Annotated in this window: 102 protein-coding genes, 1 pseudogene and 1 riboswitch (1 of these 104 running past the window's edge); of the genes and pseudogenes, 43 read left to right on the forward strand and 60 right to left on the reverse strand. The window is 51.2% G+C overall.

All coding sequences use genetic code 11. From position 1 onward, the window contains the following. Positions 1 to 317: 317 nt before the first annotated feature. From OIN60_RS21285 to OIN60_RS21360, 16 genes are all read right to left on the reverse strand, one after another. On the reverse strand, positions 318 to 1,910 hold the full coding sequence (locus OIN60_RS21285; RefSeq protein WP_305756878.1) for an FAD-dependent oxidoreductase: 1,593 nt from the start codon (positions 1,908 to 1,910) through the stop codon (positions 318 to 320). A gap of 48 nt (positions 1,911 to 1,958) precedes the next feature. Continuing rightward, positions 1,959 to 2,876, reverse strand: coding sequence for an ROK family protein (locus tag OIN60_RS21290; protein ID WP_305756879.1), 918 nt, complete (start codon positions 2,874 to 2,876; stop codon positions 1,959 to 1,961). Positions 2,877 to 3,024: 148 nt separating this feature from the next. After that, positions 3,025 to 4,128 (reverse strand): IS200/IS605 family element RNA-guided endonuclease TnpB, encoded by a 1,104-nt coding sequence (gene tnpB, locus OIN60_RS21295; protein WP_305756880.1) that lies wholly within the window; start codon positions 4,126 to 4,128, stop codon positions 3,025 to 3,027. Positions 4,129 to 4,132: 4 nt separating this feature from the next. Then, complete coding sequence (gene tnpA, locus OIN60_RS21300) at positions 4,133 to 4,534, reverse strand: IS200/IS605 family transposase (protein WP_305756881.1); 402 nt, start codon at positions 4,532 to 4,534, stop codon at positions 4,133 to 4,135. 182 nt (positions 4,535 to 4,716) lie between these two features. Beyond that, the gene (locus tag OIN60_RS21305; protein ID WP_305756882.1) at positions 4,717 to 5,553 is read right to left on the reverse strand and encodes a MurR/RpiR family transcriptional regulator; all 837 of its coding nucleotides are present in this window, start codon (positions 5,551 to 5,553) and stop codon (positions 4,717 to 4,719) included. Next, positions 5,540 to 6,244 (reverse strand): N-acetylmannosamine-6-phosphate 2-epimerase, encoded by a 705-nt coding sequence (locus OIN60_RS21310; RefSeq protein ID WP_305756883.1) that lies wholly within the window; start codon positions 6,242 to 6,244, stop codon positions 5,540 to 5,542. Before OIN60_RS21310 ends, OIN60_RS21305 begins: the two co-directional genes overlap by 14 nt. Positions 6,245 to 6,293: 49 nt before the next feature. Then, positions 6,294 to 7,853 carry a DUF4127 family protein gene (locus tag OIN60_RS21315; RefSeq protein WP_305756884.1) on the reverse strand — a complete coding sequence of 520 codons (1,560 nt, stop codon included), beginning with the start codon at positions 7,851 to 7,853 and terminating at the stop codon, positions 6,294 to 6,296. Positions 7,854 to 7,898: 45 nt separating this feature from the next. Beyond that, positions 7,899 to 8,735, reverse strand: a complete 837-nt coding sequence (locus OIN60_RS21320) for a carbohydrate ABC transporter permease (protein WP_370872590.1) — start codon at positions 8,733 to 8,735, stop codon at positions 7,899 to 7,901. A gap of 56 nt (positions 8,736 to 8,791) precedes the next feature. Next, the gene (locus OIN60_RS21325) at positions 8,792 to 9,682 is read right to left on the reverse strand and encodes a carbohydrate ABC transporter permease (RefSeq protein WP_305756886.1); all 891 of its coding nucleotides are present in this window, start codon (positions 9,680 to 9,682) and stop codon (positions 8,792 to 8,794) included. A gap of 36 nt (positions 9,683 to 9,718) precedes the next feature. Continuing rightward, the gene (locus OIN60_RS21330) at positions 9,719 to 10,999 is read right to left on the reverse strand and encodes an ABC transporter substrate-binding protein (protein ID WP_305756887.1); all 1,281 of its coding nucleotides are present in this window, start codon (positions 10,997 to 10,999) and stop codon (positions 9,719 to 9,721) included. A gap of 342 nt (positions 11,000 to 11,341) precedes the next feature. Then, positions 11,342 to 11,905 carry a DUF420 domain-containing protein gene (locus OIN60_RS21335; RefSeq protein ID WP_305756888.1) on the reverse strand — a complete coding sequence of 188 codons (564 nt, stop codon included), beginning with the start codon at positions 11,903 to 11,905 and terminating at the stop codon, positions 11,342 to 11,344. Between the two features lie 118 nt (positions 11,906 to 12,023). After that, a complete protein-coding gene (locus OIN60_RS21340) occupies positions 12,024 to 12,827 on the reverse strand; it encodes an NAD-dependent epimerase/dehydratase family protein (RefSeq protein ID WP_305756889.1) in 804 nt (267 codons plus the stop codon). A 182-nt stretch (positions 12,828 to 13,009) separates the two neighbouring features. Next, complete coding sequence (locus OIN60_RS21345) at positions 13,010 to 13,741, reverse strand: amino acid ABC transporter ATP-binding protein (protein WP_305756890.1); 732 nt, start codon at positions 13,739 to 13,741, stop codon at positions 13,010 to 13,012. Position 13,742: 1 nt separating this feature from the next. Then, entirely contained in the window at positions 13,743 to 14,393 is a 651-nt protein-coding gene (locus tag OIN60_RS21350) for an amino acid ABC transporter permease (RefSeq protein ID WP_305756891.1), read from the reverse strand. Between the two features lie 146 nt (positions 14,394 to 14,539). Beyond that, complete coding sequence (locus OIN60_RS21355; protein ID WP_370872583.1) at positions 14,540 to 15,394, reverse strand: basic amino acid ABC transporter substrate-binding protein; 855 nt, start codon at positions 15,392 to 15,394, stop codon at positions 14,540 to 14,542. A 90-nt stretch (positions 15,395 to 15,484) separates the two neighbouring features. Next, the gene (locus OIN60_RS21360; RefSeq protein ID WP_305756893.1) at positions 15,485 to 19,063 is read right to left on the reverse strand and encodes a M14 family metallopeptidase; all 3,579 of its coding nucleotides are present in this window, start codon (positions 19,061 to 19,063) and stop codon (positions 15,485 to 15,487) included. Positions 19,064 to 19,339: 276 nt separating this feature from the next. Here OIN60_RS21360 and OIN60_RS21365 point away from each other — a divergent pair, with 276 nt between their 5' ends. The 3 genes from OIN60_RS21365 (at position 19,340) to OIN60_RS21375 (ending at position 21,657) form a co-directional block, all read left to right on the forward strand. Then, positions 19,340 to 20,293: an ATP-dependent DNA ligase gene (locus OIN60_RS21365; RefSeq protein ID WP_305756894.1), complete on the forward strand. Its 954-nt coding sequence runs from the start codon at positions 19,340 to 19,342 to the stop codon at positions 20,291 to 20,293. A 238-nt stretch (positions 20,294 to 20,531) separates the two neighbouring features. Next, positions 20,532 to 21,272, forward strand: a complete 741-nt coding sequence (locus OIN60_RS21370) for a hypothetical protein (protein WP_305756895.1) — start codon at positions 20,532 to 20,534, stop codon at positions 21,270 to 21,272. A gap of 253 nt (positions 21,273 to 21,525) precedes the next feature. Beyond that, entirely contained in the window at positions 21,526 to 21,657 is a 132-nt protein-coding gene (locus tag OIN60_RS21375) for a hypothetical protein (RefSeq protein WP_305756896.1), read from the forward strand. On the opposite strand, the gene OIN60_RS22715 is transcribed toward OIN60_RS21375, so the two are convergent. Then, positions 21,638 to 21,901: an NAD(P)H-binding protein gene (locus OIN60_RS22715; RefSeq protein WP_370872584.1), complete on the reverse strand. Its 264-nt coding sequence runs from the start codon at positions 21,899 to 21,901 to the stop codon at positions 21,638 to 21,640. The two genes, OIN60_RS21375 and OIN60_RS22715, sit on opposite strands and share 20 nt — an antisense overlap. 212 nt (positions 21,902 to 22,113) lie before the next feature. Beyond that, a complete protein-coding gene (locus OIN60_RS21380) occupies positions 22,114 to 23,046 on the reverse strand; it encodes a manganese-dependent inorganic pyrophosphatase (RefSeq protein ID WP_305756897.1) in 933 nt (310 codons plus the stop codon). 310 nt (positions 23,047 to 23,356) lie between these two features. Between OIN60_RS21380 and OIN60_RS21385 the strand changes: the two genes are divergently transcribed. Then, positions 23,357 to 27,661, forward strand: a complete 4,305-nt coding sequence (locus OIN60_RS21385; RefSeq protein WP_305756898.1) for a S8 family serine peptidase — start codon at positions 23,357 to 23,359, stop codon at positions 27,659 to 27,661. Between the two features lie 101 nt (positions 27,662 to 27,762). Here OIN60_RS21385 and OIN60_RS21390 read toward each other — a convergent pair whose 3' ends face one another. Beyond that, positions 27,763 to 29,274 (reverse strand): sensor histidine kinase, encoded by a 1,512-nt coding sequence (locus OIN60_RS21390; protein ID WP_305756899.1) that lies wholly within the window; start codon positions 29,272 to 29,274, stop codon positions 27,763 to 27,765. Beyond that, positions 29,271 to 29,957 (reverse strand): response regulator transcription factor, encoded by a 687-nt coding sequence (locus OIN60_RS21395; RefSeq protein WP_305756900.1) that lies wholly within the window; start codon positions 29,955 to 29,957, stop codon positions 29,271 to 29,273. The genes OIN60_RS21390 and OIN60_RS21395 overlap by 4 nt, the downstream gene beginning before the upstream one ends. A 370-nt stretch (positions 29,958 to 30,327) precedes the next feature. On the opposite strand from OIN60_RS21395, the gene OIN60_RS21400 reads away from it, so the two are divergent. Further along, positions 30,328 to 31,152 (forward strand): class I SAM-dependent methyltransferase, encoded by an 825-nt coding sequence (locus OIN60_RS21400; protein ID WP_305756901.1) that lies wholly within the window; start codon positions 30,328 to 30,330, stop codon positions 31,150 to 31,152. Between the two features lie 226 nt (positions 31,153 to 31,378). Here OIN60_RS21400 and OIN60_RS21405 read toward each other — a convergent pair whose 3' ends face one another. Together OIN60_RS21405 and arfA are read right to left on the reverse strand one after the other, a co-directional pair. Beyond that, on the reverse strand, positions 31,379 to 32,119 hold the full coding sequence (locus tag OIN60_RS21405; RefSeq protein ID WP_305756902.1) for a glycerophosphodiester phosphodiesterase: 741 nt from the start codon (positions 32,117 to 32,119) through the stop codon (positions 31,379 to 31,381). A 125-nt stretch (positions 32,120 to 32,244) separates the two neighbouring features. Beyond that, on the reverse strand, positions 32,245 to 33,762 hold the full coding sequence (gene arfA, locus OIN60_RS21410; protein WP_305756903.1) for an arabinosylfuranosidase ArfA: 1,518 nt from the start codon (positions 33,760 to 33,762) through the stop codon (positions 32,245 to 32,247). A gap of 329 nt (positions 33,763 to 34,091) precedes the next feature. Between arfA and OIN60_RS21415 the strand changes: the two genes are divergently transcribed. Then, positions 34,092 to 34,928 (forward strand): hypothetical protein, encoded by an 837-nt coding sequence (locus OIN60_RS21415; RefSeq protein WP_305756904.1) that lies wholly within the window; start codon positions 34,092 to 34,094, stop codon positions 34,926 to 34,928. Between the two features lie 90 nt (positions 34,929 to 35,018). Here OIN60_RS21415 and OIN60_RS21420 read toward each other — a convergent pair whose 3' ends face one another. The 5 genes from OIN60_RS21420 to OIN60_RS21440 all read right to left on the reverse strand — a co-directional run bounded on the left by OIN60_RS21420 (position 35,019) and on the right by OIN60_RS21440 (position 40,686). Beyond that, positions 35,019 to 35,234, reverse strand: coding sequence for a hypothetical protein (locus OIN60_RS21420; RefSeq protein ID WP_305756905.1), 216 nt, complete (start codon positions 35,232 to 35,234; stop codon positions 35,019 to 35,021). A gap of 1 nt (position 35,235) precedes the next feature. After that, entirely contained in the window at positions 35,236 to 36,663 is a 1,428-nt protein-coding gene (hydA, locus tag OIN60_RS21425) for a dihydropyrimidinase (RefSeq protein ID WP_305756906.1), read from the reverse strand. Between the two features lies 1 nt (position 36,664). Continuing rightward, complete coding sequence (gene preA, locus OIN60_RS21430) at positions 36,665 to 37,954, reverse strand: NAD-dependent dihydropyrimidine dehydrogenase subunit PreA (protein WP_305756907.1); 1,290 nt, start codon at positions 37,952 to 37,954, stop codon at positions 36,665 to 36,667. A gap of 82 nt (positions 37,955 to 38,036) precedes the next feature. Further along, positions 38,037 to 39,386, reverse strand: a complete 1,350-nt coding sequence (locus tag OIN60_RS21435) for an NAD(P)-dependent oxidoreductase (protein ID WP_305756908.1) — start codon at positions 39,384 to 39,386, stop codon at positions 38,037 to 38,039. A 4-nt stretch (positions 39,387 to 39,390) separates the two neighbouring features. Then, positions 39,391 to 40,686, reverse strand: coding sequence for a M20 family metallo-hydrolase (locus OIN60_RS21440; protein WP_305756909.1), 1,296 nt, complete (start codon positions 40,684 to 40,686; stop codon positions 39,391 to 39,393). Positions 40,687 to 40,989: 303 nt separating this feature from the next. Between OIN60_RS21440 and OIN60_RS21445 the strand changes: the two genes are divergently transcribed. Then, complete coding sequence (locus OIN60_RS21445; protein WP_305756910.1) at positions 40,990 to 42,735, forward strand: PucR family transcriptional regulator; 1,746 nt, start codon at positions 40,990 to 40,992, stop codon at positions 42,733 to 42,735. Positions 42,736 to 42,742: 7 nt separating this feature from the next. Here OIN60_RS21445 and OIN60_RS21450 read toward each other — a convergent pair whose 3' ends face one another. Genes OIN60_RS21450 through OIN60_RS21475 form a run of 6 tightly spaced genes read right to left on the reverse strand, consistent with a single transcriptional unit; the run spans position 42,743 to position 48,694 of the window. After that, entirely contained in the window at positions 42,743 to 44,131 is a 1,389-nt protein-coding gene (locus OIN60_RS21450) for an aspartate aminotransferase family protein (protein ID WP_305756911.1), read from the reverse strand. A gap of 15 nt (positions 44,132 to 44,146) precedes the next feature. Continuing rightward, positions 44,147 to 45,028 (reverse strand): nitrilase-related carbon-nitrogen hydrolase, encoded by an 882-nt coding sequence (locus OIN60_RS21455; protein ID WP_305756912.1) that lies wholly within the window; start codon positions 45,026 to 45,028, stop codon positions 44,147 to 44,149. Between the two features lie 31 nt (positions 45,029 to 45,059). Continuing rightward, positions 45,060 to 46,127: an ABC transporter substrate-binding protein gene (locus tag OIN60_RS21460; protein WP_305756913.1), complete on the reverse strand. Its 1,068-nt coding sequence runs from the start codon at positions 46,125 to 46,127 to the stop codon at positions 45,060 to 45,062. Between the two features lie 58 nt (positions 46,128 to 46,185). Next, a complete protein-coding gene (locus tag OIN60_RS21465) occupies positions 46,186 to 47,097 on the reverse strand; it encodes an ABC transporter permease (protein WP_305756914.1) in 912 nt (303 codons plus the stop codon). After that, on the reverse strand, positions 47,094 to 47,909 hold the full coding sequence (locus OIN60_RS21470; RefSeq protein WP_305756915.1) for an ABC transporter permease: 816 nt from the start codon (positions 47,907 to 47,909) through the stop codon (positions 47,094 to 47,096). The genes OIN60_RS21465 and OIN60_RS21470 overlap by 4 nt, the downstream gene beginning before the upstream one ends. Next, on the reverse strand, positions 47,906 to 48,694 hold the full coding sequence (locus OIN60_RS21475) for an ABC transporter ATP-binding protein (RefSeq protein ID WP_305756916.1): 789 nt from the start codon (positions 48,692 to 48,694) through the stop codon (positions 47,906 to 47,908). Before OIN60_RS21475 ends, OIN60_RS21470 begins: the two co-directional genes overlap by 4 nt. Positions 48,695 to 48,944: 250 nt before the next feature. Here OIN60_RS21475 and OIN60_RS21480 point away from each other — a divergent pair, with 250 nt between their 5' ends. The 3 genes from OIN60_RS21480 to OIN60_RS21490 all read left to right on the forward strand — a co-directional run bounded on the left by OIN60_RS21480 (position 48,945) and on the right by OIN60_RS21490 (position 50,635). Further along, a complete protein-coding gene (locus tag OIN60_RS21480; RefSeq protein ID WP_305756917.1) occupies positions 48,945 to 49,289 on the forward strand; it encodes a TM2 domain-containing protein in 345 nt (114 codons plus the stop codon). Next, positions 49,289 to 49,699, forward strand: coding sequence for a TM2 domain-containing protein (locus tag OIN60_RS21485; RefSeq protein WP_305756918.1), 411 nt, complete (start codon positions 49,289 to 49,291; stop codon positions 49,697 to 49,699). Before OIN60_RS21480 ends, OIN60_RS21485 begins: the two co-directional genes overlap by 1 nt. 117 nt (positions 49,700 to 49,816) lie before the next feature. Beyond that, positions 49,817 to 50,635, forward strand: a complete 819-nt coding sequence (locus OIN60_RS21490) for an alpha/beta fold hydrolase (protein ID WP_305756919.1) — start codon at positions 49,817 to 49,819, stop codon at positions 50,633 to 50,635. 65 nt (positions 50,636 to 50,700) lie between these two features. Here OIN60_RS21490 and OIN60_RS21495 read toward each other — a convergent pair whose 3' ends face one another. Together OIN60_RS21495 and OIN60_RS21500 are read right to left on the reverse strand one after the other, a co-directional pair. Beyond that, positions 50,701 to 50,916 (reverse strand): cold-shock protein, encoded by a 216-nt coding sequence (locus tag OIN60_RS21495; RefSeq protein WP_305756920.1) that lies wholly within the window; start codon positions 50,914 to 50,916, stop codon positions 50,701 to 50,703. A gap of 158 nt (positions 50,917 to 51,074) precedes the next feature. Next, positions 51,075 to 51,275, reverse strand: coding sequence for a cold-shock protein (locus tag OIN60_RS21500; RefSeq protein ID WP_017813974.1), 201 nt, complete (start codon positions 51,273 to 51,275; stop codon positions 51,075 to 51,077). Positions 51,276 to 51,649: 374 nt separating this feature from the next. Then, positions 51,650 to 51,753, forward strand: a riboswitch (TPP riboswitch). A gap of 105 nt (positions 51,754 to 51,858) precedes the next feature. Here OIN60_RS21500 and thiM point away from each other — a divergent pair. The 4 genes from thiM (at position 51,859) to OIN60_RS21520 (ending at position 54,842) form a co-directional block, all read left to right on the forward strand. Beyond that, complete coding sequence (gene thiM / locus OIN60_RS21505; protein WP_305756921.1) at positions 51,859 to 52,665, forward strand: hydroxyethylthiazole kinase; 807 nt, start codon at positions 51,859 to 51,861, stop codon at positions 52,663 to 52,665. Positions 52,666 to 52,670: 5 nt separating this feature from the next. Continuing rightward, positions 52,671 to 53,492 (forward strand): bifunctional hydroxymethylpyrimidine kinase/phosphomethylpyrimidine kinase, encoded by an 822-nt coding sequence (gene thiD / locus OIN60_RS21510; RefSeq protein WP_305756922.1) that lies wholly within the window; start codon positions 52,671 to 52,673, stop codon positions 53,490 to 53,492. Then, positions 53,489 to 54,160 carry a thiamine phosphate synthase gene (gene thiE / locus OIN60_RS21515; protein ID WP_305756923.1) on the forward strand — a complete coding sequence of 224 codons (672 nt, stop codon included), beginning with the start codon at positions 53,489 to 53,491 and terminating at the stop codon, positions 54,158 to 54,160. The genes thiD and thiE overlap by 4 nt, the downstream gene beginning before the upstream one ends. A gap of 295 nt (positions 54,161 to 54,455) precedes the next feature. Then, positions 54,456 to 54,842, forward strand: coding sequence for a hypothetical protein (locus OIN60_RS21520; protein ID WP_305756924.1), 387 nt, complete (start codon positions 54,456 to 54,458; stop codon positions 54,840 to 54,842). Positions 54,843 to 54,942: 100 nt separating this feature from the next. Here the strand turns inward: OIN60_RS21520 and pyk are convergent, their stop codons facing one another. Further along, entirely contained in the window at positions 54,943 to 56,358 is a 1,416-nt protein-coding gene (gene pyk, locus OIN60_RS21525) for a pyruvate kinase (protein WP_305756925.1), read from the reverse strand. A 107-nt stretch (positions 56,359 to 56,465) separates the two neighbouring features. On the opposite strand from pyk, the gene OIN60_RS21530 reads away from it, so the two are divergent. Next, complete coding sequence (locus OIN60_RS21530; RefSeq protein ID WP_305756926.1) at positions 56,466 to 57,248, forward strand: helix-turn-helix transcriptional regulator; 783 nt, start codon at positions 56,466 to 56,468, stop codon at positions 57,246 to 57,248. 353 nt (positions 57,249 to 57,601) lie between these two features. Here OIN60_RS21530 and OIN60_RS21535 read toward each other — a convergent pair whose 3' ends face one another. Continuing rightward, a complete protein-coding gene (locus tag OIN60_RS21535) occupies positions 57,602 to 58,330 on the reverse strand; it encodes an HIRAN domain-containing protein (RefSeq protein ID WP_305756927.1) in 729 nt (242 codons plus the stop codon). A gap of 319 nt (positions 58,331 to 58,649) precedes the next feature. Here OIN60_RS21535 and OIN60_RS21540 point away from each other — a divergent pair, with 319 nt between their 5' ends. Next, complete coding sequence (locus OIN60_RS21540; protein WP_305756928.1) at positions 58,650 to 59,441, forward strand: ParA family protein; 792 nt, start codon at positions 58,650 to 58,652, stop codon at positions 59,439 to 59,441. Continuing rightward, positions 59,413 to 59,805, forward strand: a complete 393-nt coding sequence (locus OIN60_RS21545) for a hypothetical protein (protein WP_305756929.1) — start codon at positions 59,413 to 59,415, stop codon at positions 59,803 to 59,805. The genes OIN60_RS21540 and OIN60_RS21545 overlap by 29 nt, the downstream gene beginning before the upstream one ends. A 99-nt stretch (positions 59,806 to 59,904) precedes the next feature. On the opposite strand, the gene OIN60_RS21550 is transcribed toward OIN60_RS21545, so the two are convergent. After that, positions 59,905 to 60,330 carry an SRPBCC family protein gene (locus OIN60_RS21550; RefSeq protein ID WP_305756930.1) on the reverse strand — a complete coding sequence of 142 codons (426 nt, stop codon included), beginning with the start codon at positions 60,328 to 60,330 and terminating at the stop codon, positions 59,905 to 59,907. Between the two features lie 258 nt (positions 60,331 to 60,588). Beyond that, the gene (locus OIN60_RS21555) at positions 60,589 to 61,872 is read right to left on the reverse strand and encodes a Gfo/Idh/MocA family oxidoreductase (RefSeq protein WP_305756931.1); all 1,284 of its coding nucleotides are present in this window, start codon (positions 61,870 to 61,872) and stop codon (positions 60,589 to 60,591) included. Between the two features lie 130 nt (positions 61,873 to 62,002). On the opposite strand from OIN60_RS21555, the gene OIN60_RS21560 reads away from it, so the two are divergent. Both OIN60_RS21560 and OIN60_RS21565 read left to right on the forward strand, forming a co-directional pair. Beyond that, complete coding sequence (locus OIN60_RS21560) at positions 62,003 to 62,851, forward strand: AraC family transcriptional regulator (RefSeq protein ID WP_305756932.1); 849 nt, start codon at positions 62,003 to 62,005, stop codon at positions 62,849 to 62,851. A gap of 59 nt (positions 62,852 to 62,910) precedes the next feature. After that, the gene (locus OIN60_RS21565; protein WP_305756933.1) at positions 62,911 to 63,159 is read left to right on the forward strand and encodes a hypothetical protein; all 249 of its coding nucleotides are present in this window, start codon (positions 62,911 to 62,913) and stop codon (positions 63,157 to 63,159) included. A gap of 74 nt (positions 63,160 to 63,233) precedes the next feature. Here OIN60_RS21565 and OIN60_RS21570 read toward each other — a convergent pair. Continuing rightward, positions 63,234 to 63,338 (reverse strand): annotated as a pseudogene (locus OIN60_RS21570) (carbohydrate ABC transporter permease); the annotation flags it as partial. 191 nt (positions 63,339 to 63,529) lie between these two features. On the opposite strand from OIN60_RS21570, the gene OIN60_RS21575 reads away from it, so the two are divergent. The 5 genes from OIN60_RS21575 (at position 63,530) to OIN60_RS21595 (ending at position 67,934) form a co-directional block, all read left to right on the forward strand. Further along, positions 63,530 to 64,078, forward strand: coding sequence for a GNAT family N-acetyltransferase (locus OIN60_RS21575; protein ID WP_305756935.1), 549 nt, complete (start codon positions 63,530 to 63,532; stop codon positions 64,076 to 64,078). A gap of 380 nt (positions 64,079 to 64,458) precedes the next feature. Next, positions 64,459 to 65,859 carry a helix-turn-helix domain-containing protein gene (locus OIN60_RS21580; protein ID WP_305756936.1) on the forward strand — a complete coding sequence of 467 codons (1,401 nt, stop codon included), beginning with the start codon at positions 64,459 to 64,461 and terminating at the stop codon, positions 65,857 to 65,859. A 144-nt stretch (positions 65,860 to 66,003) separates the two neighbouring features. Next, positions 66,004 to 66,132, forward strand: a complete 129-nt coding sequence (locus OIN60_RS21585; protein WP_305756937.1) for a hypothetical protein — start codon at positions 66,004 to 66,006, stop codon at positions 66,130 to 66,132. Positions 66,133 to 66,405: 273 nt separating this feature from the next. Beyond that, a complete protein-coding gene (locus tag OIN60_RS21590) occupies positions 66,406 to 66,687 on the forward strand; it encodes an ArsR/SmtB family transcription factor (RefSeq protein WP_370872585.1) in 282 nt (93 codons plus the stop codon). Between the two features lie 110 nt (positions 66,688 to 66,797). Next, positions 66,798 to 67,934 (forward strand): MFS transporter, encoded by a 1,137-nt coding sequence (locus OIN60_RS21595; protein WP_305757106.1) that lies wholly within the window; start codon positions 66,798 to 66,800, stop codon positions 67,932 to 67,934. Positions 67,935 to 68,124: 190 nt separating this feature from the next. On the opposite strand, the gene OIN60_RS21600 is transcribed toward OIN60_RS21595, so the two are convergent. The 3 genes from OIN60_RS21600 to OIN60_RS21610 all read right to left on the reverse strand — a co-directional run bounded on the left by OIN60_RS21600 (position 68,125) and on the right by OIN60_RS21610 (position 71,609). Then, positions 68,125 to 70,140: a rhamnogalacturonan lyase gene (locus tag OIN60_RS21600; protein ID WP_305756938.1), complete on the reverse strand. Its 2,016-nt coding sequence runs from the start codon at positions 70,138 to 70,140 to the stop codon at positions 68,125 to 68,127. Between the two features lie 99 nt (positions 70,141 to 70,239). Beyond that, positions 70,240 to 70,866 (reverse strand): DNA-3-methyladenine glycosylase I, encoded by a 627-nt coding sequence (locus tag OIN60_RS21605; RefSeq protein WP_305756939.1) that lies wholly within the window; start codon positions 70,864 to 70,866, stop codon positions 70,240 to 70,242. A gap of 152 nt (positions 70,867 to 71,018) precedes the next feature. Then, positions 71,019 to 71,609, reverse strand: coding sequence for a TetR/AcrR family transcriptional regulator (locus OIN60_RS21610; protein WP_305756940.1), 591 nt, complete (start codon positions 71,607 to 71,609; stop codon positions 71,019 to 71,021). Positions 71,610 to 71,757: 148 nt separating this feature from the next. Between OIN60_RS21610 and OIN60_RS21615 the strand changes: the two genes are divergently transcribed. Further along, the gene (locus OIN60_RS21615) at positions 71,758 to 72,432 is read left to right on the forward strand and encodes a response regulator transcription factor (protein WP_305756941.1); all 675 of its coding nucleotides are present in this window, start codon (positions 71,758 to 71,760) and stop codon (positions 72,430 to 72,432) included. Next, the gene (locus OIN60_RS21620) at positions 72,429 to 72,959 is read left to right on the forward strand and encodes a hypothetical protein (protein ID WP_305756942.1); all 531 of its coding nucleotides are present in this window, start codon (positions 72,429 to 72,431) and stop codon (positions 72,957 to 72,959) included. Before OIN60_RS21615 ends, OIN60_RS21620 begins: the two co-directional genes overlap by 4 nt. 77 nt (positions 72,960 to 73,036) lie before the next feature. Here the strand turns inward: OIN60_RS21620 and OIN60_RS21625 are convergent, their stop codons facing one another. Next, positions 73,037 to 74,152 (reverse strand): RNA-guided endonuclease InsQ/TnpB family protein, encoded by a 1,116-nt coding sequence (locus OIN60_RS21625; RefSeq protein WP_305756943.1) that lies wholly within the window; start codon positions 74,150 to 74,152, stop codon positions 73,037 to 73,039. Between the two features lie 165 nt (positions 74,153 to 74,317). Here OIN60_RS21625 and OIN60_RS21630 point away from each other — a divergent pair, with 165 nt between their 5' ends. The 5 genes from OIN60_RS21630 (at position 74,318) to OIN60_RS21650 (ending at position 79,096) form a co-directional block, all read left to right on the forward strand. Beyond that, positions 74,318 to 74,965 (forward strand): sensor histidine kinase, encoded by a 648-nt coding sequence (locus OIN60_RS21630; protein WP_305756944.1) that lies wholly within the window; start codon positions 74,318 to 74,320, stop codon positions 74,963 to 74,965. Positions 74,966 to 75,082: 117 nt separating this feature from the next. Then, positions 75,083 to 76,012, forward strand: a complete 930-nt coding sequence (locus OIN60_RS21635) for an ABC transporter ATP-binding protein (protein ID WP_305756945.1) — start codon at positions 75,083 to 75,085, stop codon at positions 76,010 to 76,012. Next, positions 76,009 to 76,725 carry an ABC transporter permease gene (locus OIN60_RS21640; RefSeq protein WP_305756946.1) on the forward strand — a complete coding sequence of 239 codons (717 nt, stop codon included), beginning with the start codon at positions 76,009 to 76,011 and terminating at the stop codon, positions 76,723 to 76,725. Before OIN60_RS21635 ends, OIN60_RS21640 begins: the two co-directional genes overlap by 4 nt. 493 nt (positions 76,726 to 77,218) lie before the next feature. After that, positions 77,219 to 77,677, forward strand: a complete 459-nt coding sequence (locus tag OIN60_RS21645) for a hypothetical protein (protein WP_305756947.1) — start codon at positions 77,219 to 77,221, stop codon at positions 77,675 to 77,677. A gap of 234 nt (positions 77,678 to 77,911) precedes the next feature. Then, positions 77,912 to 79,096, forward strand: coding sequence for an acyltransferase family protein (locus OIN60_RS21650; protein ID WP_305756948.1), 1,185 nt, complete (start codon positions 77,912 to 77,914; stop codon positions 79,094 to 79,096). Between the two features lie 54 nt (positions 79,097 to 79,150). Here OIN60_RS21650 and OIN60_RS21655 read toward each other — a convergent pair whose 3' ends face one another. From OIN60_RS21655 to dmpG, 10 genes are all read right to left on the reverse strand, one after another. Continuing rightward, complete coding sequence (locus OIN60_RS21655; protein ID WP_305756949.1) at positions 79,151 to 79,831, reverse strand: helix-turn-helix domain-containing protein; 681 nt, start codon at positions 79,829 to 79,831, stop codon at positions 79,151 to 79,153. A 382-nt stretch (positions 79,832 to 80,213) separates the two neighbouring features. Then, positions 80,214 to 83,267 carry a beta-galactosidase, LacZ type gene (gene lacZ, locus OIN60_RS21660; RefSeq protein ID WP_305757107.1) on the reverse strand — a complete coding sequence of 1,018 codons (3,054 nt, stop codon included), beginning with the start codon at positions 83,265 to 83,267 and terminating at the stop codon, positions 80,214 to 80,216. Between the two features lie 38 nt (positions 83,268 to 83,305). Then, on the reverse strand, positions 83,306 to 84,130 hold the full coding sequence (locus OIN60_RS21665; RefSeq protein WP_305756950.1) for a carbohydrate ABC transporter permease: 825 nt from the start codon (positions 84,128 to 84,130) through the stop codon (positions 83,306 to 83,308). Further along, positions 84,123 to 85,031: a carbohydrate ABC transporter permease gene (locus OIN60_RS21670; RefSeq protein WP_305756951.1), complete on the reverse strand. Its 909-nt coding sequence runs from the start codon at positions 85,029 to 85,031 to the stop codon at positions 84,123 to 84,125. The genes OIN60_RS21665 and OIN60_RS21670 overlap by 8 nt, the downstream gene beginning before the upstream one ends. 109 nt (positions 85,032 to 85,140) lie before the next feature. After that, the gene (locus OIN60_RS21675) at positions 85,141 to 86,430 is read right to left on the reverse strand and encodes an ABC transporter substrate-binding protein (RefSeq protein WP_305756952.1); all 1,290 of its coding nucleotides are present in this window, start codon (positions 86,428 to 86,430) and stop codon (positions 85,141 to 85,143) included. Between the two features lie 210 nt (positions 86,431 to 86,640). Beyond that, on the reverse strand, positions 86,641 to 88,434 hold the full coding sequence (locus tag OIN60_RS21680) for a cache domain-containing sensor histidine kinase (RefSeq protein WP_305756953.1): 1,794 nt from the start codon (positions 88,432 to 88,434) through the stop codon (positions 86,641 to 86,643). An 18-nt stretch (positions 88,435 to 88,452) separates the two neighbouring features. Then, on the reverse strand, positions 88,453 to 90,006 hold the full coding sequence (locus tag OIN60_RS21685; protein ID WP_305756954.1) for a response regulator transcription factor: 1,554 nt from the start codon (positions 90,004 to 90,006) through the stop codon (positions 88,453 to 88,455). 212 nt (positions 90,007 to 90,218) lie between these two features. Further along, the gene (locus OIN60_RS21690) at positions 90,219 to 91,241 is read right to left on the reverse strand and encodes a C40 family peptidase (protein WP_305756955.1); all 1,023 of its coding nucleotides are present in this window, start codon (positions 91,239 to 91,241) and stop codon (positions 90,219 to 90,221) included. 154 nt (positions 91,242 to 91,395) lie between these two features. Next, positions 91,396 to 92,061 carry a class I SAM-dependent methyltransferase gene (locus OIN60_RS21695; RefSeq protein WP_305756956.1) on the reverse strand — a complete coding sequence of 222 codons (666 nt, stop codon included), beginning with the start codon at positions 92,059 to 92,061 and terminating at the stop codon, positions 91,396 to 91,398. A gap of 151 nt (positions 92,062 to 92,212) precedes the next feature. After that, entirely contained in the window at positions 92,213 to 93,229 is a 1,017-nt protein-coding gene (gene dmpG / locus OIN60_RS21700) for a 4-hydroxy-2-oxovalerate aldolase (RefSeq protein ID WP_305756957.1), read from the reverse strand. A gap of 130 nt (positions 93,230 to 93,359) precedes the next feature. On the opposite strand from dmpG, the gene OIN60_RS21705 reads away from it, so the two are divergent. From OIN60_RS21705 to OIN60_RS21720, 4 genes are all read left to right on the forward strand, one after another. Further along, on the forward strand, positions 93,360 to 95,210 hold the full coding sequence (locus OIN60_RS21705; RefSeq protein WP_305756958.1) for a thiamine pyrophosphate-binding protein: 1,851 nt from the start codon (positions 93,360 to 93,362) through the stop codon (positions 95,208 to 95,210). 36 nt (positions 95,211 to 95,246) lie between these two features. Further along, positions 95,247 to 96,302, forward strand: coding sequence for an NAD-dependent epimerase/dehydratase family protein (locus tag OIN60_RS21710; RefSeq protein WP_305756959.1), 1,056 nt, complete (start codon positions 95,247 to 95,249; stop codon positions 96,300 to 96,302). Positions 96,303 to 96,318: 16 nt separating this feature from the next. After that, positions 96,319 to 97,236, forward strand: a complete 918-nt coding sequence (locus tag OIN60_RS21715) for an FkbM family methyltransferase (protein ID WP_305756960.1) — start codon at positions 96,319 to 96,321, stop codon at positions 97,234 to 97,236. 195 nt (positions 97,237 to 97,431) lie between these two features. Continuing rightward, complete coding sequence (locus tag OIN60_RS21720; protein WP_305756961.1) at positions 97,432 to 98,325, forward strand: acetaldehyde dehydrogenase (acetylating); 894 nt, start codon at positions 97,432 to 97,434, stop codon at positions 98,323 to 98,325. 87 nt (positions 98,326 to 98,412) lie between these two features. Here OIN60_RS21720 and OIN60_RS21725 read toward each other — a convergent pair whose 3' ends face one another. After that, positions 98,413 to 99,117: a YceI family protein gene (locus tag OIN60_RS21725; RefSeq protein WP_370872587.1), complete on the reverse strand. Its 705-nt coding sequence runs from the start codon at positions 99,115 to 99,117 to the stop codon at positions 98,413 to 98,415. A gap of 141 nt (positions 99,118 to 99,258) precedes the next feature. On the opposite strand from OIN60_RS21725, the gene OIN60_RS21730 reads away from it, so the two are divergent. The 3 genes from OIN60_RS21730 to OIN60_RS21740 all read left to right on the forward strand — a co-directional run bounded on the left by OIN60_RS21730 (position 99,259) and on the right by OIN60_RS21740 (position 102,004). Then, positions 99,259 to 99,942, forward strand: a complete 684-nt coding sequence (locus OIN60_RS21730; protein ID WP_305756963.1) for a response regulator transcription factor — start codon at positions 99,259 to 99,261, stop codon at positions 99,940 to 99,942. Beyond that, positions 99,927 to 101,339 carry a HAMP domain-containing sensor histidine kinase gene (locus OIN60_RS21735; RefSeq protein ID WP_305756964.1) on the forward strand — a complete coding sequence of 471 codons (1,413 nt, stop codon included), beginning with the start codon at positions 99,927 to 99,929 and terminating at the stop codon, positions 101,337 to 101,339. The genes OIN60_RS21730 and OIN60_RS21735 overlap by 16 nt, the downstream gene beginning before the upstream one ends. 134 nt (positions 101,340 to 101,473) lie before the next feature. Then, the gene (locus OIN60_RS21740) at positions 101,474 to 102,004 is read left to right on the forward strand and encodes a DinB family protein (RefSeq protein ID WP_305756965.1); all 531 of its coding nucleotides are present in this window, start codon (positions 101,474 to 101,476) and stop codon (positions 102,002 to 102,004) included. A gap of 289 nt (positions 102,005 to 102,293) precedes the next feature. On the opposite strand, the gene kimA is transcribed toward OIN60_RS21740, so the two are convergent. From kimA to OIN60_RS21760, 4 genes are all read right to left on the reverse strand, one after another. Beyond that, entirely contained in the window at positions 102,294 to 104,120 is a 1,827-nt protein-coding gene (kimA, locus tag OIN60_RS21745; RefSeq protein WP_305756966.1) for a potassium transporter KimA, read from the reverse strand. Between the two features lie 381 nt (positions 104,121 to 104,501). Next, a complete protein-coding gene (locus OIN60_RS21750; RefSeq protein WP_305756967.1) occupies positions 104,502 to 105,158 on the reverse strand; it encodes a class I SAM-dependent methyltransferase in 657 nt (218 codons plus the stop codon). A 256-nt stretch (positions 105,159 to 105,414) separates the two neighbouring features. Beyond that, positions 105,415 to 106,506 (reverse strand): bifunctional diaminohydroxyphosphoribosylaminopyrimidine deaminase/5-amino-6-(5-phosphoribosylamino)uracil reductase RibD, encoded by a 1,092-nt coding sequence (ribD, locus tag OIN60_RS21755; protein ID WP_305756968.1) that lies wholly within the window; start codon positions 106,504 to 106,506, stop codon positions 105,415 to 105,417. Continuing rightward, positions 106,493 to 107,266, reverse strand: coding sequence for a GTP cyclohydrolase II (locus OIN60_RS21760; RefSeq protein ID WP_305756969.1), 774 nt, complete (start codon positions 107,264 to 107,266; stop codon positions 106,493 to 106,495). Before OIN60_RS21760 ends, ribD begins: the two co-directional genes overlap by 14 nt. 314 nt (positions 107,267 to 107,580) lie before the next feature. Between OIN60_RS21760 and OIN60_RS21765 the strand changes: the two genes are divergently transcribed. From OIN60_RS21765 to OIN60_RS21775, 3 genes are all read left to right on the forward strand, one after another. Further along, a complete protein-coding gene (locus OIN60_RS21765; protein ID WP_305756970.1) occupies positions 107,581 to 107,916 on the forward strand; it encodes a winged helix-turn-helix transcriptional regulator in 336 nt (111 codons plus the stop codon). A gap of 347 nt (positions 107,917 to 108,263) precedes the next feature. Then, on the forward strand, positions 108,264 to 110,345 hold the full coding sequence (locus tag OIN60_RS21770; protein ID WP_305756971.1) for a methyltransferase domain-containing protein: 2,082 nt from the start codon (positions 108,264 to 108,266) through the stop codon (positions 110,343 to 110,345). After that, positions 110,342 to 111,097: a glycosyltransferase family protein gene (locus OIN60_RS21775; RefSeq protein ID WP_305756972.1), complete on the forward strand. Its 756-nt coding sequence runs from the start codon at positions 110,342 to 110,344 to the stop codon at positions 111,095 to 111,097. Before OIN60_RS21770 ends, OIN60_RS21775 begins: the two co-directional genes overlap by 4 nt. Before the next feature lie 148 nt (positions 111,098 to 111,245). On the opposite strand, the gene OIN60_RS21780 is transcribed toward OIN60_RS21775, so the two are convergent. Then, complete coding sequence (locus OIN60_RS21780) at positions 111,246 to 112,712, reverse strand: chitinase (RefSeq protein ID WP_305756973.1); 1,467 nt, start codon at positions 112,710 to 112,712, stop codon at positions 111,246 to 111,248. 364 nt (positions 112,713 to 113,076) lie between these two features. On the opposite strand from OIN60_RS21780, the gene OIN60_RS21785 reads away from it, so the two are divergent. Together OIN60_RS21785 and OIN60_RS21790 are read left to right on the forward strand one after the other, a co-directional pair. Continuing rightward, positions 113,077 to 114,729 (forward strand): SWIM zinc finger family protein, encoded by a 1,653-nt coding sequence (locus OIN60_RS21785; RefSeq protein ID WP_305756974.1) that lies wholly within the window; start codon positions 113,077 to 113,079, stop codon positions 114,727 to 114,729. Then, on the forward strand, positions 114,726 to 115,343 hold the 5' portion of the coding sequence (locus OIN60_RS21790; RefSeq protein WP_305756975.1) for a DEAD/DEAH box helicase. The gene runs 2,328 nt beyond the window's last position; the window shows 618 of its 2,946 coding nt (coding positions 1-618); the start codon lies at positions 114,726 to 114,728; its stop codon lies off the right edge, out of view. Before OIN60_RS21785 ends, OIN60_RS21790 begins: the two co-directional genes overlap by 4 nt.

The following is a 115,343-nucleotide window of genomic DNA, read 5'->3' on the forward strand; positions in this document are numbered from 1 at the left end:
ACGAGATAAAATATCTCAATGATCCGTTCCGGTTTTCATACTGTCATAGACATGTACCAAAAACCTTCACGGGGCGATTTCACTTCGTGAAATCTACTCACTCGTTGTTCAGTTTTCAAAGATCAAATTCTTCATTCTGTCGTTTTGTGACAGCTATAAGATCATATCATGTCGGCCAGTGAATTGCAAGAACTTTTTTTGATTTATTTCAAATCGTTTATTCTGCAACTTGTTACCGCCGGCCGCTGATTTAATGTCAGCCGTAATAATATATCATAATAAGTTTACCTTTTTCAAGCCCCTTTAAACAATTATTTTTATTTCAAAGTGTGAACATCAAGATTGTCAGGCCAGTGAAGCTCTACTCCGTGGTTTTGAAGTAACTCTTGATAACAATTCAGATGTTCCGCAGACTCTCTGATCTCATAAGGGCGCAGGTTGCTGCTTACAGCATATACAGCCAGCAGAGCTGCAGACTCGCCAATATTCCACTCCGTTGGATGAAGCCTGTAACAGCCGTTGGCGATTTGGGTCATGCCGATATTTTTGCAGGCAGGCAGCAGGTTTTTGATTCTGACCGGAATTAGGGAACCGAGCGGAATTTCATAAGGATAACTCGGGATATAGAAGGAGCGCTGTGACACAGTCGTCGGATGAAGATCCAAATGATAACTGCCCACTCCCACACTGTCCTTATATCTTTTAATGCCAGCAGGACCGCGCAGTTCCTTGCTTACATCATGTTCCGTGATAGTATACAGCGCTTTAATGCGACGCGACTCGCGGATGTATGGCATTTTGGCCAGACCATCCTTCGTACCAAGCGTTCCCCCGCAAAGCCCAATCCCAGGGTAGCCTTTTCCTCCGTCTATACGAGGGGCTTCTGTCTGAAGCCAATAAATCAGCGATAGTGTAAGGGAACGAGCAAAACGCAAATGTCTGCTTCTCTCCTCAGGTGATACTCCTATAATGGGACCGAGATAATAATCATTTTGCGGCCAGTTTAATAATGTGATCTCTCCCCCATACAACGATCTGCTGAACAGAGAAGTGTCTACAATTCTACGATAATCCCATAAGGACATAATGCCGAAATCATTCGGAAACATGGTGAATTCCTTCATTTGGGTCATATCATTCGCATCAGAAGCATACCAGCTCAATATAGGAAACCGTGAAAAGTCAGGTTTGTATTTTTGCCAGAAGAAATAGTCCTCCGGCCGGTCTATCACAAAATCTCCGCCTTCCACATACTGAACAGCTCCAACATAAGTAATGGACTGCATATCCAGTGGATCGGCTCTATCCAGCGCGTGAGGCTCTCCTGTAATTGTCCTTGACTCGGCTCCCATTCCAAATTCCGCTCCGGCCAACGGGAGAAGATCCCCGCAATCCGTAGCATCCAGGTAATAGGCCCCTTGTAGAAGAATGTCCTGACCATTCTGGTTGCGGACTATAACGGAAGTTATGATATCTTCACTGGTCTCGGCTTTATTTACCTTGGTGTGATAAAGAATCTCTAATCTCCCCGACTGGATATAGGGAAACAGCATGTCTTCAAGCACACGCAAGGCCACTTTCGGCTCATGGCACAGACGGCTGACCCAGCCGTTACCAGGATTGAGCATCGGATTTTGGCGTGCTTCTTCCGTCAAAGGATAATTGACACGGTAGTATTCACGGACACGGTTTCTAAACTCCCGATAAGACGCAGTGCATCCAAAGCTTTCGATCCACCGATGCTCATCCGGGGGAACCGCCTGGGATGTAAGCTGTCCGCCGATCCAGTCCGTTTCCTCCGTCATAACCACCTTCATACCCGCCCTGACTGCTGCCAGAGCGGCTGCGGTTCCGCCGAGACTACCTCCAATAATAATGAAATCCGCTCTATAGGACCGCTGCTGCTCCATGGGTCTTCCTCCGTTCCTTTTTAGCTGATGAACTGTTAAATGAATTAATTATTCAGTGTCTAAATCATGGTCTTCTTGATCAAACGCCAGTTTGGCAGCTCCTAAGAAGCCTGCTCTATTGCCCAAAGAGGCTTGTCGGACCTTCATCCCGGGTTCATAACCCTCAAGCTCCTCCTCAAGCCATTCCCACCATACAGCAGACGAATCCGCAATTCCTCCCCCAAGAATGACCGCATCCGGGTCAAGGGTACAGTAAATGTTAACGATTACAACAGCGAGGTCCTGCAAAAATGCTCTGACCTCCTTCAGCGCCAAGGCGTCTCCCAGATGGGCAGCCTCCAGCAAAACATGACTGGACGCATATCGTCCCCCAGCCACTGCAAGGGCGCGACGATTCAGGGCCGTCCCGGACACATACTGCTCGACACAGCCGCGTTTACCACAGTTGCAGGCCATGCCTCCCGGTACAAGAATGCTGTGTCCCCATTCCCCTCCGCTCCAGCGCTTCCCTCTGCATAGCTCCCCCTTATGGATATAAGCTCCACCCACACCTGTTCCAAGCGTCAGCAGCACCAGCTGTTCTTGAGGAGTTGCAGCACCAAGCCATGCCTCCCCCACCAGAGCCGCATTGGCATCGTTATCGGCGGCAGCCTTCAGCCCAAAACTATCCCAGGCCCACTCGAACAGGCGAACTCCCTGCCACCGAGGCAAATTATCCGTGGCATAAACCACCTCTCCCGTGTCCGCATTAACTCTGCCAGCCGATGCAATGCCCAGTGATCGCACCTCCGGCCAGGCATGCAGCAGCGGACGAATCCCTTCTTCGATGCAGAGCAACAATGCGTCCCGCCCCCGTGCAGCATTCGTCGCAACCGAGAATTCCTCATATACCGTTCCATCTCGGCCAATGACTGCTCCTTTTACCGATGTTCCTCCAATATCAATGCCGATCGCTTTGTCTGCCATGCTATCACTCCCATGCAGCTTATGGAATGCTTACGTTGAAACCTCTCATGGCTAAAGCCACGAGATTCCTGGGTAGTCCGTTCTACTGAACAGAATTAGCATATGATATGCCGTCAGGCTATCCCCGCAGTCCCTGCGGTTCCTACAACTATTCAGTCAGAAGTCTTTTGCCTTCGGCAAGGATGTTTTTGCTTGCATTGACGTCCCGGTCATGGTGGCTGTGGCATGCTGGACATTCCCACGCCCGAAGACGAAGGTCTTTGACTTCTTTATTTTGGTAGCCGCAACACGAACAGATTTGAGACGAGGCGAAGGTTTTACCTACAGCCACAAACCCGCGTCCGTACCATTTAGCCTTATATTCAAGCATCTTTCTAAATCGATGCCAGGATACTTCGCCAATAGCTTTAGCCAGTTTGTGATTCTTCATCAGATTAGATACCTGCAAATCTTCCACCGCAATCAGGTCGTGGTTTTTGACAATATGCGTTGAAATTTTTTGCAGGTAGTCCGTTCGGGCGTTGGCAATGCGTTCATGGATGCGGGCCACCTTCACCCGTTGTTTGTTCCAGTTGGAGGAACCTCCAACTCGTCTGGAAAGAATGCGTTGTTCCCGAATGAGCTTTTGCTCTATCTTCCGCAGAAATTTCGGATTCTCAAACACTTCACCGCTGGAGAGAACTGCGAAATCTTTAAGCCCCACGTCAATCCCGACTTCCCGGTTTGTTTTGCATAGGGGCTCTATATCGGTTTCCACTAACAGCGAAACAAAGTATTTGCCCGAAGGATTGCACCGGATCGTTGCATTTATGATGCGACCTTCCACTTCTCTGGACTTCGCAAATTTCATAAGCCCTAGTTTAGGAAGCTTCACTTTATTACCTACGATTGAAATATTACCGTTAGTATAGTTGGTTTGATACGACTGCACCGGATTCTTTTTGCTCTTAAATCTCGGTGCATCATTTTGTTTTCTAAAAAATTTCGCAAAGGAATCGGCCAGATGTTGCAAAGCATTTTGCAAAGAAAATTTATCCGGTTCTTTGAGCCATACGAGTTCTTGCTTCAATGTTGTTAATTTAGCAGAGCATTTGTTGTACGATAATCCTTTTCCTGTGCTGTGGTAGACTTCATTCCATAAGGCCAGAAAATGATTAAATACAAATCGGGAACAACCCAGCGTCTTGTTGATGAGAACGATCTGATCCTGGTTGGGGTAGATACGAAACCTATAGGCTTTATGGACAAGCATCGTCTCACTTCACCTTCTGATCTTGAATATACTTTCGGATTTGTTCTTCGGTATGCTCGCTGACGGTGGCTACAAAGTAAGAGGGGTTCCACAAGTGATCTCCTCCCAGCTTGTTTTTGAGCTGTGGAAAATCCTTAAACAGAAGCCTCGCAGAAATCCCTTTTAACACTTTGACCATGTTAGGTATGGAATGCTGTGGCGTGCATTCGAGCAGAACATGGATATGGTCTTGATCTGTCTCCATTTCAGAGAGGGTAAAGCTGTAATCGGACGCGACTTGCAGGAGAATTTCCTTGAGTCTAGCGTCCACTTCATCCGAGAGGACTTGGTGCCGATATTTCACACACCATACGATATGGTATTCGAGAGCGTAAACATAGCCTCTTCCACGCCTGATTTCCGTCATAGTTCATCACCAAAATCATTTTACCATACGTTATAGAAAAACACAGAAATAATATTGATGAAATGTAGGATATATTTAAATTAATGTACACCATATGTCGGTTCATTGGCATGTCAAGTGACATACCTGAACCGAAGTTTTCTTACTCATGACTAAAGTCGCGAGTTTGCGAAAACTCGGTATCAATAACTTCGTTCGATGACAGCGCGTGCGGTCTTCTCTTTCATGATTTTCGTTTTTTCAGCATGCTCCCGGGCCAGCCCCTCGCAAATCAGGTCGATAATAAAAAGCTGCGAAATTTTGGCTCCAAGTGATCCTCCCTCCAAAGGAGCTTCTTTCCCGGCGGTCAGCAGAACGATGTCGGCAATCGAGGTAATCGGGGATTTGGCATAATTCGTAATAGCAATCACCGTCGCTCCGTTGTGCTTGGCCTTATGAAGCATATCGTTCGTGTCCAGCGTGCTGCCTGACACACTGATGCCAAAGGCAACGTCGCCCTCGCCCATGGTGACCGCCATCATGGCTTGAACATGACTGTCAGCCACAGCCTCCGCCCGCCGTCCTATCCTCAAAAGACGGTTTTTGGCATCCAGCGCCGTAATACCTGAAGAACCAACGCCGAAAAATTGAATATAACGCGCCTGGTCCAGACACTCTACAGCCTTGGCCAATTGCTCGCGGTCAAGCAGACCGAGGCTTGAATTCAAAATGTTTACCATTGTGTGATATACGGATCGAGCCATATCCTCATCGCCGCCGGAATCCAAATCCCGTCCTTCATCCCGCCTGCGGTGTGTCTGGTCCTGGGCGAGCGCCAGCTTAAAATCCTGGTAGCCTTTAAAGCCGATTTTGCGGCAAAACCGCATCACCGTGGTTTCCCCAGTGCCCGCAAATTCTGCGAGCTCCGTAACTGACAGATAAATCAGATCATCCGGATGCTCGAGAACACGGGAAGCAACCTTTACTTCCGATTTTGTTAATGAAGGAAAATACGTATGAATTCTGTCATTCATGTCCATGATTCGAAATCACAGCCCTCCTTGCGGCCTCTGCAAAACGTTGTGTAATTAACTGGGGCCGTGTAATCGCCGATCCGACAACGACGGCATAAGCCCCTCTTCTAAAAGCCTCCTCAACCTGTGACGGCTCTTGAATTCGCCCTTCCGCTATAACGGGTACCTTTACATGCCCGACGATCTCCTGGATCAATTCGAGATGGGGCCCTTCCATTGCCGGTGAGTAAGACGTATACCCGGATAAAGTGGTGGAAATGCAATGCACACCAAGAGAGGCTGCATAACGCGCTTCTTCCAATGTCGAGATATCCGCCATACAGAGCAGGCTGCGGCTCTTTGCAAAACATATCAATTCCTCCAGACTGCCTCCCCCAGGGCGCGGCCGATGGGTCGCATCAATCGCGATCATATCCGCCCCCGCCTCCTCCAGTTCCTCCATCTCCCTTAGGGTAGGAGTTATATACACCTCGGAATCCTCATATTGCCGTTTGACGAGGCCAATCACCGGCAAGGCTACAGCCTTTTTGATGGCGCGGACATCAGCCGCCCCGTTAGCCCTGATCGCTACCGCTCCGCCTTCCTGGGCGGCAAGCGCCATTTTCGCCATCACCTCCGCGCCGTGAAGCGGCTCACCCGGAAGCGCCTGGCAGGATACGATCAGGCCGGCTTGTAACTTTTCTATAACAGGGGTCACTCGTTCACCCTCTTTCCTTTGTTTCAAGCTTCAAGTCTAAGGCAGGAATTTAAACCGTCTGCTCTGCGGCATGTTCTGCCAGGACAGGATGATAGCTGACCGTCAGTCCCACTTCAAAAGTGCGATTCCACGGCATGTAGCAATCCACAATTTCGACGCTGCCGCCCTCACCGTTGATCCGCTCCTGAAGTGCCTGATTCAACTTGGATCTGATCAAGGCCGCGGCTTGCCCCCGCTCCCCATCCAGCCAGAATTTACTCAGCCCCATCGAATCAACCACTCCATTGTTCATCTCTGTGCGAACGAGTGAGCAGTAACAGACATCCTCCGTATAACGCAGCGCCAGGAAGTTCAGATGCCCGGGAGTTTGCCCATAATGAAGAAACAGCATGGACTGTGCAATGACGGTACCCAGTGTATTGGAGCTCGTGTTCCAGCCGGCATAACCTGCCAGGGAGAACAGCATGTTCTTCTGGCGCAGCAATCTGATCAGCTTCAAATCTCCACCATTGGCGTACCCCACATCCGCTACAGCTACCGGCTTGCCCTCATTGAAAAGCATATATGCACCGAATTCCGCAAGCTCGGTAATATTTCTGTAAACATCGTATCCGGCCATAGACCGCCCCTGCACAACCGCCTCCGCCATGCTGTCCCCCGGCGCATTTATAAGCAGTACCATATCCGCCTCCGCGGCAGAGGGCACAAGCAGGCCACCCGCGGCCAGCACCTGATATTTCAAAGTCTCATAGAGATAACGATCCTCGTACAACGGGATCATAAAGGCCCCCTGCAGGGATGAAAGCCTTGGATACACGAGTGGTACCCGTCCGGTATCCGTATTAACCATTCTGGCAAACAACGTACAGCCTACCTCATCCGCACCGGGATACATGTACACGCTGAGCTCCAACTCCAGCTCGGAAATCCGCCACCTGACCACCTCCTGGTCTCTGGCGGTATATCCAAAAGGAGCGGAATCATCCTGCGGTATAATCAGAAAATCGATAATCCCCTCGGCTACAAGCTCCAGAGCCGCCTTGTTCATAGCTGCGTTGACCGCTCGCCGCCGCAAATAATCATCAAGCACCTCTGGCGGAAGGCGAAGTTCGATATCTTCAAGTTCCGCTAGCTCCTCCTCTGTTGCAAGCTGGAGATCCCTGCGGTGACTAATGAATCCTTTTCGAAAAATCTCCCGCCCCCAGTGTTCGTAATAATCCGGCTCTTCATCGGCCGATGAATACTGCGGACAGCGCATAATGAGCTGGAAGGCGTAAATCTTAAGGTCGGGATAATCAATCTTCAAATCGCGCAGCCTCATTAAACGTTCAAGCAGCAGCTCTTCGCTCATCCCGTGCAGCCGGGAGGGAACAATGCCTCCGTATAGAAGCGTATCAAGGGCTAGGACAGCTCCATGTGCGCCTGCGGCGGCCTGCTCCAGCCAGGCCCATAAGCGGTCGGGATCGCCCGGTGTTTTCTTGTGGCCCATTATATCCAGAGGCGGTCGCTCGGGCGTGTAATCCGTCCCCTTGGCCAACAGGTATGGAAATTCGTAATTACAAGGCCGCTCATCCAGCGGCATGAATAAAATTCGCTTCCCTTGCTCCATACTTAGTTCACCCGCCTCTCAGAGGTTATAGCACCATTGAAAGTGTCAGCCCTTAACGGCACCTGCCAAGCCCTCCATATAAAATTTTTGGGTAAACAGGAATACGAAAATAATCGGCAGCACTGAAATCATCGTACCCGCGGCAATCCAGCCGAAATTATATGCAAATTGTCCATTCAGATAGGTCAGGGCGGCAGCAAGCGGGTACAGCTCGGGATCATCCAAAATCACGATCGGCCAGATAAAGCTGTTCCAGTATCCCATCACCTCCAGTAGCGCAATGACGGCGATAGCCGGTTTGACAAGCGGCAGAATCAACTGCCACCAGATGCGAAATTCGGAGGCTCCATCCATTTTCCCGGAATCTCTGATATCCACAGGGATGTTCAGGAAGGTCTGCCGCATCAGGAAAATATTAAAGACAGACACGGCGGACGGGAGAACCACGCCCAAATAGGAATTGCCAAGATGAAGCGCCTGAATGGTCAGATAATGGACAATGATCGCCGTTGACGCCGGAATGATCATCGTCGCAATCAGCAGACCGAAAACAAGATTCCTGCCGCGGAAGCGGAATACCGCAAGCGGATAACCTGTCATGCAGGCCAAAATGATGTTCAAAACAACGCCGAGCACGGTAATGACGACCGTGTTGTAGACATAGTTCGGAAAATCCATAAATTTCCATACCTGTACGTAATTGCCGAAATCAATAAAGGTAGGCAGAATGGCGGGCGGGGTCGAAAAGACGTTGCGCCCCGGCATCAGCGATACACTCAGCAGCCATAAGAACGGTCCGGTCATGAACAAGGCAAGCAGGATAAGAAGGATATACATAAGTATCATGTAAAAGCTTTTACGCAGTGTTCGGCCCCTCTTCATCGCAGCCCCGGAATAAGACGACTCCTGTGTACGAAGCTTCGAATTTGTAGTATCCATCAGTAAGGATTGACACCACCTTTCCGGTTCAGCAGAAACACAAGGACACTCAGAGCCCCGAGAATGACACTGACGATCAGACCGAGCGCTGAGGCGTAGCCGAATTCGAACTGCTGCATTCCTTTTTGAAAAATATACAGGCTGGATGTTAACGTGGAGGTTCCGGGCCCTCCGTTGCCATTGGTCAGGATATACACCTCATCGAATACCCGTAGTGCAGCCATTAAAGAGATGAGCGTGCAGAACAGGATATACGGTCTGAGCAGCGGAATTGTGATCGTCCGGATCAGCCGGAAGCGCCCAGCCCCGTCAACCCTGGCCGCGTCATATAAATCAGCGGGAATGTTCTGCAAACCCGCCAGATAGAGCATCATATAGTAGCCGAGGCCTTTCCACATCGTGATGAACATCAGGACATACAGCGCAGTAGCACTATTGGACAACCAAAATACCTGCTTACTGATAATTCCGGCCTGAATCAGCACATAGTTAACGACCCCGTTATTGCCGAGCAGCCAGCTCCAGATCAGCGCTACCGCTACCATTGACGTTACGACAGGAATATAATAAGCCGTCCTGAATACCTTGATGCCAGGAATACGGCTGCTGTTCACCAGCACGGCCATCAGGATTGAGAATATTTGAATAAACGGAACGATCAGCACATACACCAGCGAATTCCATAACGAGATTAAGAAATTACGGTCTGCAAAAGCATGCCTGAAATTCTCCAGCCCGACATATTCCGTTCGCGAAATAACCGAATAGTTGGTCAGCGACAGCGGAATTCCATAGATGATCGGCCAAAATACAAACACAGCTAGAAGGAGCAGCCCCGGCGCCATGAACGCCCAGGCCGCAAAGGATTCGGTACGCAGCCATTTGTGCATGATGGTTCACCCCCTGCTTTGCGGTAGCTCATTGAATTACTGCTGCAGAATCCCGTTCACTTCCTGTTCGGCCGCATCCAGCGTCTGCTGTACATCCTGCCCGTTCAGCAAAATATTTTGCAATCCGCGCGCAATGGCCGAGTTGACATCCTTCGCATTGGGCACACCCACCATGTAATCCGTCGCTTTATCCAGGCTCTGCGCCGATACAACCTTCGCCTGGGCTTCAAGCGAATCATCCGTCGCGCTAAAGAACGGGTCCTGAGTGGAAGCCTTGGTCGACGGAAGCGTATTGGCTTCCTTGGAGAAGGCGGTCTGGTTCTCCGCATTGGTTACGAATGCCGCAAACTGTACAGCCTCTTCCGGATGCTCCGATTTTGACGGCACAACCAGATTCATCGAATTGGATAGCCGCAGATCGCCCTGCCCTGTCGGGAGCGGCACCGCAATGGTGTTTTTGTACACATCCGGAGCGGATGTTTTGATGAAATTGATGAACGTTGGCCCACCTAATTGAAACGCCGTCTGTTCACCGGAGTAATACTGAATTTGTTTGGTAAAATCAGCATCCTCCTTGAGGATCACTCCCTCATCCATAAGCTGCTTCATGTTATTGATCATGGCCACCGCTTCAGGTGTATTAAAGGCGGCTGCCGTTTTATCCTCTGTCAGAATCGGAATGCCCTCAATCGGGAATAGCTTGGATACAAGCTGCTGGGCGTAGCCGGCCTTGCCGGTTTTTTCTTTCACCTGACGTCCCCACTCCGCCAGTTCTTCGCGAGTGGTTGGAGGATTGGATGGGTCCAGCCCGGCTTCCTTGGCAAGCTTCGTATTGATAAACAACACCTCGGTTCCGGTATACCAAGGCAGGGCATACGCTTTGCCATCAATGACGGTTGAATTAAAAATGCCGTCAAAATAAGCGCCCTTCTGCTCATCGTTCAAATATTCGTTCATATCCACAACGGCTCCTTTGGAGCCCATTTGACTGGCAAATTCCGTATTGAGGTTAACGACATCAGGGCTGCTGCCGCTGGCAATGCTAGTCAAAAGCTTATCGGTTATAGCATCATAAGGATAGTCTTTCCATTCAATCCTGACATTCGGATGACTCGACTCATAATCAGCAATCAACGCGTTGAAGTAATCGTTAAAGGTCGGTTGCAGCGCAATCGTCCAGAGCTCCAGCGTAATTTCTTCATTCCCCGTTTCTTCGTTCGAACCGGACTGCCCTCCACCGCCGCAGCCGACAGCCATGATAGACAGCAGCAGAACACAGCAGAACGTCAGTAGAACACCTTTGCGTTTCTTTACCACAGCGTAGCCCCCTTCACCATGAGTTTTGGATTGCAAAAAACGAGATAGGTCATTAAATGGCTAAAAAACCTCTTATGCCCATATAATAACATCCTGTTCCAACGAAAAGAATAATTATTCCTAAAAAATAAATTTTAGAGGAATAATTTTTCTTTTATCAACAAAAAAAGTGCCCCTCTCCAGGAGCACTGACATGATAAATGATTTTGTGGCTTAAGTGTCCGGAATTGTTCTGGAGAAGCGGAGCGTTCGCCTTTGTCCCCGGATTTCTTCCACTTTCCAATTCAATCAGGAAATCCGGGGACAACAGCGATCGGAAGAACAATCCGGGTACGCCCAACCTTAATAATAAGGTGCCATAAAGAGATAAACCAGAACCCCGGTGAAGCTGACGTACAGCCAGATCGGCATGGTCCAGCGTGCGATTTTGCGGTGCTTCTCCACCTGCATAGTCCATCCCCAGACCACTGAGAACAGTGCAAGCGGCACGATGACGGCTGCCAGGAAGCTGTGCGTAATCAGGATGAAAAAGTAGATTGGACGTACGATCCCTTCTCCGCCAAACTTCGCGGTTTCCGGCGAAATGTAGTGAAAGGTCAGATAAGTAATCAGAAACAGCAAAGTGGAGGCAAACGCCGCCAAAACAAGCGCTTTATGCACTTTTACATTCTTTTTAATGATGGCAAACAAGGCTCCCAGCAGAAATATAAACGTAAAGCTGTTAAAAATAGCGTTCATTCTCGGCAGCAGGCTCAAATCAAAATGAACCTCCCCCTGATATCCGATCGGCGAAAAGAACAGCAGCAGAATAATAATATTCGCCACGATGGAAACCGTAACAATCAGCCCGGCAAAATTGCGGCGGGTGGTTGGAACATACTGCTCGTCCTTGGTCGCTTTGCTCATATTGGCTTTCTCCTTCGTCAATGATATTGGACAGATCATTCACTGCACCTGTTGTATAGATAATACAATTATATTGAACACACTGTTCTTCTGTGAAGTGACAACACCGTGAACAATTTCAGCCCGGTTCTGCTGGCTGGCGCTTGTTCAACGAGCTCCCGCCCTGATATTCGCTCTCGTCCTGCTTAAGCAGATGCTCGTTTGCCTCCGCCTCATGAAGCCATACTCCCCCATTATCTCGGGGGTCATAACCAATCAGAGGCTTCAAATATCCGATATCGTAGTAATTCCCCTCATTCGCTGATGTCCCGTATAAGGGCAGAAACTTCATATGATCATCCGCCTCGATACAGCACTCCACCAGCCGCACCAAATCACGACAGGAAATCCAAATACGTGCCGCCCTCTGAGAATGCGGGCGATTGTCGCCCGCGAAATTGCCAATTCGGACATTAAATGAGGATACTCCATATGTATCGGCATATAATCGTCCAAGCAGCTCAATGTAACACTTACTTAGCCCGTAAAAGCTGTCCGGCCGGTAAGGATCGGTGGGTTCAACCTTCTCATCCAGCTTGTAATAGCCTGTCGCATGGTTGGAGCTCGCGAACACAATTCGTCGCACCCCGTTCAGTCGGGCCGCTTCGTACAAGTGGTACGCCCCTGTTACATTAACAGGCAGCACTTTACCGAGAAAGTCCTCTTCGTCCTTCATCCAGGCGCAGTGTACAACGGTATCCACCCCGCGGGTCAGCTCCTTTAGCCGGGCTGCATCCGTTACATCCAGCATTGTGATGCCTCTCTCCGCATCCCCCCTCAGGTCTGCGGCAATAACGTCATAACGTCCATTTACCCTTAAGCCGTCAACGAGACAACCGCCGACTTTGCCGGCCGCTCCCGTGATCAGAACTTTTCGTCTCATACAGGCCCTTCCTCCTGCGCTCAAAATGAATATGTATAATAAATTATATAATCTTAGAAATAGTTTCCCCTTTTCTCCCCGCCTCGAAACGCGGGAAATGCCAAAAAGGCGCCTCCTGGGCGCCTGGCTTCATGCTTTGGCTGCATGATTGCTTTAAAGCTGCATCCTTATCGTTTCATTACTTAGAGAACCTTGGAGAGGAAGCTCTTCGTGCGTTCATGGGACGGCCGTTCGAACAACTGCTTCGGCACCCCTTCCTCTACTACAACTCCGCCCTCCATAAACAGTACTCTGTCGCCCACTTCACGCGCAAATCCCATTTCATGTGTGACGATGACCATCGTCATGCCCTCTGCAGCCAGCTCCTTCATGACCCCCAGCACTTCGCCTACCATCTCAGGGTCGAGTGCCGAAGTCGGCTCGTCAAACAGCATCACCTTCGGTTCCATAGCCAAAGCTCTGGCGATGGCCACACGCTGCGACTGACCGCCGGACAGGGAAGCTGGATAAGCATCCGCTTTCTCCGCAAGACCTACCTTGGCAAGCAGCTCCATTCCTTTCGCACGGGCCTTGTCCGGCGCCCAGCCGCGTACCCGGATCGGAGCGATCATAATGTTGTCGATGACCTTCATATGCGGGAACAGATTAAAGGATTGAAATACCATGCCCATTTCCGCACGGATTTCCGTGATTTTCGTACTTTTGTCCATCAGGGATTTCCCTTCAAACAGGATATCTCCCTTATTGGGCTCTTCCAGCAGGTTCAAACAGCGCAGAAAGGTCGACTTGCCGGAACCGGACGGGCCGATTACGACCACCACCTCGCTGCGGCTGATCTCTGTGCTGATATCCTTCAGAACAACATGAGCGCCGTAGGCTTTGCCCAAGCCCTTGACCTGGATGACCGGCTCCATCTTATTTCATTCTCCTTTCCCAATACTGCAACAGCTTGCTTAATGAATACGTCAAAATCAGATAGATCAACGAGGCCGTCAAATAAGGCTCCCATACCCGCAGGTACTGACCTCTCATGTTATTGCTGTAATACATCAATTCAGGAGCTGCGATATAAGCTACGAGAGATGAATCCTTAATAAGCACAATGAATTCATTGCCAAATGCCGGGATCATGCGCTTGATCGCCTGAGGAAGCACGATGTGCCTCATCGCCTGATGGCGGGTCATACCAAGCGATAATGCCGCTTCGGTCTGTCCTCTTTCGATCGACTGAATGCCTGCTCTGAAAATTTCCGCCGTATACGCCGCTGAGTTCAATGTAAGCGCCAGAATTGCGGCAATAATGGGATCAGTCCGGTCTATCAGGAGCGGAATTAACCCGAAGTGAACCATGAGAATCTGCACCAGCAGCGGGGTGCCTCGAAAAAAGTTGATATATCCCGCCGCCGGGAACCGAATCCAGGCATGCCTGGACATTCTGCCAAACCCGATTCCGAGCCCGAGGATCGCCCCCAGCAGGATCGAGGCCAGGGACACACCTATCGTTACCAGCGTCCCTTTCAACAGCAGGGGTAAGTAATACGCAATGATATCGAACCTGAAATCCATAATGGCCTTCCTTTCCCTTGTCCAAAAAAATGTCCAGCTTGTGTACCCGTCTTGATGTAAAGAAAGCATGCGACGGGTTCTCCATGCGCATGCTTTCTGTGCGGGAATCTCCCGCCATACGAAGACGGTTTAATTCATGAGCATTACTACTTCGCCATCTCAGCTTTCAGATTTGTAAGATCCGGTTCTTCACCAAACCATTTCTTGTAAATCTCTGCATAGGTTCCGTTGTCAACGACCGTTTGAATCGCAGGGTCAAGCTTCGCTTTAAGCTCGCTGTTTTTCGGATACACGATACCGTAGTATTCGGAATCAAAATTTTCGGAATCCGTTATACCTACCAGCTTGCTGTCCGGGTTGTTTTTGATATATTCACGGACAATAGCGATATCGGCAACCACGGCATCCACACCACCGTTAACCATTTCCTGCAGCGCCAGTGCATTGCTATCAAATTTCTTCAGGCTCGTGCTGTTCTGTCCCATGATTTCGGACATCAGAATATCAGCGGTTGTACCGTTCTGGACAGCTACTGTTTTGCCCTTCAGATCAAGCGCATTTTTGATGTCACTGCCTTCTTTCACCATAATCATGTTGGTGGATTCAAAATAAGGCAGAGAGAAGTCATAGGTTTCCTTACGCTCATCCGTAATGGATACCGAGGAAATACCAGCCTGGTATTCAGTTCCCTGCTTTACGCTCTCCAGCATGGTGTCCCAGCCGATATTGTTGACTTCATATTCGATTCCCGCTTCTTTCATCACAGCGTCAATAAAATCGACGTCAAAACCAGTCACCTTGTCCAAATCCATGAATTCCATAGGCGCGTAGGACGCGTCTGTTGCAAATTTCACTGGACCGCTTGCCGCAGGTGCTTCAGTTCCCCCGGATGCTTCCGGAGCAGGATCTTGAGCGGGCGGAGCCCCACAGCCTGCAAGCAGAACGATGATCAGCGTCAGCAATGCTGACAGATAGACCTTTTTCAATGTTATAACCCCCATTTTGTTTAACTTTAGATAATTGAAATTCTATCAAGAAGTTGGTTGAAGCTCAACAAATAATTTGGATATGTTATAAATCTTTACACAATATCATTCAACATCCAGCAAATTGGAGAGAATAACCGCCGCTTGAGCACGGTTAGCCACACCTTTAGGCACAAACGTTGTTTCCGTCATACCGCGGATGACTCCCTCCTGATAGAGCAACGCAACCGAGTCCATGGCATAGGAAGCGATTCTGCCGCGATCCGAGAATGAAGCCAGCGTTTCTTCTGCGTTATTCACCTGTTTATTCTTGACGGCTTTCAGCACATTCGCGCTCATGATTGCCATTTCCTCACGTGTGATTGGCCGGTTCGGCTCAAATTTGCCGCCGCCCACGCCTGACACAATGCCTGCATTCACGGCTGTGGACACATACTCAAAATACCAAGCGCTGCTATTCGTGTCACTGAAAGATACCGAAGTCCCTGTATTTTCCATCGGAAAAGCTCTGAGAAGCATCGTCAAGAACTCCGCACGAGTAACCTCCTTCAAAGGGGCAAAACGTCCCTCGCCGATGCCGTTAATGATGCCCATAGAGGCCAATCTACCGATCGCAGCATGCGCCCATATCCCAACTTCTTGAAGGTCCTTGAATTCAACAACAGGTAGGGCCGGTGTGTCTGTTACCGAATCCGATTCCGTTGTAGTTTCAGGTTCTGCCGGTCCCGCAGGCCCGGCAGGCTCAACGGGCGTGGTTGCTCCATCGCTGCCTGTTAAAGTTTTATCGTCATCATCGTCACGATCTGAACCGCCGGAGCTCGTTCCGCTGCTGATCGTTGTGACAGGAGCCTGTTCCATGACCGTTGTAAAGATGGCATTCGCCACAATACGGTATTGATTCTGCGGATGATCACGGTTAACCAGATCATTGGCGAACAGCACCACATTCGGGTTGGCTGTATCCTGATCCTGCTTAGTGGCGATGCCGAGCACTTGGCCTTGCGCTTTCTCATGTCCCGGCCACCAGCCTGCCAGGTAAAATCCGTTCTCGCCGCTAATCTGGGCAACAACATCCGCATTATCCGGCACGGAGGTAATCCACGACCCCGAGGCGGTGTAGAAATAATCCTCAAGCGGATATTCTGCAGTCACCGTATTATTTTGGTTCAAAATCGTTCTAAACAAGCCCTCATGAGAAGCAGCCGTATATCCGTAATCAAAGCCATTCAGTATATCGGCCTTCTTCATCTGACCAAGCGGACTATTGCCGAATCCAACAAACGGCCTGCCTGCTGCAACAAGCTTCGTATCTACGGCCCCGCCGTCGCTGACAATCACATCGCCCTGCACCTGATCCGTGACTAAGGAGAAGCCCATTTGATTCAGAGCAAAGGTATTCTCACCCGATCCAACCGCAGCCACCTTCGGTGAGATCAATGCTTTGACCTGAACGGAGCCGGAAAGCGGCACTGCACCAAGCAGGTAGGAGTTCCGAATGGCAGCAAACTCTCTTCCACCGATCAGGTAATCTCCCATCTCGTAGCCTTGACCGCTAGCTTGAATGAAATATACCGGCTTGCCTTGCTTCAGCAGCGTGTTCACGGCGTGAACCGCGTCATTATTGCTGTTTTTGACCACATAATAGCTTGCTCCCGCCTGTACACTTGTTACCGGTATCGTTTCCTGACCTACGGCTGTTGTTTTGCCGGCAAATGCACCGGCTTCCCTCACCGTGTAGCGGTCAAATCCGCGCATTTCGGGGAAATTCTGTACCACCTCAGCATACATTTCAGCAAAGTCGGATACGTCGGCACCTTTATAGAGCACCAGGTTTGCATAACCCCGCTTAGCCTGATGCATATCGACGACATAGGACCCTGCCGGATATATCACGTCGCCGACCGTTACCGGTGCAGTTGTTTTTGCGACGTTAACACCGTTCCGATTCAAGTAATTCACCATGCGGTACGTCTCAAGCGGATTTTTCTGCAGTTCGCGGTCTACCGGCAGAACATAATATTCAGGGAAAAAGCTGCTTTCCCCGTCCCGCGGACGACCGATTGGCTCATAATCGGCATTAACCAAATACGGGTCCACGGTGCGGGAGTCAATTCCTTCAATCCCGCGCTTGTAAATTTCCAGTTGGTTCAGGAACAGCTCATCCTTATTATTCATTACATAGTTTGTGGAGGCCAAGGCTGTATAATACAATGCATCGACGGATGCCTCGCTGATTTCAGGAATTTCAATCGTATGTCCGAGCGCCCCATGATGCATAGCGAATACCGCTGTATACGCCGGGGAAAAATCATCCCAGCCCGAGCTGTATCCATACGGCTCGTAATTCGGATTCTCCGCCGATTTGCGGGCTTCCTCATAAGGGATGTGGAACTGATCATACTTGGTATTTGCAATTCCCGCCCTGCCCATCTGCTCCGCCTGTTCCACCATATGGTCGATTAGCAGATCATACTCAGCGTTCGGATCATGCGGAGGTGTGCAGGGCTCGATCAGAAATTCTTTGACAAAGCCGTGCATATCGAGAAAGGACAACGGCGACCACTTGGCGATCTCGCTGGTCACAATTTGCGTTTCCGGTTGGGTCTGATAAGAGTTGTCCCGGTTCAAATCCAGTCCGTTGGCATTAGCCCGTGTGTTAGCCACCCTGCCGTCTGGGTTTTCCGTATAATTTAACAGGAAAATGACGTTATCCAGCGCTTCATCCACATTGACCGTAACCTGCTGTGGGTTTCCTTGATCATCCACCGTATCGTAAGTCACCTGCTCCTCCTGAGCCACGGTGCGGAAGAGCTTCACAATCGCGTCAATACCCGGCGCTTCATCAGGATGGATGTTGTTGATCCAGACCGGTACTTTGTAATCCTGCAGTTCACCGCTACGGATGCGGTTCTGCAGCTCCTCGGGATCATTCATCATGAGCGGCAACGTTTCGTTCAGATACTGGTCGACGGAGGCCTTGTCCTTGGCGACAATGGACATTTGGATATCCCGTCCCTGTACCGATTTGCCCAGTACCCGGTAATCAATATAACGGTCGGCGCGTGCGTCAGCCGTGATGGCATCAATCGCCGGTTTGATTTCCTCGAAGGTATGGAAGCTATCGTAGGGTACAATTTTGATGGCTCTGCGATACAGTTCACCTTTAGATCCGGCTGCAACGAGATCGACGGTCTGCATCATTTTCGGGTATTCTCGCCGCACGCTTCCGTTCAGATCCTCCACTCCGTAGAGGAGGTCGAAATTGATCATATATGTAAGTCCGGAGTCTGAGCCTACAGGTGCTGACGCATTGACAAAAGGGGCTCCACTGTATGTCCCTGCAGTCCCTTGTCTCCCTGCCTTCCACGATTTCCATTCGCTCAGCGGCTTACCTCCAAGCGTCCAGCTTACTTCAGCAGGCGAGACCGCCCCTGCCAATGTAATTTCCAGGCTGCGCCGTTCGGTCATCGGCACAAGGTATACATCTTGAGCAACCGCGGTTTGCTGCAGTTCATAGACGGACGAGGTTACAGAGCTTTGTCCCGCCCCATCCTGAAGTGTGCCCGCTGACTGGGATGGAACTGGTGTTTGGACCGCTGCCAAGGCGGGTACAACCCCACTACATAACAAACTGGCAGTTAGAATTGTGGAAGCCCACACTTTAGGTGACTTTACCGATACCATATCACTTTCCCCCCATTACGTGAATTGTTATGTACGAAAACTTCACACGATCCGCGTTTCTACGCTACTATACTAAAGAAATCTATTAAATACCAGTGGGTAATTAATATTTTCAATAGATTATGTATAGTTATGCACACAAAAGGTTCCTTGATTGGCAGGTTATATGACACAAATACTTTCGGCACCGGAATAAGGAATCGCCGGCGTATGCAAATTGGTAAAAAGTCACATCCTATACCATACTTTCTGATCCTAATCGTGAAGGAGACACTTATGGAACTGCAGCCGATTATTCCTTTTGAACCGGTCAAGACAGAGCAAATTCCTGTGGGCCCGGAATGGATTGCGCAAGTGAAATGGGACGGGATAAGAATGCTGGCCTACTGCAGCAATGAGCAGGTACGCCTGGTCAACCGGAGGCTGCACGACAGAACCCTGCAGTATCCAGAGCTGCTGCAGCCTTGGGTCTATTGCTCCGCCTCCTCCTTCATTCTGGATGGAGAGCTGGTTGCCTTTGATGGGGGAAAGCCTTCTTTTCACGAGATTATGAAAAGAGACAGCCTGCGCAGGCAGCAAGCTATCACGCAGGCCGTCAGCAGAGTTCCCGTCGTGTATATGGTGTTTGATGTGCTCCTGACCGATGACCGCTGGGTTACAGAGCTTCCCCTTTCGCAGCGCCAAGCCCTGCTGCAGGATATGATCAAGCCGGACCAGCAGCTCGTGCAGCCTGTACAGAGCTTTCCGGATGGAGACGCCCTGTTCAGAGCCGTATCGGAACAGCAGCTTGAAGGAGTCGTCCTGAAGCGGCTGGACGGAGCCTATCTCATCAACGGCAAAGATAAACGGTGGATGAAGCGGAAAATCAGCCGTGACCTGTACGCTGTAATCGGTGGGGTAACCTTCCGTGACAAGGTGGTAAACTCGCTGTTGCTGGGGCTGTATACTCCGAAAGGACAGCTCATGTATATCGGTCATGCCGGTACGGGCCAACTGACCATTCAGGACTGGAGCAGCCTGACCGAGAGGGTCAAGCCGCTGGCTCTAAGCACGATCCCTTTTAACGCCAAGCCTCCTTTGCTGAGGGAAACGATCTGGGTTAAGCCGCAGCTCGTCGTAAAAGTGGACTTCCTGGAATGGACGCCTGGCGGTACGATGCGCCATCCCAGCATTGAAAGCATCGTTGAGCATATGGCACCTGCAGAGTGCACGATTGAACAAATAAAATAAGCAGCTACCTGCATCCGTCAGAAATTCTGACTGCTTCTTCGTTGACAAATTTCCGGCTGTAGGTTAAGGTAAAAGCAAATTTTTTCTCAATGCTGTGCGGGTGAAGCACCCCGCAGGACAGGCCTTTGCGCCTTTCTTGCGGGGTGCTTTTTTTGCGTGTACCCGTCTAACAGCACAATTTAAGTAAAGGAGAGGAAGATAATTGGTAAACAGCGGGATGATAAGAGGCTGGAGCAGGATGCTGGTCCTGCTTCTGGTAGCAGCCTTATGGTGGGGGAGCATTCTCCCCGCCCAGGCGGATAGTTGGGAGGCTGCGCTTGACGGGATCGATGCCGTATATGATGACGTTACGGAGCTTGAGGCGCTGATCAAGCTAGAGAGTAAGCAGACCCAGACCCTGCGGCAGAAGAACAATGACAGCCTGCAAGCTCTTAATAAGGATATCCAAGCTATCGATGCGGCACTGATCGCCAGGCTTACAGGGGAGGTTAAACAAATAGAACAGAAGCATGCAGCCCTTCTGAGCCAATACTCATCCCTCTCCAAGCAGGCGGCGGCTGCCAGGAAGCAGAAGAACACCAAAGCCGCTGCCCTCCTGGATTTGAAGCGCAATAACCTTAAGCCTTCATACACCCAGGCTAAAGCAGAGATCAAGGCTAAGAAGGACGCGCTGACGGCTGCCAAGAAGCAGGCGACGACCAAGAAAAAAGCGGTCAAGGATGCGCTCCTCCCTGTTACCGCGTTGAAAAAGCAAATTACTGCCGAAAACAAAGTGATCGCTGACGCCCGAAAAAGCAAGACCGCTGCCAACAAGAAGTACCGAAGCGCCGTTAAAATAGGTGATGCGGTTACAGCTTTGACCCAAATGATGGTGGTGTATGATCAGTTAGCCCGCATTCATACCTCCCAGCAGAAAACGTATACCTGGGAGAAGAAGATCGCGGAGGGCCTTGCCGCCGCAGAGGCGAAGCTGCCATAGCCAGAAGATTGCGATTTCCGGTTGTTCCTTTTAAGTTGGGGGATGCACAAAGGCAGCGGAGAGGACGAAGCAATTCCGGAAAAGCGGAGCGGTCACCTTTTGCCCGAAGGGTCAACTGTGATTGGAGGAATGCTTCGTTCTCGGAGCGTCTCACCCACGCACGAAACACGAACAAAAAGAGTGCCCGGTCAAGAGCCTTTGGGGACACCCTCTTTGTCTATAATGATTGTAAATAACTCATGGAGGGGTTGGAATGTTTGTAACCATTACAGATTTCACCACCGGGTGGCTGGAGGAGAGCGCCAATACGGAACGAGTATTAGCCCATTTGACTGATGCTTCACTTGCGCATAGGCAGCAGCGGTCTAACGCCGACGGATGTTAGCTTTGACGGCGTCTCGGATCGGGGTGGACCCGGTATTGAGTTCGAGAATCTGCTGGCCGATGCGAGGTTCGTGAAGCAGCTCAGCGAGAGTTTCAGCGACATCGGCGCGAGCTATTTGACCGTGGAACTCGGCTGGCCCGAGTGAAACGGTGCCAGTTCCGATATCGTCGACAAGCAATGACGGACGAAGAATTAGCCAATCTAGATCGCTACGACTAAGCGCGATGTCTGCTTGCTTCTTCACAGCAAAGTAATACTCGACCTCGTCACCGAGGTTACGCTCCCGCCACGACTCTGGGAGTACCGAAGTAACGGTTTCTTTGTACGGTCAATATACCATGGACCAACTTCGCTTGCCACCCGACCTCTATAAAAACAAACGGACCGATAAGGATCACTCCCTCCCCGGTCCGTTTTTCGATTTTTCAACTTGCAAGGCTCGCCACTGACACCAGCTTACTGTGCGTTAAAAGTATCGGTCAGTACTGGCACGATCTGCGATTTGCGGGAAACAACGCCTTCAAGAACCGCTTTGTTACCGTCAAGCTTCACGTTGTAAGCTTGCTCGACAACCTGCGCCTGGCTGCCAAGGGCGATGCCCACAGAATTGCTGTTCACGATGTCCGTAACCACAAACAGGAACAGGTCCAGGCTTTTATCCGCAATCGTCTTGTTCAGAGCAGCCTCCAGGTCGGATTGGCGGGACAGCACATCGTTGACGTCAACCGCGTTAACTTGGGCAATCTCCACTTTACGGCCGTTCATATCGAATTCCTTCGCATCCAGGCTGATCAACTGCTCAATGGAATGCTTGCTCAGATCAGCGCCCGCTTTCAGCATGTCGAAGCCGTAGGCTTCCGCGTCCACTCCGGCAATCTCGGCCAGCTCACGCGCTGCGGCTACGTCCTGCTCCGTGCAGGTCGGGGATTTGAACAACAGAGAGTCCGAAATAATGGCGGACAGCATCAGGCCAGCGATGTCCTTAGGAACCGCAACACCATGTTCCTTATAAAGCTTGTTCAGGATGGTTGCTGTGCAGCCGACAGGCTCAGCGCGGAAATATAGCGGCTGGCTTGTCTCGAAATTCGCGATACGGTGGTGATCGATCACCTCGATGACACGGACTTTATCAATATCGTTGGCGCTTTGCTGGCGCTCGTTATGGTCGACCAAAATAACATCCTGCGCTTCCTCAGAAACGTTCTCCACCAGACGGGGAGCGCTTACTTTGAAGTAGTCCAGAGCATATTGCGTTTCCCCGTTCACTTCCCCCAGACGTACAGCCTCGACGTCGGCACCGAGCTGTGTCTTCAATGCGGCATAAGCGATTGCTGAAGTAATGGTGTCCGTGTCCGGATTTTTATGCCCGAAAATGAGTGTTTTTGCCATCCTAATCGACTCCTTATAAGAGAGTATATTTTAAAGTCAACAATTCCAATGCAGATTATATCATTAATGCTGACCGCTTCGCCATCCAGAAGGCGCATTTTCCCCAAAATATTTGTCTCTCCGGCCTATAAATCTAGTAAAAATGTATAGTAAACGCTCATTTGATATGGTAACATATGGCTCAAAACTATAAACTCATCCAGTCACCATGTTTAATTCCAATAGGAAGGAGGCGCAAAAAAACCGGCAGACGCTCCAACTCGATCTAGTTCAAAGCAATACATTTTGAATGAAAAGAGGGGAATCGTTGTTGACAAAGTATTCTTTCCTACGAAAATTACCATTTGCATCGCTCGCATTTATTCTTACTGCCGGACTATCTCTTCCATCCACCGGCCTGGCTGCCTCAGGCGACCCTTCACTGACCGGGCTTGAGCTCGATGCCCTGCGTTCCGAGCTACAGGCAGCCCCAGAACCGGCCTATATTTCACCAGAGCTCAACACCTCTTCTTCCAAGCAAATCAATGTTATCGTACAGCTTAGCAGCGACCCCGTTGCTGTAAAAAGATTCGCCGCACGGGGATTAGGAGCTTTCTCCGCTCGTTCTGCCGAATCCTCAATCACCAAGGAACAGACTTCATTCGTCGAACTCGCCAAACAGCAGGGCATTCCGCTGACCGTAAACTATAAGTATACTACAGTGCTTAATGGTATGGAGGTCACGCTGCCTGCCGATAAAATCCCTGCTCTGGCCAAGCTCCCCGGGGTGAAATCCGTTCATGAGAACAAAACGTATTTCTCCATCCCGGTTGAAGAGCCGCCAGCTCTCACAGCGGAAGAGGCTACGTATGATGTCCTCTTCGATGAAGCGCCGCTGAAGCAGATCGGTGTGCCTGATGCGTGGGCCCAGGGACTGACGGGCGAAGGTATCAAGGTCGGTGTCATTGATACCGGCATTGATTACAACCACCCGGATCTGAAGGATGCCTACAAAGGCGGCTACGACTCCTTCTATCAGGATAACGACCCGTATGAAGAACCGCCGCTCACGATGAGTGAAGACCCTTACGGCTCCGGCTTCTCGGGAACGTCGCACGGCACGCATGTAGCCGGTACGATCGCCGGACAGGCCAAAAATACCACGTCAGACATTGTGCAGAAGGGGATTGCCTACAACGTTGACTTGTACGCCTACAAAGTTCTCGGCCGCAATGGCTCCTCGGCCAGAGCCTCTGGTTCCTCAGCTCAGGTCATCGATGGAATCGAACGCTCCGTCAAGGACGGCATGGACGTGATCAACCTGTCCCTCGGGTCCGATCAGGAGAAGGACCCCAACTCGCCTGATTCCATCGCCATCAACAACGCGGTGCTATCCGGTGTGGTGGCCGTCATTGCAAACGGCAACGCAGCGGATGCTCAAAACGGCTCTTATTTCTATTCCATGGGATCTCCCGCCTCTTCTCAGCTTGGGATTTCCGTTGGGGCCGCAACGACGCCGGGTTATACCTTCACCGCGTCGGCATCCGTGACGGCGGATGCGTACAGCTCGGTTACCGATTCCACCTATCATGAATTCTATATGATGGGGTGGAGAACCAGTGACGAGGATTTTGCCAGCATTTTTGGAACCGGCCCGCATGATCTTGTCTATGTGGACTTGGGACAAATAGATGATTATGACGGCCTTGATGTGGAGGGCAAAGTCGTTCTTATCTCCCGCGGCAATCTGGCATTCGTAGACAAAGTGACCATCGCCAAGCAACATGGCGCAAAAGCCGCCATTATCTTCAACGGCAATACAAGCGGATCGAACCCCAATGAGGCCGACCTGTCCGAAAATGTCACGAATCGGAATGACTACACTAATGTAAGTCTCGGGGACAGCCTGGGCTTCATTCCGACGTTCGATATGGATGGCAGTGATGGCCGCGCATTGGCGCGCAGCATCCTTGCCAGTGGAGAGCAATTCGCATCCGTTTCTTTCAATGGCGAATATCCACGGTACGATGTCGCTGGAGACACCATCGCTTCGTTCAGCTCCCGTGGACCGAACAGCGACGAATTGCTCGGGATCAAGCCTGACGTAAGCGCACCAGGCGTTAACATCATGTCGAGTTATCCTGCCTGGAGCAAATATATTGGGGATGCTTCCTATGAGGAGGCCTATGAGCGCAGCAGCGGAACCAGTATGGCTTCACCGCACGTAGCTGGCTTGGCCGCTCTGCTCGTTCAGGAGCACCCGGATTGGACTCCGTTCGACGTGCGCGCAGCGCTGGCCAATACGTCCGATGCCCTGTATGACGAAAAAGGTACGCTTTATGACGTATACTCACAGGGGGCGGGTCGCGTCAACATCGCCAAGGCGATCCAAACGCCGGCCTTGCTGCAAACTGTTGAACAAGTTTCCATTCTAGATAAGGACCTGAACTACCAAAATGTAACCAACTACGGCTCTTCTGCAAGCTTCGGTGTAATGGCTGCCGGCAGTGCAGCCAAGCAAATTCAGCTCCAGCTCAAAAACGTGTCTTCGGGCAGCGTGGAGTACAAAGCTTCCGTAGTGATGCATCCTGATGTCACTTTGAATCCTTATGATAAAAATTCTGCGCCGACACCGGATGTGAACAACATCAAGGCCGAGCTGGCGGGTACCCATGGAGGCACAGTCTCGGCTGCGGCTGGCGGCACCCAGTCCTTTTCCCTGTCGGTACAGCCGACGGCAGGAGCCGCCGACGGTGTATATGAAGGCGAAATCATCCTGGAGAGCGCAGGTCTTCCGACGCTGCATCTCCCATTCTCCGTCCATGTTGGAGACGAGCAGCCGGCTACCGGCTTTGGCTTGCAGGAGATGACCCTGTCGAATACAATCATTACACCTAACGGGGACGGCAAGCAGGACGCCACCGACATTTCCTTCCGTCTGACCGCGGACAATACCGATTATATTGAGCTTCAGATCTACGGTGTAGATGATAAGCTGGTCGGTGTGGCAGATGCCATTTCCACCGATACCGGATTCCTTGAGCAAGGTGCATACCAGTTTAAAAATTTCAACGGCACCTATGTGGGACTCGATGTATACGGAAATCTGGAAACAGACGAGAGCGGGAATCTGGTGTACCGTCATCTGACCGATGGAACCTATAAAATAACGCTTCTTGCGCCTAAGCTGGACGAAAACGGAAACTACAAGTTCTATGACGGTGCGCTGGACGCTTACTACGCATCCAAAGCTCTCCGTGTCGATAACGTCCCGGCCACCCCCGGCAACGGCGGTGGCGGGGGCGGGGGAAGTGACGATGATGATGATGATGGCGGGTCGGGCGGTGGCGGCTCAGGTGGCGGTGGTTCCACAACACCAAGCCCAACACCGACACCAGGTCAGCCTGCTCCTGTGAGCGCTGGCAGCATCCAGGCTGTTGTACAGCAAGGGCAAACCACCCAGAGCGTAACAGCCTCCGCTATGGTGAGCGGCAATGCACAGGCATTGACCGTAACCGATGCGGATCTGCAAAAGGCCTTGGCCGCAGCCAGCCAGACACCGACAGCCATCGTCATCTCGGCGAACAATCAGGACACGGCTACAACCAAACTAACGCTTACTGCGGCACAGGTTGAAATTCTTTCAGGCGCTGCTGCGAACAGCAGCCTGATTTTGAACAGCAACGGTGCTTCACTGGCTCTTCCGTTGTCTGTATTAAGCTCCGTGAGTTCCGGTGCCAGCCTTGAACTGATCGTAAGCAGCGAAGCACAATCAGCGGCAGATTTCACGAAGGGTCTGGCCGGGGCTTCGGTCATCGGTACACCAACGGCTTTTGAAGTCAACGTCCTGGCCGGCGAGAGCAGCGAACCTATTGCCGTACCGGCTGAAGTCCGTATTCTCCGCGCCTTCACCGTACCGGGTGAGCTCGAGCCCAATACAGCCGGCGTATTGTATATCAACAACGGCAAAGTGCATCCTGCTCCCTCCGTCTTCAGCATCCAGCCGGACGGAACGGCAGTGGTGAAGGTAAGCCGTCCAGGCTTCTCAACCTATGCGGCGGTTTCCCGAGCATCGAATTTTAATGACATTTCTTCATCCTATGCTCAATCCGAAATCCAATCCCTAGCCAACAAACTGCTGGTCAATGGTACTTCGGATACTGCGTTCTCACCGAAAAAGAACGTAACCCGCGCCGAGTTCGCGGCCATGCTGACACGTGCGCTTGGACTGCAGCCGACATCCAGCACACCATTCTCTGACGTAAGCTCGAACAACTGGTATGCCAGTGATGTCGGGGCCGCTTACCAAGCCGGGTTAATTAACGGACGGACGAATGGCACGTTCGATCCGAGCGCCAACATCAGCCGTCAGGAAATGTCGGTCATGCTTGCGAAAGCCGTTGATTTGCTGAAAATTACTGCTGATGCTGAAGGTGCTGTGCGTACGCCTTACGCTGATGCTTCCTCAGTCGCCGGATACGCACAGAACAGCATTGAGAAAGTAACGGCGGCCGGGCTTATGAATGGTGAAGCATCAGGAGGCTCTTCCTTCTTCCGGCCGCAAGCACCAACCACACGTGAGGCAGCGGCTAAAGTGCTTTACCTTCTATTGAAGGAAGGCGAGCTTATCAATTAAGTAACCCTTTAACATCAAACAAATCAAAAGACCTCCAAGAGAATGTCCCCCCTATCGCATGATAGGAAGACAACCTTGGAGGTCTTTTTTTGCTATTTTGCCTAAAGCCTTGATGACTGTACGAGCAGGGGCAGCCGCATCCGGAAAACACTGCCTTGGCCCAGCTCGCTATCCGCCTCCAGCACACCGCCGTGCGCCTCGACAATAGATTGCGAGATGGCAAGACCGAGCCCGGTGCCGCCGGAGCTGCGCGTACGGGACGAGTCACCACGGAAGAATCTTTCGAAGATGCGCCCAAGCTGCTCCTCGCTCATCCCCGCTCCGTTATCACGCACGGATAGCTCTACTGTCCTGGGACCGGCTGCAAGCGTGACTGCAATAACTCCATGCTCGGGCTCCGTATGCTGTACCGCATTATGAAAAAGATTCAGAATAACCTGTTTAATGGCATCAGAGTCAGCCAGCACTTGAACGGCCCCCGTAAGATCAAAGGTCACCGCACGCGCCCCTGCAAGCATCAAGAGCTGGGGCTTCATAGAGAGCAGCAGGCGGTCGAGGGCTGTATCCTTCAGCTCCAACTTCGGCCTGCGGTCCAATTTGGCCAGGAGCAGCAGATCTTCCACCAGCTTGTTGATTCTTTTGGATTCCCCGTGCATGCTCTCCAGTGCAGCCTGAAGCTGGGCCGGGTTGGATGCAGCCCCCCGCAGCAGCACCTCCAGAAAGCCGTGAATCGACGTCAAAGGGGTACGCAATTCATGTGACGCATCAGCAATAAAACGTCTTATCTGCATCTGCGCCTCTCTTTCGGCAGCAAAAGCAGCTTCCAGACGGCCGAGCATCCCGTTGAAGGATACAGCCAGCCGATCGATTTCATACTGCCCCTGGTTGGCTTCGAAACGCTCGGTTAAATTTCCCGCATCGACTAGCTTCACCGCCTGCACCATCTGGGAGAGCGGAACCAGAGTACGGCGAAGCACAGGCAGCATCAGTGCAAGTCCACCGACCAAAGCCAATAAAGCCAATGAGATAAAAATCAGGAGCTGCCGCAGCAGCAGGTCACGCAGCGGTCCGATGCGATAACCCATCTGCACTAAATCACCGCTATTCCCTCTCGGCCTTCTGCTCTCCCGGACAATCACAAGCTGCTCATTCCCCTGAGTATCCTTTACAATCAGATAGTCCCCATTTCTGCGCGAGGAGCTTTTATTTTCGCGTGCTGCCTCATAAATGTCTGCCGACAACCGGGGAGATATAAGACCGTTTTCAGCAGACAGATCCGTAAAGGTTCCTTCCTCCCCGATCACCGCAACAGAGGTATCCGGCATAAACAGCAATCGCGGCCGTTCCTGCTGTGGAAACGGACCTCCTCCAGCCCCTGAAGCTCCCTCCGCGAACAGCGAGAATCTCCGGAATAATTCCATCGGCATCGTGCGGAGCTGCGCCTCCATCGTTTCCACACGGCTGCGGTAAAGGAAATCCTTCATCAATATATATTGAAGAAAGCCGATGAACACCAGCAGTACGGCTACGATAAGGATCGTTCTCGCCAGCAACTGTGAACGCAGCGAACGCAGCGCAAGGACATCCCGCCACCGCCTTTTTCTCCGTATCATGGCAAATCCATCCGATAGCCGACACCGCGCAGCGTCCTGATCAGCTTATGTTCTTTGTCCTGCAGCTTATCGCGCAGGGAGCGTACATAGACTTCCACAATATTGTCTTCACCGCCAAAATCATACCCCCACACCCGGTCCAAGATCCGGGCTTTGCTCAGGACCAAGCCGTGATTCAAAACCAGCAGCTTAAGCAGCTCATACTCGGTAGGAGACAGCTCCAGCACACGTTCCTCATGCTTAATTTCCCTGCGGCGATCATCGATGCGAAACGGTCCGTACGCCACCTCGCCCAGCAGATCGGGGAACTGATTACGCAGCCGCGCTTCAATCCTGGCCAGCAGCTCGTCAAAATTAAACGGCTTGACCAAATAATCGTCAGCACCCAGCTTAAGCCCTTTCACCCGGTCGTCGACCTCGTCCTTGGCGGTCAGCATGATCACGGCAATATTGTCTTCTGTTTCCTTCAGGCTGCTGCAGACATCAAACCCGTTCATCTCCGGCATCATCACATCCAATACGGCCACATGGGGCCTGAAATCTCTAGCCACCTCCAGCGCTTCATAGCCATTGGAAGCCTTCCTCACCTCAAACCCCTCATTCACGAGACCGAACTCCAAAAACTGCAAAATATGAGGTTCATCATCCACGATCAATATTTTAACGCCATTCAGCGTGCTCATCCTGTATTCATCCTTTCATGTCAGGCCCACAGCAAGTCAAGCAAATACAACATACCATCATTATGCTATTGTCACCTGAAATTTGGCTGAAAAATCCTTCTGCAATCACTTTCAGTGAACATTCAGCTTAGCTTCATAGCCGATTCAGGTAGCGCGGGCATGATGGAACATCCAAAAAAGCTAGCGAAATAAGTACGAGGAGTGATTGATGCATAGTGAATGTTCCAGGGCTATATGGTTCTGCCCGCAAACCGCATCACCTGCAAACAAAAAAATCATTTAAGCGAAGGTTTCACTCCTTTTCTTCCGGAATGTACCATAAAATGGACTATGAGCTGCTGCGAAAATCGCAAAAAAGGAGGCGTCGTTCATGAGTATCCCGGAAGGAAATTTGCTTAGCAATATCGAACGTTTTTCAGGATTTGCGGATGGCTATGACCGCAGTCGGCCGCAAGCGCCGTCTGTCGTACCGGAGCTGATCATCCGGTATTTAAGACGCAGGCCCGCTCTTGTGGCAGATGTGGGCTGCGGCACCGGATTGTCCACCCTGCTGTGGAGGAACTGCGCAGAGGAGGTCGTCGGCATTGAGCCGAATGCGGATATGCTCGCTGTCGCAAGAGAGAAGCTGGCCGATTCCAAGGACACGTATCAGATTTCGTTTGAGCACGGTTTTTCCAATGCACTGCCTTGTGCAGACGAATCCGTCGATGTCGTCACGTGCTCCCAATCCTTTCACTGGATGGAGCCTGCCAGCACATTAGAAGAAATCAGGCGTGTACTCGTACCGGGCGGTGTCTTTGCAGCCTATGACTGCGACTGGCCCCTCTCCTTAGAGTGGGAGGCGGAAGCGGCTTACAACCGAATTATAACCAAGGCCGAGGACATCGTTAAACGGCTTGCTCCCGAAGAGCAGCAGGCCCACAAGTGGGATAAAAATACTCACTTGGAGCGAATGACGGCAAGCGGCGTGTTCCGGTTCACGAAAGAAATCGTATTTCACCACTATGAGCCATGCGATGCGGACCGCTATGTACGACTTGCCCTTAGCCAGGGGGGAGTCCAGACCGTCTTCAAGCTTGGCTCTTCCGAGCTGGATGAGGACCTGGTGCGCTTCAGCGCGCTGGTCGGCAAAGCCTTCGCGGGCAAAACGCTTGACCTGATGTTCAGCTATCGAATGAGACTGGGCATCAAGTAGATAGGATCTATTGACCTGGGCTCGCCTTTGTGCGTTGTGAGACGCTCCGAGAACGAAGCATTCCTCCAATCGCTCTTGTCCCCAAATTTCTGATTATTTTCCTTAGCGGATGAAATTCGGGAACAAATGCGAGCGCTCCGCTTTTCCGGAATTGCTTCGTTCTCTCCGCTGCGTCGTGCATAGGCCTGCCTAAACAACGCAAAAAAATTTGATCCCACGGGCCGATTTAGAACACGCTGGCCGTAAGCAGCTCATGCAAGAGCTCAGGATAGTCTGTAATAATTCCGTTGACTCCAGCGGCAATCAGTGACTTCATTTCTTCCGCTTCATTGACCGTGAACGGGTTATACGCAACCCCCGCCTCCGCAGCAGCGGCAACCCATTCAGGGGTGACAGCCTCTTTGTACGGATGCAGGGCGGTCGCGCCGAACATACGCGCATATTCCCACGGCTGGTACAGACCTTCCACATACAGAACCCCCGTCTGAATCTCAGGAGCGATCCTTTTGCATTCCGCCAGCGAATAGTGATTGAAGCTCGAAATGAGGACCTGCTCCTCCAAACCGGCCTTTCTAACGGCAGCAATCACCTGTTCTTCCATGCCGGAATAGGGGAGGATGCTGTTCTTCAGCTCCAGATTCAGGATGATGTCCGTAGACGCCACCAGGTCCAGAAGCTCTTCCAGAAAAGGCAGCCTCTCCCCCTTAAACGCTTCATCAAACCATGAGCCCGCATCCAGTTCGCGGATTTCCTCTGCCGTAGCCTCCTCGACCAGCCGTTCATCTCCTGTAGTGCGCATCAGATATTCGTCATGGATGAGCACAAGCCGCCCGTCCCGTGTCCGCTGCACGTCGGTCTCAATCCCTGTCGCTCCCAGCTCCAGCGCGCGCCGGAATGCCGCCATCGTATTCTCTGGACTGGTGCCCGAAGCCCCACGATGAGCAAAATTGATCACTGTGTTGATCATTGCGATCCCTCCCTGATTTCTGCTGCCTGGAATCATTGTAGCTGATCTGTATTTGGAGGATGTTAAGCAGCTAAAAAAAGCCCGACCCGGATCATACCGGGTGCGGGCTCTGCTAAAAAATAAATTTACTGCGCTTTGCGCAGGCGGATCACATTCCAGGACGCCTTGCCAAGCTGGGCGGTTACGATACCACCGTCCAGCTTGGAGCTTCCTCCGCTGCGGGGTGCCACCTTTTCCTCCCCAGGTCCGTTGACCGCTTTGAGATCCTCATGCTCCATGACGATATGCTCCACAATCCGGTAACCCTCGAAGCTGCGCACATCACATGTCAGATCAAGCCCTTCGGACAGATGACGATTAACCGCGAAGATCGTTAGTGCCTCTCCTGCCTCATCATATACCACCGCACTGTCCAGATACGGAACATCCGTATAATCCTGGGCGTCGTATTTGGGGGAATCCACCACAGGCATCAAGGAAATGCCCCGTCCAAATTGAGAAGCATGCATATAAGGGTAGAAAATCGTCTGCTTCCAGGCGCGGCCATTATTCTCTGTCATGATCGGAGCGATTACGTTGACCAACTGCGCCAGGCAAGCCATTTTAACACGATCGACATGGCGGAGGAACGTAATCAGCATGCTGCCGACCAGCAGCGCATCCTCGAAATTATAAATATCCTCCAGCTGCGGAGGGGCAATACTCCACGGTTCAATCTTGGTGTCCGCCTCATTGGAGTGGTACCAGACGTTCCATTCGTCAAAGCTGAGCAGCATTTTTTTCTTGCTGCGCTTCTTCGCCTGGATGTAATCACATGTGGAAATGACCGTATGAATAAAATGATCCATATCCATCGAACGCGCGAGATAGTTGGCGGTATCATTGTCCCTGTTGCCGTAGTACTGGTGCAGAGATATATAATCGACCGCCTCATACGTATGATCAAGAGTCGTCGCTTCCCATTCGGGGAAGGTCGGCATGCCCGCGCTTGAGCTGCCGCAGGACACCAGTTCAATATCCGGGTCAATCCATCTCATCGCCTTGGCCGTTTCCAGCGCCAATCTTCCGTATTCCTCCGCCGTCTTGTGCCCGATCTGCCACGGTCCGTCCATCTCGTTGCCCAAGCACCATGTCTTGATCCGATGTGGCTGCTCTACCCCATGACTGCGGCGCAGGTCACTGTACCTGGAGCCTCCCGGATGATTGCAGTATTCCACCAGATTGCGGGCGGCGTCAATGCCGCGTGTGCCGAGGTTGACGGCCATCATGACCTCCGAGCCGACCTCTTGTGCCCATTGTATAAACTCATTCGTCCCCACTTCATTCGGCTCTACCGTTCTCCAGGCAAGCTCCAGCCGCTTGGGCCGGGATGCAACAGGACCGACACCATCCTCCCAATCATAGCCGGATACAAAGTTGCCGCCGGGATAACGGATAATCGGCACATTCAGTTGCCTGATCAGATCCTTCACATCACTCCGGAAACCGTTTTCATCAGCAGACGGATGTGAAAGCTCGTAAATGCCTCCATACACCGCGCGGCCTAGATGCTCAATAAAAGAACCGTAAATCCGTTGATCCACCTCAGCAATTCGGAACGATTTATCGACGATCATTCTGGCTTTCAGACCTGTTGTTGCCATGGATATCATCCTCTCTGGATATAAAATTCGGCAAGTTTGCAAACCTGTTATAGAAGCGGCGGTCAATACAGATAAAGCTGCAGCAATGAGAACCAGGATGACTGTATGTATCATGCGTAAGAAGAACAATGTTGCTGCCGGACTGCACTGTTTCGCGCACAACGAATATAGCATACGGCTGATCTATAATCAACAAAAATATTAATAGTTAATATTTTTATTATCATCATTCAGCAAACCTTCAGCCAGGTTTAAGACTGAACTCATTTTGGTGCTTTATGATTGGTCTTGTACCAAAAAAACGAGCTCAGAAAGGTGGAAACAACATCATGAAAAACGGTTTGAAAGCAAACAGCAAAAGTACTAAAAAAGCTATTCTGGCAGGCACCGTGGCGCTTGCTGTGGTAACAGGGGCCGGCATCTGGACTACCCAACCGGCACAAGCAGCGGATACAACGACGGCAGCTCAGGACAAGGCGGCTTACCAAGGTAACCTGGGTGGACACGGTCCAAGGGGAGGCTTCGGTTCAGGCGAGCTGCAAACCCAGCTTCAGAAATGGCTGTCCCTGGATGCGGAGGCTCTAAAGTCTGAACTGAAAGACAATACCCTTGCGGAAATTGCAAAGGAACAAGGTGTCTCCACTGAAACGCTGCAATCCAATCTGGAAGCATGGCTGGAGGATAACATGACAGCGCCCCGCCGGACCAAAGAGGATTCTGACGAGGACAGCACCGACGAAGAATCACAGGATGCCAAGACTCCTGACTTTGCCGACATGGCCGTCAAAATGCTGGAGAGCAAAGGCGGCTTCGGCATGGGTCAAGGCCGTGGCGGCATGATGGGCGGTGGTATGATGGGCGGCGGCATGTTCGGAGACAACAAGGAGCTGACCTCTCTGCTCAGCCTGACCGCAGACGAGCTGAAGGCGGCCATCAAGGAGGGCTCCTCTCTAGCTGACATCGCGGAAGAGCAGAATGTGGACGTAAATGAAGTCGTTGATCTGTTGGTATCCTCCATGACCGAGAAGCTGGGCACACAGCTTGAGGAAGGAAAGCTGACAGATGAGCAGTATGAGGAACGCAAGGCTGCTCTGGAAGACCGGGTTACCCAGATGGTGAATGGCGAGCACCCTGAGAAGCCTGCCAGAACAGAACAGTCGGAGTAACAACGGCTCTTTTCTCAACTCCCTCTTATCATAAGAAAAAGAAGCTGTTTCGCAAGCAGGAGCGGGCTGCGAACAGCTTCTTTCATATGTTTAGGGCCTTCGTTCCCTCAGGAGCAGAACCGTCAAATATTTGCGGGCATCCGCCGTCAACAGCCGCAGGCTGGCCTCTCCCTCTGGCAAACCGGGATGCACCAGGCGGACGTCCGCACCATCCAATCCCTCCTGCACAGAACGGATTTGGTAGCCTGATTCAACCAACCCATCCAGCTCCAGCTTCTCGGCTGCATACAGCTCATAAGCTGACATCTCACAGGACTCCTTCTTTGCTGACCACAGGCAGCGGCGGCTTCGCCAGCCCCCCAAACCGACTGCGCTTCAGATATTGACCTGATCCGGGCATCCCCACAAATTCCTTATTACGAATGACAAACTCTCCGCGCACTAGCACGGACACGGGCTCACCCGTGATTCTCATGCCTTCAAAGGCACTGTAGTCCACCTTCATATGATGTGTCTGTGACGAGATCACCCGTTCACCATAAGGGTCAAAAATAACGAGGTCGGCATCACTTCCCACAGCAATCGTGCCTTTGCGCGGGAATAGGCCGAAGAGTCTGGCGCTTGCCGTTGAGATCATATCCACAAATTGATTGAGGGTAATTCTCCCTTTACATACGCCTTCGGAATATAACAGGCTGAACCGGTCCTCAATCGTCGGGCCACCGTTCGGTATTTTGGAAAAATCCCCTCTCCCGAGCTCCTTCTGGCCAATGAAATCAAACGAGCATTGATCTGAGCCAATCGTCTGCAGACTACCGGAGGACAGAGCGTTCCACAGCACATCCTGGTTCCACGCTTCACGCAGCGGAGGAGACCATACATATTTCGCTCCTTCAAAGTCCGGCTTCTCCAAAGCCGTCTGGTCCAGCAGCAGATACTGCGGACAGGTTTCTCCGAACACCCGCAGCCCCTTTTTGCGCGCCTCCTGTATTTTCCCCACCGCCTCGGCACAGGTCACATGAACGACGTATAGCTGGGAATCGGCCAGCTCCGTCAGGTATGCCGCCCGCCCTGTAGCCTCCCCTTCCAGCTCCGGCGGGCGCGTGAGCGCATGGTGGATCGGGTCTGTACGACCGGCAGCGAGCGCCTCGCCGACGAGGACATCAATCACGTCACCGTTTTCCGCATGCACCATCACAAGCGCACCGTGCTCGCGTGCGGCGCACAGCGTTTGATATAATGTTCCGTCATCGGCCTGGAACGTATTTTTATAGGCCATGAACACTTTAAGTGAAGTAATGCCCTCTTCCTCCATGATCGACGGCAGCTCTGCCAGCACCTTGTCGTTCAGCTCGGAGACCATCAGATGAAAGCCGTAGTCGATAACCGCCTTGCCACGCGACTTCGCGTGCCAGGTTTGCACCGCTGCGGCAAGCGGCTGCTCCTTGTTCGTCAGGCAGAAATCGATGATCGTGGTGGTCCCGCCATACGCAGCCGCCATCGTTCCCGTTGCGAAATCATCCGCCGTGACCGTCCCGCCAAACGGCATATCCAGATGCGTATGAGGATCTATGCCTCCCGGAAAGACATAACAGCCCGCTGCATCAATCACTTCCGCCCCGGCTTCTTCCAAGCCTTTGCCGATACGGCTGATTTTTTCATGTTCAATGAGAATATCAGCCTCGTACGTATCCGCCGCCGTTACAATTGTCCCGTTTCGGATCAGCTTTTTCATCTCACAGCACCCCCGCTTCAGATGAGTTCGTATGCAATGCCCCCAGCAGCCGCTGGCGCTCATTCCAGGTCATCGGCTCAAGCCCGCTGCCCACTTCAATCATGTCGATGGCCCCCTCGGCCGGACAGACAATGGAGCAGAGATTGCAGCCGACACAGTCTTCTTCACGCACCTGGACATAGGATTGACCGAGGTCATCGGTCAGCAGATCGATGCACTGATGGGAGGTGTCCTCACAGGCAATATGGCATTTATTGCAGTGAATGCAGTGATCCTGGTTGATGCGGGCCGTCACCTGATAATTGAGATCCAGGTCCCCCCAATCGGAGTAGCGCGGAACAGACTTGCCCACCAGCTCCATCACTGATGTGATGCCTTTGTCGTCCAGATAGCGATTCAGCCCGTCGATCATCTCCTCCACGATCCGGAAGCCGTGATGCATCGCCGCCGTACACACCTGGACGCCGGTCGCGCCCATCAGCATAAATTCCACGGCATCCTGCCAGCTCGACACGCCGCCCATACCGGATATAGGCACCCCAATCTCCGCCTTGCGGGCGCATTCGGCCACCATATTCAGCGCAATCGGCTTTACCGCCGGGCCGCAGTACCCGCCATGGGCTCCTTTACCCCCGACATGGGGAATGGTGTTCCAGGTATGAATGTCCACGCCTGCCAGACTGTTGATGGTATTGATCATGCTGACCGCGTCGGCACCTCCCCGAACGGCATGCCGCGCCACGACCGTGATATCGGTAATGTTCGGTGTCAGCTTCACAATGACCGGGGTCTCCGCCACTTCCTTGACCCAGTAAGTCTGCACTTCCACCAGATCCGGCTGCTGCCCGGAAGCGGCACCCATGCCCCTTTCCGCCATGCCGTGCGGACATCCGAAATTCAGCTCCAGACCATCGACACCGACGGCCTCCACCCTTTTCACAATTTCATGCCACTTCTCACGCACCGGCTCCACCATCAGCGAGGCGACAAGCGCCCGGTCGGGAAACCGCTTCTTCGTCTCCGCAATCTCCTTCAGGTTGACCTCAAGCGGCCGGTCCGTAATTAGCTCGATATTGTTAAATCCAGCCACTCGCTGGCCGTTAAAATGAACAGCAGCGAACCGTGACGAGGTGTTGATAATCGGCTCCCCGAGTGTTTTCCAGACCGCGCCGCCCCATCCGGCCTCAAAGGCCCGCTGCACCTGATAGCCGGTATTGGTCGGCGGTGCCGAAGCCAGCCAGAACGGATTCGGGGCCTGAATGCCTGCAAGATTGATGCTTAAATCCGCCATGTGAAATCCCTCCTGGATAAGACATATTGAACGGCGTTGATCGCCGCTTTCGTCCTGATGGGCAATGAACATGTTATCGGAGTCAGGCAGGACGCACGGCTCCTGACTGCCCAGCCATTTCATTTATAATGGCATAGGCCGCCTGCTTCCCTTGCTCTGCCGCAGACACAACCATCGCTTCCCCCTGGCCTGCACCGAAAATAATATCCCCGGCGGCATAGACCTTGGGATTGGATGTGCGGCGCGTGACAGGATCAATCTCAACGACACCCCGTGCATGCTGAAGACCCAGCATATCGATCAAGCCCGTTCTCCGCTGCTGGCCAATGGCCGATATGACCACGTCCACCGCAATCCGATGCAGCGAATCCGCAACCGGAGCAGGCACAGGTCTACCGTCTTTTCCGCGCTCCCCGGTCAGCTCCATTCTGACGCACTCCAGCGAAGCAACCCTGCCCGCATCATCCCCGATAATCCGGGCAGGGGACGTCAGCCATTCAAATTCAACCCCCTCTTGCTTGGCGAACCGGTACTCAAAATTGTAAGCCGTCATTTCCTCCTTGGTTCGGCGGTACACGATTTTGACATTCCCGGCCCCCAGCCTCATCGCAGTGGTCGCCGCATCAATCGCTGTATTGCCAGCACCGATCACCGCCACCCGTTTGCCCGCAAAGCTACAAGGCGGCACTCCCTCCTTGGTGCTCTCCACCAGCTCTATGGCATCATACACACCCTCCAGTTGCTCGCCTTCCAGCCCAAGTGGCGGCACATAACCCATGCCGGCAGCCAGCACCACCGCATCATACTCCGCCAGCAGCCGGTCTGCGGCAATATCGCGCCCGACCTTGGTCCCGGTGCGGATATTCACGCCAAGCTCCTTCACCTGCTCGACCTCCCACAGCGATATCTGCTGCGGAAGCCGGAAGGATACGATGCCATAGGTGTTCAGTCCGCCCGCAAACGGCCGCTCCTCGTACACTGTAACTTCATATCCGCCCCGGGCCAGCTCCCTTGCCGCCGACAGCCCCGCCGGACCGCCGCCGATAACCGCCACCCGGATTCCAGTGGGAGCCCCCGGCTTAAACATCCGCCGCCCGTCTGCCATAGCCCAGTCTGTGGCGTAACGCTGAAGCAGGCCAATCGCGATCGGCTCCGACGTGGCGTTCAGCACACATGCTCCTTCGCACAGCTCTTCCGTTGGGCATACTCTTGCACAGCTCGCCCCGACGGGATTCGATTCCATAATGGTATGGGCCGCTCCAGCCAAATTGCCTGTTGCGATACGCTTGATAAAAGACGGAATGTTAATGCCCGTCGGGCAAGCCTGAATACAAGGAGCGTCATAGCAATATAAGCAGCGGTTGGACTCCTCCATTGCTCCTCTTGCGGTCAGTCCCGGCATTTCTGCAAAATTGCGGCTGAATGGATCCATGCGTTCACGCCTCCTTCAATGATGAGTGTGCTTCCATGCCCGGATGCTGCGAAGCAGCTCTGCCGCAGAGCACAAGCGCCGTCCTATACAGCAGCTCTGTCCCAGCGGCAATATCACCCGGACTGGAGTATTCCGCTGGATTGTGGCTGATGCCGTCCTTGCTGCGGACGAAAATCATACCGTAATCACAGTAGCGGGACATTTCCATCGCATCATGAAACGGCCCGCTCATCAGCTTGGGCGTATCCTTCAGCCCTATGCCGTCCGCCGCTTCGCTGATGACGTTCATGATCCGCTCCGCGCAGTAGCGGGGGTCGCTTACTGTATCTTCCCGAATTTCATAGGTGAGTCCGTTCTCCTCGGCCGCCTCGGCAATCAGCGCCCGCAGCTCGGCTTCCAGGCGGTCCCGCCGCTCCTTGTCAATATCCCGCAAATCCACGGTGAACTGAACCCACTCAGGAATGATGTTGCGCGAATCCGGAAATACCTGCAAGGAGCCGACAGTTCCAACCGTAGGCGCTCCCTCTTCCCGGGAAGCCAGCTCCTTCAGCCCCGTAATGACCCTGGCCGCCCCGACCAGCGCATCACAGCGCATCGACATGGGCACAGAGCCGGCATGCCCCGCGAATCCGCTCATCGTCACCGTCCACCAGATCGGACCCGAGATACCTGTGACGATACCTACCGGACGATCCATCGCCTCCAGCACTGGCCCCTGCTCAATGTGAAGCTCCAGATAGGCTCCGACAGCGCCGGGCTTGTATTCACTTTCCGCGAAGGCATCCGGGCTGCCCCCGAAGGCCAGAAGCGCCTCTCGGCGGGTTACACCATTCCGGTCCGTCCGTTCAAGCTCTCCTTCCTCCAACCTGCCGAGCATCCCCCGCACGCCGAACAGCCCTTTATTGAACCTGCACCCTTCTTCGTCGCAGAACGACACCACTTCCACAGGAACAGCCGGCACAAACCCGGTTTCCCGAAATCGCTGCACCGTTTCAATAGCGCCGATCACGCCGATAATGCCGTCAAACCTGCCGGCATAAGGCTGGGTATCAATATGCGAACCCAGCATGACAGCAGGGGCAAGCGGATCAGAGCCTTCCAGCCTGCCGATCAGGTTGCCGAAGGCATCGATCCGCGTTGTCAGCCCCGCTTCCTTCATCCAGCCCTCCACCACCAACACCGCCTCGCGGTCTTCCGGCGACAATGCGAGGCGGCATACCCCTGTCTCGCTGATTTTTCCGATCTGAGCCAAAGCATCGATGCGCTGCAGAATCCGTTCACTGCGGATAGTAATCTCCATGCTGTCCCTCCTGTTCTCAAGTTATGATAAATGACATGAATATAATCCGAATGATGACATAATTGTTTAACAGACAAGAAGTTCGGGCGTTATTTTCTAGCCAGCTCGCTTCTCCCGATACTCAATGAAATTTTTATTCCTATTATCAGTCAAATATACTAACATGATATAATCCAACTATAATACCGAAGCTGACCCTGCGCATTAGACAATCTGTAAAAAAACCTCTTATTTTTATTGCAAGATGAGTACGCGCTTGATCTGCAAGACCTGGTTAATGATACGGAAAGCGGGGTGCCGATCTTGGAACGGGGATATTTATGCACGGTTGAGGAAGCGATACAAAGGCCCATTTTCCGCGAGGCGCGCGTCGTCGCAGGCTTCGGCGGACTGGCAAGGCCGATCCGGTGGGTTCACATTTTGGAAACCTGTGATTTTGACACACTGATTCATGGCGGCGAAATGATTCTGACGACCGGGATGGGTATGCAGCAGGAAGGAAGCTCTCCCATCGCCTTTCTCGACAGTCTGATTCAGCGGCGTGCAGCCTGCCTCTGTATTGAGCTAGGCTCGCGGTTGGACTCCATTCCGGAGGACATGCAAGGGCATGCCGATCTGCACAACTTCCCCTTGATTGTATTTGCCAAGACCATCCGTTTTGTAGACATTACGCTGGATCTGCATTCCCTGCTCGTACATCTGCACCATAAGCAACTGCAGGAATCGGAGGTAATCTCCCGCGAATTTCAGCGGCTGACCCTGATGCCGCAAAGCACGCACAAAGTGCTGCAACTGCTGCATGAAAGCGTGGGCCGTCCCATTGTATACGCACCCGCCGAGGGCAGAGTGATCTGCTGCCCGCCCGTTGACCAAGCTCAGTTGCAGCAATGGATGGGCGTTATCCCTTCACAAGAGGAGCTCCATAACCCATCTGAGGATAGATCCGTCGAGACCGTATCCATCGTCCAGATTGCCCCGCCCTCGGTACAAAATCCGAGAGAGCTTACATGGGCCGCCGTCAAGCCCGTTGGGGCGTTGGGACAGGTGTGGGCTCACCTCGCCATCATTGGCGTGAATCAGCCGCTGCCGCACGAAACCAGGCTGCTGGATTCCGCCTCACTTGCCATCTCCCAGGAACTGCTCCGCTCCCGCACGATGGAGGAACGGACGCTGTTCGCCAGAAGCTCGTGGCTGGAAGATCTTCTGCAGGGCAATCCGCCGGATGAACGGCAGTTGAAGCGGCTGATCGGCCCGGAGTTCGAGATGCTCCATAGGCAGCCTTACCGGGTCTGCCTGCTTGAGCTGGATGACGAACCGCTCCCTAACAGCCCTTCCGGCACGCCTGAACTCCACCTGAACCGGGATTATGAAGCGGACGGACTTCACCTGTCCCTTGTCGTGCGTTCGGTCCTTGAACGAGTTCATTTCCATCCCGTGATCAGTATCAGCCACAGCAAGCTGGCCGTTCTTGTGTTTGACCTGCAGTCCCACAGCGCTCCATCCAAGGAAAGATTGGAGTTAGCGCTGCTCTCCCTGCAGAAGCAGCGGCCTGGCGAGCGGCTGAAGCCTCTGAGCCTGACCGCTGGGATCAGCCGCCCGCATGAACATCTGCAGGAAGCCCCCTCTGCCTGCCAGGAAGCCATGCAGGCTCTGACGCTGTATACGTGCTATCGCCAACCCGTTCTGTTCTACGAAGACCTCGGCGTTTTCCAGCTTCTCCTGAATCTGAATGACGGCACCACGCTGCAAACCTTTGTCCAAACCTATCTGGGGCCGATCATCAGCTATGACGAAGCCAAAGGCAGCGAATTGCTGCTCACACTGCGCGTCTATCTGGATCATGACGGCGCCAAGCAAATCGCTGCGCGCAAGCTGTTCATCGTGAGACAATCCCTATATTACCGTCTCGAAAAAATAACGGAGCTGCTCGGCAAGGATTTCATGCAGCCGGAGAACCGGATTTCCATCCAGGTGGCCCTCCGCGCCTATCAACTGCTCTATCCCGACAAGCCGCAAAACCCGCGAAGGCCCTCTTCCGCTCAGGGGTGAGTGCCGCTCAGCCGGTGTATTCCTGCATCACCTTCGTCAGTGTAGTGAGGATAAATTCAAGATCCTCGTCCGTCGAGGACAGCGGCGGCGCCAAGGTCAGCACATTATTGTACCCGGCAACCGTATCCCCGTTTTTCCCGATAATCAGGCCGGCTTTTTTGCAGCGACTAATCATTTCCGTCATCACGGCAAGCGGAGCCGGCTGCTTGCTTGCTTTATCCTCAACCAGCTCTATGCCCGCCATGAAGCCGAAGCCCCGGATATCACCGACGAGCGGATGCTCCGCCAGGCCGGCGAGTCCGGCCATCAGCCGCTCACCCAGCACCCGCGAACGCTCCACCAACTGCTCCTGCTCCATAATCTCCAGGTTGCGCAGGGCCAGTGCACAGGCGGCCGGATTGCCTCCGAAGGTGTTGACGTGGCGGAAATGCCCGTACAGATCCTCGTCCTTGAACGCGTCATAAATGTCCTTGCGGACCGCCGTGGCTGAGAGCGGAAGATAACCGCTCGTCAGTCCCTTGGCCATCGTGACCATATCCGGCTTAATGCCGAAATTTTGATGCCCGAACTTCCTGCCCGAGCGGCCAAAGCCGCAGATGACCTCATCGATGATAAGCAGAACACCGTGCCTGGTGCAGATGTCGCGGACCATTTCCACGTACACAGGCTCGGGCACGATAATGCCGCCGCCCGTAATGACCGGCTCCATGATGACAGCGGCCACCGTTTCCGCGCCTTCCCAGATGATCGTATCCTCAATAGCCTGCGCACACTGCTCATTAAACGCCGTCAGACTAAGCCCTGCCGGGCGGCGGTACCCGTCCGGCGGACGGACATGAAGAAAGCCGGACCCGAGCGGTTCATATTTATATTTGCGCTGCGCCTGACCTGTCGCCGAGAGCGCACCGAGCGAGCTGCCGTGATAACCCCGGTAACGCGAAATAAACTTGTAACGGTGGTGCTGGCCGATCTGCTGCTGGTATTGGCGGGATATTTTGAACGCCGCTTCATTGGCCTCGGAGCCGCTGTTGGAGAAGAAGATCACATACTCCCCTTCCAGCCATTCGTTCAGCTTCTCCGCAAGACGTATGGCCGGGAGATGGCTTTGGGTCAGTGGAAAATAAGACAGCTCCGCAAGCTGCTCATAAGCCGCCTGCGCCAGCTCCAAACGACCATAGCCCGCATTGACGCACCACATGCCGGACATGGCGTCCAAATACCGATTTCCTTCCATATCCGTCACCCAGGACCCAGAGCCCTTCACTCCAATCATCGGCTTATGGTTCTTGCTGTACGGCAAAATATTATGCCAGAGATAACGCCGGTCCTTCTCAACCGCCTGCTGCGCTTCATTCGCCTCGTTCGATTCATTCGATTCATTCGTGAGCTCTATCAACAGTGTTCTCCCCCTTCACAAGCTCGCCAGCTCCCCGTAGGTCTCAGGCCGGCGGTCACGGTAAAACTGCCAGCTCTCCCGCACCTCGCGGATCATTTTTTTATCCATTTCAGCGATCACAACCTCCGTCCGATCCCGGCTCCCGATCGCCACGAAATTGCCGCGCGGGTCCACCAGATAGGACTGGCCGTAAAATTCGCCCATATTCCACGGCGCCTCAAGCCCAACACGGTTGATCGCCGCCACATAATACCCGTTCGCCACCGCGTGCGCCGGCTGCTCCAGCTTCCACAGGTACTCCGACGTTCCTGCTACCGTTGCCGAGGGATTGAACACAATTTCAGCTCCATTCAGCCCGAGCATGCGCGCCCCCTCCGGAAAATGACGGTCGTAACAAATGTAGACGCCGAGCTTGGCGTAAGCCGTATCAAATACGGGGTATCCCATATTACCCGGCTTGAAGTAATACTTTTCCCAGAAGCCCGTACCGCCCTCGCCCGCCCCTACATGCGGGATATGATGCTTGCGGTATTTGCCGAGATACGAACCGTCTGCGTCAATGACGGCGGCCGTATTATAGTAGGTGGCGATCCCCTCCCGCTCATAGATCGGAAGCACAATCACCACTCCCAGCTCTGCTGCCAGCTCCCGGAACCGCATGACGGTCGGCCCGTCAGGGATCGGCTCTGCGGCGTCATACCATTTCAGGGTCTGCTCGGCACAGAAATAAGGCCCGTAAAAGATCTCCTGCAGGCAGACGATCTGCGCACCTCGCTGCTTCGCCTCCCGCACCAGCTCGACATGCCGCTCAACCGCCGCTTCCTTATGAGCCTCGACCGACTCATCCCCATGAAGGGGATGCTCGGCCTGAATCAGGCCGATGACCACTTTATCCATCCTTCTCCCTCCTCGCTACTAGACTAGCACTCTACTGCTTGGCGGCCATCTCCAGAATTTCCGTCGTATAGGCGTTCTTCAGGTCCGCCGGCTGTGTAATAACGCCAAACTGATGCGCAATATCCGCCGTCTGCTTGAACATATCCGCGTCAATTCGGCCGATGTCGGCCTTATCCATTCCTTCAGGCAAAATCAGCTTTGCCACTTCCTCCAGCATTTTGAGCTGGTGATCTCGTGATGTGCTGCCGTCCTCCGTCTGCTTCATCACCATATCCACCGCTTCCTCGGGGTTGTCGATAGCATACTGCCAGCCCTTCAGGGAAGCGCGGACGAACTTTGCAGCCGTCTCCTTGTTCGCCTCCAGCCAATCCCGGTTGGCGAACAGGTTATCCTCCAGCATCGCCACCCCTTCCTCATTCATATCGATCACATTCAGATCGGAAGCGGGGATCCCCTGCTCCAGCACAATCTGGTATTCGTTGTAGGTCATGGCCGAGGCGGCATCCATTTCCCCGGACAGCAGTTGATCCATAGTGAAGCCCTGCTTCGTAAACTCCAGATCTGTATTCGGGTCAAGACCATACTTATCGAACAAAGCCAGCACCTCAAATTCATTGCCTCCCATCCAGTTGCCGACCTTCTTGCCCTTCAAGGCGGCAGCCGTATCTATACCAGCCTCCTTCTTGGATACCAGCACCAGACCGCTCTTCTGGAACACCTGTGCGATTTCAACAAGGGGCAGCCCCTGCTCCTGGTGAGCCAACAGGCTGGCTACCCAGTCCACCCCGATCGTGGCGGCCCCGTTCGCCACCTGCTGCTCCGGCACGATGTCCGGCCCGCCGGGGATGATATCCACCGCCAGCCCTTCTTCTTCATAGAAACCCTGCTCCTGAGCCACAAAATAACCCGCAAACTGCGCCTGCGGCACCCATTTGAGCTGCAGCCGCACTTCCGCAACAGCCCCGCCGCCGTCCGTGCCTTCCGCCGCCCCTTCTTCCCCTGCGCTCTCTCCACTGCCGCAGCCTGCCAGAACCGATACAAGCAGCAGAACCATGGCCGCAGCCAGTGAACCGCGTGCGTATTTACGTTTGTTCTTCATCGGTTTCCCCCCTTTAAATAGCTCTCTATCCATGGAATACACAGCGGCATGCTTCACTTCAGCCGCGCTGCGACGGATGCCAGCGGATACATACCTTTTCCAGCCTGTCGGCCAGCAGGTAGAAGAGCATGCCCGCAGCAGCGGCAGCCACGATACAGGACCAGCCTAAGGGCATTTTCGCCACCTTAATTGAGTTGGAGAGCAGATACCCCAGGCCTTTGGACGAATAAAAGAATTCTCCGACAATCGCCCCGATCATGGCAGCCGTGGTGTTCACCTTGATGGCAGCGAAAACATAGGGTAAGCAGCTCTGCAGCCTCACGTACCGGAATACCGCCCATTTCCCGGCCGCATTGGCCTTCATGAGATCAAGCAGCAACGGATCTACCGCATTCATGCCTTTATGAGCATTCACGGCCATAGCCGCCATCGTGGTCACAGCAACGATGGCGATGCGCGAGCCAATCCCGTCGCCAAACCACAGATTCATCATCGGAGCCAAGGCTACAATCGGCACCGCATTCAGAGCGGCGGTAAGCAAAACGCCGCCGCCTCCCCATTTCGGCCAGACTGTCGCAACAAGCGCAATGATAAAACCCAGAGCCGAACCCGCCAGCATGCCGAGCAGAGCCTCTGCTAATGTATAGACGGTGTAATCGAGCAGCAGCGAGGCGTTCTCCCACACCGCTCCCAGGATGGCAGAGGGCAGCGGAAGCTGGTAGGTCCGCAATCGAAACAAGCTGTGCAATGCACCGGCCTGCCAGAGCCCAATCACCACGACTCCCGCCAGCAATGGTACAAGCGTTCTCAGGAGAGCTTCCAGCCGTTTCCGTGCCCCGGAGCCGGAAGCTTCCGTGCCGAAACGCCCACGCCCCGGTGAATCCATCTGATCCAAATTTGCGGATGCAGCCCTTTCAGCACCCGGACGAACGGCGATCAAGGAAGGCTCGGGCAGAGAGTTATTCTTCATTCCTTCTCACCTCCACGGCTGCGGAATTCCGGCTGCCACGGGGCCACTGCCCGTTCAATCAGACCAATCAGCAGATAGCTCATAATGCCGAGCAGGGCGCTGAAGATGACAGTGCACCAGAACATGTAGACATGGGAGGAGCCATAATACAGGTTACGCAGCATCAGGACGCCGATGCCATGCCGTGCCCCCATCAGCTCGACAAGAATAGCCCCGGTGACCGCGAGCGGTGCGGCAATCTTCAGTCCGCTGAACAGAGCAGGCAGCGAGGCCGGCAGACGAAGCCTCCAATATATCTGCCACGGCTTGGCGGCGCAGGATGCCATTAGCTCAAGCTGGGAGAGAGATACACTGCGCAGCCCGCGCAGCATATTGATGGCCACAGGGAAGAAGGTAATATATCCGGAGATCAGTACGCGGGCAATCTCTTCGTCGCGCACGATGCCGTATATAATGGGCGCAAGCCCCAGCACGGGGATCATTTGCGAAGCGACGGCATAGGGAAGAGCGGCGTATTCCATCCATCTGGACAGGCTCATCAGCAGCGCCAGCACAACCCCCGCAGCAGCGCCCAGCACGAAGCCCATTCCCGCGTTGACCCATGTTACGGCACCTTCCTGCAGCAATGTGCCGCGATAAGTTATAAATGTGGAAGCCAGCTCATGAAGATAAGGCAGCTTGGATTGAGCTAGCGGAACCTGGAGCAGATGAAGCAGCATCCACGACAGTGCTTCCCACAGCATGAGCAGGAGCAGCACCCACAGCAGCAGCGGCAGCATTTTCGAGCGTATCAGTACAGCCCTTCCCTTCATAGCGACTCTCCTCCTTCAAACTGCTCCCTGATATGGGTAATCAGCTCGAAAAAAGCGGGCTGACTGCGCATTTCAGACGTGCGCGGGCGAGACAGCGGAATATCCACCACCGCCGACAGCCTGCCGGGATGGGGAGACAGCACGAACACCTTGTCAGACAGAAAGACCGCCTCTGCAATGCTGTGCGTGACAAATACCACCGTATTACCCACCTGCGCCCAGATGTTCAGCAGCTCTTCATTTAGCCGTTCACGAGAGAATTCATCCAGTGCGGAGAAGGGTTCATCCATCAGCAAAATTTCAGGCTCGATCGACAGCGCCCGCGCAATCGCCACACGCTGCTGCATGCCACCGCTGAGCTGCCACGGGTACTTGTTCCCAAAATCGTGAAGTCCGACCAGTTCAAGCAGCTCATCAGCTTTTCGCATACGCTCCACCTTACCGACCTTCATCATTTCCAAGGGAAGAGCGACATTGTCCCGCACCTTGCGCCAGTCATACAGAACCGGACTTTGAAACACGATGCCGTACTTATGCGCCAATCTCGCGGCACCCGCGCTTCCGCCCGCAACCTTCACCTCCCCCGCTGTCGGCTGCAGCAGATCGGCCATCAGGCGCAGCAGCGTCGTTTTTCCGCATCCCGACGGTCCAAGCAGAGAGACAAATTCTCCTTTTGCAATACTCAGACTCACCTGCTGCAGCGCCAGCACATCGCCATGCTCCACCCTGTACCGCATAGTCACTTCATTCATCACAATTTCCAGTTGAGTTCCCGTCACATTCATGGTATTTTACCTCCCCTCTCTACCGGCTTATGTGTATTTTATTTACATTCTACAGACACTATGGCTGCTGTTCATTAGACAACAAGTCAAAAAACCACCCCTAACCCCTAAGTCAAACTGTCCATTATGCCACAAAGAGTAAGGAATGGATCAGGAGTTAAAGAAAGACGCAACTCCCCCTCGTCACCCCACTCAAAATCTGATACGATAAACATGTTTTTACCTGTCAAATCATCGGGAGGCATGTCCATTGAACTACAATATTGCCAGAAAAAGTCAGTTGGATACCAGAGAGCTGATGCTGCTGGAATCCGAAGTGAAGGCACAAGGCAAAAATATGGTCGTCGCTTATGTACTTTGGTATTTCCTAGGCATGTTTGGGGGACACCGATTTTACATGAAGAGAACCGGAAGCGCAGTTGCACAACTGATTCTTTCGATCACCCTGGTCGGAATGATTGTCACCTCCATCTGGTGGATTGTAGATGCGTTCCTCCTGCACACTTGGGTTAAAGATCATAACGATAAAGTAGAGGATCGGCTGATCCATGAGATCACATCCAGAAGATCCTTTGAAAACAACGTGGTATTCTGATGAAGCTGACCAAAGACCAGTTAACCGTCAATGAAATGCTGATTTTGAATTCGGCCATGCGGGATACGGAAAAATCGCTGGCTCTCGCCTACATCATGCTAATCGGCGGCCATTTGGGAGTACACCGTTTTTATCTGAAACGGATTGCCACGGCTGTTGCGCAGTTGATTCTGTTCATTCTGGCATTTATTTTTTACATCGTGTTCTCTGTTACAGTGGAAGTAGAAGGCGGGCCGTTCATGATGCTGTCAGGAATCCTCCTGGTACTGTTCGGCGGGGCGCTGACGGTGTGGGTGATCGTGGATCTGTTCCTGATGCCCCGTATGGTGCGTGAATGGAATCAGCGTATAGAGGATGAGATTATCACTCAAATTTACCAGCTACGCCTGACGAACAAACCTCATATATAAAATGATGAAAGCTGTCCATCCGAGAAGACTCTGACGGACAGTTTTTTTGTCGTCTGCGGGGGCACTCACCGACATATGCTCATAGAAGAACATGTTTTGAAAGAAGGGCGGAAATTTATGGGTCGTTACATCGCGGTAGAGCCGAATGTCAAAGTGTTTGTTGAAGATATAGGGGCGGGGCCTCCTGTGCTTATGCTGCACGGCTGGCCGCTGAATCATCGGATGTATGAATATCAAAGCTCCCAGCTTCCAACTCACGGGTTTCGCTGCATTTTGCCGGATATGAGGGGTTTCGGATTGTCAGATCATCCATGGCACGGTTATCATTATGATCGTCTGGCAGATGATGTGCTTACGATCATTCGTACGCTCGGCCTGCAGAGGGTTAGGCTCGTCGGCTTTTCCATTGGCGGAGCCATTGCGATCCGGTATATGAACCATCATCAAGGATACGGTATATCACAGCTCATATTGCTGGATGCTGCCGCCCCCTCCCTAACCCGCAGACCAGACTTCCCCTATGGTTTGCTTCCCTCGGATGTTACGAAGCTGATTGAGCAGACCTACCAGGATAGACCACAAATGCTGTATGATTTCGGTCAGCGCTTTTTCGCCAGCCAGATCAGCCCGAGCTTCAGAGAATGGACGCAAAGCCTTGGGCTGCAAGCTTCATTGCATGGCACTACCGCAGCCGCTCGTACCTTCAGGGATGAGGATTTGCGTCCGGATCTTCCCCATATTCAGAAGCCAACCTGGATTTTGCATGGAGTGCTGGATCAAGTCGCTCTCTTCCCGTTAGCACTCCAGTTACAGCAGGGCATTCGCGGGTCACAGCTAGTCCGCTTCGAACAGAGTGGTCATGCGGTCTTTTATGATGAACTGGAGTTGTTCAACCGCACGCTGCTGCAAATTTTGCAGGATCCTGATGCCTCTTAGCCTGCATCACATAAGAAAAAGCACCGGCCTTGGGCCGGTGCCTTGATAAAAAAATGGCTGTAAACTCAACTGTTCTTGCTTGGGGCGAAGCTGTTGTTGACAAGTATGACAAGCTTTTTCTCGCTTTTCTCCATCACGGAACCGCATAGAGAGCAGGTCGGCTGAGTGGAGAATGCAAAGTTATCTCTCATCCAGCCTTTACACGTTTCACTGGTGCAAGACCAAATTGTAGTGATCTCCTCAGGAGTCTCTTCCATTGGTTTTTTGCGTGAATTGTACATGAACGTCCCCTCTTTTCTCATGAATTGTCAAGCGATATAAAGGTATCTGTCCCTGCCACAATAAGAAACGGCGCATCTCTATAAAAAAAGACCGCCCTTTCGTGGTTGCTGCTCTAAAAGAAAAGCCCCAAACTAAAGTTCGGGGCAGCGTGGCAGAATTACAGTTTTACAACGTTCTCAGCTTGTGGACCACGGTTTCCTTCAACTACGTTGAACTCAACGCGTTGACCTTCGTCCAAAGTTTTGAAGCCGTCGCCTTGGATTGCGCTGAAGTGTACGAATACATCGTTACCGCCTTCAACCTCGATGAAACCAAAGCCTTTCTCTGCGTTAAACCATTTAACTGTTCCTGTTTGCATATGGAAATACCTCCAAATAATTTTTTACATGACTTCTATTTTTGTTCAAAAAATAAAAATTCACATATTGTACAAGGTTATCCTCCCTTAATCTAAAATAATAACCCTCTACAATATGCGAATGCAGGTTAGTATTCCAATAAATTCATTATAGCACATCCAGAATACAATTACCAGCGAAATAACAATTTCTTCATTGCATTTGTGAAAGGGAAAGACACTTACTTCTTTATTCATTCCCGCCTTTGCCGTTTATTATACTTTCTTCAGAAAAATGGCTTCCCACATTTGAAAAGACCGCATACTTTTGAGCCTTTACAAGCCTTGATCAACCTGTTTATAGTATTATGCAGACATGAATTGAATAATGACTTGTTCATCACTAGGGGAGCCTTTCCGGCTGAGACGAAGCTTTCGCTTCGGACCCTTTGAACCTGATCTGGACCATACCAGCGGAGGAAAGTGAGACGAACCGTCCTGCGGCATCCATCGATCTTGTTATGGATCGTATTCGTGAGACCTGTCCGTTTCCTCTGGAAATGGGCGGGTCTTTTGTCTGTATGAGAAAGGGAGGAATCGAGTTATGCGTTTTCTGACTAAAGTGCGTGAGCAAAATCCCCTCATTCACAACATCACCAACATGGTGGTCACAAATTTTACGGCGAATGGGCTGCTGGCGCTGGGAGCTTCGCCTTTTATGGCCGATTCGCATGAGGAAGTAGCCGATATCGCCGCCATGGCCGGGGCCGTTTCGCTGAATATCGGCACTTTAAATCCCCATTCCATTAAGGCCATGACCCTGGCCGGGCAAGCTGCCAATGCACATGGAATTCCCGTCATCCTGGACCCTGTGGGTGCGGGGGCCACGCCTTACCGTACAGCCACCACGCATCGGCTCGTATCCGACGTGCGCCTCACGGCTTTGCGCGGCAACGCCGCCGAGATCGCACACGTTGCCGGGGAGCCGTGGGCGATCAAGGGCGTGGATGCCGGCCAAGGTGCGGGTAATGCCATCCAGCTTGCCAGGCAAGCGGCCCACAAGCTAAGCTGCATCGTCATTGCCACCGGCAAGGAGGACATCGTCACCGACGGAGCCACGACCTTTCTCATTGCCAATGGCGACCCTATTCTCACCAAGGTGACCGGCGCCGGTTGCCTGCTCAGCTCCGTCGTAGCAGCATTCCTTGCCGTAGCGGGCGACCAGCGGCTTGAGGCAGCAGCCGAAGCCGTCTCCTTCTACGGCGTCGCGGCAGAAATCGCAGCAGCCCGGACGAAAGGCCAGGGACCTGGCAGCTTTCAGATCGAGCTCCTGAACCAACTATCTCTGGCGGGTGAAGAACAATTGAACCGGATGTCAGCCATCACGCCCGTACCGGACAGCGCAGGGTGACCGACATGAACATAACTAAAGCATTAACCATCGCAGGCTCTGACAGTAGTGGAGGCGCAGGCATTCAAGCGGATCTCAAAACCTTTCAGGAGCTCGGCGTGTACGGAATGTCTGCGCTTACGGCTGCCACCGCACAGAATACACTTGGTGTGCAGGCGGTCTTCCCGCTCACACCGGAGGCAGTGGGCAGCCAATTGGATTCGATCGGCGCAGACCTCACGCCGGATGCGGTCAAGACCGGCATGCTGTATAGCGCGGAGATCATCGCCGTGACCGCAGACAGGATCGCCCGTTATGGCTGGAGCAAGCTCGTCATCGATCCCGTTATGGTCGCCAAGGGCGGCGCGCCGCTGCTTAAGCCGGACGCGGTGCACACCCTGATCCGGGACCTGCTTCCGCTCGCACGGATCATTACCCCGAACCTGCCGGAGGCGGAAATGCTGACAGGCATGAAGCTGCTCAGAGCCGAAGATATTCGGGAAGCGGCCCGGCGCATCCATGCCATGGGACCGGAGCTGGTCATTATGAAGGGCGGACACGCCAGCGGGGCTGTGGCGAGAGACCTGTTGTATGATGGCGCTGCATTTACCGCATTTGATGGCCCGCGTATTCATACAGTGCATACACATGGCACCGGCTGCACGTACTCCGCAGCGGTCACGGCCGGGCTCGCAAGCGGGCTCGCCGTGACTGAAGCGGTGCGTGTCGCCAAGGACTTTATCCAGGCCGCGATTGAGAACAGCCTTGGCATTGGAGCAGGGCATGGGCCGACCAACCATTTTGCCTACAGGCTTAAAGCTGCAAAGATTGGCGGTGATATGGAATGAACAGCTATTCCGATCAACGTCCCGAACCGGATACAGTACGCAGACAGCTTGCTGTGTATTTCATTATGGGGAGCATCAACTGCCCGGATAGAAGCCCTGTTGCGGTTCTGCGGGAAGCGATCGCTGGCGGGGTCACCCTTTTTCAATTCAGGGAGAAGGGAGCTGGTGCCTTGACCGGGCAAGCTGCTTACGAGCTGGCTCGGGAGCTGCAAGCCGTGTGCCGTGAAGGCGGTGTGCCTTTCATCGTCAATGACGATGTAGATATGGCGGCTGCCCTAGGTGCGGATGGCATCCATGTCGGACAGGAGGACGCGCCGGCTGATTCGCTGCGGGACAGGCTCGGTTATAAAGCCATTGTCGGCGTATCCGCGCATACCCTGGAAGAAGCCGGGCGCGCTATCCGCGACGGAGCCGACTATCTGGGCATTGGCCCCGTGTATCCGACCCGGTCGAAGCACGATGCGCGTACTGTTCAGGGTACACGACTGATCCAAGAGCTGCGCGGTCTCGGAATCGACATTCCGCTTGTCGGCATCGGCGGCATCACCCCCGGGAATGCACCGCCCGTACTTGCCGCCGGAGCGGATGGAGTATCCGTCATCTCCGCCATCTCCGGCGCGGAAGATCCCAGACAAGCGGCTGCGGCCTTGGCCGCTCTGCACGGCTAATCGCGCCGTTCACATAACTCTTTTCGCAAAAACCAAACCGCTCCAGCCGGTCATTTGCACTCAAGGACAGACTGGTGAAAGATTCTTCATCCGTATCCTCCTCTTGCTGCCGGCCCCCGATGGCCGGCGGATGAATCTCCACCTGGCCTGTTCGCTGCTCCCATTGAACCTTAGTTCGGCCCCTTTAAGCCTGCTGGCTGTTTTTTTTAGCCTATTTTAAGCTGCGTTTAAGATTGAAGGGTTACAATACAACATGTAACCGCCCCTTCCAGTCAAAAAGAAGAAGGAGATACTTATGAAGAATTTGAAAAGAATCATTATGTTCAGCACGCTGGCCATTGCCATTTCCATCGGCGAATCCTTGGGCAGCAGCACAGCGTCCGCGAGCACAGCCGTCAAGCCGAAACAGCAGGAAACAAAGGCTGTTAAAGAAGATATTGTTCAGGTACTGGGTCTTTCCTCTGACGAAGAATTATATAATGCATTGTATGACGGTAAAACAATGGCCGATATTGCTAGCGAGAGCGGCGTTGATTTGGATCAGGCCATCCGCCTGCAGGTGGCGGAGCTGACGGCCCAGCTTAATCAGCGGTTTGCTCAAGGCAGCATTACATGGGAGCAATATGCAGCGCAAAAAGCAGAGTTAACTGAAATTGTGACACGGAGTGTCCACGGGATATAAACAGTAAGAAGGCACGGACCTTTAAGGAAAAGGTCCGTGCCTTCTTGCGATTATGGCTCCTGCTTACGACCCGCAATGAAAGTGATATATGAAATAAGGGTTATACCTGCTGCACCTTAATCAGATTCGTATTGCCCGTTTTACCGATCGGCACACCGGCGGACAGCACGATGGTGTCCCCTTTGCAAATATATCCTGTCTCGATGGCATTACGTGTGGCTGTTTCAAACATTTCATCCGTAGTCGTCATTTGGCCTCCCAGAACCGGAATGATACCGGACAACAGGCAGATTTTCGGCAGTACCTCTTGGTGCTGGGTAACGGCAATGATGGGCGCCTCCGGGCGGTACTTGGAAATCATCCGTGCGGTAAAGCCGCTTTCGGTTGCCAGAATAATCGCTTTGGCCTTCAGCTCCAGTGATGAGCTTACAGCGCTTTGGCTGATGATCTCGGTAATATTGGTGACCTGCCCTGCTCTCTTCTTGTTGAACTGCTCCCGATAATCGATAATAGATTCCGCCTGCTTGGCAATGGAAGCCATCGTCTTCACCGACGGAACCGGATATTTACCCGCGGCCGATTCCCCGGACAGCATAACGACGTCTGCGCCCTGAACGACCGCATTAAATACGTCGCTCACCTCTGCCCGAGTCGGACGAGGATTCACCTGCATCGATTCCAGCATATGCGTGGCAACGACAACCGGCTTGCCGGCCAGATTGCACTTGTCGATCATTTCCTTCTGCAGCATTGGCACCGTCTCAATTGGCACCTCGACACCCAGGTCGCCGCGCGCCACCATAATGCCGTCGGAGGCTTCGATAATCGCATCAAGATTCTCCATGCCTTCCTGATTTTCAATCTTGGAGATGATCTGGACATGTCCCGCATGATGGCTTTCCAGAATACGGCGAATCTCCAGAATATCCTCTGCTTTACGCACAAAAGAGGCTGCAATAATCTCCACTTGGTTCTGAATGCCGAACTCGATATGCTTCACATCACGCTCGGTGACACCTGGAAGGGAGGTATGGATGCCCGGCAGGTTTACACCCTTGCGCGGCTTCAGCGTACCGCCACTCACAACCTTGCAGCGGATTTCCGTGCCTTCGACAGCCGATACCGTCAGATCAATAAGGCCGTCATCGATCAGAACGCGGTCTCCTTCGTTGACATCCCGGGTCAAATCCGGATAGTTCACGCCGATACGCTGGGCATCGCCCAGAATTTCTTCCGTCGTCAAAATCAGCTCTTCCCCGGTTTTCAGCACACAGGAGGCCTCCTGCAGCTTGCCAATCCGCACTTCAGGACCCTTGATGTCCATCATAATCGGCACGAACGTCCCCAGCTCAGCCGCCGCTTGACGCACATTTTTCATACGCTGCACATGCTCGTCCAGCTCCCCGTGTGCCATGTTCAAGCGGGCCACCGTCATCCCTGCTTGAATCATCTCCTTCAGCACTGGAACCGAGTCGCTTGCTGGGCCGATGGTACAAATAATTTTTGTTTTCATCATGATGATCTATCTCCTCTGTTTTTTCTTAATTGTAGCGTTTCCATTCCTGTCAGACTATGAAATATAGTATAGTAAATTGACTATAGTACAATCATGGGGAGCGTCGTATGATCATAGTTGCAGATGTACAGCATCATCAGGGGATGGACTGGTACGCAGAGAGCGCTGCATATCCGAACAGTCATGCCCTATGCCTCGTCACTTACGGCAAATGTGTCTATTGGGTGGAAGGACAGAAGGTTATCGTCAACAAGGGCGACATGCTGCTGATTCCGCCCCGGCTGGCCTATTATGGAAAAAGCATACCTACCCTGTTCCACAGCAAGTATGTGATTCTTTTCCATAATTCATGTACCGGTGAAGGGCTGCCGCTGCTGGACCGTTCCAAAATATTGAAGCTGAAGCTGGGCTGCTACGAGCTGGTCCGCGAACGGCTGCGGAGCATTCTTCATCAGTGGGAGGATAAGCCGTCGTATTACAAGCACATGGTGGAAGCGCTGCTGACAGAGGTGTTAATATACATCAACCAGGAATGGGATCGAGGAATCATTGCCGATGACAAGCACAGACATGTGGAGCGGATGAAGCAGTATATCCAGACGCATTATCGGGAAAAGGTGACCAAGGAGGAGCTTGGCGAGGTTATTCAGCGCACACCCAATTATGCAGCCTCCCTGTTCCGCAGTGTCACCAACCAGACGATCAGCGAATATGTGCACAACCGCCGGATGAAGACTGCTATGTATATGCTGACAGAATCGCGGCTTACCGTGCAGGAGGTGTCGGAGTACCTCGGCTACCGGGATGCTACGTATTTTCATCGTATTTTCAAAAAAATGACTGGCGGCTCCCCATCTGACTTCCTGCATGAGCGCTCGCGGATAAAGTAACCATATAGACGTTTTCAGATGCGGGCTTAGCAAAGTCCCTGGTTGACTACATCACCGGGTCCAGACTTGGCTCCTGGGCAACCACATATCCTAGCATATTATTCATGCCTTCATATAAAAAAAGGGTGTCCTCAAAGGCTCTTGACCGGGTACTCTTTTCGTGCGTGGGGAGACGCTCCGAGAACGAAGCATTCCTACAATCACTGTTGACCCTTCGGGCCAAAGGTGAACGCTCCGCTTTTCCGGAATTGCTTCGTCCTCTCCGCTGCTTTTGTGTATCCCCCAACTTAAAAAGAACAACCGGAAATCGCAATCTCTGGTTTAACAAAATTGAAAAGAGGGCCGTCCCTCTTTTATTGAAATTCAATTAAATACAGTAAATTTTTTTGTTGTTCAACAACCTCACGTGGCACACGAGAAGCAACCAAAACACTCGGTCTATTATCCTCATTAAACGTATTGTAAACACTACCAACTACATTAAAATTATTGATCAAAATATAATGGAAAATACTGTTAAACGGTATTGGGATAAAGCCAATCCTCGTGTTGTTCTCTGGATCAATAATCTCTACAGCCTGTTCGTCATGCTCATTTTTATGATCAATTTGTAGCTTAACATCTTTATCGATATCAAGTGGCTTATTCTTATCCTTGGTAACTGACCAACCCGCGACCTCAAAACTAAGTGATAGAATCTCCTTATCACATTTATAAATTGCTGGTTGCTGAAACGATAAGCTGTCGGTTGCTAATTTACCTTTTGTTAATCGCAAGTATTCCCATCCAACATCTTCATCAACGTCAAGTTCATTTTCCTGAAGAAATTTCTTAAATACGGCTCTATTTGAATTAGGTACTCTTCTCTCAAAAATAGAAAACAACTTATTACTGCTGTAGATCTTTTCTTCGTCGCTTAAACCGACAAAAGGGGAAAAGCCCTCTTTTTTTGCCTCGTCAATCAACTCTTTGTTGTATCTAAAAATGTATTTTTCGGGTTGTTTCTCAAGAGTGCCAACCAAATAGTTTTTTTTACTTTGACCCTTCCAATTAAGTAATAACTTGTTTTTAATTCCACTCATGCTGAAAACTCCCTTAATATTAAGTCGCGACGTAGTTTAATGCGGGACGTATGCTTGAACTCGTTTGTATCGTTTTGGGCCCGGATGATGAGGATGATCTTGGTTATGAACTTACCTAAGGATTTTTGCTTAATGATAACCATGTTATGTACGAAGCTGAACCATTTGCCGGGTGCAATCGGTCTGAAAAAAAAGCACAGGCAATGCGTCTGAAGGGGGCTCCCATCCAGACTGAAACATTTCCCTGAAATATCCGAAAGAATAGCAACATATCTTCATAGAATGGAACTATACACCATTCAGGAAGAAGGGATGCGCTTTGGGTATTATTTATGCGGTTGTCACCAATAAGGGCGGTGTAGGGAAAACGAGCTTCATCAGCAATCTGGCAGCGGCCATGGTTAAGAAGCTGCCGAAGGCTCGTGTGTTGCTCGTGGACACCGACCCTAAAGGCAATTTGGCCATCGCTTTCGGGAAGTCCCCTGCCCAACTGAAGCACACCATTTATAATGCGCTGACCGAAGAGGTTCCCATCCAGGACGTCAAAATCCCGCTTATAGAGCGGCTCGATCTGATCCCTGCCAATCAACGAATGGCCTCCCTCACCTTTGATGCTTCCCCAGATCCACTATATCTGTTGAAAAGCTCACTCGAGGAGATTCGGGACCCATACGATTTTATTTTTATCGACACGCCTTCCGCTATAGGGATGCTGATGTGGAATGTTCTCGGGGCTGCGGATCGGATCATGATCCCGATCGAGCCGGAGACGTTTGCGGTGGCCGCGATGGTCCAGATGGCCGACGTCATCCAGGATTTTCAGAAGAAGCACCGCCCGGAACTGATCATCGATGGCATCGTGGCCATGAAGGTGGACGACATCACCGCCCTGTACTCGGAAATGCTGCCGCTGGCACGAAAATACTGTCATTCCAAGGGGTTACATATGTATGACACCGTCATCCCGAAGTCAATGCAATATGCCAATTCGGTCGCTTATGAGCGAAGACCGGCTTTTCTGTCCACACCCAAGCATCGCTTTATCGCCCCGTATGGGGAGATGGTAAGAGAGGTGTTAGCGCATGCCGCGGAAAAAACAACCGTTAGCTGATCTTGAACTGTTTTCTTTCTCCATGACCGATCCTGTATTCGAGACTCTGACGGATACTCCACCGGATCAGCCAATCGATAGAAACCGTTCATCGTTAAATAAAACCGTTTCACTGAACCATTTCACTGAACCATCCGAAAAGAAACGACCACAGAACCAGAAAGGTGTCAAAGTATACACTGCCGCGAGCAAACCTCCACGGGTGGAGGATATCCATACACGTCAGACGTTTCTCATCCGGAATGACTTGATCGCACGCTTGAACAGAATAGCCGCCAAACAGAACAAAGGGTTCAAAATGCGGTTAATTAATTATGTATTAGAGAAAGAGCTAGACGATCTCGAAGAGTCAGGAGACTTCTGAGTATTCAGGCACCATATACGGAGGATGGTCACCGTAAGTTTCGAACATTAAAAAACGAGGCTACCCAGCAATGGACGGTGACCTCGTTTCCTGTTGAGCTTAAGAAGCTTCACAATATTTTTTGAAATTATCCAAAAACGCCTGCCAGCCTGCTTGCTGCATTTCAATAGGATTCTCGCCTTCTGCCTCAAAAACCTCAACTACCTTCGTACCGTTCCCTTGATTACTGAAAGTAATTGTGACTTTTCTTCCATCACCAAGTGTGTAAGCAATCAATTCATGGGGTCTCACTTCATCATACACTCCGCTAAAATCAAAGCCAAAGCTTCCGTCCTTCGCTTCCATTCGTGTAAGGAAGGCTCCGCCAGTCCTTACATCATTTTCAGCCTTGGGCGCATGCCATTCGTCGGAAGCAAAAGACCACTCCGTAATATGCTGTGGCTCGGTCCAATAAGCCCATACTTTTTCCATTGGTGCATCAACTGTAGTTTCTACCGTAATGGTTGCTTTATGATCTGTTGTCATGTCGCTATCATCTCCTTAAGTGAATTCTGGCTTACTCGCTAACTATAACATGTCGTAGAACACGCTTACAACTTACAGAAGTAGGAGATTCTTACACCCGTCCGCTACATTCAGTTTTCAATGTGCCACACAGAAATAATAGCACACACGTTCGCATTTTGGAAGAACTAGTTTGGCTTCATTCCTGTAAAAAGCCCAAGCGACCAATGAAAAATCACCACTGGTCACTTGGGCTTTTCGAACGCTCTCTTATCTCACCTAAAGCCCGATCAAATCATTAATCCGTACGGGCTGTCCTGTCTGTATCGACCGGTTCGCCGCGATGCCTGTCATGATTGACCACGCGCCGTCCAGATGTGAGGCCGCCCGCTTGAAGCGGTCCTCCACCGGCTTGTCGAAAATATCGCGCAGCATTAACGGGTCCCCGCCGCCATGACCGCCGGACTGCTCCTCAATCTCCACATCATATGGCTCGGCATGGATCGGGAAAACGCGGATCTGTTTGGACTTGAGCGCCCCTTCCTTCTCCTTGTCTCCTCCGGAGTTCACGTAGGATTGCTCCGTGACTTTCACTTCCATACGGCCTTTGGTGCCATTAAAGGCAATGATGAAGCCTTCCCAGGGCATAAAGGCATTCAGCGAATAGTTCATAACCGTCTTATTCCGGTATTTTACCATCACACTCATCGTGTCCTCAATGCTGATGTTGTCACCGAACACGCTCTGATCGCGTAAATACCCGTCCTCCTGCTCGGCCTCCAGGTACATTTGCTTTAAATGTTCGTTGCGGTCCAGGTGGAGCGCAAACGGGTCATTTTCCGCCGCCTTGCTGCCGTGCGCCCGCTGGTAAAACTCTGTAACACCACGCTTCTCGGCATTCTCCCTGCCATAAAAACGCAGGTCCCCCTGAGCATAAACCGTATCTGGCTTGGAGCCAAGCCAGAAATTCATGAGATCGAAATGATGCGTGGACTTGTGTACCAGCAGCCCTCCGCTATTGCGCTTGTCGCGGTGCCAGCGCCGGAAATAGTCCGCACCATGCTTCGTATTCAGCAGCCATTCGAAGTTGACTGAAATGACCTCACCGATGACCCCTTCCATGATCAGCTCCCTGATTTTCGTATTATGGGGCGCATAACGGTAATTGAACGTGACCCGCAGCTTTTTCCCGGTGCGCTCAACCGCGTCCAGAATGGCCTCACATTTCTCCTCATCGACCGTCATTGGCTTCTCGGAGATCACATCACAGCCTAGCTCCATGGCGCGGATAATATACTGATGATGCGCACGGTCCACTGTCGTTACAATCACGGTGTCCGGCTTGGTCTCCTGAATCATCCTGTCGAACTCATGCGCTTTATAGGTCGGCAGCGCAGGATAATCGTATTTCTCCAGCAGCAGCCGGTTGGCGTAATCCATCCGGATCTGATTCACATCACAAAAAGCCACCAGCCTGGAGGTATCCTTATACACAGTGGCCAGCTCTCTGTAAAAAAACTCAGCACGTCCACCGGTGCCTACAACGGCATATGTTTTGCTCATATCACGGTTCACACCCTTTCATCGGATGTCTTCATGATATAGTATAAAAAATATCAAGTTCTAAGCATTTATGGACCATTTCATCTCAAAATATGCATATCTTATCCTTTTTCAGAAAGGGGCAAATTCCATGGCATCCTCCCCTCACTTTTCGATCGAACGGATTAAACGGACGGAGCCCTTCAGCATGGCCTTCGATCATATGCACGACGCCTATGAAATTTATTATCTGTTATCCGGCGAACGATACTATTACATTGATAACAGGCTGTACGCCCTGCAGGCCGGTGACCTGATTTTCATTCACAAGCACGGGCTGCACCGTACAACCAACAAAGGCGACGCCTCCCATGAGCGGATATTGATCAACTTCGATGAAGCCTTTATAACCCCTTCACTCGATATGCAGGAGACATGGGAGCTGCTGGCACAGCAGCATTTCCTGCTGCGCCCCGGCGAGCGGGAGCGGGCTGCGATCCTCAGCATGCTGGAAGCTCTGCTGGGCGAGAATGACCGGAATGAGCCATTCCGGAATATCTATCGGCGTTCCCTGCTCGTGCAATTGCTGGTGTATATCCGGCGGCTGCATAATGTGAGGTATGTGCCCATCGTTCCTGAGGGGAGTGAAAAGCAGCAGCGGGTGTATGCCATCATTGAGCATATTGAGGCGCATTTCGCCGAGAAGCTCACGCTGGATCAGCTCTCCTCCGCCTTTTTTATCAGCAGCACCTATCTGTGCAAAATATTCAGACAGACCACCGGCTTCACCGTGGTAGAATACATCCGGTACGTCCGAATCCGCCAGGCCCAGCAGTATCTGAAAGAGACACGCTGGCCTGTCACCCGCATTGCGGAACAGGCCGGCTTCGATAGCATTGCACATTTCGGGCGGGTCTTCCGGCAGATGACCGGGCGTTCCCCACTGCAGTACCGAAAGCAGTTTTTGCGAGAAAACGATGCTGATGAAGCTGCTACTTGAGCAGAGGACAAGTCAGATGATAAAATACTGTCAAAGGCTGTGAATGGAGCGTGACGAATTTGAAGGAATTGGACAAACGTCTCGATGAAATGGAAAAGCGGATGGATGCAAGGTTTGACCGTATGGAAGACATGTTAACCCAACTCATCGGAATTGTAGGCGAGACAAATAAAAAGACCGAAAACTTGGACAAACGATTCGATGGACTGGAAAAAGATATAAAAATCATCAAGACTGAAATGCCTAAAATGAAAAGGCTAGTAAATGAACATGATAGCGATATAACAGAATTGAAATTCCAGCCATAAGCATGAAGTCCTGGAAATAGGGCTTTTTTTATTTTTTCAGTTCGTCAAGTGTGTCACATCTTTATTGCCACTAATTACCCCTTAATGCCCTTCATCGTAATGCCCTCAACAATTTGCTTCTGGACAAATATATAGACCACCAGCACGGGAATCACGGAAATGGTCGTGCCCGCCATCATGCTGCAGCCAGAAATCATATCACCGACGGATTCCGCGCGTCGTCTATCGTGTACCAGTTTGTGATGGAGCTGTACCGGTTCAGCACGCTGTACAGAAAGAAACAGGAAACGTGGCCCTTATCCAGTCCGTTCCGGAATCTTCACCCTATGATATAATGCTCTCAATATCATCGTTTGGAAGGATGGAGCAGATGTCGGAGCAACAAGTATACATCCGGTTCTCTGAAGAAACGGACGCCGCGGAATTGGCAGCAATGTACAAGCGAAATCAGGAGTTCTTTGAGAAATTCTCGCCAAGCAACCAAGAGGAGCTCTATACGGAGGAGCACCAGCTCCAGAAAATTATGAAATACAAGGCTGACATGATGGAGGATCGGAGGTATTCCTTCGTGGTATGCCACAAGGAGAACGACCGAATTATAGGCAGCGTGGACCTATCCTTTGTCATGAGAGGGCCGCTTCAGAACTGTATGATCGGATACAGTCTGGACCAGGCTTATAATGGCAAAGGTTATATGACAGAGGCGGTGAAGCTGGTGGTCCGCTATGCTTTCGATGAGCTAAAGTTTCACCGGATCGTCGGGGAGGTCTCTCCCCGGAATCCAGGTTCCATCCGTGTGCTTGAGAAGGCTGGCTTTCACAAAGAAGGCATCTCTCGAAGCAACGTAAAGATTAATGGAAAGTGGGAGGATCACCAGGTTCTGGCGATTATAAATCCAGCGGAGGATGTCCAGCTTTAGTTGAATGAGAATAGCGGCGGACCAAGACTATTTCTCAAGTCCTGGTCCGCCGCTGTTCGATTTTTGTCCAGTCCAGCACTGGGTTCCCCTCTATTCAAAGAAAACAACTTATTTAAGATACTTACAACAAAAATTCAGATAAAAATGCCTTAAAAATATATACATTCATGTCAAAAAGCAGTATACTGTGGTTCAGACAGGAATATTATTCTAACTTTGTTTGATCACTTCAAATCTGAAATACAGCATTTAACAGAAGAGAAAAATACGTCAGGAAGTTATTATGGTAATGTGAATGTACGTCGATAGACGTTTTTCTTATCATTTGTTTGACAGCAAGAATCTGCGGGAAGTGTCAACTAATGAAGGAGCGGTTTTATATGGGCAATATAACCACAATACGGTCAGAAGTCGAGAAATTTATGGAAGATGAAAAGCTGTCGCTTAGTGATTTGGGACGCAAAACAGGACTGAACGTAGGCACTCTTAGCTCGATCATCACCGGCGGAAAGATTATGGCGCTGAACCAGCTTGACCGGATCACCGCGCTGATGAAGCTCCCTGAAGGCCATTTTTACGATCTGTACATACAGGACAATATAGCCGCAGCCCAGCCCAATTGGAAACGGCTCAAGCCGTTTCTATTCAGATGTGCAGAAATGAACAAGCTGGACTTCATTCAACGGATCGCAGGCAAGCTGCTGGACAAGGTAGTATACTCTCCTGTTCTGTTTGATGCGGCGGAAGAGCTGCTGCAGGAAGGGAAAAAGGATGCCGCAGCCATTTTATATGAAAGTGTGGCCGTAACGGAGCATTCCCAGCATTCCGAGCGTCTGGCCCTCTGCCAATATCGTTTGTTTACGATCAGGCTGGGTGACGATCAGACGAAAAACCTACAGGCGGCAGCCCAATTCGAGCTATACGTAGAACGATTGGACGACATTATTCAATTGGATGCACTTAAGGATCTGGCGAATGTCTACCGTTCCTTGCGTAAATGGGACAAGGTGGACAAGTTCGCGGCGCAGATGGGCAGCAAGGCAAGAAGGCATTACTTTGCAGAAAATCGGCAGAAGCGTGGCGGGGAAGACCCTTATGCTAAGCTGAGCAGACCGCTGTTTGTATATGTTGCTTATAGTGATTTGCTGCGCGGTTCCGCTTGTGAAGAACGAGGGGAATCTGAACAAGCCTTGGAGTTTATTTCAAGATATGCTGATTTAAGCTGGGTAAAGGAATACGACGAAGACACCGAGCATTGGAAGGGGCTATTTCTAGGCTGGGCAAAAGTCAATATTTATGCATCTAAATTATCTTCCGGAGATTTCAGCGCACTTTATGATTATGTAGATTACTTTGAAGCCAATAAGGATGAATTTCTTGTATCGTTATTGAATGTTGTGGATGCAGCTAACCGTTTTAATGTAAATATTGATCGTATCCTTTTGCGCTTTGATTCGGAAATCAAGTCTCTGGGCGAACAATTGAAAGGGACAACCATATACGATAAGAGATTCAAAGCAGAACGCTGTTCGCGTCTACTGCATGAATTGTCGAACTATTACCTGCAAAAAGGCGAGTATGTGACTGGCTTTACATATTTATTAGATAGCTTACAAAAGTCGTTTGCTATTAATAACAAAACCATTATTATCAAATGCGTTAGCCTGTTCGAGAGCTTTAGAGATTACGCAGCTTCCGACACGCAGGCAGCATACCAAATTCTTTTTAAAGAAATGTATCAAAATGAAAAAAATCATCGCTTTGCACTTAGTAGTCACTAACCTAATACTGGTTAACCAACTAGTTGAACACAACGGCCTAGAAGAATTCACATAGTATACTACTGGGCATTCATGGTATAATGGAACAAGACAAAGTAACCGGTGGATGGACACGGCGAAGCTAACCCGAAAGGGGGTGACGCCGTGTCATTTCTTGAGGTCGTGAAGAATTTTCTGGACATCAGCGATAAGCTGGTGAGTATTGCTGTAGGTGTGATTACCTTGTGCAGTACTTGGAAAATCGTGCGAGATAAGAAAAATCACCGGGAATAGGTTGGCCCCTGCATCCGGTGATTTTTCTGAGTATTAAAAAACTCGCCGTGGTTGCCCGCCGGCCTTTGTTCGCCGCGATGCTAGAACATCGCGGCTCTTTTTATCTTACCCATGAATTGCTTCTTTAATGACCATTATATCATATATTTTGAATAAGATGTTGTATATATGTTTTAAAAAATTAGGGATAGCCCCTTACCTCCTGTTTACAGCTTTGAACGGATATGATACTATGTTTTTGCAAATATCGAAATATTAGCGAGGAGGGCAACGATGATGAACGAACCAGCCGACATACAGCAAGCTGTGAAAATATACAAGGCACTGGGAGAGCCTACCCGCCTCAAAATTGCGCTCCTGCTGAAAGAAGAAAATGACCAATGCTGCTCCGTTCTGGGCGACAAGCTTCAAACGGTTGCCATTTCCACGCTATCCCACCATTTGAAGCAGATGGCCGAATGCGGTCTGCTCACATCTCGTAAAGAGGGAACCTTTATATATTATAGCCTGGATAGAGAAACAGCGGCGAAATACGCCCCTTACCTGTTAAGTTAATTTTTTTCGCTAATATTTCGATATTTTTAAAAATATAAAATCATGTGTCGACGTACTTTCAAAAAGGAGTGAATTGAATCGTGACAACCCACAGTACATGGAAGGTGTACATGCTGGCGCTGGTCAGCTTTTTAGTAGGGACCTCGGAGTATATCATCTCTGGCATTCTGGATCAGATTGCACAGACCTTGGGCGTATCCGTTGCTGCAGCAGGCCAGCTTATCACTGTATTTTCCCTGACGTATGCGATCGGAACTCCGATTCTGATGGCTGTAACCGCCCAGATGGACCGGCGCAAGCTGCTGCTGTACTCCCTTGGCCTGTTCATAATATCTAACCTTCTGGCTTTTACTCTGCCAGGATTTGGGATGTTTATTGCAGCCCGAATAGCAATGGCATTGGGGGCAGGAATGGTCGTTGTTACCGCGCTCACCATGGCCGCCAAGATTGCTGCTCCCGGCAAACAGGCCAGCTCCATCGCTACCGTGACTATGGGCTTCACCGCCTCATTGATCATCGGTGTCCCTATCGGGCGGGTCATCTCGCATCAGTTTGGCTGGAAAGCCGTGTTTCTCGGCATCGCGCTCGTGGGAATTCTGTCCCTGATCGTTCTCGCCTTGACGATCCCCCGGATCAAAGGGGATAAGCCGGTTCCTCTTGGCAAACAGTTTGCTCTGCTGGCCAGACCTGAGGTGGCGCTTGGACTGGGGATTACATTCTTTTGGCTTAGCGGATACTCTTTGGCCTATACGTACATCTCCCCGTATCTGCTGGAAGTGTCCGGGTTAAATGAATCGCTGCTCAGCCTGGCCCTGCTGGTATTCGGAATCGCCAGTCTGGTAGGCTCCAAGGCGGGGGGGTATTCTGCAGATAAACGCGGGGTAGCTTTCACATTAACCGGAGGCATGGCGCTGCACATTATCTCTCTGATGTTGCTTACTATGGCCCATTCGGTCGTCAGTATCTTCGCTGTCTTGATTTTATGGTCATTTGCAGCCTGGTCATCAGGGCCAACACAGCAGTATAATCTTGCTTCCCTTGTGCCCGAATCCTCGGGGGTGCTGCTCAGTCTTAACCAATCTACGATGCAACTGTCCATGGCCGTTGGCGCCGGGATGGGCGGAGTTATTATAGAACAAGCATCCTTAGCTTCAGTAACCTGGTTTGCAGCACTCGGTGTCGCCATTGCCACAGCCGGTGTGCTCCTGCTGAACCGGATGCTGTCCGGCAGACAGCTTGCCACCTGATGCGGCACGAGAAGCACGGGCACCATGGCAAAGATAAATATTATAATTGCACCAATAATCATAAACAAATTTCCTTAAAACATTCCGTGAAACAACCTATATATTATTCTATCTCAAATTCGGTTTGAGGAGAGTCTAGCTAAAGGACGGCTTCCGACAGTGTCGAAAACCGTCCTTTAGCTATAGGTGGTTATTCACCAGCCAGCCGGAGGTTCGGTTGCGGCGGCATGGGCATGCCTGTCCCCAGGTAGAATCCGGGATGCGGAGGCTGGTTATAGCCTGTGTTTTGCCACGCAATCGCCAGACGATAGACCGGGTCATGCATCAGGGTATGCATGCCGTAATTCGTCACATCCGTGGTCGAGTAAATTCGCAGCGCGGTGCTGTCTTCGGTACGCACAATAACCTCTTCGCGCCAATCCCCGAACAGATCGGCTTGCAGTGTGGGCGTGCCTTTGGTGTCATTGTTCGAATACGTGCCGGTCAGCGTCAGGAGGTTATCCAGCCGGTTCGTTTCGTAATTCCATTTATCAATTTTCGGAATGCCCACACGCAACGGATCGCCGAGCCACTGGTGGTCGAGCAGCTCCCTGCCCAAGTCACCATCCCACCAGATGGCGAAATTGACGGATGGGATACTGCTGGCAATCTGCTCCCCTTGCGCATTGAACAGGAAACCGTTCGGGCTGTCCCAGCCGCCGCCGACCGACCAGGCCTCCGCACCCTTGTAGCGTGGATCGATGTCCGCCGCCAGCCCGCGCCCGACATCCTTGCCAAGCTGCGGCAGTCCCCACAGCACACTGCCGGTACGAGCGTCCTTCAAGTTATTGGAGTACGGGGCAGACTTGTTCTCCTGCACGGCGAACAGCTCCAGCCCGGCGCGGTCCGGGTCCAGATCACCGAGATGCATCGCGTCGCCGTGACCGAGACCGGAATTCCATAAGCCTGTTCCGTCGTCGTCAATCGCGGCGGGTCCTGTTACGATTTCATCCTTTCCGTCGCCGTCCACATCCGCCACACTTAATTGATGGTTGCCCTGCCCGGAGTATGACGCATTCTCCGGTGATTTCGTATCAAAGGTCCACAGCTTGGTCAGTTCTCCATCACGCCAGTTATAAGCAGCCAGGACCATTCGTGTGTAATACCCGCGCTGGAAGACAAGGCTTGGACGCTCCCCATCCAAATACGCGATCACGGCCCCAAAGCGGTCCACACGGTTGCCGTAGCTGTCGCCCCAATCGCTCACCTTGCCCCGCGGCGGATCGTAATCCTCGGTGACGAGCGCCGCGCCGGTCTCTCCGTCAAAGATCGTAAAATACTCGGGACCAGACAAAATGTATCCGCTTCCATTTCTGTAGTCAGCATCCGCGTCTCCGATGACTTTGCCCATGCCGTCGATGGTGCCGTCCGCCGTTTTGACCGCAACCTCGGCCTTGCCGTCACCATCCAGATCGTACACCATCATTTGCGTGTAATGCGCGCCAGAGCGAATATTTCGGCCAAGGTCTATGCGCCATAGGCGTGTTCCGTCCATGTTATAGGCGTCAATGAAAGTATTGCCCGTATAACCTGATTGCGAGTTATCCTTCGAGTTGGTCGGGTCCCATTTCAGGACGATATCGTACTGACCGTCCCCGTCCAGGTCACCGACAGACGCATCATTAGCTCGATACATGTAAGCCCCAGAAGTCGTTTCCCCGCCTGCCGGTTTTTGAATAGGCACCGTGAGATAATTCGCTTCCCAGACGCTAACCGGACCAGTCATCCGCTCCTCGTTACCAGCGCCGAGCGCCTGCAGCGTATAGGTTGAGTCGGCTGTGCCTTCCGGGTCCAGAAAATTCGTGCTGCCCGTGATCGGGCTTTCCGTTACCTGCTCCCCGTCCCGGTACAGGTGGAACGACACTTGGTCCGGGTCTGTGCCGAGCAAACGCCAACTGACAAACACGCCGCCATCGGTAGCGATAGCGACAAGAGCACGGTCCAGCCGCTCCATTTGTCTCGCGGCAAACGCTGATGGTGCTGCATGGATTCCGATCCCCGGTCCATACACCGAATCGGTGACCGTATTCCGCGCTGTATCGGCTGAACCAGCCTGATCCTCGGGCATCGTAGCTGAGCCTGAAGCCAATCCGGCCTGCGCCGGAGCCAACAATGCCAATATAAGCATAGTGGATATGAGGCGGAGTCCTCTTTTCTTCCTTTGCATTGATTATTCCCTCCCTTCGTCTGTAATTGGAATAGTTTTACATATATATTATATAAATGCTCCGCCTCGCTTGTCTGTGTAAAAATCCGGCCAATTGCTTTAAAAATCCGACATGGAATGCATAGGACGCCGAAACTGTTGGCGCACACGCTCAGCCTCTTCCCGGATGCTACAATCGTCGGCATGATCGTTGATCAGCCCCATCGCTTGCATGAAGGCGTACACCGTAGTCGGTCCAACGAATTTCCAGCCCTGCTTTTTGAGCTCCTTCGACAGCGCGATCGATTGCGCCGATGTGGATACGGACTGCGGCTTAGCCAGTTGGCTCTGGTCAGGCTCGTACCGCCAGATGAAGTTAGCCAGCGAGCCTTCACGCTTGACGAGCTCCTGCGCTCTCTGCGCATTGTTAATCACCGCCTCGATCTTGCCGCGATGGCGGACGATGCCTTCATCGCCAAGCAGACGGTCGATGTCTTGCTCTGTATAACACGCGATCCGGTCAAAATCAAAATCATGGAACGCTGCACGGAAGTTCTCACGTTTCATAAGGATCGTGCGCCAGCTCAAGCCGGATTGAAAGCCCTCCAGGCTTAACTTCTCGAACAACCGGTGATCGTCGCTGACCGGAAATCCCCATTCGGTATCGTGATAATGCAGCATCTCCGGCGCGGCACCACACCAGCGGCAGCGCGGATGACCGTCGGGTCCCGCTATCGTCATGTTCATAAATTCCCTCCTCAGTGTGCAAGCTGTACAAAGCTCGTATACGAGTTCCCCCGGCAAGCTTCAAACTTCAAACGCAAGACGTGATATCATTCTCGCCATTCTTCGTTATCATACCATCCTCGAGCATATACACATACGCCACTTGTCAAATATCATTCTTTCACATACACCGGCATCAACACCTCATCAACCAGCTGACTCAGATACTCCTTCGACACTTTTCCGCCACGGATCATATGTTCAAAACGCAAAATATCAAACGGTAAGCTCATTTGCATAACCGAAAATTCATGCCTGATTTCCCCTCGTTGTCTGGCAAATTTCTGTACTTTCCTCATCACCTCGATATTACTTTCACGTCCCCGGACCGAGAGCTGCTGGAATTGCTCATTTTTCTGGCTCAGCTCAAACAAAAGGGCGCTCATAATTTCCGGACCGACAGCCTCCAAAAATTGCTGGTACAGCTCTAATACGGCTAATAAGTCCTCTCTCAGGCTCCCATTTTCCTGCACCAAATCAATCATTTTCCCGCCGAGCGCTTGTGCCAATCTATATTGCACCAGCGCATACAAGAGATCCACCTGGTTGTGATAACGCCCGTAGATGACGGTTCTGCTGGTTTTCGCTTGTTTGGCGACGTTTTGGAAGGTCATCTGCTCATATCCTAAAGTTTGCATAATCTCATAGGCTGCTTCCAGAATCGCTTTCTCCAGTTTCTCTCCTCTTCTTCGTTCCATGACCATGCATACATCCTCCCGATTCATCTCTGAAAATCACTATAACACAATTTAACGTACATCTTGTACTTTATTCGCGCAAGGTATATAATCCATCCTAAATAACATACAAATTGTACTTTATATAGATTACAGAAAGGAGCTGCAAGCCAGCATGAATAAAATATTGGTCGTCGATGATGATCCCCACTTTCGCAGACTGGTCAAAGCGGTCTTGGACAAGGAAGGTTGTGACCTGTACGAAGCCTCTGACGGCATCGAAGCGCTGTCCCTGCTGGAGACCCTCAAAGTTGACCTGGTCATTCTCGATGTCATGATGCCGAATATGGATGGCTGGCAGTTGTGCCGGGAGCTGCGGACTCACTATGACCTCCCGGTGCTTATGCTCACGGCCAAAGGAGAAATCTCTCAGAAGGTGAAGGGTTTCCAATCGGGAACCGATGATTACCTGGTCAAACCTGTCGAGCCGCTGGAATTGGTGATGCGGGTTAAGGCATTGCTGCGGCGCTATCAAATTGTATCGTCCCAGACGGTGCAAATCGGTGAATTGATTATAAATCGCAGAAACTATGAAGTTACCGTAGATAAAGCCATCGTGTTTCTGCCGCTCAAGGAATTCGAGTTGCTGTTCAAATTGGCCAGTCATCCGAACAAAACATTTTCACGCGAGCAACTCATTACGGACATCTGGGGATACGAATTTGAAGGCAATGAGCGGACGCTGGATGTGCATATCAACCGGCTACGGCAGCGTTTTCCGGACACCGATCATTCATTTGCCATCCGAACCGTGCGGGGACTTGGCTATTATCTGGAGGTCCATTCGTGAAAAAAAGGCCTTCGCGAAAAGATACGATATTTCGGGGGTTCGTTTTGTTCATTGTTATTTTCGCCATTATCATTGGCTGTGGCGCGCTGGCCGGACTTTTTACGCGCATCATTTTATTGGCAACAGGACATGATCCCGCAGATGAATCTATGTATGGCCATAGCCTCACTTGGCTGATTTTGATAGCCCTCTTATTGCTGGTCAGGTACTATCTGAAATACGGAAACATCACCAAACATTTCGATTCGTTTAACACCGTCATCCACGTATTAGATAAAATCGCCAAAGGGGACTACAAAGCCAGACTAAAGGAACCTTTCAATGAACACAAATCGTTTGGCGAGCTGGTAAAAAGCGTGAATAACATGGCTGCAGATCTGGAGCAACTGGAGAACATGCGCCAGGAGTTCATCTCCAATGTATCTCGTCAACAACTCACGACTAAAGTCACGAGCTTGTCTCTGCCTACTTTCGCAGACAGTGCTTGCGTTTCGCGCAAGCCTTTTAGACTTATTCCTAACCGGTAGTGCGAACGCACCTTATCGTGCTCCTACCTTAGCGTGTTGGAACATCAGGACGGTCGACCTCGCCCCTACAACAAGAGTTATACTCCTGCTGTACCTGTACCGATGTACTCGATTCCTTTGCGGTACAGATTCATAGCGCCAATTCGGTCATCGTTAGAGCGATAGTGACAGGCTTGGCATTCAAAGGTGTGCATTTTTTTGTTTCGATTCGCTCGTTCAATATGTCCGCATTTCGGGCAGGTTTGGGAAGTATATTTAGGATCTACTGCGATGACGCCCTGTCCGTTCAGTTGAGCCTTGTACTCCAACATCTCACGGAATTGGTGAAATGCCCAGGAAACCGACACATACCGATGGCGAACACATACTTTTTCCGTGGCGGAACGAACACCTTTTAAATTTTCGATCACAAACAAAGTCCCTTTCGGATACGTTTCAACGAGTGCCTTGGTTATCTGATGGTTGACATCGGTAACATAACGGTTTTCTCTTGAACCAATTTCCTTGAGTCGTTTGCGAGCGGAGGGGGTTTGTCTCATCTGTAGTTGTTTACGTAAGACTTTATACTGGCCTCGTTTGTGTTTCACGGTTCGTCCAGGATAAAACATCGTCTGGCTTTGAGTGTCGTAGGTGGTGGCGAGAAAGTTGATTCCCAGGTCAATGCCAACAATATGGTTGACCTTTGTAAGATCCAATTCAGAGAACTCTTTGGTCATGGAAATATGCAAAAACCACTTCTTATGTTTGTACACGAGCTTTGCCGTGCCCCATTTCCATGTACCATCAAAGAAGTGCTGCATTCCTTTTCTTTTGTAACGAAGCTTTACTCGCCCATCCAGTGTATTTACGCTAAACCGATTATCGTTCAAAGCGTAATCTCGATGCCATACCAGATCATATTCCGGTCGTTTGAATTTGACCAAGCTCCAATCGTGCCCGTTGGATCGGGCAGATGTATAGCGGGCGATGACCGTTCTGATCACCGATTGCGCCATTTGGCTTTTCAAACCAAAACGACTTCGAAGCTCTCGATAATACAAGTCATGGAGTGTACGATAACGTAATTCTTTGGTTTGAAAGACAATAACTGAAAGATAATTACATGCTTCACGATAGGTTTGGATGGTCTTGGTGAGCATTTCCGTATGTTCATACGGGACATAGATTTGGATTTTTGCTGTAATGGTAGACATTCGACTCACCTCTTCTCACTGCATTAAATATATCATAGGATTCAGTGGGAAATGGTTAAATTCTCATGACGAGAGGAGGAAGCATGGAGCTTTCGGCTTTCGAGCTACCGATGGTAGCCCTTATGCCGAACGCAATTCCTCACACGACTAAAGTCGCGTGTGTCCATGCGCAGTTATGAAATCCAGTCCCCGCTGGCGTCCATCCGGGGGTTTGCCCAGGTCTTGCAGAGCAATGATCGATTAAGCCCCGAGGAGAAAAAGCTCTATCTGAGCATTATTGAAAGCGAAAGCGCACGTCTGTCCAAATTAAGCGACAGTCTGCTCCAGCTTGCCGTTCTGGAATCGGAAAGTATGAGCCTGCAGCCCCGGTCTTATCGTCTGGATAAGCAGCTCAGGGACTTGATTCTGGCCTGCGAACCACAATGGAGAAGCAAAAAAATCGAGGTAGAGGCTTTTCTGGACGAAGTCACCTGCACGCTGGATGAAGACAGGATAAGCCAGGTGTGGATCAATTTGCTTCACAACAGCATCAAATTTACGCCTGCGGGCGGCAGGATACGGGTTGAATTGCACCAGCGCGGCGAAGCCATCGAGGTGCAAATAACAGATACGGGCATAGGTATTTCAGAGAAAGATCAGCAGCGTATTTTCGAGCGTTTCCATAAAGCGGACAAATCCAGAGAGCGTTCGAATCAAGGTAGCGGGCTCGGTCTGTCCATTGTCAAAAAAATTGTGGATCTACATGGCGGCGATATTCGTGTGTGCAGCGCCCCTGGGTCGGGTACAACCTTCACGGTCACTTTGCCGAATTAGACACCACATAAGTGTTGATCATGAAAAATTTGGAATTTCTGATTTAAATTCAGTTTACTCACTTGGTGTAGGATGAATCCGTGGAGAGATACCAATACCTACAAGGAGAGCTGATTGATGTCAGAAATCATGATTCAAACCCAGAATTTGATGAAACGATACGGAGACCGGAAGGTGCTTGACAGCATTTCTCTTTCCGTCGAAAAAGGTGAAATCTTCGGCTTCCTGGGGCTCAACGGTGCAGGCAAAACAACGATCATTCGTCTTCTGCTCGGCATGATTCGTCCTACGTCTGGAGATGTCCTGCTGAATGGCAAACGAGTGGATGCTGGCGATCCTGGTTTATGGCAGCGTGTGGGATATCTTGTGGAGACGCCTTATGCCTATCCTTCGTTCACCGTGCGGGAGAACCTGGAGATCGTCTGCCGACTGCGGCAGCTTTCCGGTACAAAACCGATTGACGACGTCCTGGAAAAGCTGAAGCTGACCTTCTATGAGCATACGAAGGCGAAAGACCTGTCCCTGGGAAATGCACAGAAGCTCGGCCTGGCGAAAGCACTCATCCATAACCCGGATATTCTGATTCTGGACGAGCCAACCAATGGTTTGGACCCAGCCGGTATTTTTCAGGTCCGCCAATTGCTGCAGGATTTGGCCCACAACCATGGTGTCACGATCTTTATCTCCAGTCACATTCTGGAGGAGATGTCCAAAATGGTAACCCGGATCGGCATTATCCATCAAGGCCGCTTGATTCAGGAAATGAGCGCAAGCGAGCTGAACCAGGCATTCCACAGACGCCTGTGGGTAGAAACGCAGCAAATAGAAGCGGCAAGAGCCAAGCTGGCGGATGAGGGATATGCCGTTCATTTATCCGAAAACGGATTGCTTGAAGTCATAAGTGAGCACGCCATCCGGCACCCGGAGCAGATTGCGCAGCTATTAGTGCATGCCGGTCTGCCACCCACACTGCTGAAGGTAGAAGAAGAAAGTCTGGAGTCGTATTTTTTGAGAAGTGTCGGGATGATGGGAGGAGATGCCAAGTGAATTATTTTATCGCTGCTTTCGGGGTTGAAATGTACAAATTACGCCGTTCCCTGGTTCCCTGGCTGACGCTGCTGTTTGTTATGGCCGTCGTTTCGCAAGAAGCAGGACAACCGGATTGGCATTCCTATCTGAGCGGAGCGGTCTACCGCTTTACAGTTCTGGGATCTATCGGCTTTGGTTTTCTGACAAGCTGGTTATTCGGCCGTGAATATGCGGAACGCACGCTCAAAGATTTGCTGGCCTTGCCTGTGTCACGCCTGAATATTGTGCTGGCAAAATATGCGGCGGTGCTCGTGAGCTGTGTGTTGATTACAGTGATTTTATTTGTGTATGTGCTGGGCTTGGGCATGATGGTAGGACTGCCCGGATTTTCGGGGGACATGATCTGGCAAGCTCTTGGCCTGTTCGCCTTAACTTCTATTTTTAATATGCTGCTATGCACGCTGGTCGCTTTTATAGCCTGCTGGTCACGCGGCTGGCTGGCTCCGATCGGGTTTGTTTTCCTGACATTAATCCTCGCGTTAAGTTTTGGACCGAGCGCGGTCGGACCCTATGTGCCATGGGCGATTCCAGCGCTGCAAACAGTTCCGTTCAGTTCCGGGGGGACTGGAGCGGGAATATTGAATAGTGTGAGCTACATCATTCTTCTCGTGGCCGGAGCTGCCGGTTTCGCCGGTACTTTAGCATGGTGGCGTTATACGGATCAGAGGTAATTTATGATAAAATTAGCTTTAAACGCATTACAAACCTGCACTTGGAGGAAGGTCGTTCAAGTGTGTACAGAACATAACCTGACCACAACAAATTGGTTAAAAACACCTCTTTCTTGGGTCGTTTTAATTCTGTGCACGTAATGAACCACCTGAAACAACGGACTGATGATGTGAGGAATCGCCATCCTTTACCGCCAACGGACTGGAGGGGTCATATTTACCCCAAAAGAAGGGTTATGAAAAAATTATATTATCATATTTTTTGGAAAATATAATATCTTCGATATGTCTTCCTCATGTCTTCATTTTGCTCAAAGCTTGTCCTTGCTTTAACTGTTTCTATTGGGTAATAGATGAAATAAAATAAAAGTATGGTAGACATAAAGACCATGCCACAGTCTATCGATCAAAGGGGCTTGCACATCTATCCATAGGGAAATGAGCTTGGAGCCCAGATTTTTGGCATGAATAAATTGAGAGGAAGGTTACGATAATGACAAACAAAGTTATGAAGATTGTTGGCACAACTGCATTATCTATTTCACTTCTTACTGGAGCTGCCAGTGCTGTTTCGGCAAATGATGCTACAGCATCCAAAGTAGGAAATGAGGTCGTTGAAATTACTCCTTTTGCAGTCGGGGATACACTAACTTGGGATTTAAAGGGTACTAAAGAGGACCCTGAAAACGATTTTAATGTGTCAGTTGGATATCCAAATATTAAACTGTATGCAAAAAATACAGGATCAGCCTCTTTTAGAGTCGAAGTAATGCACAACAGTAAGAAAACGGTTATTTTTAATTCAACCGTTGCACCAGGTAAAACAGTGGAAGTTGTAAATAATGATAGTAATCCAAAAGTTCCTTCAGGCACTTATACAGTGACTGTTTACGGTGGATCGGGTCTACCAAAAGGAGAAGTTGTTCTTAAAAGCTCTAACACTAAGTGGTAAGTGGCCTTAAAAAAGCGGTATAATCTGACAATGTAAGTACAACACAGTTGTATCTACATTGTTTTTTATTTTGTACTGGTAAAGGAGATTTCAAAGAGAGATCAGTAGAAATACAGGTATAGAACCACAATTAAAGTATTACCGTTTGGAATTAAAATAAAAATGGTACGATGTGCATTTAATCGTGCAGCGTCGCATGCTATAGTAGTTCTATTCATGAAAGAAGGGGACAAAATGAATGAAGAGACGTCCGAAAAGAAACTGCTTTATTTGGATGGCATTAGGGGACTCGCGGCATTTGCCGTGGTTATTTCACACTACATACAAGTATTTTATCCAGCTGCGTTAAATGGAAGAGCACAACAGGTTCATTTTAAATGGGATATCTGGTACGGGTATTCTCCGATTAATTTATTTTATAATGGACAATTTGCCGTTTGTTTGTTTTTTGTGCTAAGTGGTTATGTGCTTAGTGTCAAAATGTTTGAAAAAGAGCTCGATCGTGAGACCTTTCAAAAGTTGTTGCATTCCAGCGCTATACGAAGGTACATTCGACTTGCCGTGCCGGCAGCGGTATCCGTATTGCTTGTGTATCTAGCAATTATTACGAATTCCTTTTATCTCCAAGAGATATGGGGTACAACATGGACAGATATGAAAAAGAACTACTACGCTTTAGATACAAATGTATATACCATTATCAAGGCAGCTATTTTTGATCCATTTTTCCGTTTTAATACACACCCTTACAATCCAGTCCTTTGGACAATGGGTTATGAGCTATTAGGTTCTTTTTTAATTTTCGGTTTTCTTGCTTTATTTGGACGAGTGAAAAAAAGATGGATTGTGTATGTCGTCTTATCCATTGCTTTGATTCAAACCTATTTTGTCGCTTTTTTGTGGGGCATGCTGCTTGCCGATTTGCTCAAGCACAAATGGGTCCAAAGTAAAATAACGACCGTACTTGTGCTTTTAATGGGGATTTACTTAGGTTCGGCGCCTTACACTTCATTAATGGGGACTATGTACGCCCCCATAGAAGTGGGGACAAAAACTATCAATGCATGGATTCAATTGAACATTGATCCACGACTTCTTGCACGAACCCTGGGTTCTGCTATGATTTTGTTTGCTCTGCTTCGTTTAAAAGCGCTGCAGCGTGTGTTGGAATGGAAACATTTTACTTATTTAGGACGGATTTCATTTTCCCTTTACCTTATTCATTTCACTTTCCTAAATACATTCTCCGCGTTCCTGTTTAGTAAAGTGATTCATCATTTTAGTTATAATCTTGCCTATGCCATTACGTTTATGATTTCCATGGTACCCTTATTTATTTTGTCGCATTATTATATGAAATATATCGATCAAGGGGCATTAAAACTAGCTCGAAAAATTGAAAAAAAGATGACCGCATAACCCCAAAAGCGCAGAGTTGAAACCAACAACCCTGCGCTGTCAGATAACATCAAGTCACTTCTCACGAATATACAGAAATCCGCCTACAGCTCTGGAGGTGATAAGAGCGCCTGCTGGTCCAAGCTTTTCCTTTAAACGAGATATAAATTTTGGAATTCCCTCAGGCTTAATGTACCCTCCCCATATGTAGTTTGCCAAATCATACTTAGTCACAAGTTTTCCTTCGTGGTCCAGAAAGTATTGGAGCAATTTCGCCTGTTTTTCCGTTAAGTCCATTCTCATGCTATCGTGTTGCACCCAGAGCTGCTCGGGATGAAAAAAGGTATCCCTCCCGACATAAATCGGAGCTGCATTTTTATCCTCTCTAATCGAAAGTGCTAGGTACGCTAACTGAGAAAACACTTTGTCTAAGTCTGCTACATCTTCTCGTAAAAAATGATACTTAGGAGTTTTCAGTATATTGGCGACCCCCATCCGTTTAGCACGTAGCTCCTCACCTACAGCAATATCGTTCTGAACCATTAAATATACGCTTGCTCTACTTGTTATAGCAATCCGAAGGAATTCCCAATCCTTCTCATTAATCTGATCTACACCAAGTATAATATGACTATATATATCGTAGTTAGAAGAAGTCAGATTGCCCCTTGAAAACACTGTGAAAGGAGCATCGTTAAATAGATAACTACAAAATCGAACTATGCTTTCTTCATCTGTAAATAGGGCAACATTCATCCCAGCTTCTCCCCCATATTTAATAAAAATAATGCTGCGACTTGTCCACCGATTTCATAATGCAATCCAGTTGGTACACCGTTATGGCTTCAGACTCCCATCCGATGCATACCTATATGTAATGAAATCCTCCTCCCTAAATTTCAATTTTTATACATCCATGGAACTGTACACATATATTATAGTATATATTACTAGAATCGAAGAAGCAAATTATTCCATTTATAGATTGATTGTAACAAAATACGATTTCACAGACTCTGGCAGCATTTGCACAAAAAAAAGCACACCCGAAGTTCGGTCGGTCCCCCACCGGGAGAACCGACCGAACTCGGAATGTGCTGTTCATCAGCCTTGTTCAAGCATAAACCTTCTATAATCTTCACAAAGGACGAATCGTAAATTCAAATGCCAGGGACTGGTCCGCTTTAATACGATACTCCTCATGCACCGGAGCTCCCCAACTGTCGTCTCCGCCCACACCCATCTGTCTCCCCGCTACCGTGACCACCGTATAGTGCACCTCAGGCAGCTCATACAGATGATAGGCGCTTTCCAGCTCGAACGCAGTGTATGGCGAAATGTTGGCCTCAACCGGTGCCGATGCTGGCGCGGTAATACGGATGCCGCGGTGCAAGTCGTCGGTGATATCTACACGCCGCACGCCGGTACGGTTGCCGGAAGCCTGTGGAACGACATAACCGGACACATTGTCCGCCGCATCGTTGCTGAAGGTCGTCAGCCTTGCGCCAAAAGCGCGGTCTGCGTAATTCTCCTCAGGTCCCATGGCATACCAGTCCAGATGACGGTAATCCGCCGGAACCTTGAACGAAAGAGCGAAAATCGGCAGATCCGGCAGCCCGACAGTACCCTCGTACATGTTCTTCACCCGGACGCTTCCATCCGCATACACCGTATAAGCCGTGACCATTCCTACCTCAGCATGCACACTAAGACTGTAATGGAAGGTAACCGTCACACAGCCTTGATCTTCCGTAAGCACAATGCCTGTGCATTTACGTGCCAGGCTGGCCGCAAACCAGACACCTGCTTCGTACCCCAAGGCCATGCCTTTGTCATTGTCTGTCGTAGCCCGCCAAAATAACGGCGCAGGCGGCGTGGCGATCATTTCCCGTCCGGAGTAACGCAGCGACGTCAAGCTGCCTGCTCCCTTCGAGAACATCACCGAGAAATTTCTGCCATGCACGCCGATGTTCACGTCTCCCTGCACGACTCTCAGTTCGCCAGCAGGAAGCAAGGCAGGAGCCGAATCTTCCACCTGGAAAATATGCTGTCCGAAGGCGATCTCATATCCAGCAGGCGCCCACAACGCAGACTCCCGCAATACCAGCGAAGCATGAATGACATATTCGCCCGGAACACCCTCCACCGCCACATCCGGCAAAGCAGGCTCATACGTTATGAACGCCTCCTCCCCGGCTGCCACCGACGGCTGTAGGACACCACGGAAGATTTCCTTGCCTTCATGGTGCAAATGATAGACTAGCTCATAATCCTCTGTTCCCGCGAACAGATTCTCGTTTCTCACCCGCACCCCGGCTTGCTCAGGGAACAGCTTGATGTTCTGATACAGGAATTTGACCTCCTGCATCTTCGGTGACAGCTTCCGGTCCGCGTAGACAATGCCGTCCGTGCAGAAGTTGTAGTCTGTTGCTCTGTCGTCGAAATCACCACCAAAGGCAAGGTACTCCTGGCCGTAGCGGTTTTTCTTCATCACAGCCTGATCGATGTAATCCCAGATAAATCCGCCCTGGTACATCTCGTATTTATCTTCAAGCTCCGTGTACTTGTGCATGCCGCCCACCGAGTTGCCCATCGCATGCATATACTCGCAGCTAATATAAGGCTTCTGCGGGTTGTCGTTCAGATACTGCTCAATATCGGCTACCTTGGCATACATCCGGCTTTCCATATCACTGGTGTCATTGTAATCCCGGTTATGGAAGACTCCTTCATAATGAACCAGCCTGCTCGGGTCCACCGCTCTGAAATAATTCGCTACATTCAAAATGACTTCACCTGCGTAGGACTCATTCCCGCAGGACCAGATCAGGATAGACGGATGGTTCTTATCCCGCTCCAGCATGGAGACTGCCCGGTCCATGACGATATCCTGCCACTCTGGCAGATTACCGGGAATGTTCCAGGAAGGCTCCACCGCCCCAAGCTTCTGCCAAGAACCATGGGTTTCCAGGTTCATTTCATCAATCACATAAATGCCGTACTCGTCACACAGCTCATACCACAACGTTTGGTTTGGATAATGAGAGGTACGAACTGCATTCATGTTGTTTTGCTTCAAGGTACGGATATCCCATAGCATATCCTCCTTCGTGATCGCCCGTCCGGTGCGGCAATTAAATTCATGGCGGTTCACACCCTTGAATACGATACGCTTACCGTTAATGCACATGACTTTGTTGATCATTTCGAAGCGGCGGAAGCCCGCCTTCTGCGGAATCACTTCAACGAGATTTCCGTTCTGGTCATAAATATGAATATATAGAGTATACAAATAAGGACTTTCCGCACTCCAGCGGTTAACATTCTCAATACTGCCGGAAAGAGATGCCGTTCCTCCCGCGAAGGAGGCTTCGAGCGAAGCAACCGTCTGCTGGTCCGCATCCTTTACGTCTACTCGTACTCTGGCCGAAGCTTCTTGCTCCAGCGTCAGATCCAGCTGCAGCATACCGTTCGTATAGAAATCGTCCAGCCCGGCCTGTACTTTGACGTCACGAACATGAATTTCAGGAATCGTATACAGATACACGTCTCTGAAAATACCGGAAAAGCGCCAGAAATCCTGATCCTCCAGCCATGCGCCCGTGCTTCGCTGATACACCTCCACCGCCAGCCGGTTCTCCCCCTCCTGTAGAAAAGGAGTCAGCTCGAAATCGGAGGGCGTAAAGCTGTCTTCACCATAACCGACAAACGACCCGTTCAGCCACACATAAAACGCCGTCTCCACCCCTTGAAAGGAAATGAAAACAGGCTGATTCTGCAAGGAATCCGGCAAACGAAAGGTTTTCACATAGCTGCCCACCGGATTATCACCCTCCGCAAGCTGCGGTGGCCGCAGCTCATGATGCCCATCCCACGGATACATCGTATTCACGTACTGCATCTGGCCGTAGCCTTGTGTCTGGATATGGCCGGGAACGGTGATTTCACCCCAGCCATTCACATCGAACTCATTCTGATAGAACGACTGCGGACGGCTGGCGGGATTGGCTGCATAGCTGAACTTCCACGTGCCGTTCAGGCTATGGCGCATGTCCATGGGACCCTGCGCTTCTGCCTCTGTTAACGTTCTATAATACCTGTGATCCGAATAAGCAGGCAACCGGTTAACCGCGAATACGCTCACGTCCGACAGCCAATCCAGGCTCCGCTCTTTTACTCTTGCGTTCTTCACTTCTACCAACGAAAATCACTCCCACGAAAAAAGAAGATTTATTTAACTGAGCCCACCATACCTGCCACGAAATGCTTCTGCATCACGAAAAAGACAAGCGCGGTCGGCAGGGTTGAGATGACAACTGCGATCATAATGACCCCGTAATCCGGCGAATAGCTGGAGCCCAAATTGGAAATGAGCAGCGGAATCGTCTGATTCTCGGGGGTCTGCAGCACGATCAGCGGCCACAGGTAATTGTTCCAGCTCGACATGAACGTAATAATTGCGGCAGCAGCATAGGTCGTCTTCATCGTTGGCATATACACCCTGAAGAACAAGCCCAGCTCCGACAAGCCGTCCATCCGGCCTGCCTCAAGCAGATCCTTCGGAAACATTTTTGAGCTTTGCCGGAAAAAGAAAATCAAGAACGCCGTTGCAAACGTAGGAATGACCACCGCCGCCATCGTATCAATGCCGATTGCAGGCACAAAATTCGTGATCGACCCGAACATGCGGTAGAGCGGAATCATCAAGGCTGCAAAAGGAATCATCATCGACAGCAACAGGATATTGAAAACAACATCCTTCGCCTTGCTCTTATACACTTCGAAGCCATAACCGGCCAAGGAGGAAATGAGCAGAGCCAGCACGGTCGTCGTAATCGAGATTTTGGCCGAGTTCCCTAATGCCGTCAAAATATCCACCTGGTTGATCAGCTTGTTCAGATTCTCGCCCAGGAAGGAGCCGGGAAGCAGCCTTCCCTGTGTAACGTCTACCGAAGAGTTCGTAGAGCTAACCAACATCCACAGAAAAGGGAAGATGGATATGAACGCCGCTGCGCTCAAAAATATATAAGTGAAAACCGTCTTGGTTTTAGCCATTTCTCTCACCTGCCGCTTTAAACTGAAGGAATGACAAGATAATAATCATAATTACGATAGAATAAGACACCGTCGCCGCATAACCAAAGTCGGCTGAATATTTGAAGGACAGGTTGTAGATGTAATGCGAGATGGTTGTTGTCGCATTACCCGGTCCGCCTTTGGTAATATTCACGACCTCGTCGAAGAGCTGTAGTGTTCCGATGGTCGAAGTAATGGATGTAAACAGAATAATCGGTTTCAGCAGCGGAACGGTGATGCTGAAAAACTGCCGTACCGCAGAGGCTCCGTCAATGCGTGCTGCCTCATAAATCGATGAATCGATATTTTGCAGACCTGACAAATAGAAAATCATATTATAGCCGGTCCAGCGCCAGGTAATCGCAATAATGATCGTCACCTTGGCCCAGAACGGATCGGTAATCCACTGGATCGGAGCGTTGATCATGTGCAGATTCATCAGGAAGGAGTTAACCAGCCCGTCTGCGGAGAACAAATATTTAAATACAACAGAGTAAGCAACGAGCGATGTAATGCAGGGCAGGAAAATCGCTGTACGGAAGAAGCCCTTGAATTTCAGGTTTTTATCATTCAGCAGAACAGAAATGAACAACGCCAGAATCACCATCAGCGGGACCTGGAAAATCAAAAATATAAACGTATTCTTAACGGCCGTCAGAAACATCGAATCCGTGAACAGCCGCGCATAGTTATCCAGTCCTGTGAAGGACAGATTCGCTCCCGTTCCCGTCTGGAAGGACAGAATCAGTGCCTGAATCATTGGATAAAAATAAAAGGCAAAAATCATTATGACCGCGGCGGCAATGAACAGCCAGCCGGTCAGACCTGCTTTGACCCGCCCGGATAAGCCGGACTTGGAGGTTCCCGTGGCTTCTCTCATATATACTCACTCCTTGTTTAAAACAGGCACGCGATTCCTTGCTAAGCCTTCGTCAAGGGGTCGCGTGCCTGCTATCTCTGTCTATTGCTCTGACACAGCGTTTGCTGCGTTATTTCAACTGTGCTTCCGCCTGTGCTTGAGCATCATTGATGACGGAGTCGATATCCTTGCCATTCATGTAATTCTGAACTTCAACGGCCAGGATGTCCTCGATAGCATACGTATGCAGGCCATAGTTGACATTCGGAATTTGTTCCGACCATTTCGCGAAGTCTGCATAGATTTTTTGTCCGCCAAAGAATTCTTGACCTTCCTCATAAGCCGGTCCGGTAGCCGCTGCTTTCAGCGAGCCGATGGCACCGATCTTGGTAATCATTTGTTGATACAACTGAGTATCCGTTCCGAAGGTTTGCTTCAGGAAATCTGCCGCCGTATCCTGACCGTCCATGTTCATGACATACCATGAGCTGCCGCCAAGGTTCGAGGCGTTAACAGAATTCGGGTTGCCGGCCATTTTTGGAAACGGTACAACAGCCCATTTGCCGGACTGGGAAGCTTCTGCCTTCACGGAAGGTGTAATCCAGTTGCCTGTTGGAACGGTGGCCACATTACCGCTGTTAAAGGCGGACAGGAACTGGCTCCAGTCGGAGGTCATCGTCACCATATTGGCATCCATCAGCTTTTTGTAGGTCTCCAGTGCTTCCTTCAGCGCCGGGTTGCCAGCAAGGCCAGGTGTCTTGCCGTCTTCCTTCAGATACCATGAGCCAGCGGACTGCAGCATCATACGGATCAGTCCAAGGTCATTCGGGTCCTGAGACAGGAAGTCCTTACCGGTTTTGGCTTTGACATCCTTACCGATCTCAATGTAACGGTCCCATGTAATGTTCGTCAGATCTTCCGGAGTATAGCCTGCTTGCTCCAGGTAATCAGTTCTAACATACAGTCCGGTTACGCCGGAATCAAACGGAACGCCATACTGCTTGCCGTCCACGCTTGTCGGTCCGATTTTGTAATCGGCGAAGGCTGAAGTATCGATTGTGTTCGTCATTTCATGGAAGGAATCCGGGTAAGCCTGCAGGAAGTTCTGCGCACGGTAATCCTCAATCAACACGATGTTTGGCAGACCTTTCGTCGTACCGGAATTCAATCCTGTGTTCAGCTTTTGCACAATATCATTCTGTGCGTATTCCACGATGTTAATCTTCACATCCGGATTTTTAGCTGTGTACAATTCCTTGGCAATCTCCAGCGCGGCAATATTGAAGTTAGGGTCCCATGCCCAGATCGTGATCTCTTTTTTATTGGGATCTGAGGCCGCCCCTTCCTTGGCTCCACCGCCGCTTGAACAAGCGGACAAAACGAGCACGGATGCCAACAAGAGCATAATCATTTTTTTCATGTGTTCAACCCCTGTTTCTTTTTAGAGTTCGGGTTTTATGAAACCCTTTACTGAAAGCGTTTCCTTCAGCACCATTATCTTATCACTCACGCTTTTGAGCCAGCTATAAATATCTTTGCCAAGATTGGTGCTATTGTTATGTCATTGGATTGGATAGCGCTTTCATGTAGTATTATTTTTTGTTTTTGGCAGATTATTTGGATAAAGCTATCATTCTTCACTATCCGGCAGTTGTTCAATTAGAGGCAGCGTGATGGTTACCTTCGTTCCCTCCCCTTTGGCGCTCGTAATGCTAACCCCATATTGCTCGCCGTACAACAGGGTGATCCGGTTATGAACATTCTGAATGCCAATCCCGGTAAAAAGCTGGCGCTTGCTCTTCGGATTTGGCAACGTATCTTGCCCGGACAAGCCGTCCATGCCATCCCCGTTATCTGCCACCTCGCATATTAGCGTATCCTCCGTGTGGGACACCAGGATATAAATTGTTCCCTCGTTCTTGTGATTAAATGCATGGAAAAATGCATTCTCAATAAAAGGCTGGATGATCAGCTTGGGCACATGATAGTGCATGCAATCGGGAGCCGCAAACATATTGACCTTGATCCGGTCTCCGTAGCGGATATGGTTAATAAACACATAATTCCGCATATTGGCCAATTCCTGCTCAATCGTAATCGTTTCACTGACGTTGCTGATTGTATTCTGCAGCAGGGAGATCAGCGCATTGATCGTGTCCGCCGCCTTCTCCTTACTGCCCTGCTGTACCAGAAATTTGACCGATGCGAGCGTATTGTACAGAAAATGCGGATTAATCTGCCGCTGCAGGGCCGCCAGCTCGGCGTTCCGCTGCTCCTTCTGGGTGTGCAGCAGCTTCTCGATATAGTCGTTCAGCTCATAGAGCATATAGTTATAGGCCTTGCCGAGCTCACGCGTCTCGTAGCTTCCGGTAATATTGATGTAATTATCGAAATTCTTCTCCGTGATCTTGGACATCTGCTTGACCAGGCGGGACAAGGAATTGGTTAACCGTCTGGAAATCAGAAATACGATCAGCAGCGCCAGTGAAATAATCACCAGACAGATCATCATCACCGACTTGACGTCGATAATCTGGCCAACAGCGTACCTGCGGTCAATCAGATTAACGAGGTAGAAATCATACGCCGGGATATAATTGGCGAGGAGAATGTGGTCCTTGCCCATCACATCCGCATTTTTGTAAGGAAGCTGGTGCTTTACAAGATCTTCGGCATTGCTGAGCAACCCGGGAGAGCTCTGTCCGATCAACTCTTCGCGGTTGCTGGATACAATCCGGCCCGTCTTGTCCAGAATGACGACATCGTTGCCGCTGCTGGTGAAATTGGCATAGAACTGCTTGAACTCCTGCTCACGAATGGAGACATACAAAAGACCGTACAGCGATCCGCTTGTACGTTCGACGAGGGCTTTGGAGGCGATTATAAAATGCTCGTCCCGCGCGGCTCCCGGCCCACGCTGACGGTCATATTGATACATTAGCCGCTTCGGCTCGGCCATCGTATTAACCGTAATCGGGTGATCTGCCAGGTCTTCCGCCGCCAAGGGCCAGTATGCCTGGCCGTTGGAGTAGCTTCTGCCGTTCACACCCGCAATGGTGATGCGCACATCGTATGCATCCACACTGGACTTGATCTGCTTCATCTGCTGGCCCATGGTGAAATAGGCCCTGGCCGTAGTGACGGAATCGGTGCTGCCGGCGGTCAGGAAGCTCTTGACCGTCAGGCTCTGGGACGCATGGCTGGAGGCGTTCACGATGGAATCATTGAACGACTCGAAGCTGGTTTTAATCTGGTTCAACACCTTGGAATTGGTGATGCTGAAGGTCTCGACGAACAGACGCTCCGACATGCGGATCGTAACCAGTGAAGTTAACACACTTACCGCTGTAATGCTGATGATCATTACGATGAATAGTTTAATGAACAGCCCATCCTGCTTCATTCGGTCCAGATACTTTTTCATAAACGCTTCCTTTTCCTGTTAGTGCTGTCTTCGATATTGGCTGGGCGAGCTGCCTGTCAGCTTCTTGAACACCTTCGTAAAATAGCTGTGATCGGAATACCCAACCCTGCTGCTAATCTCCGAAATCGGAGCCGTACTTGAGCGCAGCAGCTCGGCCGCCTTGTCCACACGGACCTTATTCAAATATTCGCTGAACCCTTCCGTGTTGTGCGCCGCAAAATAGGTGGACAGGTAGGAAGGGTTAAAATGAAAATGCTTGGCCAGAGCGGTCAGGCTGAGCGGCTCGCTGTAGTGATCATTGATGTAATCGAGCAGCATTTTCATACTGTCGCCGCCCGTCTGCTGCTGCTTCAAAGCAATCAGCCGCCCAGCTTCCTGCAGAAAATCCTCAAGCTTTGCGGTCGCTTCATGCACATGAGCAGCCTCTTCTATGGCCTGAAAGTAGGTAAACTTCGCTTTATCCAGCTCCTTGACGTCATAACCGGAGCCGCCCAGCAAAATCGTAATATTGAAAATGATGTTCCCGAGAAAGGATCTGAATTCGGAAGCCGAACTCCTGTGATCCTTCGCCATTCCGGCCACATGGTCCCGCAGCGACTGGAAGGCAGACTCATAATGCTCCCGTTTCATATCCTCGGCAAAACGCTTCAGGTCGAACAAGGCGGTGTCCGAACCTGGCTGCGACACGGAAGCCTCCTTCAGCAGCGGCACCTCCGGGAAATAAAACCTGCTGTCGATCAGCTTGTTCAGCCTGTCCCTGAATATGCTTCCCAATTCATTGAAATTGCTGAACCATCGGCTGATCACCCATCCGTACCCCGGATGCCTAGAGGCTGAAGCCTCCACCAGACCTTCAACCTTGGCCAGCAGATGTGCATAGTCTTCCTGCTTCACATTAATCAAAAAAACCGACAGCGGGCTATCCGCCGGTACGGGCTGGACCACGATATGCTCCATGCCCGCCTGCAGGGAAGCGGCCAGCTCCTGCCCGGGATCAGCCATCCCCCCGCTTGCGCTCTTAGGTGACAATCGGCTCCCCCCCGCACCCAGCAGGCAGAAGCCTCCGTAGGGGAAATACCGCTTCGGAAGATCCGGGTCATATTCAATATCATAGGACGCAATCAGCTTGCCGATCAGAGACTCCATAGTAACGGTATGGCTGTCTGTACCGCCGGTATATTGTATCGACGGGATACGGCGGGCGGTCTTTTGCAGTACCCGCAGCAGCTCCTCCGTCTCCAGCTTGGGCTTCAATATATAATCGGCCACGCCGCTTTGGAAGGTTGAGCGGACATACTCGAACTCGCCATAGCTGCTCAGCACAATAATCTCAATTTGCGGATAACGGCTCTTCACCACTCTGGTGAACTCTTCGCCATCCATTAGGGGCATCACAATATCGGTAATGACAATGTGCGGGTGCACCGTTTCAATCAGCTCCAGGGCCTCCCGGCCGTTGGCGGCTTCTCCGGCGATCTCGAACCCGTACTGCTCCCAGTTCAAATAATGCTTGATTCCCTGACGGACCAGAGTTTCGTCATCCACGACTAAAATCCGGCATACCTGCCCCATGCTCTCACTCCCCCATTATTACGGAATTTCCAGACCACTATAGCCCCATCACAATGATAGCGCTTTATAAGTGTATTAATGCTACCATAATTCAATTCAAAGGGGCAAAGGAAAAAATACGCTTCCGTCTTTCGTTGGGGGAGACGCTCCGAGAACGCAGCATTCCTCGCTATTGCCTCTTCGGGCCAAAGGCGAGCCCGCCACTCTGATCATTATTCCCCGATGTACCGGCGGGCACCTGCAAATTCCTGTGCATATTCGGGTGTGCTGATCGGGATGATCTCGACCGTCTTGCCGGCCTTTGGAGAATGAATCATTTTCCCGTCTCCGGCATACATCGCAACATGATGCACCTTGCCTTTGCCTTGGTTATATGCGAAAAACAGCAAATCGCCGGGCTGGAGCTCGTCCAGGGCAATCGGCCTCCCTTCCTTGATCTGTTCTGACGCGTCACGCGGCAGCTTGATGCCATGGAAGGCATATACGGCTGAGGTAAAGCCCGAACAGTCAAAACCATAGGCTGATCCACCCGCCCACAGATAAGGCAGACCCAGGAACCGCTTCGCTGTGTGGACAAGGTCGGTGCCTGACGGCTGCGGGATGTCCACAGCCTGCTCATAGACCAGCGCATCCTTGGCTTTCAGCCATGCGGTCCCCCCGGCAGGGGTATGAACCTTGATCCAACTGTCCTCCTGTGCAGCGACGGGCAGTCTTGTATTAAAGCTGACCTCCAACGCCTTGGACTGCTTGTCCTGCTTATACAATACGGCCGTTTTGGCGCTCACGACCACGAACGGGCAGCCGTCATAAGCGGAGGTTGTCGTCATAACCTGCGAGCTGGGCAGCCAGCCGGGATACCCGTATTGGCTCTTGGAGGTCGCCTGGTCAACGACAGCCACCTTGACCCAGCTTCCCTTGACCTGCAGCAAGCGTACCTCCTGTCCATACAACGCCTGCGTTTCCGTCCGCCCTGTCAGCCATCTGCGCTGGCTTACCGACATAGAGGCCGTCCATTTTCGGATATCTACCGGGCTGGTCAGCGAAGGCTGATCCAGTGTCCGGTTAATGGACGGCTCCTTCCAGAGCGTGGCGACCGAGACGTTAATGTAATGCTTGCGCACCGCCTGGGAAGGGGCACAGCTCTCCCCGGCTGCACCCGCCGAACCGGGAATGATCAAGGAGAAGAGAAGGATAACCGCGAAGCATGCCGATAATATTCTGACAGATCGATTCATTAAGATTGGACTCACTTTCTGTAATGCAAAAGTTAAAATCTTTCATCTTAATACTTCGAGTTTGACTAGACATGCTCCTGCAAGCTTGCGATTTGCTCCACAAAAATCAGAGAAACCGGTTCTCCCTATCAATTAAGAAAGAACCGGAGAATGGTCAACTCACATAATGTGGCTTCAATTGATCCCAGTTCCGCACGATTGTCTCCATCCGGCTATCGTAACCTTTGGGCATCAAAATACCAAGTCCGCTGGAATGCTCGAATTCCGCAGATGGGTACCGTTCCTTAAGCTCCTCCCACAGCTTGTAGACGCCGAACCCGTAATATCTTGCGGAAATATCGTGGAAGAGGACAATGCCGTTGTCGGCGACTTTGGGCAGCCATGTCTCGTAATCGTGAGATACCGCCTCATAGGAATGAAAACCATCGATATGCAAAAGGTCGATCGATTCGTCCGCGAACCTGTCAAGCGCATCATCGAACAGTGATCTCACAGGAACAGCTTCCTTCTGGTATAATTGGGAAACGGCTCGCTGAATGGTTTCATAGACTGTACTGTCATAGCTTCCCGAATGGCCGTCACCTTGCCACGTATCCACACCATAGCACTGAGCCTCATAGCCTTCGTCTTTGATGGCCTGACAAAAGCTGAAAAAGGATGCCCCCCAATGCGTGCCGAGTTCGACGATGATTTTCGGTTTGAGAAACCGGACCAGATCATAAGCGAATTGGCGATGCCCCGCCCATGCGGATTGATTCTTGATCCGTATATCGACCTGATCACACTCGAAAAGGGCATCATAAAATTTCCATTCGTTCATCACATTCATCCTCTCGAATACCTGTTAATCGCTTCTTGGCATTCTATTCACAGAGCCCATGGTTTTGTGACGGGGAGAATGATTTTCGCCCCAGTAAGTAATCCCGAATCCCGGAATGAGATAAGAAGCTAGAGCACAATAGCACAATGGGCTACCGCACCTGCGATAAGCTGACGGCAACTTCAAGAATGATATCCTCCTGACCGGCGACGACCTTCCTTCTTCCCAATTCGTAGAATATATCTTTGGGATCGATATTGTACTGTTTGGCAATCCGGTCGACAGGCTTCGCGAAGCCTGAGAACACGCCCGTAAGCCCGCTGACAATACTCGTTGAATTAACGTAAGGCACTTTCAGGAAGCTGGCTTCGGCCGTATCCGCAGCATCCAGCAGCCTGTATAAGTCGATTCCTGTCTCATACCCCATCTTCTTCATCACAGCGATCAGAATCTCCAACTGCGCATTCCCCGCCCCGGCTCCGAAGCCTCTCATGGTCGCATCCAATATGGTCGCCCCCGCTTCGAGCGCCGCTATTGAATTGGCGATGCCCATTCCCAGATTGTTATGGGCGTGAAAACCGACGGGGATATCCAGCGCCTCCACAAGAACGCCGATTCTGTTCTTCACGTTATCCGGCAGATAGGCTCCGGCAGAATCCATAATAATAATGCCCTGAGCCCCGTAGCTCTGCATCTTGCGGGCTTCCTCGGCCAATATGGAGGCCGGCGCCATATGCGACATCATGAGTACGCCGTACACCTCCCGCCCCTGATTGCGGGAATACTCGATATGGCGCTTCGTGATGTCGGCTTCCGTACAATGTGACGCCACGCGAATGACGTCAACCCCGATATCCAGCGCATTTTTAAGATCCTTATTGATCGTTGCAAACCCGGGAATGACATGAATGCCCAGCTTGGTTTTATTTAATATATTACGGCAGGTTTCCAGCATCTCCGTGTCCGAAATGGAGCTTTCGCCCAATTGAAGTGACGAGGCTCCAAGTCCGTTGCCATGCCCGACTTCAATGATCGGGATACCTGCCTCTTCGGCAATTTCCGCATATAAGGTTAACTGCTGAGCGTTCAATTTATGTTGAATCGCATGTGAACCGTCTCTGAGCGTCGGGTCACTGATGAGAATACGCTTTATCCACGCTTCATCCATAGTTCCATCGATCCTTTCCGATTGTATAGTTGGGATCCCGTATCGTATATATGTTCCATGTTCATATATACGAAGCCCTATTCATATTATGTGAAAGGGGTTTGTTTCCGTTCCAGAACCGGATGAACCAATGAGCGGTTTAACACATACGATGCTTTTAGTAAAAAGAACCTTCTATCCATTGACGCTGATCGGAGAGGGGAGCAACGATTTGAACATGAGAGTTGCGGATTATATAACACATTCATTATATAAAGCAGGCGGTGAAACGGTGTTCCTCGTCACTGGGGGAATGATTATGCACTTGACCGATGCTCTATACCAGCATGAACAGCAGGCTTATATTTGCTGTCACCATGAGCAAGCGGCGACGATGGCGGCAGAGGCATACGGCCGTTTGACAGGCCAGCTTGGCGTCGCTTACGTCACGGCAGGTCCGGGAGCTCTGAATACGATCACCGGTGCGGCGGGGGCCTATGTGGACTCCTCCCCAATGGTGATTGTCGCCGGTAATTCCAAGGTTTCATTAGCCAAGGTCAAGGGCCCACGGCAATTTGCTCTGCAGGGCTTCGATTCATTGCCTATATTTGAACAGATTACGAAATACGCAGTGAGACTGGAAGATATAAGTCAGGTCAGGTATGAGGTGGAGAAATGTATTTTTCTCGCCAAGCATGGACGTGTGGGTCCGGTGTATCTGGAGGTGCCGGTTGATTTGCAAGCAGCTTCCTTTGATCCCGAGGCATTCACTGGTTATGTTCCAGAGACAGAGAAAGTCCCGGAAATTACAGAAGAACAGACCTATCAGGTAACAGCGGCTCTGAAGAACAGCAGCCGACCGTGTTTATTGGTGGGAGCAGGCATTCGGCTTGCCGGTGCAATGGAAGCCTTCCGGGCATTTGCAGAGAAAGCGCAGATTCCCGTACTCACCTCGCGATTAGGGATGGATTTGATCGATTACGATCATCCCCTCTTCGTCGGCCGACCGGGTACATATGGTGACCGGGCAGCGAATTTTACGGTACAAAATTGCGATCTGTTGATTACTGTCGGCTGCAGATTGGGGATCGGCCTTGTCGGTTATGACTATGCCGAGTTTGCCAAGAAGGCCATCAAAATACATGTGGATATCGATAAGCGGGAGATCGATAAACCTTCGGTGATTCCGGATATCCCCATCCATGGGGACGCCGCTGCATTTTTTGCCAAGCTGGCTGCACAGTGGGACGCTGCGCCATCCTATCCCGCCTGGCTTGCACAAACCCAGCATTGGAAGCGGCGTTATCCCGTCGATTTGCCGGCGTATGATGATGATACCCACGGAATCAATTCCTACCGGTTCATGACCAAATTCTCCGAACAGGTGTCCAAGGAAGCACTGTTTGTGGTGGATACGGGCTCCTGTTTCCACGTGCATGCTCAGGCTTTCAGGGTGAAAGAAGGACAAAGACATATTATCACCGGGGGTTTATCCACCATGGGGTATACACCCGGAGCCATCGGCGTATCGGTGGCGGCGGGTCACCGGGAAGTCTATTGCATTACAGGAGACGGGTCGTTCCAGATGAATCTGCAGGAGCTGCAAACGATTCGCCACCATAAGCTTCCGGTCAAGTTTATCCTGTTCAACAATAACGGATATCTGTTGATTCGGCACACGCAGAATAACTTTATGGAAGGGCGTCTTATTGGAGAAGGCCCCACTTCCGGCTTGAGCTTCGTTCCCTTCGACAAGATTGCCGATACGTTCGGGCTGGGGTACCTGAAGATTTCGAAACTGCATGAATTGGATCGCAAAATCGAAGAATTGATCCGATATGAGGGCCCAATGATCTGCGAAATCATGACACCGTCCGATCAATTGCTCATTCCCAGAGTGGCTTCCCGTAAGCTGGACGATGGTACGATGGTTTCCGCGCCCTATGATGATATGTTTCCATTTCTCCCCAGAGAAGAATACGAATCCAACTGTGTGGAATGACTGCTTGCTTAAGAGGAAGGAGATGAACGATTCGGAATGGACCATGCTGTAATCGACCAAGACCTTGCAACGATTATCGGGAACGATTTGCCTTGGGGAACATTCTCCGGCCGCACGGTTCTCATTACAGGAGCCAGCGGCTTGATTCCTTCCTATATGGTGGATACGCTGATGTATCTGAATCAACAGCAGCTTCTCGATGAGCCTGTGCATATTCTGGCCCTGGTCAGGAATGAGAAGTATGCTCGGGAGCGGTTCTCAGCTTATCAGGATGACGCCCATCTGGAGCTGCTCGTTCAGGATGTATGCGAGCCTGTAGAAGGGATTGGAAATGTAGACTTTATTATTCACGCAGCCAGTCAAGCAAGCCCCAAGTATTACCGTGTTGATCCGGTTGGCACTTTATCCGCCAATATTATGGGAACCGTAAATATGCTTGAGCTTGCCAAGGAGAAGAACTTGCAATCTTTTCTGTTCATAAGCTCCGGGGAGGTCTATGGCGAGGTTTCCGAGGCGTGTATTCCAACCAAGGAGAGCGATTACGGCTATTTGAACTCGATGAGCGTGCGGTCCTGTTATGCGGAGAGCAAGCGAATGGCCGAGACCATGTGCGTATGCTGGCATCAACAATATGGAGTTCCGGTTAAAGTGGCACGGCCTTATCATACTTACGGTCCGGGAATGAAGCTTGACGATGGAAGAGTGTTCGCCGATTTCGTCAGCAACATCGTGAGACGCAAGGATATCGTCATGACCAGCGAAGGCAAGCATGTCCGCTCCTTTTGTTACTTAACCGATGCAACGACAGGCTTTTTCACCGTTCTGCTGAAGGGAAGAAATGCGGAGGCTTATAATATCGGCAATCCCGACGCAGCAGTCAGCATCGCCGAGCTGGCCGAAACCTTGGTCAGCCTGTTCCCGGAGCATGGGTTAAAGGTAGTCAGAGCGGAACGTTCCGCCCACTATGTGCAGAGTACGATCGAGAAGAATGTTCCGAGCATTGCCAAGGCTATGGAGCTCGGCTGGCGTCCATCGATTGGAATAGCCGAAGGATTTCAAAGAACGATCAGCAGTTACACCAATACGTTGTAGAAGGGAAGGAATCGTATTGACGACTCCATTGTTTTCCGAAAGAAATGAATTTATGAACGGAACCTTATCCAAGCCCGACTATATCACCACCATGCATGAAAAATATCATCAGCTCTTGTTCGCCTACAGCAGCTATTTGAAGGATACGGACATTGCGAAGATTGAAATTATGGATGGCAAGGTCGTCATGACAACGAGAGAGCATGGATTACGAATTCTATGCGATCCGAATGATCAGCGGACGTTCCCCATTGAAACTCTTAATTTTGGCGCCTATGAGCAAGATGAGCTGGATTGTATATTTGACAAGCTTTCCACGAACTCCACCATCCTGGATATCGGGGCCAATTGCGGCTTCTATTCGCTTCAATTGGCAAAGCGGTATCCGGATAGCCAGGTATATGCTTTTGAACCGATCCCTGCGACGTTCAAATATCTGCAACAAAATCTGGCACTCAATAATATAACTAATGTTACGGCCTATAATGTCGGTCTTTCCAACCAGGAGGGCACATTCCCTGTTTATTTCTATAAGGGCGGTACAGGCAACAGCTCATTGGAGAATTTGTCCGATCGTGAAGAAATTGAGCTGGTGGAATGCCAGTTTCGCCAGTTGAATTCCTATATAGACGAGATTCCCGGGCCGATTGATTTTATGAAATGCGATGTCGAGGGAGCCGAGCTTTGGGTCGTGGAGGGCGGATTGGAAGTCATCCAGCGGCACCAACCGATTCTGTTCCTGGAATTGCTGCGCAAGTGGGCCGCAAAGTTTAATTACCATCCCAATGATGTCCTGCATATCCTTGAAGGCATTGGTTACCGGTGCTTTGTTTTTACGTCGGGGAGAATGGTTCCCATTGAAGAAATTAACGATCAAACGGTGGAAACCAATTTTATATTTCTACACAATGAGAAGCACGCCTCACTGATATGAATGCAATGACGGATGCAGTCAGGAAGTTGGCCGTTTGGCGGAAAGCTGTGTCCGACACGATGGTTCGTTTCAAAGCGATCATAAGTGATTAAGGGGTTGCATGGCTATGAAGATAAGGGTTGCCGAATACATTGCCCATGATTTTGAAGATTCGGGATTAAAGTATGTGTTGATGCCATCTGGCGGGGGCCGGGCATGATGGCTCATAAGAAGCTGAAGGTGGCCATCATCGGGAGCGGAAATATAGGAACGGACCTGCTGGTTAAGATCATGCGCTCCGAATTGCTGGAATGCGTATTATTCGCAGGAAGAAACAATCAATCACCCGGCATGCAAAAAGCGAAAGACCTACAGGTGCATACATCGGATCGCAGCATCGATGCCTTGATTGATGAAGCGGATCGTTACGAGCTTGTCTTCGATGCCACATCGGCTCAGGATCATCAGCTTCATGCCGCGATCCTCAAGCAATTGAATAAGGTTGTCATTGACATGACACCCTCGAATATCGGGGGAATGTGCGTTCCTGCCGTCAATATGGATCAATGTCTCACACAGCAGAATGTGAACATGGTCACCTGCGGAGGGCAAGCCTCGATTCCGATCGCCTATGCGATCGGTCAAACCCAGCCGGACGTCGAGTACATTGAGGTGGTCTCCAGCATATCGTCCAAAAGCGCAGGTCCCGCGACCCGCAACAACCTGGATGAGTATATCGAGACGACCGAGATGGGAATCGCCCAATTCTCAGGCTGCGGCAGGACCAAGGCGATCCTGAATTTAAATCCCGCCTATCCCTGCATCGATATGCAGACGACGGTCTTCGCCTTGGTGCCGAATCCCGATATGGAAAGTCTGACGCTCCGCACGACTGAAATGGTGAGGACGTTGCAGCAATATGTGCCGGGCTATCAATTGATTGTTCCCCCCACGCTTGAGAACGGAAGAATTGTCATCATGGTCAAGGTGGAAGGATTGGGGGATTATCTTCCCCCCTATGCCGGAAATCTGGATATAATTAATTGTGCCGCGATTGCCATGGCTGAAGAATATGCCAAAAAACATGAAAAGACTCTTGGAATAAGATGAGCGCCGCTGGAGCGGCAACGGCGAAAGCAGCGCATTGAACATAACGAAGGCTGTCGAGAAATGCTCGACAGCCTTCGTTGTCTCTCCTTATGCCTTGGTCAGCACAAGCTCAAGCTGAACACGAATGTCATTCTCCGTTTCCAGTACAACCGAGTGCGGATTGGTCAGCCCGAAGTCCGCGAAGGTCACCGTCGTTGTGCCGGACAACAGCAACTGACCACCGCTGTAGACAACTTCGGAATCGAACGTAACCTCTTTCTCAATCCCTCTTACCGTCATCGTTCCGGTCATTTGAACCGGCACCTTCTCTCCCTCGGTCCACTCTGTCGGCAACGAGGTGAAGGACTTCGCTTCAAACTGGGCTTCCGGGTAGGTGGCCACATCCAAGAAATCAGCCGTCTGCAGATGCTCGTCCCGCTGTGCGTTTCCAGAGTCCAGCTCGGCCATCTGTACCGTTCCTTGTCCTGACATCGCTGTCGGGTCATTCAGGTCCACCGTCCAGCTTCCAGCCACCGACTTATCCACGAAGTTCACCGTTTCCCGTGAAGTCGTGATCGACCAATATATATTGGACGTATCCGCAATCGTCCATTCTCCGTTCACCGCATCCGCGCTTACGGCTGTCCCTGCTTGTTCTGTTGAGCCTGCTGCCGTGCCGGAAGTGACCGATTCAATTTCTACATTGTTACCGAGATAGCTATTCATATATTGGTTACCCAATATCCCCCCACCAATGAGGACAACCACGACTCCGCCAATGATCCAATATCCTTTTTTCTTCAATATTTCCACTCCCTATCCAATCTGTATAAATGATATCCTAACATGTCAATATGTCGGCCAAATGTCGAAGCCTTGAATCAACTTTGTGTATAATAGACCCTAACCACTGGATATATAAAGAACAGATTACCGACAAAAGGAGTTTATCGCTTGAAAACGATTCTAATCGTAGAAGATGAGCCGGCCATCTCCCGGGTACTTGCCGCTTATTTGGTGAAAGCAGGCTTCCGGGCCGTCCAAGCTGCCGAAGGCAGGCAGGCGCTTGAGCTGTTCGAGCAGGAGACACCTGCGCTCGTGCTGCTGGATATCATGCTGCCACAGCTTAATGGCTGGACCGTGTTAAAGCGGATACGCGAGCAGAGCAACTGTCCTGTCATTATGCTGACCGCGCGTGACGGGATCGACGATAAGCTGGCCGGACTCAATGGCGGAGCCGATGATTACATGTCCAAGCCCTTTATTCCGGAGGAGGTTGTCGCGCGGGTCCATGCCGTATTGCGGCGGCCTTCCCAATGGCACGATGAACGGCGGAGACATCATTTTGGCAGTCTGTCCATCGACTTTCTGACCCAGCGCGTCCTCTTGAACGGAGCCCTCGTCGAGCTTCCGCCGCGTGAAATGTCCATGCTGATGTTCCTCGCGCAGCATCCGAACCTGATCTTTACCCGTGAGCAGCTTATTGAACAAATATGGGGTGTGGATTACGAAGGCAGCGACCGGGCCGTGGACCTGTCCATTCGGCGGCTGCGTATGGCGCTGGAGCAGTGGCCTCCGGCGGAAGGGGAAATTAGAACGCTGAGGGGAACGGGGTATCAATTTTGGATCGCAAACTGACATCAATTCTAACGTACTGGACCATACGTTATTTCAGCGTGCTGTTCGTCGGGCTGCTGCTGATTGCGGTGATCTCCATCTACTCATTGCAGGAGGAGTCCAGGGACAGCCAGCTCCAGACGGCCAGATTGCTCGCTGAAGAAATCGCCGACCACCTGGCCAATAAAGAAAAAACGGGTGAGCCTGTTGAAACCCTCGATTCGCTGATTGAAGACCGGAAGCAGTTCATCAAACACGGCTCCGATATCTGCGTCATTGTTACGGGTCAGAACGGCAAGCTCCTGTTTTCCAATCCTAAAATTTCAGAAGAACAGGCACACCGGCGGCTAGACCAGGAGAAGAAAAATAACGCTCCAGCGCTTGAACGGGTTACCGCCCCTATCCTTTATAACGGCTCCACCCTCGGCGAGGTGACGCTGCTGCAGCCTAATAAATCCCTGTTCCAATCGGCCGATGAGATCGGCATGCTTGTGATCGCATTCGCCTCCTTCTCTACCTTGGGCTGGCTGACAATTTATTTGTTATCCCGCAAAATGTCCATGCCGATCCGCAATGTAGCACAAGCCGCCGAACGAATCAGCCACGGCGACTACAACGTCCAGTTGGCTAACGGGGTCAAAGAAAGGGAACTGAACGAGCTGGTCGCTTCCTTTGGCGACATGGCCAAACGATTGCAGCAGCTTGAGCACTCCCGTGAGTTTATGCTTGCCGGATTGACCCATGAACTGAAGACACCCGTGACCTCGGTCAAAGGTCTGGTCTATGCTGTGCGGGAAGGTGTGGTAACGGGGCAGGAGGCCGAGGAATTTCTGGACATCGCCCTCCAGGAAACGAACAGACTGCAGCGGATGATTGCGGATCTGCTGGATTATAACGCGCTGACCGCAGGGGTCATCCATATGAGCCGTGAAACGGTGGAGGCTGGACCATTGCTTGGAGAAATCGTCCATCAGTGGTCGCTGCTGCAGCCCGAGAAGCTGGCGCAGCCGGAGCTGAGCCTGCCTGTTCAGCCTATATGGGTTGAGGGCGACGCGCTCCGCATTCAGCAGATTATTACGAATCTGCTGAACAACAGCGCACAGGCAAGCCAGGCAAGACGAAATATCCGCATTCAGGTCTCCTTGCAGCGTCGTGAGGACGGTTGGGCAGAAATCAGGGTAACCGATAACGGCATCGGCATTACGCCGGAGGAGCGGGAGCTTGTATTTCAGCGCTTCTACCGGGGCGAGGACAAGAAGCAGACCATCCGGGGCCTCGGTCTCGGACTGACCTTCAGCAAGCTACTGGCCAACGGGATGGATGGGGATTTGGAGCTGCTGGACAGCTCCCCTGAAGGCAGCACCTTCGCGCTACGGCTGCGGCTGGTGGATGACCATTCCGCAGCTACGCTAGTTTAACCGCGACACAACAAGCGGACCCATACATTCACAACCTTACAAAGAAGTATGACAGACTGTTGTCATACTTCTTTGTTTATCATAACAACAGATGCCAGAACAAATTCATGGCAAGTCAAAAGGAGACGATACGAATGACAAATCATCCAATAGAAATGTTTAAATACCACACATGGGCCAATCAAACGATCCTGGGGAGAATTAAGGAGCTCCCGTCCTCTGTGCTGAGCCAAGAAGTGAACAGCTCGTTTCCCACCATCGCCCACGCCCTTAGTCATATCTATGCGGTGGATAAGATGTGGTATCTGGTTGTAACCGGCACAGGTATGCCCGAGGCGCTGCAAGTAACCCAACAGCTAAATGGGAGCATCCTGCATTCTGTGGAGGAATACGCCCACTCCTTTGATGAGTTAGCTGGACAATACAGAGAATGGTTCCGAAGCCAGACCGATTTGGAGCAAACTATTCTGCTCGACAATCCATACGCCGGAATCCGCCACACACGCTTATCGGAAATTGTGCTGCATCTGGTTAATCACGGGACCTATCACAGGGGCAATGTTTCTACCATGCTGCGTCAATTGGGCCACGCTTCTACCATGAACGACTATGCACTTTTTTGGTATCAGGCACCTCGACAGGATGAAATGACGTCGGAGGTTTGAATTAAACTACGACAGGTGGGTGTTCCCAAAGGCTCTTGACCGGGGGGCACTCTTTTCGTGCGTGGGTGAGACGCTCCGAGAACGAAGCATTCCTGCAATCACTGTTGACCCTTCGGGCCAAAGGTGAACGCTCCGCTTTTCCGGAATTGCTTCGTTCTCTCCGCTGCCACGTGCATACCCAACTTAAAAATAACAACCGGAAACCGCCAATCTTCTGGATTAACAAAATTGAAAAGGGGGCTGCCCTAAGCCATTTTCATGACATTTGGGACAACCCCCTTGCTGAGAATTACTTTTGTAAATGATAAGGCACGGTAGTCACAATGACATTTCTGCGGTAGAGCAGGTGAGCCCGAATCAGTAAACTGGATTGGTTATGCAAAATGTTGTGCCAGCCTTTTTTGGGGATAAACTGCGGGATAATCACCGTGACCTGATAGTTGGATTCACTGGCCTTGCGCTGCACGGTATCGATAAATTTAGTCAATGGATGAATGATGCTCCGATAAGGAGAATACAACGTCACCAGCCGGACATCAGGCTGCCAGGCCTCCCACTTTTTCTCAAAGGCGACTTCATCTCCCCGCTCGAACGGGACATAGACAGCAATGATCTGGTGTGGTGACAGCGACTTGGCATAGTTCAACGAATTCTCGACGACATGGGTAATACCTGCAACCGGCAGCACAACAACATTACCATCGATAGGAACAGCGGGCTCGCATGTCGAGAGTCTGAGCTGATCCGCAACAGCGTCGTAATGCTTCCGGATCCGGTAAAAGAGCAAAATGATGAGCGGCAAGAAGATCAGGACAGACCACACCTGGCTAAACTTTGTTAAAAAGAACATGATCACCACAACAAAGCTGATCAAAGCTCCGGTTGTATTAATGATGAATTTGAGCCCCCACCCCTCTGGCCGCTCACGAAGCCACTTCAACATCATCCCGGTCTGTGACAGGGTAAACGGGATAAATACACCCACCGCATAAAGCGGGATCAGATGCTCTGTCTGCCCTTTAAAGACCATGATTAGTATAATGGACAGCAAGCCCAGGATGATAATACCGTTGGAGTAGCCCAAACGGTCTCCTCGTACTGTAAACATCCGGGGAATGAATTTGTCCTTGGCCAGGTTGACCGCCAGCAGAGGAAAGGCCGAATACCCCGTATTTGCTGCCAGGATCAGAATGAGTGCTGTGGTCCCCTGGATAAAGAAATACACAACATTTCGTCCGAAGGTCTGCTCGGCGATTTGGGATATGACCGTTACCTCTTCCTGAGGGCTTACTCCATAATAATAGGCCAGCAATACAATCCCTGAAAAAAGCAGGGCAAGCAAAATTCCCATAGCTATTAGCGTTTTTGACGCATTGTTCGGGGCCGGGTCCTTAAAGTTCGGAATCGCATTGGAGATGGCCTCAACCCCGGTAAGCGCAGAGCTTCCTGAGGAAAAGGCGCGCAGCAGAAGGAACAAGCTCACTCCCGCCACCGGAGTACCGATGGACGTGTGCAGTTCGGGAGAAACTTGACCTGTCACAATACGATATAGGCCGACACCAATCAGGATAAAAAGAGCCAGCACGAACAAATACACAGGGTATGCCAGCACGGAGGCTGATTCTGTGACCCCCCTTAAATTCAGCAGCGTGATCAACAGCACAAATACGGCCGCAATCAACACATTATAGCTATGCAGGCCGGGAAAAGCAGACGTGATGGCGTCCGTACCGGCAGACACACTTACCGCCACCGTCAGGATATAGTCCACCAACAGCGAGCCTCCTGCAATCAGGCCAGGATACTTGCCCAAGTTTTCTTTGGAGACGACATAAGCTCCGCCGCCGTGAGGATAAGCAAAAATAATTTGCCGGTAGGACAATATTAGTGCAGCCAACAAAATTAACACACCAACGGCGATGGGGATCGAATACCAGAAGGCGGCCGTGCCGATGGTGATCAGCACCAGTAATATTTGCTCAGGACCGTAAGCCACCGACGAAAGAGCATCCGAAGAGAGAATCGCGAGTGCTTTCTTCTTGTTTAGCTTCTGTTCGCCGGCTTCGTGTGATTTTAGAGGCCTCCCGATTAAAAATCGTTTCAAATAATATAGCATTTGTCCTCACCGTTTCTTTCTTAAAAGAAGTAATTAAATTCAAAAACCCACGCAGTCATGGACTCCTGTTATACAGGTTTCCCTGCAGTTGCCTAAATTATCGGCATACTGATCGGGCCTTGAATAGAATATTCCTTTTGAACGGTGTATGTAAAATGCTGTATTATCTTAAATGCGTCAATTTGGGCTGAAATGATTCATGTAATCAAGAAAAATCAACTTTCTCAATAGAAAGCTCTTGTTCGCTTCTAAAATCGTGCCTATGATTGACTTTGTGCATACTATCACAACATAAAAAGGACGCTGGTCATTGAGACCAGTGCCCGTTACCCGCGTCAGAGCTGCAAGATTTACAATTCAGGCGAGCGGATCGTTTCCATATCACCAAGAGTAAGAACCCGTTTTGCGGTCGATAGGCTTGTCTTGAGGTCTCTTTTCAATGACAAGGATACTGTCGTAATAAGTGAGGGACCAAGTGGTTTCGGTAAAGCGATCTACAGCAAGTTCAGGTGTTCTGGAGTGCCATGCGTTCAGCTTATCAATCAAACTTTTCGAATACTCGATGAAACTATTCGGGGATCGGTACCCGCCCCCGTATTCTGACCAATAGCTTGTATGCAGATCTTCGGCAAGGTACACACCGTTAGGGGAGAGTAACGGGTACAATTCCTCGAAAGTAACGCGCTGCTGCTCCATCGTGTGTCCGCCGTCATCGATAATAATATCAAAGGTTGGAAGAGAATGTTTTATTTGGTTCCAGAAATTTCGATCGCCCTGGTCTCCGATCTCGATTCGAACACGTTCTTCCTCGAAGAGTTTGCTTCTAGGTTCGACGTCAATCCCATAAATCATCGCCTGCTCTCCGAAATAGTGCTTCCACATTTGGATGGAGCCACCCTGATACACGCCAATTTCCAATAAATTGATTTCCTTGCCCACGAAACGGTCGAAATGGAATTCATAAATATCAAAGTAGTGCATCCATTTATGGATGAGTCTCCCGTTGTTATCTGAAAAATAATCCACCAGCTTACCCATATTATTCCACCTTTCTTTTTCCAATTAATTGGTTATTTTCGCATCTGACATCAACATATTCATGAATGATTCTTTTTGTTCGCTTCATTTAAGAATGCACAGCAAAGTCTCGTTTCACCGCTCCAGAGAATAGTTTGATCAACACATCGGCAGTCCGCAGGCCTTGTTGACATTGGATAAAAGAGGACGACAATCAGAAAAAGGACCTCTAATCCCGCTCAATAGCAGGATTAGAGGTCCTTTGGCTCCCTCAGCTTCAGTCTGTTTTTGGAAAATAGGCTTCAATTTTCAGATCAACGCCCACCTGCTGCACACTCATTCGGGTAAGGGAGACGGCTTCATCCATCACCGCTGCGCCCAAGCCTTCGAGGAAGGTCGGCGCATCCTTGCCCCCGACCAGCTTCGGAGCTACATATAATACAAGCTTGTCAGCCAGCCCCTGCTCGACGAAAGAGGCGTTCACCTGTCCTCCACCCTCCACCAAGAGCGAGGAGATTTCATGCTGGCCCAGAATATCGAGCATCTGCTCCAAATTCACACGCTCACCTTCCGTCGGTATGACCTTGACCCCTGCTTGCTCAAGCTGCCGCCGCTTGGCTTCATCCGGCGCGCTGCCGGTAAAAATCCACGTTTCCGCCTCTCCATCCGTTACGACACGCGCGTCCAACGGGGTGCGAAGGCGGCTGTCCAGAATGATACGCAGCGGATTTCTTCCATCCGGGAGTCGGGTGGTGAGCTGGGCATCGTCATGCAGAAGAGTCTGAACACCTACCAGAATGGCGGCATGCTCATGGCGCAATCTGTGAACATCCTCTCTGGCCTCTCCGGAGGTGATCCATCTGCTGCTTGCCGTTCTTGTCGCAATTTTGCCGTCGAGCGTGACCGCCGACTTAATGGTGACAAAAGGCCGCTTGCTCACAATATAAGCATTGAATACCTCGTTCAACCGGACGGCTTCTTCTTCAAGCACACCCTGCATGACCTCAATGCCCGCATCCTTCAAGATTTGCACACCCCTGCCCGCTACCAGCGGATTCGGGTCCATCGCGGCAATCACGACGCGGCGGATGCCTGCACGAACAATGGCCTCGGCGCATGGACCTGTCCGTCCATGATGCGAGCAGGGCTCCAGCGTGACATAAATGGTCGCCCCTTGCGCATGCTCACCCGCCATCCGCAGCGCATGAATCTCTGCATGGGGCTCGCCCGGCTTCAGATGGGCCCCGATCCCTACGATTCGTCCATCCTTGACGATGACCGAGCCCACCATAGGATTGGGCCGGGTTTGGCCGCGGGCCGCTTTGGCATTATCCAGAGCCAATCTCATGTATGTCTCATGCGTACTCATTTTTTAAGATCTCCTCATTTTGACCGAAATGACCGGAACGATTCACCTTGGTCTGCAAATATTTAACGTTAAATTCAGAGACATCGCCCCATAGCGGGACACGCTTGACCACGTTCATGCCGGAAGCCTTCAAGGCTTCGAGCTTCTTCGGATTGTTCGTAATCAACGTCACCGGCTGTTGTCTCAGATGCTTGAGAATGCTGATGGCATCCGTGTAGCTGCGGGAGTCGTCCACGAAACCGAGAGCCAGATTCGCTTCCACCGTATCCATACCATTCTCCTGCAGAATATACGCCATAGCTTTGCTGAACAACCCGATACCTCTACCTTCATGATTCGCCAGATAGAAGAGAGCCCCTGCCCCGTTGTCCGCAATCATTTTCATAGACTGTTCAAGCTGGTACCCGCAATCACAGCGCTTGCTGCCGAAAATATCCCCCGTGTGGCAGATGCTGTGCATGCGGATCAGCGCATCCTCGGCGTGCTCAAAGTCACCGTATACCAGCACGCTGGACTGCTGCCCTTCCGCCAGATTCAGAGAAGAGAGCCGCTTGATCAAGGCCTCCGTAGTCGCCGTTTCACAAGCAGCCCGGTCGGCCTCGTCCTGCACAGGCAGCCAGCTGTACCATTGGAACACAACGGTTTTACCGTCAAGATTCACAGGAAGTCTGATGGGCCCGACCAAAATATTAGTTGATGTATCTGATTGTACAGTTGCTAGTTTATCTTTCAATATGGAGACTGCGTTGTCATAAATCATGCTGCACCATCCTTAGCTTCATTAAATTACAGAAATTGTGAACTATACCCACCCGATGCATTCAGCTTTCAAAGTGCGATATAGATATTATAGAATATATGTTCGCTTTTTGGAAGCGAAATGTGATTCACTTACAGTGGATGGAAGTCTGCTCACACCTAATGATCAAAGCTTTAGGCTTCGCTCATTTGATTACTTTATGTAACAAAGTATATTTATAAAACTTCATTTCGTCAAGTAATGGATATTATGATAAGTAACATTGTATATTTTTAATAGTCTTTGTATAATGAAATTCAAAGAGGTGATAGGTAATGGAAACACAGCAACTATGCCCCCGGTTCGAGAGAGCCGTTGAACTGCTGAGCAAACGCTGGACAACGTTGATTGTCTATCAGCTCATGAACGGGCCGCAGCGGTTTGTCGGCATCGAGAATGCCCTGCCCAATCTGAGCGGCAAGGTCCTCTCGGAGCGTCTCAAGGAGCTGGAGGAAGAAGAAATTATTGAACGTGCCGTCTATCCCGAGAAGCCCGTCCGCATCGAATATTCACTGACACAGAAAGGCCGCGAATTGGCCCCTTTACTCGAGAATATACAAAATTGGGCCACCCGCTGGATCGAAGTACTGCCCGCGCTTGAGAAGCAATAAAAATGGAACTGGCCGGGCAAACAAAGCCCACAAAAAGTGGGAAAAGGTCCCCCCCAAGCTGACATCGGTACTCAACCGGTGCCAGCTTTTTGTATGCTCTTTGGCTTTGAAATCACCGCCACTTATAGAGAAAATTCGGTCTTGATTTGGCTGATGGCTGTGGCAGGCGTCACCTTAAAGGAGCTCCGGATCTTTTATATTATTAGAAGTAATCTTTCGAAATACAGGATTAGTTGTTAATTTCTGTAACATATAAATCTCTCAACGCATATATTGTACGAGGCCTCAAATTGAATCCGTAGGGGCTCCATATGTCGGATGTATTTCTGTGAGGAGGGTTTTGAGAGTTGAGAAATTCTATATTAATTATCGGTGGTTGCGGCTACATCGGAAGCAAGCTGTATAGCTATCTGAGCAAACGCGGATATGCGGTAGATACGGTGGATTTGGAGATATACGGGAATTCTACCAATCCGGCGAACCTACGAATGCACTATAGGGATCTGACAAAGGATCAATTGTCAAAATACGATTCGATCATTCATCTAGCTGCCCACTCAAGCGTCCAGATGGCAGTCGAAGATCCGCGCGGTGCTTTCCATAATAATTTAATAGATTTTTATGATCTATTAGACAAGGTTGGCGATACAGTCCTGATCTACGCCAGCTCTTCCAGTGTCTATACAGGAACTGGCGGCACACAAACCACCGAGGAATCGAAGCAATTTAATGTAGCCAATATGTACGATTTGACCAAATATACGGCCGATCAATTTGCAGCCATCTCAGGCAAGAACTACTACGCCCTGCGGTTCGGCACGGTCAATGGGAGCTCAGCCAATCTTCGGCTGGACCTGATGATTAACCGGATGGTCTGGACAACGCTGCAGGAAGGCAAGATCAAGATCAACAATTCGCACGTCTATCGTCCGCTACTGGGCATGAACGACCTGTGCCGAGCGATCGAAGCAATTTTGACCGGAAATGGCCAGCCGGGCGTATACAATCTGGCCAGCTTCAATTCGACGGTGCTTGATATTGCTGAAGCCGTCAGCCGGATCATGAACGTGCCGATCGAACGGCTCCCGGATTCCACCGCCTACAATTTCAGCATGGATAGCAGCAAGTTTGAACGCACCTATCAGTTTGCTTTCAACGATACGATCGAGTCGATCGTGGAAGATCTGCTGGAACAACACCATACAACGGGGCTTGAAGTCAGACGCTACAAACGACTGACCCGCTGTCTGTGCTGTGATAGCGAGAATTTGCATTTGTACGCAAATCTCGGCCACCAGCCATTAGCCAACAGCTATCATGATGGCACAGAAAAGCAGCCTGATTATCCACTGGAGGTAAATGTCTGCCAGGATTGCTTCCACAGCCAGCTCAGCATTGCGGTGAATCCGGATCTCCTGTTCAAGCATTATCTGTACGTCAGCGGGACGACCGCCACACTGCAGGATTACTTCCGATCGTTCGTTGAGACGGTGGAACAGCAGCAGCCCAAGAAGAAGCTGCGCGTCCTTGATATTGCAAGCAACGATGGCAGTCTTCTGGAGCATTTCGCCAAGAAGGGGCATGAGGTTCAAGGTGTCGATCCGGCCGAAAACCTGCGTGAGATCTCGGCAGACAAAGGAGTGCCGACATTGGTCGGTTACTGGGACCTCCAGACGGCTCGCCGCTTGAAGCAGAAGTACGACGTAATAGTGGCAATGAACGTGCTGGCCCACGTGTCCAATCCGCAGAAATTTTTGCTCGCATGCCGTGAAGTGCTGGCCGAAGGCGGCAAGATTTATATCCAGACTTCGCAGAGCGAAATGTTCAAGCGCTTTGAATTTGATACGATCTACCATGAGCACCATTCGTTCTTCACGACCCGCTCCTTCCGCACATTGGCCAAGCACGCCGGACTGAAGGTGATCCACGGGACCAAAGTACCTGTTCACGGCACTAGCTATTTGTGGACGCTCGGCGAGGCAGACGCCACACCGGACGCATCAGTCCGTGAAATGGAAGAGGAAGAGGAGCAGGCAGGTTTCTACACGCTGCCTACTTACCGGCGTTTCGGCGAGAAGATGAAGCAGACTGCAGACCGTGTGCATGAAGCGATCCGCGAATACGCGGACCGGGGCTACAAGATCGTTGGCTACGGCGCAGCGGCGAAAGGAAATACGTTTTTGAATTTCGCGAAGCTTGATCTTGACTTCATCGTGGACGACAATCCGCTCAAGAACGGCATGCTGACCCCTGGTCGGAACATTCCGATCCGCACTTCGGACGCTCTTCGTGATATTGAACAGCCGCTGTTTGTCTTGGTATTGTCGTGGAACTTCTTCGATGAAATCGTCTCCCGAATACGACAAGCCCGCAGCAACGAGCAGGATGTGTATATGCAGTATTTTCCAGAAGGGAGAATCACGTCATGACAAGACTGCGCAGAACCGTTATTGCTCACTTTTATAATGAAGAATATTTGCTGCCCTGGTGGCTTGCTAACCATACCCGGTTGTTCGACCATGGCGTCCTCATTAATTACGGCTCGACGGACCGGTCCGTCGAGATTATCCGTCAGTTTGCTCCCCGTTGGGAGATACGCGATTCGCGCAATGAATATTTCGATTCGATTTCCGCCGACCGTGAAGTTATGGACATCGAACAAGAATTTGACGGGTGGAAGATGGCATTGAATATAACCGAGTTTTTCCGCTGCAAGGATATAGACCTTTTTCTTCAGCAAGTGGAACAAAGCGGCCATCAAGCATGCGCCATCCGTTCGGCCATCATGGTCGATCCGTTGGACATACCACTTCCCCCCCTCAGTCTGTCCCATCATCTTTTTCAACAACGTTATTATGGATTTATTGAACTTGGACATACCCGAAGCCGGGTAATCCACCGATTCCCGAATGGCTACTATCACATAGGCAGGCATTCCACGGCTCATCCACACCAGGTAAATCCGCCAGGCGCTATGCTGTTGTGGTACGCATTCAGTCCATGGACAGAGGAAACAAAAAAACGCAAGCTGCAAATCAAGACCCGCATGCCCCCTAGCGGCTCCTTTGGAGGGTACCAGCATTGGTGGGGCCCGGACGAGCTTGAACAGCAGTATCAAGGGACCGCCTTACATGCTGTCGATTTACGGAAAGATACGGAGTACTTCAATCTTTGCTTTTAAAAGATTTGAATCTTAAATACAGCCCAAGCATCAGCAAACGCAGCCCGCTCTCCTTCAGAGACGGGCTGCGTTTGCTTCTTCCGCTTGACTATTCGCCTTGAAAACAGCATTAGTTTACAGGCAGGATACAGCTGTCCGGGAGCCCGGTTTAAGGCATACGCTCCAGATACGGCTTCACCGTCTTCGCCAGCCGGTAACCGCTGGTCGCATCCCAGTTAACGGACCATGTCATAGCCCCGCGCAAATCCGGATATTTGGCCACTGGCTTATAGCTACCACAGCCGCTGCCTGTCGCAAGACAGCCCAGCGCGTTATTCACGACAGAAGGATCAACGTAACCTCCGCCTGCCGCATTCGATGTAGCCGGAACCCCGATGCCCAATTGGGATGGAGATACCCACTGCAGCGTCAAGTCCGACAAGGCGGTCAGGAAGTCTACATTGCCCTGCGGATAACATTTGCCGTCACGGCCAAGCATACAACCCGAGTTGTAGTATTGAACATTGATGACGGTGGTTATATCCTTCAGATTTTTGTAAAGCTGCATGTAGGTCGTATTTTCACTCTGCATATCAATGGTTTGCGGGGCCATCGTCAGCACGAAGTCTGAGCCTACCCGCTGCTGGATCTGACGGATCGCGCTCGTTAAATTCGGCACATTCATGCCGTGCTCTAGATCGACATCAAGGCCGTCCAAGCCGAATTGTGAAATGACCCCGGACATGCTTTCCACAAAATTGGACACGTTCGGTGATGCCGTGCTGAGATCAATATTACCTCTCTCTCCGCCGATCGAAATGATGACCTTTTTGCCTTTTGCCTGCTTGGCTTTAATGTCACTGATCAGATCGGCATTGGTATAGCCTCCCAAGGCTGAAGAGAGCGAAGAGTCCACGTTAAATGTAACCGCCCCGGGCCTGGATGTATCCATGTCGGCGAAGGACAGCACGATGATATCGTATTCGTCAGGCACATCACGCAATCTCAAGTTAGTGGCCCCGTTCACGAAATTCTGCCAGTAACCGGTAAGCGTATGATCCGGCACATCGCCGCCTCCCCCGCCTCCGTCGGAAGGAGAGGTCGTCGCCGTCACCTGGGTGCTTGCGGCAGAAGTGTTTCCTGCGGCATCCTTGGCTGCTACACTGAAGACATAGGATGTACTGGCGGCAAGCCCGGATACCGTAGCCGTCGTGCCAGATACCGTAAGTACGGGGCTGGAGCCTCGATAGATCACATACCCGGTAACCCCAACATTATCCGTGGATGTGCTCCACGATAAGGACACACTGGATGAAGTAACCCCGGTTGCCGTCAGATTGGCTGGCACGCTGGGTGCTGTCGTATCACCGCCTCCGCCGCCTTCAATCTGATCCCACAAGGCCGGTACATGGGGCGGTTCCCATCCCACCAGGGAGGTGTGCGCCTGAATGGCCTGATACGTTACTCCGCTATAGGTTACCGTATCCTTCACCGCATAGCTTACATTGGGTGCCCACGCTCCCCTGTCCGCAGCAAAAGCTGCAGCCGGCAGCAGAGCAGTCATTAGAGTCAGGACAAGCAACAGCGACAGCATCCTACCGTTGTGACGACGAATGGTCAGCAAGCTTCGAATCATAGTAAATTCCTCCTTGTCATAGTCAAATCTATGATCTCTCTCCACTCTCTTCAGCATCACCTCCTTAATCGCAAGACAGATAGGCAATGAGTTCCCAAAACGTATGCAGTTTTGGTAGTTTTAATAGAAGCAGTTCCTGTAAGCACGAATTGGCATATACTTTAAAAGAAGAGCTACAACCGCTGAAGAAGAACGTTGCGCAAGAGGGGAACTACGGATTGGCAGGAAGTGAAAGGTTATATTTACCATTAATATATCATTGCTCCCCTTTCTCTCACAGGGAGAAATTTATAGGATAAGAGGGAACAATCTTGAACTGGTATAATAGAATGGATTCACAACAAGCAGTCTGGAGACGAGATAAATGATGAAAGATGAGATACAGTGGGACCAGCTTGTTCAGCAGGTTGCAGCGGTGTTCAGCGATCTGACGATCAAGCGCGGATTCCAATATTACAAGCAAGGACGGGTTCATGGGCTGGACAGGTCTGATCCGGGATTTGTCAAAGCTCTCGTGCAGGAAAACGGGCCTGTCGTCCGGGTCAAGCTCAACCTCAACGTTCTGCAGGAAAGCGAGTGCTCGTGTAAGGAGGACAGCGGCTGCAGACATATGATCGCCGCTCTGCTGCAGGACGCAGCGCTGGAGGAGGGTCCGGTGTACAGCATCGTCAATGCGCACTCGGCTGACTTGGCCAGGAAGACGGCACAAACGCCACCGGAGCTGGAGCTGGAGCCGGTCCAGACCTTAGGAAGCGCGCCAGCCCTCTCCGTTGCGGCGTACCCATCCGGCAGTGAACAGGCGAACGAGCTGGCTGTGGCAGAAATGAATGTAGCTCAATGGCACCGCTTGTTCAAGCAATGCACAGCTTCCCTGGGGAGCGCCGCACAGGCTGTACAGTATGCTCAGCAGGCCCTGCAAGCCATCTATGCTGTCAAGCCGCCGCTCGCCCCCGTGCTGGAACAGCTCTTCGGGCTGCATTCCCACCTGTTCGTGCTGGACAAGCTGATCGGACACACCCCGGGCATGGCCCGGCCAAGCTACTTATATTTGGGGTACCATACACAGCTTGCGGCCGATGACATGCAGGCCGCGATCCGCCTCAGTCTGTCGGAAGAGCTGACCATGACCGGCAATCCCGAGCACTGGAGCCTGATGACTGACACACTATCCTACCTGCGCAAGCGCATGCTGGCCGAGAGTAACAGCCGCAGCCACTATTTTCCGGATATCTACTACCGGTTCTGGATGCAGTGGCTCGCTCCTCAAGTGAACGGAACCGGGAGATTCCTGAAGGAGCTGGAGGTGCTGGAGGCGGCTGAGGAGGAGCTGGGCAGCACGCTTGCCCGGGTGCCGTGGCTGCTCGCCCGCTGCTGGATGTATGTATTCCTCTCCCGGGATAAGGAGGCCTGGCTTCTGTTGAAGGAAGCCGACCGGAGCTCTGCATTGCAGCTTCCCCCCGCCCAGCTCATGCTGCTGCTGAGCGTGCTGCGCAGGCAAGGGGAATGGACACGACTCGTTGACGGACTTATGGCGATTGGCCCTCTGCTGGGTATAGAGAGCCTGGACGAGTATCTTACGTATTGGCAAGCAGCGCTCGAACAACTGCCAGAGCTGGAGCCGCAAATGTGGGACACGCTGACGGACATGCTTCCGCGCTCCAGCAGCATCTATGCACAAGCCCTGCTGGAGCGCGGCAGATACCGGCAATGGATGGATTACCAATTGAGCAGCGGCAGCGAGCCGCTCAATTACCGCGTGACGGAGCTGCAGGCGATTGAGCGGAATGCGCCCGAGCTGCTGCTGCCCTTTTACCATCAGGCGGTCGAAAGACATGTGCTGCTCAAGAACAGGCAGGATTACAAAGCTGCGGTCAAGCTGCTGAAAAGGCTGGCCAAGCTCTACAAGAAATTGAAGCTTGAAGTACGCTGGGAAGCGTTCTTCACCTCCTTCGTCACCCGTCACGGACGGCTGCGCGCACTGCAGGAGGAGCTTCGGAAAGGAAAGCTGCTGTCATGAGCCTATTTACCACCGCTTATACCGTTCATATCACACTTAGCGCACACGGCGACGCGCTCATCTACGGCACCTTGGGGACGGACAGCTACCTGCCCGGGCTGGTGCTGAAGCAGCGTTTGTTCGCATGGCATGAGCCCTCCTACTACGGCACAGAGCTGGAAGTGAGGCAGGTGCAGGAGGCCGAGGTCATCATCCTGCCCTCCGAGCAGGTCATTCCCTTCTTGGCACAGCGTGAGCTGCTGGAGCATATCGAATGGGAGTGGGGGCAGGACGAATCAGGAATCGTCCGGCTCGCCCCAGCGCTCGCTGCTTGTATAGAAGAGAGGAAATACCTCCCGAGCTTCTCCGCCTTCCGGGCTGGACGGCTGGAATGGATTTGGGATGCTGAGGCTTTGAAGGCCGGCCTGCAGGCTGAGCTCAAGGGAATCGGGACGGATGAAGCGCTCACTGCGGCCTTCTCCGCCGCCGTCTTCAGCCGCTGGTACGGAACTGCGGAGGAAGCGGCCGACCTGCGGCGGGAGTATCCCCAGCTCTTCGCAAGCAACGGCGCGGCCTCCGCGTGGGATGCGCCGAGCTGGCTGGTGGCCATCGGCTGGAAGGCGGACAGCGCACCG

This window comes from Paenibacillus zeirhizosphaerae, assembly GCF_030705605.1.
Taxonomy (GTDB): domain Bacteria; phylum Bacillota; class Bacilli; order Paenibacillales; family Paenibacillaceae; genus Paenibacillus; species Paenibacillus zeirhizosphaerae.

Excerpts from the sequence above, each read along its gene's own strand:
- OIN60_RS21705 (WP_305756958.1), top strand. The coding sequence starts at position 93,360 with ATGAGCGGTTTAACACATACGATGCTTTTAGTAAAAAGAACCTTCTAT.
- pyk (WP_305756925.1), bottom strand. The coding sequence starts at position 56,358 with ATGATGAAAACAAAAATTATTTGTACCATCGGCCCAGCAAGCGACTCG.
- OIN60_RS21710 (WP_305756959.1), top strand. The coding sequence starts at position 95,247 with ATGGACCATGCTGTAATCGACCAAGACCTTGCAACGATTATCGGGAAC.
- OIN60_RS21500 (WP_017813974.1), bottom strand. The coding sequence starts at position 51,275 with ATGCAAACAGGAACAGTTAAATGGTTTAACGCAGAGAAAGGCTTTGGT.
- OIN60_RS21615 (WP_305756941.1), top strand. The coding sequence starts at position 71,758 with ATGAATAAAATATTGGTCGTCGATGATGATCCCCACTTTCGCAGACTG.
- OIN60_RS21535 (WP_305756927.1), bottom strand. The coding sequence starts at position 58,330 with ATGAGTGGAATTAAAAACAAGTTATTACTTAATTGGAAGGGTCAAAGT.
- OIN60_RS21780 (WP_305756973.1), bottom strand. The coding sequence starts at position 112,712 with ATGATTCGAAGCTTGCTGACCATTCGTCGTCACAACGGTAGGATGCTG.
- OIN60_RS21475 (WP_305756916.1), bottom strand. The coding sequence starts at position 48,694 with ATGAATGTGACGGGAACTCAACTGGAAATTGTGATGAATGAAGTGACT.
- OIN60_RS21380 (WP_305756897.1), bottom strand. The coding sequence starts at position 23,046 with ATGGCAAAAACACTCATTTTCGGGCATAAAAATCCGGACACGGACACC.
- OIN60_RS21375 (WP_305756896.1), top strand. The coding sequence starts at position 21,526 with ATGTTTGTAACCATTACAGATTTCACCACCGGGTGGCTGGAGGAGAGC.
- OIN60_RS21355 (WP_370872583.1), bottom strand. The coding sequence starts at position 15,394 with ATGGGGGTTATAACATTGAAAAAGGTCTATCTGTCAGCATTGCTGACG.
- OIN60_RS21290 (WP_305756879.1), bottom strand. The coding sequence starts at position 2,876 with ATGGCAGACAAAGCGATCGGCATTGATATTGGAGGAACATCGGTAAAA.
- OIN60_RS21545 (WP_305756929.1), top strand. The coding sequence starts at position 59,413 with ATGCCGCGGAAAAAACAACCGTTAGCTGATCTTGAACTGTTTTCTTTC.
- OIN60_RS21605 (WP_305756939.1), bottom strand. The coding sequence starts at position 70,866 with ATGAACATGACGATAGCGGGACCCGACGGTCATCCGCGCTGCCGCTGG.
- OIN60_RS21670 (WP_305756951.1), bottom strand. The coding sequence starts at position 85,031 with ATGAGAGAAGCCACGGGAACCTCCAAGTCCGGCTTATCCGGGCGGGTC.
- OIN60_RS21645 (WP_305756947.1), top strand. The coding sequence starts at position 77,219 with ATGACAAACAAAGTTATGAAGATTGTTGGCACAACTGCATTATCTATT.
- OIN60_RS21530 (WP_305756926.1), top strand. The coding sequence starts at position 56,466 with ATGATCATAGTTGCAGATGTACAGCATCATCAGGGGATGGACTGGTAC.
- OIN60_RS21775 (WP_305756972.1), top strand. The coding sequence starts at position 110,342 with ATGACAAGACTGCGCAGAACCGTTATTGCTCACTTTTATAATGAAGAA.
- OIN60_RS21750 (WP_305756967.1), bottom strand. The coding sequence starts at position 105,158 with ATGGGTAAGCTGGTGGATTATTTTTCAGATAACAACGGGAGACTCATC.
- OIN60_RS21455 (WP_305756912.1), bottom strand. The coding sequence starts at position 45,028 with ATGGATAAAGTGGTCATCGGCCTGATTCAGGCCGAGCATCCCCTTCAT.
- OIN60_RS21340 (WP_305756889.1), bottom strand. The coding sequence starts at position 12,827 with ATGAGACGAAAAGTTCTGATCACGGGAGCGGCCGGCAAAGTCGGCGGT.
- OIN60_RS21350 (WP_305756891.1), bottom strand. The coding sequence starts at position 14,393 with ATGGATTTCAGGTTCGATATCATTGCGTATTACTTACCCCTGCTGTTG.
- OIN60_RS21395 (WP_305756900.1), bottom strand. The coding sequence starts at position 29,957 with ATGAGCACGCTGAATGGCGTTAAAATATTGATCGTGGATGATGAACCT.
- OIN60_RS21405 (WP_305756902.1), bottom strand. The coding sequence starts at position 32,119 with ATGATCAACACAGTGATCAATTTTGCTCATCGTGGGGCTTCGGGCACC.
- OIN60_RS21665 (WP_305756950.1), bottom strand. The coding sequence starts at position 84,130 with ATGGCTAAAACCAAGACGGTTTTCACTTATATATTTTTGAGCGCAGCG.
- OIN60_RS21685 (WP_305756954.1), bottom strand. The coding sequence starts at position 90,006 with ATGGGGCAGGTATGCCGGATTTTAGTCGTGGATGACGAAACTCTGGTC.
- OIN60_RS21485 (WP_305756918.1), top strand. The coding sequence starts at position 49,289 with ATGAAGCTGACCAAAGACCAGTTAACCGTCAATGAAATGCTGATTTTG.
- OIN60_RS21575 (WP_305756935.1), top strand. The coding sequence starts at position 63,530 with ATGTCGGAGCAACAAGTATACATCCGGTTCTCTGAAGAAACGGACGCC.
- OIN60_RS21315 (WP_305756884.1), bottom strand. The coding sequence starts at position 7,853 with ATGGAGCAAGGGAAGCGAATTTTATTCATGCCGCTGGATGAGCGGCCT.
- OIN60_RS21325 (WP_305756886.1), bottom strand. The coding sequence starts at position 9,682 with ATGCACAAATGGCTGCGTACCGAATCCTTTGCGGCCTGGGCGTTCATG.
- thiE (WP_305756923.1), top strand. The coding sequence starts at position 53,489 with ATGAACAGCTATTCCGATCAACGTCCCGAACCGGATACAGTACGCAGA.
- OIN60_RS21415 (WP_305756904.1), top strand. The coding sequence starts at position 34,092 with ATGAAAAACGGTTTGAAAGCAAACAGCAAAAGTACTAAAAAAGCTATT.
- OIN60_RS21365 (WP_305756894.1), top strand. The coding sequence starts at position 19,340 with ATGGAACTGCAGCCGATTATTCCTTTTGAACCGGTCAAGACAGAGCAA.
- OIN60_RS21560 (WP_305756932.1), top strand. The coding sequence starts at position 62,003 with ATGGCATCCTCCCCTCACTTTTCGATCGAACGGATTAAACGGACGGAG.
- OIN60_RS21590 (WP_370872585.1), top strand. The coding sequence starts at position 66,406 with ATGATGAACGAACCAGCCGACATACAGCAAGCTGTGAAAATATACAAG.
- OIN60_RS21400 (WP_305756901.1), top strand. The coding sequence starts at position 30,328 with ATGAGTATCCCGGAAGGAAATTTGCTTAGCAATATCGAACGTTTTTCA.
- OIN60_RS21695 (WP_305756956.1), bottom strand. The coding sequence starts at position 92,061 with ATGAACGAATGGAAATTTTATGATGCCCTTTTCGAGTGTGATCAGGTC.
- OIN60_RS21550 (WP_305756930.1), bottom strand. The coding sequence starts at position 60,330 with ATGACAACAGATCATAAAGCAACCATTACGGTAGAAACTACAGTTGAT.
- OIN60_RS21420 (WP_305756905.1), bottom strand. The coding sequence starts at position 35,234 with ATGTCAGCTTATGAGCTGTATGCAGCCGAGAAGCTGGAGCTGGATGGG.
- OIN60_RS21580 (WP_305756936.1), top strand. The coding sequence starts at position 64,459 with ATGGGCAATATAACCACAATACGGTCAGAAGTCGAGAAATTTATGGAA.
- tnpA (WP_305756881.1), bottom strand. The coding sequence starts at position 4,534 with ATGACGGAAATCAGGCGTGGAAGAGGCTATGTTTACGCTCTCGAATAC.
- OIN60_RS21390 (WP_305756899.1), bottom strand. The coding sequence starts at position 29,274 with ATGATACGGAGAAAAAGGCGGTGGCGGGATGTCCTTGCGCTGCGTTCG.
- ribD (WP_305756968.1), bottom strand. The coding sequence starts at position 106,506 with ATGAGTACGCATGAGACATACATGAGATTGGCTCTGGATAATGCCAAA.
- kimA (WP_305756966.1), bottom strand. The coding sequence starts at position 104,120 with ATGCTATATTATTTGAAACGATTTTTAATCGGGAGGCCTCTAAAATCA.
- OIN60_RS21650 (WP_305756948.1), top strand. The coding sequence starts at position 77,912 with ATGAATGAAGAGACGTCCGAAAAGAAACTGCTTTATTTGGATGGCATT.
- OIN60_RS21635 (WP_305756945.1), top strand. The coding sequence starts at position 75,083 with ATGTCAGAAATCATGATTCAAACCCAGAATTTGATGAAACGATACGGA.
- OIN60_RS21460 (WP_305756913.1), bottom strand. The coding sequence starts at position 46,127 with ATGAAGAACAAACGTAAATACGCACGCGGTTCACTGGCTGCGGCCATG.
- dmpG (WP_305756957.1), bottom strand. The coding sequence starts at position 93,229 with ATGGATGAAGCGTGGATAAAGCGTATTCTCATCAGTGACCCGACGCTC.
- OIN60_RS21680 (WP_305756953.1), bottom strand. The coding sequence starts at position 88,434 with ATGAAAAAGTATCTGGACCGAATGAAGCAGGATGGGCTGTTCATTAAA.
- thiD (WP_305756922.1), top strand. The coding sequence starts at position 52,671 with ATGAACATAACTAAAGCATTAACCATCGCAGGCTCTGACAGTAGTGGA.
- OIN60_RS21765 (WP_305756970.1), top strand. The coding sequence starts at position 107,581 with ATGGAAACACAGCAACTATGCCCCCGGTTCGAGAGAGCCGTTGAACTG.
- OIN60_RS21740 (WP_305756965.1), top strand. The coding sequence starts at position 101,474 with ATGACAAATCATCCAATAGAAATGTTTAAATACCACACATGGGCCAAT.
- OIN60_RS21285 (WP_305756878.1), bottom strand. The coding sequence starts at position 1,910 with ATGGAGCAGCAGCGGTCCTATAGAGCGGATTTCATTATTATTGGAGGT.
- OIN60_RS21785 (WP_305756974.1), top strand. The coding sequence starts at position 113,077 with ATGATGAAAGATGAGATACAGTGGGACCAGCTTGTTCAGCAGGTTGCA.
- OIN60_RS21490 (WP_305756919.1), top strand. The coding sequence starts at position 49,817 with ATGGGTCGTTACATCGCGGTAGAGCCGAATGTCAAAGTGTTTGTTGAA.
- arfA (WP_305756903.1), bottom strand. The coding sequence starts at position 33,762 with ATGGCAACAACAGGTCTGAAAGCCAGAATGATCGTCGATAAATCGTTC.
- hydA (WP_305756906.1), bottom strand. The coding sequence starts at position 36,663 with ATGAAAAAGCTGATCCGAAACGGGACAATTGTAACGGCGGCGGATACG.
- OIN60_RS21690 (WP_305756955.1), bottom strand. The coding sequence starts at position 91,241 with ATGAATCGATCTGTCAGAATATTATCGGCATGCTTCGCGGTTATCCTT.
- OIN60_RS21595 (WP_305757106.1), top strand. The coding sequence starts at position 66,798 with ATGCTGGCGCTGGTCAGCTTTTTAGTAGGGACCTCGGAGTATATCATC.
- OIN60_RS21360 (WP_305756893.1), bottom strand. The coding sequence starts at position 19,063 with ATGGTATCGGTAAAGTCACCTAAAGTGTGGGCTTCCACAATTCTAACT.
- preA (WP_305756907.1), bottom strand. The coding sequence starts at position 37,954 with ATGGCGGATTTAAGCATCAATCTTGCAGGCATTCAGGCCCCGAATCCG.
- OIN60_RS21630 (WP_305756944.1), top strand. The coding sequence starts at position 74,318 with ATGCGCAGTTATGAAATCCAGTCCCCGCTGGCGTCCATCCGGGGGTTT.
- OIN60_RS21305 (WP_305756882.1), bottom strand. The coding sequence starts at position 5,553 with ATGGACATGAATGACAGAATTCATACGTATTTTCCTTCATTAACAAAA.
- OIN60_RS21440 (WP_305756909.1), bottom strand. The coding sequence starts at position 40,686 with ATGGAGATTACTATCCGCAGTGAACGGATTCTGCAGCGCATCGATGCT.
- tnpB (WP_305756880.1), bottom strand. The coding sequence starts at position 4,128 with ATGCTTGTCCATAAAGCCTATAGGTTTCGTATCTACCCCAACCAGGAT.
- OIN60_RS21370 (WP_305756895.1), top strand. The coding sequence starts at position 20,532 with ATGCTGGTCCTGCTTCTGGTAGCAGCCTTATGGTGGGGGAGCATTCTC.
- OIN60_RS21320 (WP_370872590.1), bottom strand. The coding sequence starts at position 8,735 with ATGAAGAGGGGCCGAACACTGCGTAAAAGCTTTTACATGATACTTATG.
- OIN60_RS21655 (WP_305756949.1), bottom strand. The coding sequence starts at position 79,831 with ATGAATGTTGCCCTATTTACAGATGAAGAAAGCATAGTTCGATTTTGT.
- OIN60_RS21470 (WP_305756915.1), bottom strand. The coding sequence starts at position 47,909 with ATGAAGGGAAGGGCTGTACTGATACGCTCGAAAATGCTGCCGCTGCTG.
- OIN60_RS21495 (WP_305756920.1), bottom strand. The coding sequence starts at position 50,916 with ATGTACAATTCACGCAAAAAACCAATGGAAGAGACTCCTGAGGAGATC.
- OIN60_RS21520 (WP_305756924.1), top strand. The coding sequence starts at position 54,456 with ATGAAGAATTTGAAAAGAATCATTATGTTCAGCACGCTGGCCATTGCC.
- OIN60_RS21345 (WP_305756890.1), bottom strand. The coding sequence starts at position 13,741 with ATGGAGCCGGTCATCCAGGTCAAGGGCTTGGGCAAAGCCTACGGCGCT.
- OIN60_RS21555 (WP_305756931.1), bottom strand. The coding sequence starts at position 61,872 with ATGAGCAAAACATATGCCGTTGTAGGCACCGGTGGACGTGCTGAGTTT.
- OIN60_RS21435 (WP_305756908.1), bottom strand. The coding sequence starts at position 39,386 with ATGGATCCATTCAGCCGCAATTTTGCAGAAATGCCGGGACTGACCGCA.
- OIN60_RS21610 (WP_305756940.1), bottom strand. The coding sequence starts at position 71,609 with ATGGTCATGGAACGAAGAAGAGGAGAGAAACTGGAGAAAGCGATTCTG.
- OIN60_RS21625 (WP_305756943.1), bottom strand. The coding sequence starts at position 74,152 with ATGTCTACCATTACAGCAAAAATCCAAATCTATGTCCCGTATGAACAT.
- OIN60_RS21675 (WP_305756952.1), bottom strand. The coding sequence starts at position 86,430 with ATGAAAAAAATGATTATGCTCTTGTTGGCATCCGTGCTCGTTTTGTCC.
- OIN60_RS21760 (WP_305756969.1), bottom strand. The coding sequence starts at position 107,266 with ATGATTTATGACAACGCAGTCTCCATATTGAAAGATAAACTAGCAACT.
- OIN60_RS21465 (WP_305756914.1), bottom strand. The coding sequence starts at position 47,097 with ATGAAGAATAACTCTCTGCCCGAGCCTTCCTTGATCGCCGTTCGTCCG.
- OIN60_RS21600 (WP_305756938.1), bottom strand. The coding sequence starts at position 70,140 with ATGCAAAGGAAGAAAAGAGGACTCCGCCTCATATCCACTATGCTTATA.
- OIN60_RS21720 (WP_305756961.1), top strand. The coding sequence starts at position 97,432 with ATGATGGCTCATAAGAAGCTGAAGGTGGCCATCATCGGGAGCGGAAAT.
- OIN60_RS21335 (WP_305756888.1), bottom strand. The coding sequence starts at position 11,905 with ATGAGCAAAGCGACCAAGGACGAGCAGTATGTTCCAACCACCCGCCGC.
- thiM (WP_305756921.1), top strand. The coding sequence starts at position 51,859 with ATGCGTTTTCTGACTAAAGTGCGTGAGCAAAATCCCCTCATTCACAAC.